Here is a 115,343-nt window from a genome sequence, read left to right as displayed (position 1 = left end):
CACCTGGATGGCAATCAGCCCCAGCCGCTGGCTCGCAAAGCGCAGCAGCTGAAGCGGCGTGCCAGCGAGCGGCTCCAACAACTCAGTCGCTGGCAACAGTGGCAGCAGCTCCGTGACGCGGTTGCAGCCCTGCCAGAAAGTGCCGGATCGCCAGACGAGCCAGACAGTGACACAAATGCTGACGCCGCCCTGACCCTGGCCGTGGCCTTTGAAGCCCTCGCCGGCGTGCCCAGCCCGGAACCGGAGCGCCAGCGCCGCCTGCAATGGCAGCTAGAGCAACTCCCCAGTGCCATGAAGCAGCAGCAGTTTGATGCCCGTGAAGAAATGCAGCGGCTTCTCAAACAGCACCAGGCACCCGTGTCCGCCGCGGTCAAAGCACGGCTGGACAGCGCCATCGCGGTTCTAGAGCCCGGCAATGCGTAATCTGCTCTCGCGCTTTACGCGCTCGCCGAAAGGCCTGCAATGGTTCCTGAACCTGTACGGCCCCTACCTGGGCGCCGGTGTTCGTGTGGACTATCTGGCAGATGACTTTCGCGAACTGAATGTCTCCATGGGGCTGCACTGGTACAACCGGAACTATGTAGGCACCCATTTCGGGGGAAGCCTCTATTCCATGGTGGACCCGTTCTACATGCTGATGGTGATGACCGTTCTCGGTCGCGACTACGTGGTGTGGGACAAGGCGGCGGATATCGAATTTGTCCGCCCCGGCAAGAGCCGGGTCTTCGCCCATTTTCAGCTCACCGATGCCATGATCGACGATATCCGCACGAATACCGATGGGGGTGAAAAATACCTGCCGTGCTGGCCAGTCAACATCGTGGATGGCGATGGCAACCGCGTTGCGGTGGTCAACAAGACGCTCTACATCCGCCGCAAGCCCACGTAGTGCCCTCTCTACCGCAAAACTGGCTTCATTACTGCCCGAACCCGGAGCTGTTTTCCAGGAAACGAAGCTCTTCCGCGGTGCTGTCCCGACCCAGTGCGCGATTGCGATGAGGGAAACGACCGAATTGCTGAATGATCTGCAGGTGTTCCCGCGCAGATTTCAGAGAGCTGTCCACATGACCGGCCAATGTTTCCGGTGCCTCGGCTTTGATCACTTCCAGTGCAGACAGACATTGCTGCTGCAAATCCTCGTCTTCGGCATGCATTAACGGCATGACAAAGAAAACCTGCCCGCATAGCGGCAGCTTGCTGTGCATCTGCCGTGACAGCCCTTCGATGGCCAACGTAGCCGCTCGGTGATCGCCACTGAAAGCCTGCGACTGTCCGCGGTAGATGTTGCGAGTGAACTGGTCCAGCAACAGTATCAACGCCAGCCGACCCTGGGGGTTTCTCTCCCAATCCACCAGCTCCTGTTGCAGCGCCGCATCCACCAGCACACCGAAGCGATGCTCAATGTCCGCGTCGTCTCCAGCCGTAGCCGCAAACCACCGCTTGGCCATATTGTCCGATGGCCAACCCTGCGCCATGCCATCCTTAAACCAGTAATCCAGTATTTCCTGCCACGACGGGCCTAAATCAAACATCGACTTTTACTCGGTTTTATTTACTGATCGCCCTTGACCTCACAGCGCTTCGGCAGTTGCGGCTCTATCACTGACAAGGCGGTATCCAGCAACAGCGGCTGGGCATCAATGGTGGGGTGGATGCCGTCATCCTGCACCCAGCCTTGCTCAATCACGCCATCCAGAAAAAACGGTACCCAGGGGGTGGATGTGGATTGCGCAACGTCACGAAATTGTTGCTCGAACAAGGCCGTGTACTGCTGACCGTAATTGGGCGGAATGCGCATGCCCAACAGCACCGCGGTGGCCCCCGCTTCCCGCGACAGCATGACTATTTGCTCCAGATTGCTGGCCATGGCCATGGGCGAGAGGCCGCGCAAACCATCGTTGCCGCCCAGTTCGATGACCACCAGCTCCGGCTGATGGCGTGCCAACAGCGCCGGCAAACGTGTTTTGCCGCCAGCGGTGGTTTCACCGCTAACCGATGCATTGATGACGGGATAATCCGGGCACCTTTCTTGCAACTGCTGGTCCATAAGTGCAACCCAGCCGGCTGACTTTTCAATGCCGTAGGCAGCACTGATACTATCGCCCAGTATCAGCACACCGCTGGCGTGAACCGATACCGTCAGGCACAACAATTGAACCAGTAGAAGATATCTTGCCATGAATACAGCGTCTCCCGTTTTGCTTGCCCACAATGTCAGTAAGCGCGTTCAAGGCCCGGAGGGTGGGCTCGATTTGCTGCAGGATATCACGCTTGAAGTGAATGCCGGTGACAGCCTGGCCATTACCGGCCCCTCCGGTTCCGGCAAATCCACCTTGTTGTCACTGCTGGCCGGTCTTGATGTGCCCACCGCCGGCGACGTGAAGCTGAATGGGGCTTCGTTCAGCCAGACCAATGAAGATGAACGGGCGCGGTTGCGCGGCGAACAGTGCGGCTTTGTGTTTCAGCACTTCCAGCTGATCAACGATCTCACCGCCCTGGAAAATGTCATGCTGCCGCTGGAAATTCTCAACCGGGAGAAGCGCCGGGAGCAGGCCATGCACTGGCTGGAACAGGTGGGCCTGGGGCGTCGACAGCATCACTTCCCGGCACAGCTTTCCGGTGGCGAGCAGCAGCGCGTTGCCCTTGCGCGGGCCTTTGTGGTGTCACCCGCCCTGCTGTTTGCTGATGAGCCCACCGGCAGTCTGGATTTCGCTAACGGTGAACACGTGGCCGACCTGCTGTTCTCGCTGAACGCGGAGCAAAAAACCGCGCTGGTGCTGGTCACCCATGACCCGCAGCTGGCCGGTCGCTGCCAGCGCTCCGTCTCTCTGACGGAGGGCCGCCTCAGTGTTTAAACCCTGGCGATCCCCCGCGTTTCGGGTTCAGGCCCTGGCCTTGCTGGTGGCTGCCTTTGCCATGACTGCCATGCTGATTCTGCGTGACAGCGTGGACCAGCGATTTAATCAACGCACCGCCGTGGCCTTGGGGGCTGACTGGATTCTGGAAGGCACCCGCTTCCCGGAAGCCGCTCAGCAACAGGCCGTTGCCGATTTATCCCATGCCGAGGCAGCCAGCTTTGCCAGCGTGCTGATCAATGAAGACCAGTTTTTGCTGGCCAGCATTCGTGCGTTGTCCGGCGGCTACCCGCTTTATGGTGAGCTATCGGTCAGCGACTCCCGTTTCAGCGACCCTTACGCCGTGGACCATGGCCCCGCATCGGGAACGGTCTGGCTGGCCGGTCAGGCGCTGGACCGGCTGGGTCTGAAAACCGGCGAATTCATCACGCTCGGGGAGCGTAGCTTGCTGATCGACAAGGTGCTGGTACAGGAGCCGGACCAACAGGCGGGCTTCTACAGCATGAATCCCCGCGCCCTTATACATCTCTCTGACCTGGAGAGCACCGGCGTCCTTGGCCCGGGGAGCCGCTATCGGCACCACCTTATGGTCGCCGCGAATGCAGAACAGCGCAGCCATCTGGATGAAGTGCTTAGCGCCACCCTGCGTCCGGACCAGTCCATCGAAACCGTCGCCACCACCGACTTGCGTAGCCGTGGCCCGGTGGAGCAAATGTTCCTGTGGTCGCAATTGGCGGTCATGCTGGTCGTGCTACTGTGCGCCGCCGCCATTTACCTCACCGCCAGCCATCGTGCACGGCAACAGCAAACATTATGTGCCGTGATGAAAACCGTGGGCGCCCGGCAGCAACAGATCGTCAGGCGACTGCTGGGTGGTGATGTGCTTGCGCTGTTGTTGCCGATTGTTGCCGGTGTCGCGCTTGCGGTGTTGGTGGGCTGGCAACTCTCCGCGTTGCTCGGTGCGGAACAGCTATTCATGGCGCCGATCATCTGGGGGCTAGCGGGGCCGATTCTGCTCTGGCTGGGCTTTGCCGCACCCACGCTGTGGGTCAGCCTGTCACTGCCCGCCACCGCACTACTCAGTGGGCGTGAAGCGCCGACCCGGCTGGGACGGCGGGTTTTGCTCATCGCCATTATTACCCCTATTCCCCTGGCCGCCATCATGACCGGCTCACTGGCCGCGCTGTGGCCGCTATTGCTGCTCACCCTGGCGGTCTCCCTAGGGCTGCCGATGATTTTGTGGCCGCTGGTGCAGCTGCTGGATCGTTTCAGTACGCGCCTGAGCCTGCCTGCCCGGCTGGCCCTGCGCCGCCTGAGTCGCCGCAAGGCAACCACCCTGCCCTTGTTGGCGGCGCTGATCATTTCCCTGACGGTGCTTTCCCTGTCGGTGCAAACCGGCCGGGAGTTGCTGGGCGACTGGCGGGCAACACTCCCGGAACAAGCGCCCAACTATTTTGTGATCAATCTTTTTGATCAGGATCTGGACGCCTTCAATGACTGGCTTGCTGCACACAATAGCGAGTCGCAACCACTCTATCCGGTGGTTCGGGCCAGGCTCACCGCCATTAACGACGAACCCGTGCGCAGCGCCGTTACCAAGGAAGAAGACCGAGCGGAGCGCGCCCTGAACCGGGACCTGTCTCTCACCGAAGCGGATGCCCTCCCGGACAGCAACATCCTCACCGAAGGTCGCTGGGCCAGCGGCCCTCAGGAAGTTACTGTGGAAAGCAAACTGGCGGACTCGCTGGGACTCAAGCTTGGGGACTCGCTTACCTTCACCGGCGCTGGCCCGGCAATCAGTGCCACCGTGGTGGGATTGCGAGAGGTGGACTGGGAAAGCTTTGCTCCCAATTTTTATTTTATCTTTTCCCCCGACACCCTGAAGAGCCAGGGGCGGACCTGGATCACCAGCTTTTTCCTTCCTGAAAATCAACAGGGCGAGCTGGGCGAACTGGTGCAGCAATTTCCGCAAATCAGCCTGCTGGACGTGAACGCCATCCTGGCCACGCTGCAGGACATTATTGCCCAGGCGAGCCGAGCAGCCTTTGTGGTCGGTGTCCTGTTATTGCTCGCGGCCCTGCTGGTGCTGATGGCCGCTCTGCTGGCCATGACCGACGCCCTGCGCCGGGACAACCGCTTGCTGATCGTTATCGGCGGGCGCCGTGCCTTGCTGCGCAAAACCGCGGCCTTGCAGGCGTTCTACCTGTTCGGCGGAGCCGCACTGCTGGCCAACCTGATCCATCTGGCAGCGCTGATCCCGCTTGGGGCGCGCCTGTTCGACAGTCAGTTGCCATTGAGCGGCTGGCTGTTACTGCCGTGGGCCGTGGCCGGACTGGTCACGGTGGCCGCCCTGCTGGCGCCACCGTTGATGCCGAAAGGCTCAGGCCTGTCGGCGAGCCAATAGGGAAAATGCCACCCAGGCCGCCACGCTGCTGGCGGCCATCAAACCGGTCATGGGCAGCGTGCTGCCGTCGTGGAGCATGCCCAACACGGTCCCGATCAGCCCGGCCAGCAGGAACTGCAACGCACCGTTCAGGCCGGTGGCGGCGCCGCTGTCCCGATCAAACAGGTTGAGAAAGCTGGCGATGCCATTGGGCATGATCAGCGCCACCATGCCCGCCGCGATCATGATCAGCGGCACTACCAGCCACAGGGTCAGCATCCCGGCGAGGGTCAGTCCCAGCATGGCCGCGCAGGCCATCACCTGCAGCGTCAGCGCCACCTGCATGATCGCGGCACTGGAATACCGGCGCAGCAGCAAGACGTTCAAGCGGTTCATGCCCAGCATGGTCACCACGTTGGCGCCGAAATACAGCGGGAACTGTTCCGGGCTGATACCGAAGTATTCCATGTAGAGAAACGCCGCATCGGTAATGAAGGTGAACATGGCGGCAAATGCCAGGGCGTTGGCCAGAATAAACCCCATGGCCTGACGGTTTCGCAGCACCCGGCCGTAGGCCAGAAACATGCGCTGGCGCAGCGGTTCGCTACTCGGCTTCACCGCCACGGTGGGCAGCAAAAAACGCACAATACCGAACAGCATGAACCCGTACATCGCCAGCATGTAGAAAATGCTTTGCCAGCCAAACAGCTTGAGCAGCAGTGCACCGACTGCCGGCGCGACCAGAGGCGCCACCAGCATCACCAGGCCAATGGTGGTCATCACCCTGGCGGCTTCCTTGCCGGTAAAGTGGTCCCGCACCGATGCCGCCGCGATAACCACCGTGGCGCCCCCGCCCAGGGCCTGCAAAAACCGCAGCATGTAGAGCATATCGATAGTCGAAGACAACGGGATGCTCAGGCAGCCGAGGATAAACAGGGTCAGGCCCACATAGGCCACCGGCTTGCGCCCGAACTGGTCTGACAGTGGCCCGCCCAGCCACTGGCCTGCCGCCACCCCCAGCACATAGACACTCACCGACACTTCAACCGCATGGATTTCAACGGAGAAATGGCCGGACATGGCCAACAAGGCGGGAAGGTAGGTATCGATGGCTAGCGGCCCCAATGCCACCAGCGTGGCGAGCAGCAATGCCAAACGGCCGGGAGACAGATTTTGCATGGAAGATCCTGGTGCTGGTCCGCGAGTGCAGGTTGTCTCGCCTCGCGCGACCGGATTGGGAATGATGCACAGGGTGGCTGGGGGCCCCAGAACAGCATCAACGATGCCGGGAATTACACCTCCAGGAGCGCAATCGCCCGGAATGGTACCGCAATGCCCAGCCCCTTTCAGTTACTTTATGAACCCAATTCATTTTCTTTGAATAAAAAGCCGAAAAAACGAGTTGCGGCGCAGCTGGTGGGCTGTGACTATTACCCGGCTCAGCAGGTAGCCCGCCCGACGCACCGTGCCGGAATACACGTTTACCGACACCGGCAATCATGCATAATGCGGCTTACCTCGTGGCAGCATGGCCGGCAGCGATATGCGCCTGCCCTGTTGGCACCGTCAATACCCCGTCTCGCCGGCCCATGGATAAGCGCTCGTCAGATGTGGATTTCGTTTCATCACCTAGGAACTTCATGGATTTAAGCGTCCCTTTCCAGTTAGCCATCATCACCGTGGTTGCGTTCGCCTGCCAGTGGCTATCCTGGAGAATCAAGCTCCCCGCCATTTTGCCGTTGCTGCTTACCGGCCTTGCCCTTGGCCCGTTTTTCGACGTACTGCAACCCAAGGAGTTGTTCGGCGACCTGCTGCTTCCCGGTGTCTCTCTGGCGGTATCCATTATCCTGTTCGAAGGCGCGATGACCCTGCGCTTCGATGAAATTCGTGGGCTGGAAAAAACGGTGCGCCGGCTGGTCACCTGGGGTGCCTTGGTGACCTGGAGTATCGTGACGGTTTCCGCCTGGTGGGTGCTGAAGCTGCCGCTCGGGCTGGCTTTGCTGTTCGGTGCCCTGGTGGTGGTGACCGGCCCGACCGTAATTGTTCCCCTGTTGCGTAGCGTGCGGCCGGTAAGCAGCGTGGCGCGACTGCTGCGCTGGGAAGGGATCGTGATCGACCCGCTGGGGGCGATTTTCGCGGTACTGGCCTACGAGCTGGTGGTGGCGAGCGGTCAGGATGGTGCGGTGCTTCATACGCTCTGGCTGTTCATTCAGACCATTGGTGTGGGCGCCGCAATTGGTGCTGTGGTGGCGTTCGGGCTTGCTGAGCTGTTACGTCGCCACCTGATCCCCGAATATCTGCGCAGTTTTCTGGTGCTGTCATCGATCATCGGTGAATTCGTTCTGGCCAACGGCCTGAGTGAGGAATCCGGGCTGGTTGCGGTTACCGTCACCGGTATCGTGCTCGCCAACCGCAAAGGCGTGCGTACCGACGACATTCTCCACTTCAAGGAGAACCTGTCCGTCATGCTGATTTCCGGCCTCTTTATCGTGCTGGCGGCCCGGTTGGAAATGAGCGAACTGAGTCAGCTTGGGCTCACCGCTCTGGCGGTACTGGCGATCATCCAGTTCGTGGCGCGCCCCCTGTCGGTTTGGGTATCCACATTGGGCTCATCGCTAAACTGGCGAGAGAAGTCCCTGCTCGCCTGGATTGCTCCGCGCGGCATTGTTGCCGCGGCAATCTCCGCCCTGTTTGCCGAACGCTTGCAGCAAAACGGTGTGCCCGGAGCAGAAAAACTGGTGCCGCTCACCTTTATGGTGATTATCGGCACGGTGGCGTTGCAGAGCCTCACCGCTCGGCCTCTAGCCCGCCTGCTGAAAGTGGCGGAACCTGCCGCACGCGGCTTCCTGATCATCGGCGCCAACCCGGTGGCCCGGGCCATTGGTGCGGCCTTGCAGAAAAACCAATACCCGGTGGTCGTCACCGATTCCAGCTGGGAATCCATTCGCTCTGCCCGGATGGAGGGGCTGGGGACGTTCTACGGCAACCCGGTATCACAGCATGCGGATCAATATCTGGATCTGGTGGGCTATGGCAAGTTGTTGGGCCTCAGCCCCCGCCGTGAACTTAATACCATGGCGACCATGCGCTATCGGCTGGAATTCGGGGAGCAGAACATTTTCAGCCTGCCCACCCAGAAGACGGAAAAGGAAGTGAAGCATGAAGTGGCGCCGGAGCACCGTGGTGCCACCCTGTTTGCGCCGGATATGACCTATGCACGGCTGGCCAGCCTGCTCAGCCAGGGGGCGGAAATCCGTAAAACACGCCTCACCGAAGAGTTCAGTTTCCAGGCCTACAAGGAAGCGCCGGGGCGCCAGGTCTGGCCACTATTTGCTATTGATGCCCGCGAGCGCATCCATGTGTTCTCCGCAGAAGAACAGCCCGACCCCAAGGCCGGCTGGCATATTCTTGGGCTGGTGAAAGAAGACGCCGCCAAGGAAGAAAAGAAAGCTGAAGCCCGTGCGGAAGCCGCCGCCGAGAAAACCGCCGCGGAAAACAAAGCGGACAGCAAAGCAGAAGGAAAAACCGGGAAAACTGACGACAAATCCAACAAGGACAAGTCCGGGTCAGCCACCACGGGTAAAGAGAAAGGAAACCCACAGAAAGCGCCAAGCGCATAACGCCCTTTGCAAGTGTGTGCCTGTCGCCAAAAAGGGAGGCGACAGGCGCGTGCTTGCGACTCTTTCTACCACTCGCGCCCCAACGGAATCAGGCGTTTCCAGACAGTCGGCAAGACTCAGCCTGTGTTGCGCTGTTGTTCGGCATCATCACCCACAAACGAATCAATCAGGCCGCATACCCGGCCATCATCCAGTCGGCAATCAGGCGCGCCCTGCCATTCATTCATCGCATCACGCATACGCGTGCTCAACGCCTGCAGTTCGGCAATGCGGGCCTCTACCTGCGTTAACCGGTTTTCAATCAAGGTGCGGACCTGGCCGCAAGGCGTTTCCCCTTCACGGGATGCCTGGGTCAGGGACTGGATGTCGCCCAACGTAAATCCCAGAGAGCGTGCTTTCAGGGCGAAGCGCAACAACCGTAAATCTTCTGCTCCGTAATAGCGGTATCCGTTATGGCTGTCACGGCTCGGTGACAGCAAACCAATATCCGTGTAATGGCGAACGGTTTCAGCGGTGGTATTCCCCTGTTTTGCCAGTTCCGATACACGCATGTGGTTACTCCTGATCAGCGGGCAGTATGGGTGATAGAGAGGTCTGCCCCCACAGCTGCCAGCTTTGTGGCACCGGCCGGCTATGGGCGGCAAAAAACGCCTTTACAGAATCCATGATGGTCGCGACAGACAGCTGCCGGGTCAGCGCGGTACCAAAAGCAGTCTGTTCCGGCGTGTGATTCAGTGTGCATTGCAGCGCCACATCAGCCAGCAACAGCTCATCCTCATGGCGCTGCCAGGCATCACGCAATGGCGCGGCCAGCCAGCCACACTGTTGAAATTCCAGCGCGTACTGCCCTTCCAGCCACCACAGGTAAGCATCATCGCCCAGTGCGCCCAGCAACGCACCATGCTGTTGCCGGTACTGATCCGTGTCGCCACTGGCGATGGCCCGGCGCAACAACCAGATCATCGGCTGTTCGGATTCAAGCTGATGGGTGGCCGCGATGCGCTCACAGGGTTTGCCCAGGCACTGGGTCAGCCACAAGGTCAGGGCTGCGGAGCGCCCTTCAGCAAAATTGGCCACCCGAGCCTCGTTTGGCGACTCGCCGAGTGCCTCCAGAAACGCCTTGCCACTCTCACTCTGCAACCAGCGCCCTTCTTTCAGTAACGCCGTTAGCCGCAGCCCGGAGCTATAGTCGTACCAGTCGGTCAAGGTGTAAGGCGTAGCCGGGGTGCCTTCCAGGCGGAGAAAGCTGATTCCCCCGCCGGGAAAATGCAGCCGTACCCGTGCCGCAAAACGACTGTCGCTTTCATTGAAGCCAGTGATCGCAAAACGGTCGATGGGCTGCGCCTGTACCCAGGGTTTGATGGTCGACGCCGGTAGCGGCACGATATCCTGGCGCTGTAGCAGCACATCCAGTTGGCCCTGCGAGAGATCGGCCCGTAATTGGCTCAGGGTGTTGCTGTTATCGTCACTGTGCGCAGGCAAAGGCAGCAGCAAAGAGGCAAGCAGAGACAGCGTTGAGCACCAGCGGAACATGAACATAAACCGTGAAGACAATGGAGGGAAGACCCTACCACAGGGGATAGCCCGGGCGTGATTAAACCCGAGCCGGATAGCCGGTAATGCGGCGAATGGAACGATATAACGGCGCCAGCCGGGGATATAACTTGCGGTAGACGTCCCGGTACAGGGCGTCATAGTGACGTGCCGGGGCCGCCTCTGGCAGGAAGGTGTCGCCCGGGCGTGTCATTGCTGCCACCGCAGAGGGATAGTCCGGGTGCAGGCCCAAAGCGACAGCCGCATTGATCGCAGCTCCCAGACCGGATGTTTCCGTGGTGTGGGGCCTCACTGCAGGCAAATTGAAGATGTTCGCGGTGATCTGCATGATCGCATCACTTTGCGAGCCACCGCCGGACACGCGCAGGGAGGTGACCGGAATGTGGTTACGCTTTTCCAGCCGCTCTTTTCCCTCGCGCAGGGCATAGGCAATGCCTTCGATAATCGCCCGGTACATGTGAGCGCGGGTGTGTACATCGCCAAACCCGATAATGGCCCCCTTGGCCTCTGGGCCAGGAATGCGCACGCCCGGATTCCAGAATGGCTGCAGCATTAACCCCATGGCGCCCGGCGAAGACTCTTCCAGCAAGGCTTCAAAGAGCGTTTCCGGTGCCACGCCAAGTGTCTCGGCCTGCTGCACTTCCTGTTGCCCGAATTCGCGTTTGAACCAGTTGACCATCCAGTAACCGCGCTGAACGATGATTTCGGAATTATAGCGATCGGGCACGGCGGCACCGTAGGCCGGGACAAAGGTGATCGGCTCCACGTAGCGCGCGTTGCAGGTGTTGAACGTGGCGGTGGTACCGTAACTCAGGTTGCCGATTTCCGGGGTGAACGCGCCCGCCCCCAATACTTCGCAAGCTTTGTCGGCGCCGCAGGCAATCAGGGGCAGCCCTTCAGGGATACCCGTGGCAAGGCTGGCCTGCTCGGTGATCACCCCCAGTGGTTTGCCGGGCACCACCAGCTCCGGCAACTGTTCACGGCGAACCCGCAAGGCCTGCCATTTAAGGTCATGGGGCGGCGCCCAGCAGCGCCCTTTGTAATCGAAAGGAATGTAGCCCACCTGCGACGCAGTACAGTCGCGCAGCTGTCCGGTAAGCTGATAGGTCAGGTAGCCCGACAGCAGCAAAAAGTGTCGGGTTTTCTGCCACAGCGCAGGCTCATCCACGGCCAGCCAGTTGCACTCGGCCTTGGCCTGGAACTGCCGCAGGGTTTCCCCCTGCCCCATCACTGTCACCGGGGCGGCCAGCCACCAGGGCAGCCGGGGGATGGAATCCGTGCGACGCTGGTCCAGCCAGATAATCGCCGGGCGTATCGGTTGCTTGTGTTCATCAAGGCACACCACCGAAGCGCGCTGCGTGGTCAGTGCCACCGCTTTAACCTGATGTTTGAGTGCGCCGTGCTGCTCCCATAGCCCCTGGCAAGCGAGTCCGAGCTGTTCCCAGAAATAGCTGGCATGTTGCTCTGCCTGGCCCGGCTCGTGGGAGAAATAAGGCTCGATATGCTGCTGGTAACGGGCGATCAGCTCGCCGTCGCGATTGAATAGCATGGCACGCACGCTTTGCGTGCCCTGATCCAGCGCCAGTACCAGCGGCTCATCCATCATCCTGCCTGCTTCTCCCGGATCTCGGCCGAAACGTTCGACTCAGCAGCGTCGACAGCAGGTGTGGGCACGCCATAGTAGCGCTGATGAATCTGCCGGTAGCGGATCAGCTCCTTGTCCCAGCGGGTGTCATCCCAGCCCAGGGCCTGTTGGATTTGCGCACGCAATGTCGCCAGCACCGCGATCCCTGCGGCGGGCTTAAGCAGCCCAAGGCGGGTACGACGCAACATCAGATCATCCAGATGCACCACCGATTCATGGGCCAGAATCCACTCAATAAAGGCTGGATTCGTCTGGTCCGCATGCAGAAACGCCTCCACGGCTTCGGGGGCATTCTCGATGGGCTCAAAACCCCGCGCTTTGCTTTTCTGGCTGCGCCGGTGCTCTTTATCGTCAATCAAACCGGTGGCCAACAGCGCATCCAGTGCAATCAACCGAAAGGTAGTGAGCTTGCCGCCGCTGACGGTGACAATGCCATTCTCACCCCAAACCGCATGGTCCCGACGCTCCTTGGACGGATCCACACCCTTGCCTGAGGCGATAACCGGGCGCACCCCCGCGATGGTCGAATAGATGTGTTCACGGGTTACGTTTCGGCCGGGGAACTGGGTATTGATCAGCTTGAGCAGGTAGACCACCTCCCGGTCACTGGCCGCGGCCTCAATATCCATGTCCTGGGGGTGATCCAGGTCCGTGGTGCCCACACAGGTCACCCCTTCCCAGGGAAAGACAAACACCGGCCGGCCATCCTCGGGATGCATCACCGTAAGGCAATCGTTGACCGGTAATACGGCGGGGTCGATAAACAGGTGGCTGCCACGCAATGGCCGCACCCTGGCCTCGGTACCGGAAAAACGATCCGCCCAGGCGCCGGTGGCACTCACCACCGCAGTCGCCTTGAGCGTGGACAGTTCACCACTGACCCGGTCTTCAACGGTAACAGAGAAGCCCTGTTCCCCCTTTTCGCTCCGCTCTGCCTGAACGACACGAGCGTAATTTTGTGCCACCCCGCCATGGCGCGCGCCCTCCAGCAGCGTGCGCATAACCAGGCGGCAATCGTCGGTGAGTGCGTCGGTATAGCACATGGCCCCGGTGAGATCCTGATCCCGCAGCCCGGGCACCCGCTCTAACAATTGCGCCCGATTGAGGTAACGGTGGTCGCGAATACCGGCCAGAAAATCATACAGCCACAACACCGCCTTCATGGGCCAGCGCCCGGGGAATACCCCCTTGCGCAACGGGAAAAGATAGGTCGCCCGCTCTACCAGGCCCGGCAACTCATTGAGCAACCGTTCACGCTCCAGCAGGGAATGGCGTGTCAGGGCAATGTCGCCCTGGGCAATGTAGCGCAAGCCGCCGTGCACCATTTTGGAGGAACGACTGGAGGTACCCCAGGCGAAATCGGTTTGTTCCAGTAGCAACACCCGCTGCCCGCGACGGGCCGCTTCAAGCATGACACCGGCACCCGTGATGCCGCCACCGATGACGATCAGGTCCCATTGCGGCTTGCCCTGTGTGGCGGGTGTGGCCAGTTCTGTCAGCGTGCGGCGTTGGCCGAGCATAAAATTTTCCCTGTTGGTCGTAAGCGAATCGTGCCCGTATCAGTCGTCGATCAAGCAGCCGGGATTCAGGCGATGCAGGGGGTCGAAGTGGTCGACCAGCCGGTTCAGCACCGCCATTCCCTGCTCACCTTTTTCATGGTGCAACCAGGGCGCGTGATCACGACCTACGCCATGCTGGTGACTGATGGTGCCACCGTTCGCCACAATGGCCTCACAGGCTGCCTGCTTCAGCACCCGCCAGCGAGCCAGCGTGGTTTCGTAACTGTCCGCGCAGCGAAACACATAAGTGGTATAGATACTGGAACCTTGCGAGTACAAATGTGACAGGTGCGTAAAGACGTGCACTTGCTCGCCGTCCCCCGCGTTATCACGCACCGCCTGTTCCATGGCAACCATGGCCGGGGTTACCCGGTTCCAGTCCACGGCGGTTTCAAAGGTATCGACCACATAACCGTGCTCCCACAAACCGTGGCGCAGGTACGGTGAGCGGAAACGGGACTCTTCCCACTTTTTCCCCAGCAGGGTACCCACCATGACGCCACCAGCCTGACGGATCCGCTTGCGAGCCTGAGCAAGCACGTGGCGGGCCTGGGCCTTGTCGCCGGTTACCCCGAACGTGATCATGCATTTGCCGTCACCGCAGCCACGCACATTCAGGTAACGATGCAAAATACCGACCAGTTTTTCGTGGCCGGCCAGCATCAGGTGTGTGCGGGTTTCTTCTGCATTGGACAGGCGCAGCATGGAAAGCGGTATCTTCGCCTGGGTCATCTGCCGCACCAGCTCTTTGCCGGTATCCCAGTCGGGGGCGAAGGCCACCTGAAACGTTTCCGTTTCCGGCAAGGGCGTGACCCGCACTTTGACTTCGGTGATCACCCCCATGCGCCCTTCCGAGCCGAGGATGATTTCCCGCAAGTCAGGCCCAGCTGATGAGGCCGGAATGGTAGGAATCGTCAATGTACCTTTGGGCGTTTCCACTCGACCACCAGCAAACATTTGCTCGATGCGGCCATAACGCATGGATTGCTGGCCGCTGGAACGACTGGCCACCCAGCCACCAATGGTGGACAGCTCCCAGGACTGGGGAAAGTGCCCCAGCATGTAGCCCCGCTCACGGAGCTGCTGCTCGACCTTGGGGCCAGGTGTTCCCGCACCAAACGTGGCGATCTGGCTTTGCGTATCCAGATCCATCAACTGGTTCATGGCCGCCAGGCTCAAGGTCAGAACCGGTGCATCGCCATCGGGGGGATTGATATGCCCTGCCACGGACGTACCGCCACCATAGGGAATCACGGTAATGCCCTGGGCCAGCGCCCAATCGAGCAGTTCGCGAACTTCCTCGCTGCTGGAGGGCGTGGCAACCCCATCCGGGAATCGTTCGAACTCGCCGGAGCGCATGGCCAGCCAGTCTGGCAGGCTTTGCCCGCGCGCATGGCGCAGACGGGTTTCCGGGTCTGTCTTCACGCCCGGATGGTCCGGCAACCGGGACGCCGGCACCTGGGCAATCACTGCTGCCATTTCCGCGTCCGGTAGCGGCTCCGCCCGGCCCAGGCGGGACTGAATAAAAGCCAGCCCTGACGGTTTTAACGGATAGTGATTGTTACTGTCACCCCAGCCATTCCAGCGTCGCATGCATACACTCCTTATTTTTCCCCATAGTAGTCCTGACACGCCGGGCTTTCACTGGCGTGGCAGGACATTGCATGGACTATTTGTGACAAAGGAGGATGTGCGAAACAACAGGCAGGGGCAGAGCTGGCGATCAGGTCAGAGCAACCAGCGGCGCCAGCCTTGCTTGCGAGCCATCGCGCGCTCCTGATTCAGAGAATCCAGCATGCCGTCAATTGAGGCCGCGACGGTTTCACGCACCGCCCAGCAGGCCTCTGCATCCCCTTCTCTGCCGGCCCAGGGAGCGGTAGAAATGGGCTCCCCAATCTGGAACCAGAGCGGCTCCGGCTTGGGAATCAAGGTGGGGCCTACGCCCCGACTCAACGGCATAAACATGTCCCCGCCGCGTAATAGCTTGTCGAGCCGCGGGCGCTTCAGCAAAGTACGGCCGAGCCAGGATTGCTGGAAATCGTTACCGTCGACCAGTACCCGGTAGGCTTCGTCACAACCGGCGGAGGCAAACGGAATAATGTCGTAGCCGTGCTCGATGGCCATGCGCGCAAATCCCGTACGTTTCTTCCACACCAACTTGTGCACTTCATCCTTGCGCATGGCCACTTCCCGGGCACCACCGGGAAAGACCAGCACCGGCTGGCCGGCCTGCATCAGCTGTGTGCAATTGTCAGGATTGCCTTCCACCGCCCCCCAGCGTTTCAGCAATGGCCCCCAGCCCGGCACCCGGAAATGCACCCGGTCTCCAAGGGCCCTGGGGAAAACGCCGGTTTGCCGGTACAGCTCCAGCACGAAAAGCGGGGAATCAATCAGGCCGTACAGACCATGATTGCCCACAAACAACGCCGGGCGCTGTGGGTCTACATTGTCGGCACCCAATAACCGGGGAGCAAAATAGTGCCGGGACACAGCCAGCAGCCGGTCCATTGTCGCCAGCGATGGCGGGGAAAAATCCTGAATAGCCAAGCGATATCCTGTAATGATTTGATCAAATTGGGTGCAGTCGTGACGCCGGCACTTTACCAGCTTTTACACTACCGCTATGGTTCATTCAGGCCTAAACCAGTAAAAAAACCAATATGTTATCGAATCCCAAGGAGCTTTCATGAAACGATTTGCCGGGTCACTTGCGCTGGCGAGTGCGATTGCCGTTACGGGCTGCAGCACGGTTAATCCCTATACGGGTGAAAAACAGACCTCCAAAGCCACATCCGGTGCGGCAATTGGTGCGGTAGCGGGTGCCCTGATCGGTATCGCCACCTCAGACAGCGCCAAAGAACGTAAAGAGCGTGCGCTGGCCGGGGCTGGCATCGGTGCGGTTACCGGTGGTGGTGTGGGCTATTACATGGACGTTCAGGAAGCCAAGCTGCGCCAGAAGCTCGAAGGCGCCGGTGTTTCCGTTACCCGTGATGGCGAGAACATCATCCTCAACATGCCGGGCAATCTGACCTTTGCCACCGACAGCACCAATGTGAAGTCTTCTTTCGATCCAGTGCTGGATGCGGTGTCCGAAGTGCTTAATGAATACAAGTCCACCATGATTCAGGTGGCCGGCCACACAGACAGCACTGGCGGCGACCGTTACAACCTGCTGCTGTCCCAGCAACGGGCCCAGGCGGTATCCAACAAGCTGTCTGGCTACGGTGTTGAACAGGTTCGCCTGGACACCGTGGGCTTTGGTGAAACCCAGCCCATTGCCAGCAACAATACGGCCAGCGGCCGGGAACAGAACCGTCGCGTGGAACTGACACTGCTGCCTTACACCAAGTAAGCACAGCAGCGATTCCCGCATGGCGGCGAGCCTAGCTCGCCGCCATTGTTTTACGCTCTCCCCGTTGTTTTAGCCCCGGTTTTTCCCACTACAACTTTTTCCAATACAACCGCAACATTTCGAATGTGCGCCCGCGCCCTTTTCTCCATGCTCCCCGTTAGCTTCATTTCCCTTCATACTTTACTTCGTAACTACGGGGGCAGGACCCATGCGAACAGGCCAACGCACAACGATGAATGCAGACCAGCAACGGCAGCAAGCTATCAATGAACACCGGTGCATCCCCGGTGATGCCTTTGTGTATGGAGTCGTTACAACCGGCATTTTCTGCCTGCCCACCTGCCCTTCACGTCGTCCACGCAGTGAGAATGTTCGTTTGTTCGATAATGCCAGGGCAGCCCTGCAGAGCGGTTATCGTCCCTGTCGCCGCTGCCACCCTCTGGGGGATTCCCCGTCGCCCATTGTGACCACAGTGATTGCCCTGTGCCGCACCATAGACACGGCGGAACACAAACCCACACTGGCAGAATTGTCCGTGCAATCCGGCTGGAGCCCCTCCCATCTTCAGCGCCAGTTCAAGGCCATTACCGAAATTTCCCCGCATCAATACGGTGTTGCCGTCCGCCGCCGCCGGGTCCGCCAACAGTTACGCGACGAGCAGCCGCTGACCCGCGCCGCACATCACGCCGGCTTTGATTCCAGTAGCCATCTCCATGGCTCCGCCGGGCAAACCTTGGGCATGAAACCGGGACAGTATCGTCAGGCAGGCCAGGGCCTGGCGCTACGCGTCGCCATTGCTGACAGCTCACTGGGCGCCGTGCTGGTGGCAGAAAGCGAAAACGGTATCTGTGCCGTTGCCATGGGCGATGATCCGGATGCCCTGCTGGGCGATTTCGAACAGGAATTCAGCGGTGCAGAACTGTTACCCGGCAACAAGGCATTCGAACAACGTGTCGCCATGGTCATTACGCTGATTGACGCCCCCCTTGGCACACAGGCTCCGCTGCCGGGTGCCCTGCCTGTGGATATACGCGGCACAGCTTTTCAAGAACAGGTGTGGGCCGCGCTCCGGGCTATTCCGGCAGGACAAACCCTTTCCTATCAAGCGTTGGCAGAAACACTGGGGCGACCCACTGCCGCTCGCGCCGTGGCCAGGGCTTGCGCCAGTAACAGGCTGGCGGTACTGGTGCCCTGCCACCGTATTGTCCGTGCCGACGGCGGTCTGTCTGGCTACCGTTGGGGGGTTGAACGCAAGGCCGCCTTGCTCGCCCGGGAACAGGGAAATAAAAAGGCGTGAGCAGCCTCACCCTTGCCTTGCCATCTCACTTTAGTGTGCCTGCTTTCCTCGATTTCCACGGCCGTGACCAGCACGCCATTTCCGAGCAGGTAGAAAGTAATGTGCTTCGCAAGGCCGTGACCCTTGATGGCCGCCCCTGCTTGCTGGCTCTGGATTTCAATCAGCCCGGGCAGGTCCGCGCCACGGCCAGGACACTCACCCGTACCGCATTATCCCGACAGACTCGCGCCATGCTTGGCCTCGACCAAGCTGTGCACACGTTCGAACAAGCGGTTACAGGCCAGGCGACACCACTCGGCCAGCTGGTGGGCAGGCAGCGTGGGCTGCGTGTCCCGCAATCGGCGACCCCGTTCGAGGCATTGAGTTGGGCCATCATCGGGCAACAGATCAGTGTCAGCGCGGCCACCGCAATCCGTCGACGGTTTATTCAGCTGGCGGGGCAAACGAGAATAAGCGACCTGCACTGCTACCCTGACGCCGCCGCGGTGAGCCAGCTGGATGCCAGCGCACTGCGCAGTGTCGGCTTTTCAGCCAGCAAGGCAGAGACGTTATTGACGGTGTCACAGTGCTGCTGTGAGCACGCCCTGCTTCCCGACGCATTACACTCAGAGACCGACGCACAGAGCACGGAGCAGGCCCTGCTTGGCATTCGCGGGCTGGGGCCCTGGAGTGTGAATTACACCCTGTTACGAGGGTATGGCTACCTGGATGGCAGCCTGCACGGCGATGTGGCGGTGCAGAAAGCACTGCAACAGTTGTTGGCCATGAAGGCGCGCCCGACTGCGAAAGCGACCCGGGATTGGCTGGCCGCATTCACGCCATGGCGGGCGCTGGTGGCGGCGCATCTGTGGCAGTCGTTACAGGTGCAAGCCTGAGGCGTTTCAAGCCTTGCGGGCAAGGCGCCAGGCCAGAATAGACATTGGCAACAGCAACGCGATCACCAACAGATAGGGCCAGCGGTGATCCAGGGTGTAGAGGCCGGTTCCCACCAGTGGCCCGACAATAAACCCCAAGGCGGGACAGGCACTGGCCAGGCCCGCCACTCGCCCCTGCTCCTCCGTGGGCACCCGCAGGCTGGCCAGGGACATGATTGCCGGCATGCCAAACCCCAGCCCCAGCCCGACCAGCAGCACCGCCCCGCTCATCAAGGCCTCCGTGTCCGCCAGCCAGAGAATAACGGCACCGGCACCGATACTGGGCACGGCCAGCGCGATCAACAGGGTCGCCGGGGCTTTTAACCACTGCACCACAATCAACTGTCCCGACAGCGATGTCAGTGCGGCCATCATCATGGTCAGCCCCAGCGCCCTCGCCGCTTCGGCAGGACTCATCAGGAACTGGTCCTGAAACAGAAAACCCAGGGTTTGCTGAATCAATGCAAAGCTCATGAACAGCATCACCCCGGTCAGCAACAGGTCGCGCAAGCGCGGGTCTGCATAGGCGGCCAACCCGTGACGCAGCACGGAACGCAGCGGCACCGTGCGTGCCGTGGGGCGGTGTGGTGACGGTGGTAGCCACAGGGCCACGCCGATCGCCATAAGGGCGGTCAGTACGGCCACGCCATAAAGCGGGAACACCAGCGCAACGGCGGCCAGAATACCGCCGGACACCGGGCCGACAACGGTACCAATATTGTTGGCAGCCCCGATGCGGCCCATGCCCTGGGTGCGTTGCTCCGGCGTGGTAATGTCAGCGGTATACGCAGCGGCCGCTGCCGGGGTTGCCGCCATGATGGCGGCCTGAAGCATACGGCTGAGCACCAGAGCCGCCACCAGCCCGGCCCCCACCAATGCCCCGCGCAGGCCCAGATCAAACACCACGGCGAACGACAGCGTACCCAACGAATACCCCGACAGCCCAATCACCATGACCCGCTTGCGACCCAGCGATTCACTCAAGGTGCCCCACACCGGGCTGGCCAGGGCGAACACCAGTGACGAACAACTGATGATCAGCCCTACCTGCATTTCCGTCATACCGGTGGCACGCCCCAATGACGGCAGCAGGGTAAAAACCAGGGTTTGCCCCAATGCTGTCACCGCCACAGCCGCCAACAGCATTGTGTGACTGAAGGTCCGCGAGGTAGGCTTGCCAGCGATTTCGGTGGAAGGGTCAAGCTGTGACATTACAGATTCCGGTTCAAGGTGTGGCAGATTACGCACCGCTGCGGGGCGCATCGCATCAGAGGCTGCTGGCGGACTGGCTGGCCGAGGCGCCTTTTACTCTCGCCATGTCATCCGGCTTTTTCGGTTTTTTTGCCCATTTCGGCACCCTGCGCGCCCTGCTTGAGCACGGTCTGGCACCTGCTCGTTTCTGTGGCTCCAGCGCCGGCGCGCTGGTGGGCGCCTGCGTGGCCTCCGGCGCCAGCATCAATGCCATCGAAGACATGCTGCTCGGTCTGGATCGATCCCAGTTCTGGGACCCCTCCCCCGGGCTGGGTTTGTTATCCGGCCAGGCTTTTCGCCGAATGCTGGCAGGCCTGCTACTACCCACCCAGCGCGTGGAAGATGCCCGCACCCCGCTGGCGGTCTCTGCCTGGCAGGCGAAAAGCCGGCGCACGCAGGTGTTACAACAAGGCAATCTGGTGGAAGCGGTATACGCCTCCTGCGCCGTCCCCTTGCTGTTTCAGCCGGCCCGGATTGGCGGGCGCTACTACTGGGACGGCGGCATTGCCGACCGGCACGGGCTGGCAGCTACCTACCCCGGAGAGCGCGTACTCTATCACCATTTGCAGTCCCGCTCTCCCTGGCGCGGCCCTCACAGCAAGGCTCTGCATCACCCTTCTCGACCGAATCTGATCACCCTTGCCATTGACGGTCTGGTTCGCTCCGGGCCCGGCAAGCTGGAACAGGGGCGCCAGGCCATGCACCAGGCCTATAACGCCACCGGCCGGGCATTGGCCCGGCCGGTGGGGGGTGCGTTGATTATCGAATCGGTTCAGGACGCCTCGCCGTAGAGCGGCTTGGACAGTTCGGCCCAGTCGATCTGCCCATCGTCCACCAGGTTTTCAAACTGCAGGATGCCCAGTTCCTCAAAGCGTGGCCGCACGGAATCGGTGAGCAAACCAATGCGTTTCAGGTTGGGCATAATCCGGGTGAACAGCAGATTACGGAACTGCGCCATGATGGTGGACGACAATACCTGCTCGCGGGCAGCATCCACATCCCAGCCAAAGTGTTCGAATACTTCGGTGCTGATCAATCGCTCCCGCATGACCACACAAGCCTCGAAGGCAAAGTGGGCACGCTCTTCTTTTTCCTCTTCAGACAGTGTCTCAACAAAGTCCTCCAAGTAGTTGACACCAAAGGTAACGTGCCGTGCTTCATCGCGAATAACAAGATGAATGATCTGCTTTAACAAAGGATCCTGGGCAGTCATTTTCAAGGTATTGAATGCGGCCAGCGCCAGCCCTTCGATGATGATCTGCATGCCGATAAACTTCAGGTCCCAGCGGGGATCAGACAGAATCTTGTCCAGCAGGGATTTCAGGTTCGGATTCACCGGGTAGAGAATGCCGATCTTTTCCTGCAGGTAACGGGTGAAGACCTCCACATGGCGCGCTTCATCAAAGGTCTGGCTGGCCGCATAGAGTTTGGCGTCATAGGTGGGCGCGCAGCTGGCCAGCTGGGAGGCCACCAGTAACGCCCCCTGCTCCCCATGTACAAACTGCGCGAGCATCCAGGCCAGGTTGTGCCAACCAAAACGCAGCTTTTCATCCTCACTTAATGCTTCGAAGGTGTCCCAGCCGTGAAACGGGTTGAAGGACTGATCCAGTGGCACTTCGGATTTGGGGAAGCTCTCGGACCAATCCACATCCATGTCCGCATTCCAGTTGAGCTCTTTGCCCAGTTTGTAGAGCTTGCGGATGCGGCCATCGGCGGAAGAATAATCCCAGTTGTAGTGGCCCGTGAGCGGGGTCTGGAATATTTCCACCACATCTTCAACGTGTTGCGCACTCAATTTGTCTTCAATGTCTTCGTGGCCTGGCCCATCCCAGTTGTCGTAAATACTGACCTGAGTAGGCGGCGTGCTGACTTTGGTTATTTTCATGGGCATCCCTTGGTAGCGCTAAGTCATAACTCAACGCTAGGCGGATGCCGGGAAGGGAGCAATGTCGTGATATGACAATTAGCACCGTCCGTGGCGCCTAAACACAATGGATCGGGATCCTTAGTCCGTGCTGCCATCATCAGAGAGGAGGAAGTGAGCGCGGGCAATGGTAATCGGCTCCTGGCGGTTTTTCTGCCAGGCACTGATGTGCACGTTGGCGATACGCCGGCCCAGACGCGTAACGCTGCATTCTGCGTAGGTATTGCGGAACAACCCTGCGCGCAGATAATCGATGGTGAAATCGATGGTTTTCGGCACTTTGGGCTCGCCCATTTGCAGCAGGATGAAGATAATCGCCGCCTGCTCCATAAAACCGGCTACCGCCCCGCCGTGCAGCGCAGGCAAGGTCGGATTGCCTACCACATTGTCGTGCTTGGGCAGCACAAAGGTCAGCTCATCCCCTTGGGCGATGACCTGAATGCCCAGAAACCGTGCATACGGCACCCGGTCGATCAGGGCCTGATAGTCTGCCTCGCCACTGCGGCACTCTTCGATCAGCGTTTTCAATGCTTTCATTGGCCCACCACCGTGCCTGCCTTGTCAATTTTTAGTCGCGTATAGGTTGCCAACCCGGTGGCAATAGGCTCGTCATCCCCCTCTTCTTCCCAGGTCGTTACACTGACAAAAGCCACATGGGTGGTGAGTCGATAGCATTTAGCCTCACACACCACAGCCCGGCCTTTTCCAGGGCTACGCAAATGATCCACCCGAAAATCGATGGTCGGGGTAATCTCAAACGTGGGGAAGGTACGGCAAGTAATCGCCATCCCCCCAGCCTGATCCATCATCGCGAAAATGGCCCCGCCATGCATGACCCCGGTCTCCGGGTTACCGACCAGATCGTCTCGCCAGGGCATTCGGACCCGGACGCATTCTTCAGTAGCGCTGACGACCTCAAGCCCCAGCACAACGGAGTGACGCACGGACTCCAGGAAGCGATTGCATATGTCCAGGCGTGTATACGGCAGTGTTTTTTCTGTCACGGCGGCCAATGTCTCCAGCTGATATCGGGGGCAAGATTAACGGCTGGTGGCTAATCTGCAAGTGTTACCGTTTTACCATAGAAACGGCCATGTTCCCTGCCAGATTTTTCGCCCATTTCAGGAGTAGTTTTAATGGCGACATCACGATTAAAGAACAGCCTGCGAGCCGTTGGCCACATTGTGGAGCGCAGGCGTCACCCGCAACGCTTTATCCAGGTGGATAAATGCCCGTGGGATGAGATTTATCGTGATGGCATTATGGCTGTGCGCCATTACAGCCTCCCGCCGATGGCCGAAATCCCGCTTAACGACGACGTTCTCCCGGTTTCCGCCGACAAGCACCGCATTCCCCTGTTGCTGGTACCAGCGCTGGGCATTCACTGCTGGACCTATGACCTGATGCCCAACCGTTCCATGGTCCGTTATCTGATGGCCCGCGGTTACGACGTGTACCTGGTGGATTGGGGCAAACCGTCCAACGCCAATCGCAGCCTGGACCTGGACACCTACGTCAATCGCTGGCTTCCTTCTGCGGTGGAGGCCGTAAAGACCCATGCGGACACCGAGACCATCAACATGATGGGCTACTGCATGGGCGGGTTGCTGTGTCTGATGTACCTGGGGGGGCACAGTGATGCGCCAGTGCGCAGCCTGATCACCATTGCCAGTCCGGTGAATTTTCACAAAAGTGGACCATTCGGCAAGGCGCTGGGCCTGGCCGCCATTCCCGCCATGCAGGTCCACGACTGGTTCCAGATTCGCCTGGAGCCACTCAGCGACAAGCTATTTCACATTCCCGCCAACCTGCTAACGCTGGGCTTCAAGATGACCAATCCCCCTGGCGTGGTACAGGCTTACATGGATCTGATCCGCAACCTTGGTGACCGTGAATACGTGACCGAGTACATGACCATGGGCCAGTGGTTCAACGATATGGTGGATTATCCCGGTGCGGTGGTCCGCGAGGTCATCGAGAAAATGATTCTGGCCAACAGCCTGGCCAGAGGGAAAATCCGGATCGGCGGCCGCAGCGTGGATTTTTCATCCATTCAGCAGGACCTGCTTTCCTTTGCCGGCATCACCGACAACATTGTCAGCCTGCGCGCAGCAAGGGATGTGATGCATCTTGTCGGCAGCAAGGAGAAGCGCTTCGAGGAAGTACCGGGCGGCCATGCGGGGGTCTTTTCGGGTTCAAAAGCCCCCTCCCACGCCTGGCGCATCAGCGCAGACTGGCTGGTGGCGCGCTCGCAGTAGCCGCGCCACCAAGCCGGGGACATCAGCCCGTTATGGCTGGGCCAGCTCACTCACCCGTTCCGCCATTTGCGTGGCATAGCGATAGAACAGATACGGAATTTTCTGCGTGTTCGGGTCATCCATGCCGGGGATCGATTTGCGCACGAACGCCCAGCGCTGATCGATGAATGCCAGCACATCACGGGCCTGCTCATCCCCCGCATATTTGTCTTTCAGGCTGACCAGCGATTCGTCGATGGCCCGGGCTTCCGCGCCAAAGTCCATGGACTGCAGACCCGTACCGGTTTTCAGGCCCGCCGAGGGAAAGGCTGCCAGGGCGGCATACTCACTGGCCAGACGCTGCATGGCCACGGACAGCTGGGCGATATCCAGGTAGGTTGCATCGCCCGCGACTTCAGCCTTGCGTACCAGCGCATCCACCGCCAGCGTGGTGGTATTGATTTCACTCATGGCGCTATAGTCCGCATAGCCCAATGAGGCCAGCGGGTTGTCCAGAGCACGTTGATCGAGGGCGTCCCAGGATGCCTCCAGTTGCGCCGCAGTGTCTTTCTCGCCGGGCGCGGCTTGCGCCTTAAGCGCATCAAGATGTTGCTCACCATCCGCCAGCAAGGCTTTCAGTGCTGCCCGGTCTTCCGGGTTGTCCCCACGAATCGAGAGCAGATGAAACCCCATCCGAACCCGCCACGCATCTGCCTGAACCAGTGCCAATTCCGTGGCGGACATTGCTGCCTGGCCCCCTGCTGACACCAATAGCAGCGCCGCAACCAGGCCATGTCGAATTTCCTTATTCACCCCGAACTCCCCCTATACATTTGAAACAAGAGCGGCTTGAGACAAGCCACCATCAAAAAACCCCCGCACACATGCGAGGGTCAGCACAAAAGAGCCATCGCTGGCTCCGCCTTATTCAACCGGCCCGAAGCTGGGCTTTTCTACATCCGTGGACGCCAGACTGATTGCCTGACTCATGGTGTCTACCATCTGGTTGGTATAACGATAAATCAGGTACGACACCGCATTTTCATAAAATTTGACCATGGATTCACGGATAAACATCCACTTGACGCCGACCTGGTTCAAGGCTCGGCTGATGGCTTCATCATTGGCATGGTTCTTTTTCGCCGCGGCCAGCATCCGCTCAAACTCAGGCACCGCGTCCTTGAACTCGATACGTCCTTCATCCGAGCCTGACGCCATGCCACCTGCCGGGTCTGCAGCGATATTCAGGTACTCGGAGGTCATGCGCTGGAGGTACGCGGAAAGCTCACGGATATCATCGTACTGGCCTTCGGTCGCGCCGTTGAAGGATTCGATCCGCAGCGACATCTCTGTCGGCAGCTCATTCACATCCTGAATGGTGTAGGCGTTGGTAAAACCTTGCTCGGCCATGGTATTACCCTGGGCCGCCGCTTTTAGAATGCCCCAATTCTTGTCCAGATCGTTAACCAGCGCGCGCTCTTCACTGCCTTCCGCATCCTGGCGTAACGCCGCCATGCCAGACTGTGCCTGGGCGATAGCGTCATCAAGATTGGAAATGTAGGTTTTGCTGCCAACCATGACGGTCAACATGTGAAAATCGGCGCGGACTTTCCACAGCGCCAATTCAAAATCTTCGAGTTCTGCATTGCTGATTGACGCAAATCCCTGCATTGGCAGCAACACCATCGCAATGAGACACCCCAGAAGACGCTTTCTCATAGCTACTCCCTAATAATCGCTATTTTTGTTGTTACTGACTTGTTATGGCTTTATTTATATCGCCAAGTCCGCTCTCCCCGGACCTGGATCACAAGACAATAGCATAAAAGGTAGCAAAAATAGGAGCCTGCGACTAATAGTTATCGAGCGTTAAGCGCCTGCTGTGCCGGCTCCGCCCACCCCTGAGGAAGATGGCCGAGATAAGGCGCAAGAAGGTCGGGCAGGAACCAACCCAACACCAACAAGACCATCATGGATAAAAGCACTAACACATTGATAAACCAGCACAAACCGCCCACCAGCATGACCAAGGTGCTGACCGGTGGATTCGGCGTTCCGAAGCGGTTCATCATGCTGCTGCCATCACCAAGATAGAGATAAAGCTGGAATGGCAAATTGACCAACGGCACAAACGCCAGGATGACCCACCAGCCACTTTTCTCCATATCGTGCAAACGGCGCACCAGAAGTCCAATTTGGTAGACCAACAGCGCCAGCGACACCACTGCGGCGACGCCCCAACCCACCCACTGCGGTAACAGTTCAACGGACAACAACAGAAAAAGCGCAATCAGCAAGCCCGACAGCAGCGCAGCGCCAAACTGGTAACACGCAAACCGCAGGCGGCCAAGCCGCTGCCGCAGGCTGAGCACGGAGAGAGGCTCATAAACAATCATGCCCTTGCCCTGATAACCGGGCTTGAGTGATCCACCCCCGTAGGCGTCATTCATTGTTTTCTCCCCCGGCATCACCCTGCTCATTGCGCCACTGCTGGTAGCGGTCCAGATCCGTGCGGGTCAGTTTAAGTGTGCGCGATATCACGGCAACATCATCCATTAGCCCCAACGCCACAATAGGGTCAGGGATAGCGTCCAGCGGCATCAAAAAATAAACCAGCGCGCCAGTGATCGTTAGCAAGGTACCCCAGGGAACCGTTCGGTATCGCCCGGTTACCCAATCCCGTAGTAACGATGCCAGCAAGATCAGGTCGGCAAAGGTATCTCCCAGCCTGGCCCTGAACTGGTCAGAACGATTGAACACCGCCTGGACCAGCCAGCGGGTGGCCGTGGCAGAACGAAGGATTCGCCCCGCCCGGCGCCGGGCCTCGACCCGGAACGGATTAACCGGCACTGATTTCCCTGAACAGCGCACGGTATTCATCGGTGAGCTTGTGTCGTGGCTGCATATTGACCAGTGGCGTGGCTTTTTCGTGGGACTCTCGCATCACCACGCTGCTGGAAAGCTTGTTGGCAAGAATCGGCAACCCTTCTTCTTCGAGAGACGCCACCAACTCCTGCGGCAAACGAGCCCGAGGCTGGTATTGATTCACCACAATACCTTCCACCTGCAAGTCATCATTGTGGTCTTCCCGGGCTTCCTGAATATTTTCCAGCAGTGTGTAGAGCGCCTTGCGGGAAAACGCATCGCAGTCAAAAGGAATCAGCACCCGGTCTGCCGCAATCAGCGATGACAAGGTATAGAAGTTATACGCAGGCGGGGTATCCACAAAAATTTCGTCGAAATCCTTCGCCAGTGCTTTTAGCAGACCACGCAATTTATAGATCTTGTGTTTGGACTCGAGCATATGTTCGATTTCCCCCAGCTCGCCGTCAGACGGCAACACAAAGAGGTTTTCAAACGGCGTGGCATGCACATAGTCACGCGGATCCTTTTCTTTCAACCGAAAAGACAGGGTCTGTGCAAAGAAAGTCCCGATATTCGGCTTCGGACCGTGGCCGTTGCTGTACGCCGGCATGCCCAACAAATACTGGCTGGCGTTACATTGTGGATCCAGATCGACAACCAGGGTGCGCTTGCCTTCCGACGCGCTGATCGCAGCCAGATTGACCGTGATACTGGACTTCCCCACGCCCCCTTTCTGATTGAACACCACTCTACGCATTCCTTGTTCTCCTTAAACAGCAAGTATTGGCGTTGCCGAATCATACACAGCCTGCAAAGCCACTCACAGTGCCAAAGCGACAGCCACGACTTGCCGTTCAGACTGTCCACAGAAACTGTGGATAACCTGGTGAATAACCGCTGAGCGAAATCGGCAAACCGGGATGAACCAGACGCAGGTTACGGTTCGATTAAAAAACACTCAAATTAAACGCTGGCACGAAATCTATTTACTTTCCCTTGCCGAGATTTATCAGGGGAGCTAAAAGTAAACACAATGTTTCACCTCGACGCATCACTTGCCTGCGTCGTTCACGGCTATTTTCAGGTGTCTTATATGTCTCAGCCATTTTGCGTGCCACCACGGACAAGCACTCTCAAGGCCATCCCCGGTGATGCGGGGCTGCCCCTTATCGGCCATACACTGGGTTTTATGCGCGATCCGATCGGATTAATGCGCAAACGCTACGACACCTATGGCCCGGTATCCTGGAGCAGCGTGTTTGGTTTACGCATGATCCAGATGCTCGGCCCCGACGCCAACCAGTTCGTTATGCTTAATCGCGGTGACCTGTTTTCCAATCATGATGGCTGGGATTATTTTATCGGCCGTTTTTTTCATCGCGGCATCATGTTGCTGGATTTCGAGGAGCACCGCTGGCACCGCAAGATCATGCAGCAAGCCTTTAACAAGGACGTGCTGAAAGGCTATCTCGACCGCATGGGGCCACACATCGCCAGCGGAATTGAGGACTGGCACAGCATCAATCAATTCAAGGTGCTTTCAGAGGTAAAGCAGTTGACCCTGGATCTGGCCACGGATGTGTTTATGGGCTATGAGCTGGGGCCGGAAGCAGACTCCCTCAACAAGGCCTTCGTGGATACGGTCCGTGCTGGCACCGCCATCGTGCGCACCAACGTGCCCGGGCTGCGCTGGTCCAAAGGGCTTAAAGGCCGACGCGTTCTGGAAGCGTTTTTCCGCAAGGAACTACCCGCCAAGCGCGCCAGCCAGGAGTCGGACCTGTTCAGCGCGCTGTGCCATGCCAGCACCGAGGACGGTGAGCGATTCAGCGACGATGATGTGGTCAACCACATGATATTTCTGATGATGGCCGCCCACGACACCACCACGATCACCCTCTCCACACTCTTCTATTATCTCGCCAAGAACCCAGAATGGCAGGAGCGGCTACGCGTAGAGAGCCGTGCCTTGAACAAGCGGGAGCTGGACTATGACGATCTACCCAGGCTGGAAGGTATCAGCCTGGCCATGAAGGAAGCCCTGCGGCTATGTTCCCCGGTGCCCTCCCTGCCCCGCAAGACTGTGAAGGATGTGGAGTATGAGGGGTTCTTTATTCCCGCAGGCAGCTTTATCAATGTGGTGCCCTACTTCACCCATTATATGGAAGAGTATTGGCCAGACCCGGAGCGGTTCGACCCGGAGCGCTTCAGCCCCGAACGGCGTGAAGACAAGGTGCATCCCTATGCCTGGATGCCTTTTGGTGGCGGCGCCCACAAGTGCATCGGCCTGCACTTTGCCGACCTGCAAGTGAAAGCGGTTCTGCACCAGGTATTACTTAATTATCGCTGGTCGGTACCCGATGACTACGAAATGCCGGTGGACACCAGCAGCCTGCCGGTGCCCGCCGATGGTTTGCCGGTAAAACTGGAAAAGCTTAGATGAGCAACGAGTCGCGAGTCGCGAAAAGCCGAAAAAATCACGCTGGAATTCTCGGTTTTGTTTTTAGAAACTCGCTTCTCGTAACGCGATACTCACTGCCATCAAGCCGTGACCAATACCGCCTGACGCAGGGTTACCAGTTCTTCCGCCGCGGTTGGATGAATCCCCACGGTGGCATCAAAATCAGACTTGGTGGCGCCCATCTTGATAGCCACCGCAAAGCCCTGTGTAATCTCGGCTGAGTCTTCACCGGCCATATGCAGACCAAGTACCTTGTCGGTGGCATCGTCCACAATCAGCTTGATCAGTGAACGCTCCTGCTTGTCACCCAGGGTATAACGCATGGGCCGGAACGCACTTTTATACACCCGCACCGCCGGCACACGAGCTAACGCCTGTTCTTCCGTCAGGCCCACCGTGCCAATATTGGGGTGGCTGAATACGGCCGTGGCAATGTTGTGATAATCCATCGCCGCCTCAGGCTTGTGCTCCCCATAGAGTTGCGCCGCCAGCCACATACCCTCTGCAAGTGCCACCGGCGTTAATTGCACACGATCGATCACGTCGCCAAGCGCATAAAGTCCCTCAACACTGGTCGCAAAGCCGTCATCCACCTTGATAGCACCGCCCTCTGTCATGGCCGGCGCAGCACCCTCAGCAAACAGGTCATCCAGCTTGGGGATGCGCCCGGTGGCGTAGAACACTTCATCAAATACCGCCTGCTCGCCGCCTTGATAGGTAACGTGTTTCTCACCGTTAATCGCCTCAATGCTGGCAACGTCCGCATTGAATTTCAGGGTTACGCCCTGCTCCTTCATCTGTTCAGCGATAAACTCACGAATGTCCTGATCGAAGCCACGCAGGAACAGATCACCACGGTAGACCTGCGTCACCTGGCAGCCCAGGCCGTGCAGGATGCCCGCAAACTCCGTGGCGATGTAGCCACCACCCACCACGGCCACACGCTTGGGAAGCGTGTCCAGATAGAACAGGTCGTCGGAGATGCGCACATGTTCACGGCCTGGCAGGTCTGGCACGAAGGGCTTGCCACCCACTGCCACCAGAATATGGCGGGCCGTCAACACGGTTTCACCGACGGAGACCTTGCCACCACCCAATACCTGCCCGTGACCTTCAAAAATCGTCACCCCGGCCTGATTCAGGATCCGCTGGTAGATACCGTTCAACCGGCTGATTTCACGGCTCTTGTTATCACGCAGTGTGGGCCAGTCAAACTCCCAGCCTTTCACGGTGTAGCCATAATCCTCAGCCAGCGCAAATTCCTGGGGAAAATGGCTGCCGTACGAAAACAGCTTCTTGGGCACGCAACCGACATTCACACAGGTGCCCCCGAAAAAGCGCTCTTCGATAATCGCAACGTTGGCACCATGGGAGGCAGCCATGCGGGCGGCGCGTACACCACCTGAACCGGCACCGATTACGACAAGATCAAATTCCGTGGTCACTGAAAACTCCTTTGTATTTCGTTCATTGTGAAGGCTGCTGCAATCAGCACAAACGCAGCCATTCGATAGTGATTATAGGTGCCGCCAATCACGGACCGGTCCCAATGCCCTGCCAGCGTACAAACGGCTGCTTTTCACTGGGTCGGCCTTCACGCAGATAGATGCCCGATTCAACCTGTGGCCACAGGCGATCAAGCGGAATGGACTCGCCATTACTGCTGAGCATGCGGGCATGATAACGGCGTAATTGCCGCGGCTCGCTGACACCACAGGAATGGGCAATGGTTTCCACTTCCTTGACCAGATTGTCATGGAAGTGCGCCACGCGCTGGGACTTTTCCGCCGGCACCAGCCCGCGCTGTAAGCGCGGATTATGGGTGGTGACACCGGTCGGGCAGGTATTGCGGTTGCACTGCAGCGCCTGGATGCAACCCAGGGCAAACATATAGCCCCGCGCAGAGACGCAGAAATCCGCCCCTACTGCTATCGCCCAGGCCACCATGCTTGGGGTGATCAGTTTGCCTGACGCAATAATGCGGATACGGTCTGTGAGGCCGTAGCCATCACGTAGATCCACCAACAAGGGCAACGATTCCGCCAGGTACAAGCCCACATCATCCATTAGTGACATGGGGGCAGCGCCAGTGCCGCCGTCGCCGCTATCGATAGTGATGAAGTCCGGCGCCGATTCCAGGCCACGCGCATGAATGGCCAGGAACAAGTCCTCCACCCACGCCCAGGCGCCGAGTACACATTTGATGCCCGTGGGCTTGCCGCTCACCTCGCGCACATGGGCAATCAGGTCCAGTAGATCCTCCGCGCTATGTACATCCGGCTGGCCGTTGGGGCTAATGGATGCCTCTCCTGCGGGGATGCCGCGAATGGCCGCAATTTCCTGGGTCACTTTGGCGGCGGGAAGAATGCCGCCCTTGCCAGGCTTGGCGCCCTGGCTGAGTTTGATTTCGATCATCTTCACTTGCGGCCGCGCCGCGATCGCAGCCAGGCGCTCATCGTTCAGGTTGCCTTCAGCATCCCTCACACCGTAACGGGCCGTGCCTACCTGGAAGACCACATCACAGCCCCCTTCCAGGTGATAGGGAGACAAGCCCCCTTCCCCCGTATTCATCCAGCAATTGGCAATGGCGGCCCCATGGGACAAAGCCTGCACGGCGGGCCGTGACAGGGCGCCAAAGCTCATACCGGAGACATTGAAGAAACTGCGCGCCGCATAGGGCTGTTCACAGTGGGGGCCGATCATCAAAGGCAAGGTTTTCGCCGCGTCCTTTTCCAGTGTTGGGTAAGGACAATTCATGAAAATGACCCGCCCCGCCCCGGTTTGCTTGGTCGAGCCAAATGCCATGGTGTTGCTCAAATCCTTGGCGGCACGGTAAACCCAGGCACGTTGTGCCCGGTTAAACGGCAGCTCCTCACGGTCCATAGCGAAGAAGTATTGGCGGAAAAACTCGCCAAGAGTCTCGAAAAAGTAGCGAAAACGGCCGATTAGCGGGTAATTACGGCGAATGGCGTGTCGCTTCTGAAAAAAACGGTCTTGTAGCCATAGGCCAACAGCCACCACCGTTAGCAGCAACACCAGCAGCAAAAAGCCCAGCTCCAGCCAGGCAATGGTGCTGTTCAACCAGGGTTCCAGATACTCAGGAAACATTCGCTCTCCTCGCTCGCTGTATTCGCAGCTGGGTGGCTCAAGGCGGAAATGTGCGCCAGCGCACTTGGGCCACCCCCGGCGCAATAGTATGATGTCAGTCCGTCGATTTTGTTACGCTTGGCGGCCAGTGTGGTCAATTCGTCTGGTGCTGGCCAGAAAGAAAAAAGAATGGCGTTATCATGGGGGTAACGCTTGGCTATAAGCCAGAACGACGGAAGAACAACAAATTAACGGTGTTCACGGTGCCCAACAAGCATCTTGCTACACCAGAAAAGGGGTACGGGGTTCAATGCGGGTTTTATTGAAGACATCCAGGCTGTCGGGGGCCTTGGCAGTTGGCTGCATGCTGATCGTCAGTGGCGGCGCCCTGGCAGACAATATCTACAAATACCGCTCCGCGGATGGCACCATCCTGTTCACCGATCAGGCTCAGGAACAGGTGGGCCAGCAGTACACGCTACTATCCGTTCGCAAAGGCTGGAGTTACACCCCGCGCGCCCTGTCCAACGCCCAGCGTGACCAGTACGACACCATCATTACCCAGGCGGCTACCCGCTTCCGCGTGGACCCTGCACTGGTCAAAGCCGTTATCCACGCCGAGTCCCTGTTCAACCACAACGCCATTTCACGGGTTGGCGCCCAGGGGCTTATGCAGCTGATGCCCGAAACCGCAGCCTACCTGAAAGTCAGCAACCCTTTTGACCCGCGTGCCAATATTCAGGGCGGCACCCAGTTCATCGCCTACCTGAAAAACAAATTTTCCGATCTCGACCATATTCTTGCCGCCTACAATGCCGGCGAAGGCAATGTGCGCCGCTATGGTGGCATTCCGCCTTTCAAGGAAACCCAGGCTTACGTGAAAAAAGTGAAACAACTTCGCCAGCGCTATGCGCACCAGTTTGTGGCCGAACTGGGAGAGGAAGAAACAGTGTTTGCGTCGCGGTAAGTCGCCCCGCCCTCAACAGTGTCGTTGGATTACGCCTTTCAGGCTAATTCAACCGACAAAACCCAGCGCTCTTAGGTTACCGGGTAGGTCTGACTAGCCTGAAAGGCGTAATCAGACAAAAAACCCAGCGCTCGTCAAATTTCCACACCCAGCCACTGCCCATCATAATCAATCCGAAACTGCTCGAGCTGATAACTTGATGTCTGGCATTTACCGCTGTGTAGCGAAAACGTCAGCCCATGCCCCGGGCAGCGCAATTGCTCATTCATCACCGTACAGCGGTCGAGCGGAAAGTCCGCATGGGGGCAGCGGCGCTGCATCAGCCAGGTGCGACCGTCTTCATGGATCAGCAGCAACTCCTTGCGCCCCACCGTAACAGGCAGCCGCAGACCGTCGTAAAGATCCATAATGCGGATAAGTCGATGAAACATGTGTCCTCACCGGTTTCCGTAACGTAAAAAGCCCGCAGAAGCGGGCTTTTTACTGTGCTGCGAAGCAGCGGGTCGGTCAAGCAGACATTAGTTGCCGTGCTTCTCCGCCAGATAGAACCAGGTATCGAGCACCGAATCCGGGTTAAGGGAAACGGAAGAGATGCCCTGCTCCATCAGCCATTTGGCCAGGTCCGGGTGATCCGACGGGCCCTGCCCGCAGATGCCGATGTACTTGCCTTGAGCATTACAGGCGTCGATGGCCATCTTCAGCAGCTTTTTCACCGCCGGGTCACGCTCATCAAACAGATGACTCACGATACCGGAATCCCGATCCAGGCCCAGCGTCAGCTGAGTCAGGTCGTTGGAGCCGATGGAGAAGCCATCGAAGTGTTGCAGGAACTCATCCGCCAGCAAGGCGTTGGTCGGCAGCTCACACATCATGATTACACGCAGGCCATTTTCGCCACGCTTGAGACCATTCTTCGCAAGCAGCTCAATCACCTGCTCCGCTTCACCCACGGTACGCACGAACGGCACCATGATCTCCACGTTGGTAAAGCCCATTTCGTCACGGACTTTCTTCATGGCACGGCATTCGAGCTCAAAACAGTCACGGAAGTTTTCGCTGATGTAACGGCTGGCACCACGGAAGCCCAGCATCGGGTTCTCTTCCTCAGGCTCATACAGCTTGCCGCCGATCAGGTTGGCGTATTCATTGGACTTGAAGTCCGACAGACGCACGATGACTTTTTCCGGGTGGAACGCCGCCGCCAGGGTAGAAATACCCTCGACCAGCTTCTCCACATAGAAATCCACCGGATCGCCATAACCCGCAGTCCGCTTGTCCACGTTCTGCTTTACATCTTTCGGCATGGCGTCGTAGTTCAGCAGTGCTTTGGGGTGCACGCCGATCATACGGTTGATGATGAACTCCAGGCGAGCCAGACCCACGCCCTGATTCGGCAGGCCAGCAAAATCAAAGGCCCGGTCCGGGTTGCCCACGTTCATCATGATCTTGAACGGCAGCTTGGGCATGGACTCAATAGAGTTGCGCTGGATATCAAACTCCAGCTGACCTTCGTAGATCTTGCCGGTATCGCCTTCTGCGCAAGAGGCCGTGACTTCCTGGCCATCCTTGAGCAGCTCAGTGGCATCGCCACAACCCACGATGGCCGGCACACCCAGTTCACGGGCAATAATGGCCGCGTGACAGGTACGGCCGCCACGGTTGGTAATAATGGCCGCAGCACGCTTCATCACCGGTTCCCAATCCGGGTCGGTCATGTCCGTCACCAGTACATCACCGGGCTGGACCTTATCCATTTCCTTGATGCTGGTCACAATGCGCACTTTACCAGCGCCAATCCGCTGGCCAATGGAGCGCCCTTCCACCAGCACTTTACCGGTTTGCTTGAGCAAGTAACGTTCCATCACGTTCACGTCGGAACGACTTTTCACGGTTTCCGGACGGGCCTGAACGATGTACAGCTTACCATCGTCGCCATCCAGCGCCCATTCGATATCCATGGGCATGCCGTAGTGCTTTTCAATTTCAATCGCCTGACGGGACAGGTTCTCGATCTGCTCATCCGTCAGACAGAAGCGAATGCGCTCATCCTTGTCCACGTCCACGATTTCAACGGACTTACCGGCACTGCCTTCGGCGCCATAGATCATTTTCTGCATCTTGCTGCCCAGGTTGCGGCGCAGCACAGCAGGCTTCTTGTTCAGCAGTGTCTTCTTGTGAACGTAGAATTCATCCGGGTTAACCGCACCCTGTACGACCATCTCGCCCAAACCGTAGGAAGCAGTAATGAAAACCACGTCCTTGAAGCCGGATTCGGTATCCATGGAGAACATCACGCCAGCAGCACCCGTCTCGGAACGCACCATGCGCTGCACACCTGCAGACAGGGCGACCAGTTTGTGGTCAAAGCCCTGATGAACGCGGTAGCTGATGGCGCGGTCATTAAACAGGGAGGCGAACACCTCTTTAACCGCGATCATGACGCTATCTACGCCACGAATGTTCAGGAAGGTTTCCTGCTGACCGGCGAAAGACGCGTCCGGCAGGTCTTCCGCCGTTGCGGAAGAGCGCACGGCCACGGGGAGGTCAGCGTTACCTTCGCCGATCTGGGCGTATGCATCACGGATAGCCTTGTCCAGCTCAGGCTGGAACGGCGCATCAACCACCCACTGACGAATTTCTTCGCCAGTCTTCGCCAGCGCCACCACATCTTCAACGTCCAGCGCTGACAGCGCTTCGTTGATCTTCTGGGTCAGGTTGTTGTGCTCAAGGAATTCACGGAAGGCTTCAGCGGTAGTAGCAAAACCGCCCGGAACGGAGACACCCGCCGCCGACAGATTGCTGATCATTTCGCCCAGGGATGCGTTCTTGCCGCCTACGTGCTCAACGTCATCTTTACCCAGGTCCTGAAACCAGACTACATATTCCGCCAAGGTCATCTCCTTTTACGTGTTACTGGTTGGTTTGTTGGCCAAAGCAGTGTCGGCACACCTTGTGCCGATAGCGCCATAAATGAGTGGCTGCACAAGGTGCCGGATCAAATCGAGCCGACATTCTACTCAAAACCGAAACAGTTTGCCTGCCCCCTCTTTCAGATTTGGCCGGTATTTAAGCATCACGTTGGCCAACCCATGCCCCCGCCCTGCCTCATACACGAGAAAGAGATCCTACCCCATTGAAATTGCAGGATTTTTGTCAGAGAAGCATTATTGGCGCAGTGTAGAATCTGCGTCTTGTCCGGACAACGGGTACCCCCTCAAGGCTGCCTGACAGGCTGGGCCATGCCGTCAGACAGCACTGGTCGCAGTGCGATACAGCGTCTAGACTGGCTCCATTCAAAACAACGACTTACCCCGCAGAAGCGGCGCTCGCCCCGCGAATGGCTTGCTTCAAACCCACTCTTAAGGGGCACGGCGAGCGCCACTCCTGCGACTGAGAAAACGGGCAGACCCAATGAAACGAAGCGCTTTTTACCTATCGGACGGCACCGGGATTACCGCGGAAACCCTTGGTCACAGCATGTTGAGCCAGTTCGGGGATATCGAATTCGTGCAGATCACCCTGCCCTTCGTGCAATCCGATGAGCAGACCCGAGAAGCCGTTGCCCGCATCAACAAGGCCGCAGCAGAAGATGGCGCCAAACCCGTCGTCTTCTCGACACTGGTCAATACCGACCACCGCTCCATTCTGCATAGTTGTGATGCCCTGATTCTCGATCTCTTCGGGGCTTTTCTGCGCCCCCTGGAAGACGAGCTCGGCGTACGTTCCAACCACAAGATCAACCAGAGCCACGCCATCCGGGACGCCGAGTCCTACCGCATTCGCATCAACGCGGTACATTTTGCTCTGGATAACGATGATGGCGCCCGCACGCGTCACTACGATCAGGCTGATGTCATTCTGATCGGCGTCTCACGCTCCGGCAAAACGCCGACCTGCCTATACCTGGCCCTGCAGTTCGGCCTGTTCACCGCCAACTACCCGCTCACCGAAGACGACTTCGACGACCTGCGCCTGCCCAAGGCCCTGGTGGAGCACAAGCACAAACTCTTCGGCCTCACCATCGACGCCGACCGTCTCAGCGCCATCCGCAGCGAACGCAAAGCCGGCAGCAAGTACGCTTCGCCGCGCCAATGCGACATGGAATTACGGGCCCTGGAAGCCATGTACAACAAGCACAATATTCCGTATCTGGATGCGACAGAATTGTCGATTGAGGAAATCAGTACGCGGGTGTTGGCGATGAAGGGGTTGAAGCGGCGGCTGCAGTAGGCAGATGTAGGAGTTTGCATGCAAGCGAACCAAATCCGGTCCAACACGCAAAGCAGGACACCCTAACCTGCTTGACAGATATAGGTGGGTGCCCTTTGGATTCTGTCCCTTTGTTGATTCGGACAACAAAATGGTAATGATTCGACATCACCGCATAAACACAGAGATCAATCGCAGAGGTGTCAACCAGCACAGCTAAACGATCCACCACCCACTGTCGGCGACACTCGCATCCTGGCCAGAATAATGGTCTTTGCCACAACAGAGGAGACTCGCCGCACGCAGTGACAAATGCAGTGATAATACCGGCGTGAAATCCAAAGATACTTGAGTATAGCGAGCTCGAGTCATGGGAAGCTTACTTGCTTCCATGACACCACAACACTGACCTTATGGGCAGAATAAATATTAGACGAGAGCCTAACCTAGTGTAAGGCTTCGTCTAATCTGTACGTATCCCGTGCTGCTATGGTCGCGTTAGATACAACGAAGGTCTGCCCTAACTCAGCGGAGAATAAGATTATCCGGTAGAGCTTGGTCCTATTGCGGTCCAATTCGTGTCTTACTGTTACTTCCTGCACGGCCTCCTTCTAACAAAACTTGGCAGACCCGTAGCAGTTCGGTGTAAAGTCTTGCCCCTGTAGCTTCAATGACTGTAAAGGAAAAGGGATTGCTGTGCTGGAAACATTAACAGTCCCTACATCTAAGGCATCACCAAATAGGCAATCAAAAGCCCCGCATTCGACCGGTGTCGCATAAAGCGCACAATTGATTCCAGGAGTTGAACCATTGCTACACCCCTCAGGCCCCATTGCGTCTGTAAGATTTTGGTCTGTAATACCAATAGTTTCAGAAGGTGTGAGACTTCCGATATCCACCGGGTCCTTAAATGCCATCCACCAGCCTTTTTGGGCGACTGCAGGTGAGTCGGGCCAAAGAACATCTCGGGCTTGAAAGGAAAGACTAAATGGGCTGTTTACGTTTATTTTATGGATATACCCTAGATTCTCGCTCAGGCTCATATTAGCCCTAAGGCCAGAAATAACCCCCGTAATTTCTTTTTGCAAATCAAGTGGAATAAAACCACCGAACTCGACCTCAGCCGTCATCGATCCATTAATATCAATTGGCTGAATATAGGCTACGCCCGTAACATTAACGGAAGTACGTCGGCGTCCGTTAACCACTGCTGTATCCGTTGAAAAAGGCGCCGTAGTTGCTGCCAAATCTATCTGGTAGTCATTCGATGCATACTCTTCTGTAACGTCAAAAAACCCAAAACCAATATCGACTCGCCCAGTTAAGTCTTTTCCAGTATGGCTTTTATTCATATTTCTTGGCGCAACATTGGCAACACCTGCGCATGACCCTGGATTGTTAGCTGCGGATGAAGCGTCACAGGAAATACCGGCCACCTCCATATAACCACTAATCGAATTAATCCCATTAGGGGTGTTCGAATTTTCAGTACCAGCTGTAAGCATGCCTTTTACTGACTCGGCACTCATTCGTATTCCAACAACTTCACGGAGGGTTTTTTGGTCATCGTTATCAATCGCAAATTCGAAGAAAGGCCTCGTTAGTATTGCTGACGACTCAGGGCGCTCCGCATCCCAGGTTTGTCCGCTTAAGCTAAAGTTATCAATATCAATATCGCAAAACTGGCCATTAACGGCTGTGGCAGTACACCCAAGCTGAAGCTTTTCAATATTCATATTGAGTTGGAGCTCAGCCTCGAGACCAGCTTTATAAAAAGTATATCCGCTCTCTTCGGCTTTCCCCATTTGTAACAGAGCCTGCCCGGTAACCTGAGATAGTTTTTCATCGCCCAACTCCACCATCGCAAACGATGCATGAGAAAAAAACAAAAAGGATGCAAAGAATAAACTCCGAGGACCGCCCGAAACAACCGAATTAATTGTTATCATTTTCATTATAAGTAGCACTCAAGGTTACATCGGCAGCAGTGGCCATTAAGGCTACTGCTGCTCCAGTGTCAGAGATGTGTAAATTTTTGCCGCGGGAATGATCATGGACCCCAGATCCTTGCCGCCGAATTCGATTCTTCCAATTTCAAGAGGGTCACCAGCATCACCGCCCGGCTTGGTTGCCAAGGCGCCAACATTCATATTGGTTTCGATGCGCAGCTTGGGCTTACCTGCTTCTGACACTGGCAACAGATCAATCTTCCCCCCGCCTCCTGAGAGGATGGACTCTGAGGGAATCTCAATGTCACCGGTGATATTTGCGAGACGCACATCCACATCAAGCTTGTTGAGATTGGGTTCTGCAAACGAAATATAGGTGCCATCTTCATGGCCCGCGATTTCGCTACCGGCAATATCATTCAAACTCGCAAAGCTCAGGAAACCGCCAAAATTAATTGCATCGCCATTCAAGGAGGGGAAAAGCTTGAAGACGAAGTCATCCATCTCGAGGTTCATATCAATGTAACTGCCGTAAACCGGAGACTCCATCCGGGGAATATCGCCACCGCCAAACATGCCACGCAGCTGTACACGTGTTTCGCTGGAAGTCAGGTTAAGTCCGGAACCAAGAGAGAGGCCAACCCCCATATCATTGGTCGCAAACAGCAAGTCTGCCCCCATGAGACCAATGGCAAGACCATCATCGGTTGGGTTGCCTATATCGTGGTAGCTGGTTTGGAAGTCCGTATCACCGATCATCAGATGGGTGCCGTTTTCCCAGCGTGATCGGTCTGGTCGCCCATTTGCATCTGCCCCGCCTTCGGTCTGGATCGCCACCAGCACATCCATGTTAAAACCGGGTGAGCTCGCTGTTGAGCCATCCCCTGCTTGCGGATAGAGATACCAGTTGGTACTGATATCACCCAAGGTGTAGATCAGCGCCCAACCTTCGTCAACATTATTGAGTGCGGAAACCCCATCTCGATACACAACCCTGGAAGAGTAGGCGTGAAGCCCCCACTCGCGGTTAATAATAGCAAGGCCTGTGTCTGAGGGAGCAATTTCCAGCAGCTCTGTTGGCAGTACGCCGCCCGTTGCGCTTGAGCAGCTTGATGGCGTGCTGCCGTAAGTATTAATGCCGCCAAAACAAATGCCGCCAACGCTTTGGTGACCGGCCGAGACGGTATCCAGGGTTAGGTAGCCGAACTCAAGGTCTTTGCGGGTCTGGCCAAGCGTGGTGGGCATGCTAATCGGCCTTGAAAACTCCAAGTATGACTGGCCTTGGTTGCCAGTATCTTCGTATCTTGCTTCGCCAATCACAAACTGAAAGTTATCGGCCAGGTCAAAGCCTAATGAGGCAGTAAGCCCTTGTGTAAATGCCCCGCTATCCGGAAGCCATGTTCCCTGGGGGCGCAACAGCAGATCGAAGTCCTCAATGCCGCCACGCCAGCCAAACAATAACATCGGTATTGATTGCGCGTTGAACTTGAAATCAGGCCCGGACGGGTTGGCCAAAATATCGAATGTCAGATTTAAATCAGTACGCGAGCCCGGCGCGCTGCTCACTACAATTCCATCAGAATTCACACCTACCGTTCCCTGGTGCATGTCAAACAGGAACCCAAGGTTATCCAGTTGCACCTCGGTGCTGCCAGCTGGCCCCATTCGATAAAATAGGCGGCCAGGCTCCGCCATGGTCCACGTGTTCGGATCCGGGTCGGTGTTATCAATATCCCCGACGTTAACGATCACTCTTGCCTGATCGGCGGTGGGCGATGAGTTAGCGAAACCGCCATCACCAAAAACGGCAAAACGGCCGCCGGCATCCAGTGCCAGTGAGCCGAAAGAGCGGGATGGATCTGTGACTGACATGCTGTCCATCTGAACGCGCATGCGGTTCCAGGTCGCATCAAGACCCAGACCTGCTCTACCCTCGTCATTGGTATACGAATCAATCGCCAGGGCAAAATTCAGTGCCTGACTTCCGGCAGTGCCATCCAGATTAATGGGCTTAATTGCGAATTGCTGGGCATCAATATCTGTTCCACCAATGATCAGATGGTTCTGTAGTGAGTCACTGTTTGAATCGACTTTGCCCTGATCCACTTCCCAACGAATTTGCTCAGCCGTTATCGCTTGGCCTTGAGGTACTTCCAAGCCGATTGTCACACCGTCACGGCCCTGCACTGCGCCCATTTCATTTTCGGTAAGTGCTTCCAGTGCATACCCACTGAAAGGCCAAAACAGGGCGGTGGCTATAATGGCGCACCGTGTGTTATTTATTTTTCTTTTTGAACACATAAACGTCACCCGAGGGAGGTTAACCCCAGCCGTTTAAAAACCATAAAGGTAAAAATCACCACCGAAGGCAATGCGTGCCTGGTGGCCATTGTTGTCGGCGATATTTAGGCCCATGAAGGAATTTCGTGCATTAATTTCCCAACCCTCCTTGGTCGGGTCAGGTATAAGGTTGCCGCTACCGTCTACTCCCGAAAACCCGTTGGGTTCGACGGCCAAACCCTCGAAAAACATACCGAATCGGACATTGCCGAAGTTGGCGCCATTCTCGCCTTCCGGGTAGCTCAGGCGCAGGCCAGCCATGTCTGCGATAGTGTTTGTAGTACAAGCCCCTTCAAGTAAACAGCTGCCGCTTTCATCACTAAATTTAGCTGCGTTGAAGTACCCGGTATACGCCGAGCTCGAGCCGTGGGAGTCGCCCAACACAGAGGCGTCCAATGCCAAGCGAGTGATGTCCAGCGAGGCATGGCCGTTTTTGAAAACCAACCATTCTGTTTCGCGGTTTTTTAGTTGGACACCGAAACGGCAGTTCATGTTATCGAGGCTGGTGCCGCCATTCGGGGTCGAGCACTCAGACACTGGGGCACCGTCCAGGTCGGGATGGCTGTTGTAGTAATACTGCAGGCTAAGCAGGATGCCTTTCTGCCCGGTGACAGTGCCCATTTCCGTGTCATCCATGGCTTCCAGGGCATGGACCGGTTTCGCGTGCAAGCACGCTCCTACAATTAAGGCGAAGAATGCCAAGATTTTTTTCGCAGTCGAACGACCGCTTACACGGCCCTGGGGCGTAACGGGTGAAATGCGGATTCTGCCCATCATTGGTTCGCCCCTAGGGTGGTGATTTTCATATGGTGGATACGCATGCCTTCGATGCGGGAAATACCGATATTAGTGACGTCAGAGGGGCTGGGGCTTACACTGGGGTTGACGAAATAAATGCCGTTATTAATCGAATTTGCACCAGGCACTTTACCATTTGGATCAACTAGGGCACTAATCTGGGCGTCAGTTTCAACAGTAGGAGTATCAGGGTTATCACCTAATGCTTGGGTTATTTCAACACCTTCGAAATCCCCCCACCTTACATAGCCACGGGTGTTTTCATTGGGGTTCGTGATCACCTCCTCTGCAGAAGTAGCAAAGCTGCATTCGCCGCCACAATAGAAGTCTTCATAGATGGCTTCGATATTGGGGATGCGTGTCAACTCAATGACGAAATCACCAGTAGCCTTACCGGACTCTCTCTCGGCATTTAGCGTAATAGCCTGATAATGCAAGGTGCCTAATGGCAGAAACGCGTCGACATTTTTGAAATACAAGCCTTCGTTGTCATCAAAATCCGGCACATTGTGGAGGGTGTCCGTGGTGTAATCCCCGGGATCGCTATTTTTTTGCCGAACGGAGAAACGGAAGTCACCCGAAAGCGCGCTTTGGTAAGTAATGCCTAAGGTTCTGTCGTCGGCATTTGCTGTCTGCATTAGGCGCAGAATTGCTGGTTTGGGCTTTTCAACCCACGTGTCAGAGTCATCATCATAGACACCGGCCGTGGTTGGTTTGCCGTGGATGATGGTTTGGCTTTGCAGGAAATCCGCGCAGTTCGCTCCGCCGGATGAGCAGTTGGGCGCGCCTACCTCGGCACTAGCGCCACCCACACGATCAACCTCCAGTTCCCCCCAAAAGCTCCAGCGCCATTTTTCTGTTTGGCTGGGGCCAATCAGTTCAAGAATCGTTGGCTTCTCATTGCCGGTAGTTCCGTCCAGATAATTGCCCTGGAAATCATAGCCCTCGTAGTCATAAACACGCAGCACGTAGGGGTCATAGATCGAGGCCATAGCGCCGATGCCATACTGGTTAGGTGTTTGCCCGGCGCTGATACTATTGCCACTCCCCTGAGGGCAAGCCAGAAAGAGATTGCCGTAGTCGCTATCGCCGCCGCAACCCCCGCCGCCGTTTAAGGTCGCGTACCAATCCGTGCCAGCTTCAACCTCACCGTTGGTCATCGATAAGCCATAATAACGGGCATCCCCGCGCTCCCAGCCTGTTCCACTCACTGTCGCCCCGGTCAGTTCAATAAAACTTTCCGGCGCAAAGCGCATGCTGAAATTATCAAGCGCAAAGGCAAAGCCTGCCCCCTGCACATCTGACAGGGAGTCATCACTGAGTTCAGTAAGGGCTTGCGCTTGAGCGGCGCCCAGGGTGAGGGTCGCAGCCAACAGCAGGTTGGTCGATTGGAGTCTTGGGCGCACTGTGACCTCGTTTTCTTGTTATTCCAGCCTGATCCTTTTATTGACCACTTTGGTCAGGTCTGATGATCTTTAGTCACAAGGCTACACAGCGTCAAACCGTATGGCAACACTTGTTAACACAAACACTACACAGTGTCGTCGTTATTAATCTATAAATATCAGCAAGTTACGAACAATAAACACTGCGTATACCAGCCCTATGCATGCTTGTACTCTTTACCCAGAAAACGGCTTGTTACCAAAGTGCACATATGAGGCCGGAATATCCCGATTGGTTATGTTTCATGCGGGCTGAGGCTTTGGTTTTATGATGAGGGACGGCTGTTACATATAAGGGGTTGGTCTCGGCCCTAAAGGCCGGCTTCGCTTGCAAGCAAGCTCCTACAGAACAACCGACCTCTCCTGGCTATGTAGGAGCGGTGGTTCCACCGCGATGCAAATAATAATGAGCGTCTATGGCGGCGCGATAGAAACCTTAAAGGTAGGCGCTCACCACTGAGGACACCGAGATCACTGAAGAAAGAGCGGTTTTCTCTGTGCTCTCTGCGCTGAACGGGTCTTGGTCCAGGACTGAATCGCGCCGCGAGCGACGCTCCTACTGGTCGGACTATAACGTCAGGGTATTCATGAACTCGTGCACCGGCATGGAGGCCAGGGACTGGGGATTATTGCAGGCGCGGAGGATCCGTTCCGCTTTGGCTGGGGGGAAAAAGGTCAGCAAATTCTGATGGAACTTGCTCTTCAGCGCAGGCATGCCCTCCTCCCTGCGGCGTCGATGGCCTATGGGGTATTCCACCTCGGCAACATCCGTTTTTGTACCGTCGCTGAAAAAAACCTGTATCGCATTGGCGATGGAGCGCTTCTCCGGGTCCAGGTAATCGCGGGTGTAGTCTGCGCTTTCCACGATCTCCATTTTATTCCGCAGCGCGTCGATCATTGAATTCTTGGCGTGGAAGCTGTCTTCGTAGTGGTCGGCACTGAGGCCTCCCATAATCAAGGGCACGGCAATCATGTACTGCAGGCAATGGTCACGGTCCGCCGGGTTGGCGAGTGGCCCCTCTTTGGAAATGATGCGGATGGCCGATTCATGGGTGGTTACGACGATTTTTTCGATATCATCCAGGCGATCTTTTACCTCAGGATAAAGCAATACCGCTGCCTCGCACGCTGTTTGCGCGTGGAACTCCGCCGGAAAGCGAATCTTGAAAAGGATGTTTTCCATCACGTAAGAGCCATAACCGCGCTGGAAGCCGAATTGGCGTTTCTCTTCCGGCTTGATGGCCTGGTCCTTGTTGGTCTTACTGAACAGCACATCGTAGAAGCCCCACTGGGGCGCACTAAGAGCTCCCGGGATACCCATTTCTCCACGAAGAGCAATATCCGCAAGGCGAACAGCCCGGCTGGTAGCGTCCCCCGCTGCCCAGGACTTTCGTGAGCCGGCATTGGGCGCATGGCGATAAGTTCGCAAGGCCTGGCCATCAACCCAGGCATGGGAAACCGCAGACAGCATTTGCTTCCGGTCGGCGCCCATGAGGTGTGAGACCACCGCGGTGGATGCAACTTTGACCAGCAACACATGATCTAGCCCGACGCGGTTGAAGGAATTTTCCAGCGCCAGCACGCCCTGAATTTCATGGGCCTTGATCATCGCTTCCAGAACAGCCTTCATGGTCAAGGGCGGTTCACCGTTCGCAACCCGTTTTTGCGAGAGATAATCGGCTACCGCCAGAATGCCACCGAGGTTATCCGATGGATGCCCCCACTCTGCAGCAAGCCAGGTGTCGTTGTAATCAAGCCAGCGCACCATGCAGCCGATATCCCAGGCTGCTTTTACTGGATCCAGGCGGTACGGGGTGCCGGGAACCCGAGCGCCATGAGGCACCATGGTGCCCTCCGCTATCGGGCCAAGATGCTTGGTACATTCCGGAAAGCGCAGGGCAAGGAGCCCGCAACCGAGGGTGTCGAGCAAGCAATAGTGCGCGGTTTGCCAGGCTTCTTCCGATTCGATGCGGTAATCGCGAACATAGCCGACAATATCTTGAATGACTTGGTCGTAATCGGGTCGCAGATTCTGATCGGTATTGCTGGCCATGGTAGACGCCTCCCTGGATAGGTTGGCTTTCAGGGTCTCCCCCGGGATGGCAGAGGGTCAAGCATTGCTGGGGGTTAATTGAGCGGCTTTTACAGTTGCAGGTCGGGTTCACCCAAGGGCACAGAGAGGCAAAGCCATAACCCGACAGTGGATTTGTCGGATTACGCCTTCAGGCTAATCTGACCTACATGAAGTGGCGTTAGCTGTGCTAAGGCACGCCTACATCAGAAGCAGTCTCCGGGAATGCGGACATTGCCTTCCATCAAAACACGGGCGCTACGGCTCATGCTGGCTTTGGTGGCCGTCCACTGCCCATCGACCTGTTTGGCCCCCGCGCCAACCCGCAGCGTGCCCGACGGATGACCGAAGGTAACGCTGTCGCGCTCGCCTCCGCCGGCCGCCAGATTGACCAGGGTGCCCGGCACTGCCGAGGCACTGGCGATGGCAACGGCAGCGGTGCCCATCATGGCGTGATGCAGCTTGCCCATGGACAGGGCTCGCACCAACAGGTCCACATCCTCTTCACCAATTTGCTTGCCGCTGGAAGCTGTGTAGCTCTTGGGCTTGGAGACGAAGGCAATTTTCGGAGTGTGCTGTCGCGCTTCCGCTTCTTCAATGTTGTCGATCAGGCCCATGTGCTTGGCGCCGTAGGCACGGATCGTTTCAAATCTTTGCAGCGCCTCCTTGTTTTCGTTGATGTCACCCTGCAACTCGGTACCGGTGTAACCAATATCTTCTGCGTTGACGAAAACGGTAGGAATACCGGCATTGATCATGGTGGCCGGGAAAGTCCCGACGCCCGGAACCTCCAGCTCATCAACCACATTGCCGGTGGGGAACATGGCGCCCTCCCCGTCTGCCGGGTCCATGAAGTCCACTTTTACTTCGGCGGCCGGAAAGGTTACGCCGTCCAGTTCAAAATCACCGGTTTCCTGCACTTCACCATTGGTGATAGGAACGTGGGCAATAATGGTCTTCTGGATATTTACCTGCCAGATGCGAACAACGGCAATGCCGTTATCGGGGATACGGTCAGCAGAAACCAGACCGTTATTGATGGCAAAGGCCCCGACTGCTGCGGTCAGGTTGCCACAGTTGCCGCTCCAGTCCACGAAAGGCTTATCGATGGAAACCTGGCCAAACAGATAATCCACATCGTGATCCGCCTTTTCACTTTTCGCCAAGATCACTGACTTGCTGGTGCTGGACGTGGCACCACCCATGCCATCGGTGTGCTTGCCATAAGGATCGGGGCTGCCGATCACCCGTAGCAGAATCTTGTCGCGGGCTTCGCCGGGAACTTGCGCGGCCTCAGGCAGATCCGTCAGGCTGAAGAAAACGCCTTTGCTGGTGCCGCCCCGCATATAGGTGGCGGGGATTTTTATTTGTGGTGCGTGGGGCATGTCTTGCTCCTTGGAGAAAAACCGGTGGCCATTGGCCAACGCCAATGCCCACCCTGCGGTTTCGTTCTAGCCTGCTTCCGCCATAAACTCGTTGGCGAATTTTTGCAGGATGCCACCGGCGGAATACACGGACACTTCTTCGGCCGTATCCAGGCGGCACAGCACCGGGATGCGCTCTACGTCACCGTTGGCACGGTGCATTATCAGTGTCAGCTCAGCCCGCGGAGCCGGGCTGCCTTCCACATCAAAGGTTTCCGTACCGTCGATGTTCAAGGTGTTGCGCGTTGTCCCTTCCTCGAACTGCAGGGGCATAACCCCCATGCCGATCAGGTTGGTGCGGTGGATACGTTCGAAGCCTTCGGCCACGATAGTTTCCACCCCGGCCAGCGCTACACCTTTGGCGGCCCAGTCACGGGACGAGCCCTGACCGTAGTCGGCACCAGCGATAATGATCAGCGGCTGCTTACGCTCCATGTAGGTTTCAATGGCTTCCCACATGCGCTTCACTTCGCCTTCCGGCTCAACCCGGGCCAGAGAGCCCTGGATCACATTGCCCGCTTCATCCTTGACCATTTCGTTGAACAGTTTCGGATTGGCCAGCGTGGCACGCTGGGCAGTCAGATGGTCGCCACGGTGAGTTGCATAGGAATTGAAGTCCTCTTCCGGCAGGCCCATCTTGTCCAGATACGCCCCTGCAGCACTATCCAGCAGAATCGCGTTAGACGGTGACAGGTGATCCGTGGTGATGTTGTCCGGCAGCACAGCTAGTGGACGCATGCCTTTGAGTGCACGGACTTCGGCCATGGTCCCTTCCCAGTAAGGCGGGCGGCGAATGTAGGTGGACTGTGGACGCCAGTCGTACAGCGGACTCGCTGCACGTACGCCATCGCCTTTCTTCTCGAACATGGGAATGTAGGTCTTGCGGAACTGCTCCGGCTTCACCGCCGACTTCACGATCGCATCGATCTCTTCATCAGACGGCCAGATATCCTTGAGCATGATCGGGTTGCCATCCTGGTCGTGGCCCAACACATCCTTTTCGATGTCGAAGCGAATAGTACCGGCGATAGCGTAGGCCACCACCAGCGGCGGAGATGCCAGGAATGCCTGTTTGGCGTAAGGGTGAATCCGGCCATCAAAGTTACGGTTGCCCGACAACACAGCGGTGGAATACAAGTCACGCTCGATCACTTCTTTCTGGATTTCAGGATCCAGCGCGCCGGACATGCCATTACAGGTCGTGCAGGCAAAGGCCACCACATCAAAGCCTTGCTGCTGCAGCTCTGGCAACAGACCGGACTCTTCCAGGTACATTTTTACCGTCTTGGAACCGGGCGCCAGGGAGCTTTTCACCCAAGGCTTGCGGACCAGACCCAGCTTGTTCGCATTACGGGCCAATAAACCCGCCCCAATGATATTGCGCGGATTCGAGGTGTTGGTACAGCTGGTGATGGCAGCAATGATGACAGCCCCATCCGGCATCAGACCCTCTTCCTGTTTCCATTCCTTGGCGATGCCACGGCTGCCCAGCTCGGAAACCGGCAGCAAAGAGTGAGGATTGGAAGGGCCGGCCAGGTTACGACCAACGGATGACAGATCGAACGACAACACGCGTTCGTATTCCACTTCTCTCAAACTGTCAGCCCACAGGCCGGTTTCCCTGGCGAATTTTTCCACCAGTGCGACCTGATCATCTTCACGGCCGGTGAGGCGCAGGTACTCAATGGTCTGATCATCAATAAAGAACATGCCAGCGGTAGCACCGTACTCCGGTGTCATGTTGGCAATGGTGGCGCGATCGCCCACGGACAAGCTGTCGGCACCTTCGCCGAAGAATTCCAGGTAGGCGCCAACAACACGTTCTTTACGGAGAAACTCGGTCAATGCCAGCACCAGGTCGGTACCGGTGATGCCCGGATGCAGCTTGCCTGTCATCTCCACACCAACGATGTCTGGCAGACGCATCATGGACGGGTTACCGAGCATGACGTTTTCGGCTTCCAGACCACCCACGCCCACGGAGATAACGCCAAGCGCATCGACCATGGGGGTGTGGCTGTCAGTGCCCACACAGGTATCCGGGAAGGCCACGCCATCGCGCACCTGTACCACCGGAGACATTTTCTCCAGATTGATCTGGTGCATGATGCCGTTACCCGGCGGGATCACATCCACGTTATCGAAGGCGGTTTTAGTCCAGTTGATAAAATGGAACCGGTCCTCATTGCGGCGCTCTTCCACCGCGCGGTTCTTCTCGAATGCGCCCTCTTCAAAACCGGGGTGCTCCACAGCCAGGGAGTGGTCAACGATAAGCTGGGTCGGCACCACCGGGTTCACCTGGGACGGATCACCGCCCTTCTCGGCGATGGCATCACGCAGGCCGGCCAAGTCTACCAGCGCGGTCTGGCCAAGAATGTCATGGCAGACAACGCGGGCCGGGTACCAGGGAAAGTCCAGGTCGCGTTTGCGCTCGATGAGCTGCTTGAGCGCATCGGTCAAATCCTGAGGCGCACAGCGGCGTACCAGCTGTTCTGCCAGAATTCGGGAAGTGTACGGAAGTTTTGCATAGGCCCCAGGCTGGATCGCATCGACCGCCGCACGGGTGTCGAAATAGTCCAGCTCGGTGCCGGGGAGGGATTTGCGGTATTCGGTGTTCATAGCCTGGGGATCTCTTGTCTGGGTGCTTGAATGTGAACGAAGGAATGAATGCATTGACGCTGAATGCCAAACGCATAATGCCTGACGGGGTGAGCATCAGGCATCGAGCGTCAGGCGCCAGGCGTTATCAACCTCGCTCAGCGATCGGCGTTACCGGGCGCAACTCTTCACCGGTGTAATCCGCACTCGGGCGAATAATGCGGTTATCCGCGCGCTGCTCCATCACGTGCCCGGCCCAACCGGTCAGGCGGCTCATTACGAAAATCGGTGTGAACAGTTTTGTCGGAATGCCCATGAAGAAATAGGCAGACGCATGGAAGAAATCGGCATTACAGAACAGTTTCTTCTCGCGCCACATGACTTCTTCACAACGCACGGACACGGGGTACAACACGGTATCGCCCACATCCTGGCCCAGCTTTTCGGCCCACTGTTTAATGATGGCGTTACGCGGATCGGATTCCGTATAGATCGCATGGCCGAAGCCCATGATCTTCTCTTTACGTTCCAGCATGCCCATCATTTCTTTCTCGGCATGATCCGCATCGGAGAACTTTTCGATCATATCCATGGCCGCTTCGTTGGCGCCACCGTGCAGCGGGCCACGCAGGGTGCCGATAGCACCAGTGATGCAGCTGTGGATGTCGGACAGTGTGGATGCACACACACGGGCGGTGAACGTAGAGGCGTTGAACTCGTGCTCTGCGTACAGAATCAGCGAAACGTTCATCACACGCTCATGCAGCTCGTTGGGCTTTTCGCCACGCAGCATGTGCAGGAAGTGGGCGCCGATGGACGCATCACTCGTGTTTTCATCAATACGCACACCATCGTGACTGAAGCGATACCAGTAACAGATGATGGACGGGAAACAAGCCAGCATGCGATCGACACAGGCTTCCTGGGTCGGGAAGGCACCCATCACGCTGGTGTCTTCCTGTCCCAGATTGCCCAGCATGGAACAACCGGTGCGGATCACGTCCATGGGATGAGCATCTTGCGGGATCTGCTCGAGAACGGTTTTCAGTTCTGTCGGCAAGCTGCGCAGACCTTGCAACTTGGTCTTGTAAGCATCCAGTTCCGACTGGGTCGGCAGCGTGCCCTTGAGGATCAGGTGCGCGACTTCTTCAAATTCGCAGTTCTCTGCCAAATCTTTAACATCGTAACCGCGGTAGGTCAGGCCGGAGCCAGAAACACCTACTGTTGAAAGTGCGGTTTTACCTGCTACCTGGCCACGCAGGCCTGCGCCGCCGAGTTTTTTTGCTTCTGCCATGATGTATCTCCTTTGAATCTTAGTTCCGCCAACGCGGATTCTGTGCTGTAAGGGCCCCACTCGGAGCGGGAACCGGCATGAGGAAATTCAAGACCCGGTTCGCACCTCAAGAGGGACTCCTACAAAATCGGTATCAGCCCTTGCTCTTGGCGAAGAGTGCATCCAGTTTCTGCTCGTAATCGTGGTAGTTCAGGAAATCATACAGCTCCATACGTGTCTGCATGATGTCTACCACGTCTTTCTGGTGGCCCTGCTCACGAATGCTCTGGTACACCTGCAGCGCAGCCTTGTTCATGGCGCGGAAGGCACTCAGTGGGTACAGGATCATATCGGCGCCGGCCTCAGCCAGCTCTTCACGGCTGAACAGCGGCGTAGCGCCAAACTCGGTAATGTTTGCCAGCAACGGCGCATCGCCCAGGCCTTTTTTGAAGGCTTTATAATCTTCCAGGGTATGTACTGCTTCTGCGAAGATGCCATCAGCCCCTGCTTCGATACAGGCACGAGCGCGTTCAACAGCCGCTTCCAGGCCGTCTTTCTGGAAGGCATCCGTACGGGCGATAATAAAAAAGTCATCATCGGTCTTGCCGTCAACGGCCGCTTTTACCCGGTCGACCATTTCTTCCTGGGAAACGATTTCCTTGTTCGGGCGGTGGCCGCAGCGCTTCTGGGCAACCTGGTCTTCCAGGTGTACCGCACCGGCGCCAGCCTTGATCATTTCCTTAACGGTGCGGGAAATGTTGAACGCCCCACCCCAGCCAGTATCGATATCCACCAGCAACGGCGTGTCCACGGCACTGGAGATACGGCGAACGTCTTCCAGCACATCGTTCATGCTGGTCATGCCCAGATCAGGCATACCGTAACTGGCATTGGCCACACCGCCACCGGAAAGATAGATGGCACGGTAGCCAACCTGTTCCGCCATCATTGCTGCATAGGCATTAATGGTTCCCATGATTTGCAGGGGCTTCTCTTCCGCGAGCGCTTTACGGAAGCGGCCGCCGGCGGTCAGGTTTGCTGACATGGCGTTCTCCTAAGTATCCGATTTCAGGTTTTCCGCCTTGTGGGCGGCATATTGGGTTTCGATGTTCTTGCGGGCACTGCTGATATGGCGGCGCATCAACAGCTCCGCCATCTCACCATCGCGGGCTTCAATGGCCTCCACGATACGGCGATGTTCGTTAAGGGCTTTTTGCGGACGGTTGGCCACCGAGCTGAACTGATAACGGTACATGCGCACCAAGTGGTAAAGCTCGCCAATCAACATCTGGCTGAGGGTGCCATTGTGGCTGCCCTGGATGATGCGGTAATGGAAATCCAGGTCGCCTTCCCGCTGAAAGTAAGCGGTATCCTGTTGCAGATCCTGCTGTTGCTCATGCTGAGCCAACACGTCATAGAGGCCGTTGACCTCCTCAACAGACATGTGCTCAGCCGCCAAGCGTGCCGCCATGCCTTCCAGCGCTTCGCGCACATGATAGATTTCGATAAGGTCATCGAAACTGAGGGAGGCCACGCGGGTGCCCACATGGACCACGCGCTCCAGCAACTTGCGGGATTCGAGGCGGCGGATCGCCTCGCGGAGCGGGCCACGGCTGACACCGTAGCGCCCTGCCAGCTCAGTTTCGCTGACTTTGGAACCGGGCGGGATCTCGCCACGCACGATATCGTCCTGCAGACGGGCAAAAACCCGGTCCGCCAAGGTACGTGCAGATTCTGGTGCAGTGACAGACATAAAAAAGCCCGATTGTTGACAATTTCAACGACCGGGCTGGACTTTACGCCCTCAGAGCATGGACTTCAAGGGCGATTGTTGACAATGACTGACTTAAACCATCAAGGCGCCAAAGGATCGCATGCGCCGCCGGGATCGCCGGAAAAGAACTGGACCGCCCCTTGGGAGATGGCGCGCAGCATTTCCTGTTGATCCTCAGGAAGGTCGCTCACTGTATTATCAGGTTCGTCAGACGCCGGCGGCGACAAAGCAGCAACCCATTCTTTCTGCTGGATATAGGGGTAATAGCCATCCACCCACAGCGCCCGAAGGCCCACATCGAAATTGTCATCACCCGTACGGTACATCGGCGTACAGGCATCATCCAGATCAACCCGCCCCTCAATGGTGACACCAAAGTTGGCGGTGACATCCGGTTGAGCAGCGTCTGGCGCAAACAATAGGGACATGTTGGCTGAGTTGGAATCAGTCAAAGTGCGGGTAACAAAGCCTACCGCCCAGCTATTGGCTGCGCTGGTCGGGCAAGTGCCATCCGCCGGGCCAGCCATTACCACACCGTAATCCGGGCTGGAGATATCGCTGATCACATCAAGACAAAAAACGTCACTGCCATAATAATCCGCACGGGGTTGCTCTTCTGTGACGCTTTTGTTATTGATTTCCGGAGGGTAGTTACCACTGCCATCATCAGCCGTTTCAATATCCGGGTCGGGGATGGCGGTGCAGTCTGCGGCATCATCTTGTGACAGACAGGCGCGCATCAACCGCACAGTAAACGGCCCAGCCAGCGCCAGATCATCAATGACCGTTTGGTCTGGCTCCGCCTGGGGCGCCGCTTCCAGCTCGCCGGACAACGGTAACTCAACCGCATCCCCCACCAGAGTCCCGGTCAGTTGCCCCTTGTCACCACTGGCCAGGGAAGACCCCAGGTTCGGATAATTCAACTCAATATCGGTCTTGCCAACCCCATTTTCCGGCAAGAAATCATTGTAAACAATCTTGTTAAGGAAACGTCCCTGTACCGCAAGATCCGTATCGCCGTCAGGCTCAATGGATATCACGCCAGCATTTTCAAACTGCAGCTTTTCATTGACAGCCGTTGACGCTGTAAACGCCACCAACTCCTGTTTGAAATCAGTCTGCGATGCCCCCCTTGCAGCTAAGCCGAGCCCCATTACCTTGCCGTTGGGCAGGATCAATGGTGGCTGACCAAGCGCAGCATCATTCGTCAAACGGCCGGGCAAATTGATGGTAACGGTGTCATTGGCAGCGGCAGAAGACGGGTTTTCATCCTGGCAGGTAATAAAAATACAGGAGCGGAAACTGTAATTGCCTGCAGACGTATACCCATTAGCTCGCTCAACCTTGGCCAGGGGCACATTAGGATCAGGGTCAATTCCGGCCAACGATCCGGATGTCAATTGCGCATTAACTGCGACAAAGAAAGCGTCCCAATCATTGCGAAAATCGGCGTACACAGCAGTATCAATCGCCTGTTCATAGGTCTCCGGATCATTGTCATAAACCTCATGAACGGCCACCGGGATTTCCACGAAGTCCGGTGTCGCCGAATCCACATCCAGACCCTGAATCAAGGCAGCCACATTGCGACTCTGAGCCTCAGAGGTCGCCTCCCGGAACGGTGAATTCTTCAGGTCAGCCACCGTGACGGCATAACGGGTATAGGCCTCCTGGCTGGGGAATTCGATACTCCCCAAAGACAGATAATTCCCTTCAAATAGAGCGTTACCAATCAGGAACTCAACACCTTGCGAGTTATTCGGGCACAGCGCATTGAACGCGGGCACCGTGACCACGTTACCGTTCGAATCAACCGATTCCTGATCCGCATCCGAAGTAAAGAACACCACATTGGTACCGGTACAGGTGTACCCCAGATTGCTGACATGGGGTCCCGCCAACTCAACCAGCACATCCCCGCGCGAAGAGGGATCACACCCTGCCCCGGCCGGACACCCGGGCACGGTCGCATCGGAAAAGTCTTCACCGCCATTACACCCGGCTAGCGCCAGAGAGAGCGTGGTCAGGACAAAAAGAAATCGCATATAGGTTTCCTGTGCATTCGTGTGAGATTCGTTACGCTCTTTAGGGGGCGGTCAGAACCAACTCACCTTCCGTCACCTGTTTCAGCCCGTCGGTGCCAGGGCGGCTTTCAAAATAAGGAAGAAAAACAACCAGATAGTGTTGACCCGGTTCCTTTTCAACGGTTCCCTGCAAATAGCCGTAGCGGTACCAGGTTTCCGGATACTTACGGCTGAACGGCTGGTCTACGAGCATGACCGGCAAGCCATCCTTGTCCAGCCAAAGCAACTCAACAGCGAGATAGCCCTGCTTACGAATAAACGCCATCAGCGATACGCGGCTTACCTCATCAGGGAATGAATAAATTCTGGCCCGATAAGCGGATTCTCCCATCAGAACGGGCGTGTCTGCCCCAAAAGCCAGTAGCGCTTCCTTGCCGGATTCCAGGCTTTGCGCCTCTGCAAGCAAATGCTGGCAACAATCTGCCCGCAACGCACGATAGGTTTCCAGGTACGCATCGGCATCCAGGGTTTCATAGGGCGCGGGTGCCGAACTGGCGGCCTCTCGTTCAGCCCCCATGTCCAGAGGGCGACTCACCAACTGGCCTGTTTCATCCACATAACTGATGAAACGGTCGTTCTCGCGGGCCTCGAGCTCTTGGTCCACTTCGGCACTGGGGCGGTAGTCTTCCACAGACTCGCGATCAGAAGAACCCTTGTTCGGCGTTTTCTGACTGATGGCAGAATCGGCGGCCTCAGTCGAATCGTTTGCTGCACCGGTCTTGCCTGACGCGGCCGGACGCTCAAGGGTGACCAGATTTCCCTGTGCATCCATGTAAACGTACAGCCCTCCCTCTCCCGCCGCGCGCTGAGGCTGACTTTGGCTGATGCTTTGCCCCTGGCTCTGACAGCCGGTTGCCAGTACCACAAGCAGCAAGATCGACAGGCGCATCAAAACTTGGTTCTGAATGCCAGGCCGACCATCATGATCCTGGCTTCGGTTTTGATATCCAGCCCAGCATAGGGGTTGTACACCACATTGTCGATACCGGTACAGTTGGCTGCACAGCTGGTATCCGCAGGAATTTCATCCTTGCTGTGAAGCATGCCAATACCCAAGTCGATATCGGTATCCGTGTCCCATTTGTACCCCACCCCCAAGCTGTAATAGCGCGCCTCATTGATCGGTACCATGGGGCTACGGCGATCTTCAGGAATCGCCGAAGCACGGGGCTCATACCCTGCGCGCAGCTGGATACGGCCGGTCAGGTCATAGGCGGCACCAAAGGCCAGGTTCCAGGTGGACTGGAAATTCAGCGGATAGCTCAATTGTGTAGACGTGGACCCGGGCGAAAACAGACGCGCCAGGCTCAGCACCGCCGAACTACGGTCGAAGACGATATTGAACGCATCCCATTCCTTATAGTCTGCCCAAACCGCATCCACATTGAACTGCAAGCGCTCGGTGGGCTTGATCTTGATGCCGGTCTGGAAGGTGGCCGGCATGGTTAGATCCATACTCACCGCCCCAACTTCTTCACTACCAATCCGTGAGGGAATCCCCAATACCGCCAACGCCAATGCCCCCGTAGCAGAGCTGCCGATACCGTTAACGGTTTCCTGGGTCGCATTGGAATAGGAGATCTTGTAATCCCCTTTCATGTGCGTCTTCGCTTCAGAGCGCCACACCGCCCCCCAGGCAAACCGATCGTTCGGCTCCCACAGCACGCCGAGGTTATAGGACGGGCTGAATCGCTGATCCATGGAGACTTCCAGCGAAGCCAGATTCTTGAAAGGCCCCAGTCCTTCATCCGGATTACAGATCCCGAATAAAATCAGATCCAGTGCAATATTGGACTCACCAGCAAAGGGCGCACAAATACTCTCGTCGATCACCCGGGCAAAACCCAATAATTCATTGGGCGCACGAAAATCCTGCTCCAGGGCAATAGCCTGGTAACTCATGCCAATGGACGCACCAATGGAAAGCTCGTCATTCACCTGGTAGGCCACTGACGGAGACAAGTAGGTAATACGCTCAAGCGCCACACGCTCGCCCATGTAGTTACCCACATCATCTTCATCACGGTAAAAACCTGCCGCCATGGGCAAGTATGTAGCCGTACCGAAGGTAAACTTAGACCCCGCAGGACGAATGGAAAATGCGGGCAAAGGCCCAGCAATCAAAGGCCCAGGCGGCAAATCCACGGTATCGTTGATGAAAGGAATATACAGAGAGATCCCCTCCACCGAGCTGGTTGCAGTCTTAAAATTGCGGCAGAAGTCCACACCATCGTCTGGCACATCATCACAGACCACGGGATCATCGGAGAAACCAAAGACATTGTAATCTGGTGGCGCAGAGAATTCAGATTCCAGAGAGAAATCGGCGCCGACAAACTGCAGATCCACACGCCGACCGTCCAGCCGAGCCAGGCCCGCAGGATTAAAATGGATAGACATGACCCCAGGCGGATCCGCGGTGACAGCATGCCCCATACTCATTGCCTTCACATCAATAGCAAGGTTGTTGGCTAACTGCGCATGGGCAGAAACGGCCAAAAGCCCTGCCACCAGGACGAGAATACGCACGCCGAGCCCTTTATTCTTGTTGTTCATGGCTAGCCCCTTCCAACTGCTTATCACGGCTTATGCCCCGGGTTTCAGGCCTGAAAAATCAATCGGCAAAGAAAGTCCAAGCAGCACATCAGGGGAGTCTTCCGTCAAACCAAACCCGAAACTCAGGTTGACGATGCGATTACTGGAAGTCCGAAGCCCCAACGAGGTATTGATGACACTGGAGGTGGAGTCTTCCGATGCCGCCGTATAATCCTCGAAGAGAAAATTGGTTTCGAAGTTATACGACTGCTGATAACTCGCACTCAGCGACACCTCATAGGACAGCGAATACGCCAGACCCATGGAAAAATTAACGCTGTCGCCAGGTTGCACTTCATTGAGAATCTCGCCACCCCGAACCTGGTTTAGCCCGGTCGCATCAAACGCATAGGTATAACCGAGCGAACCGAACAGCACGACCGGATCGATCACCTTGCTGGCACTGACCCCTGCCCCAACGGAGTAATAACCAGAGCCGCTGGACACCTCTTCATTCACGTTGATGTCATAGGGGCTGTCGCCAGTAGGCGTGCTCAGCGTCGTATACAGCGTGGTATTCATAGCCCCCGGTTTTACCGGGAAGGGCTGATAACGCAGACTGAAAGACACATCCCCCAGCGCAGCCTGGGAGACATCTTTCTGCGTGTCATATTTGTAGGATACGGGCAGGCGCGTGTTGAACGTCAGGTTATTCCAGATACCGTAATCCAGCGACAGCGCTGAAGAAAATGCATGCTGCGCATCCTGTTCAATACGAAAACGGCTGATGTTGCCGGTATTTTCGTCAATGGCAATATCGATGCGGTCATCACGGTAGTAGTTGTAATTGGCCGAAAAATTCAGCGACATTTCGCCACTGGGAAGCAGTGAGTATTGCTTTTCCGCCGCCTGGAAGACCTCTTCCAGGTTTTTTTCCTGGGTCACGTCCTCGTCAGTGGTCTGCAGGGCTTCTCGGGCTTCGTCAACCTCGGCAGCCCAGGCAACATGGTGCGCCAACAAGAGTGCGGCCATTGCTGCCACCTTCCCAGACATCATTTTCATGCAAGCCTTCCTTTATTATGTTTGTTATACGCCACTGCAGGCTGTTATTGGCGGAAGTAGGTTCGTGTCGGCACGTTGATGACCCGTTTATCCCCGTCATCCTCTGTGATCTGAACCCGGGTTAGCGTGCTGGCTTTATCAGCCCAGTTTTCAATCGGTGCGGTAAACACCGGAAATACATCAAACGCCAGACGATTAATCGTCCGCTCATCAAGCAGGCGTAGATCATAATCGGTGAGTTCAAGCCCATCCTGAGGCTCAAAACCGTTCGGGAACACGATAAACAGGACGTTCTGGTCCCAGACTTCCTGGAATTTCGCTTCAGTAAAACTGATATTCCCCAACGCCGGATCCGCCACATAAATATGACCATCCTGGTACTTTTTGAGCACGACGAAGTGCTTGAAGCCACCGTAGGCGATCGGAACAATAGCGGGGTGATCCAGAGACTGAATGTCGGACATTTCCGCCCGAAAACCACCACTGGGGTGGCCCAGTGCCGTGGCCAGACGCTTCATGTCGAGCAGAGAGAAACCGCGGCGCTCCACGATCTTGTCGGTTTCACCAAAGCGCAGCAGGCCTTCCATAATCTGGCGCTCCTGGAACTGTCGTCCCAGGTACTGATTAAGCACGGTGGTCAACGCTGCCGAGCCACAGGAATAGTCATACGCCTGTCGCGTCACGTTGTGGTAGCGGAACTCGGATACCGGTTTCACCACGAGATCACGCTCGCGTAAGGACACCGGTTGAGTCGGGTGTTCATAGTAGATTTCACCCTTCTGCGGGGGCGTAATCACTACGGACTCATTGGCAGCAAAGAAAATAAGCGCCACACCCAGCATGGAAGTCAGCATCTATGGCAATCCAGCGTTATTGTTATTGTTTGTTTCTTATAGTGGTAGACATGTTAACCACGTCACTCAGTACTGGCAACCATGTAAATTCGCCCAAGGGGCGGACGACTGGGCTTAACTGTCACCTTCACTTTGCTTATCCCTAGTAGCGACCGTATTGGTATACATATTTTCAGGCTGAATATAGTGGCGGAGACGAGCTAAGCACATTCCCGCCCATGCCAACCGGCAAATAAAGCGTTTGGCATGCCCTTTATGGGGACAAATCGTATCCGTAGCGCTCTGCCGCTTCCCTGAAATGAGGCAACACAGGCTCCATCCACTTAGCATAGTTGCGCCAGCGCCCCTTGGAGGTGCTGTAAATTTTTTGTGTGACGCCTTGGTAGCTTGGAGTAGCTAGAGTTCCACGCCGCTTGGCATGCTCATCATAGTTGAGTACGTCGCTATCCCAATGCAGCCCCATGAAATCAAGAACCTTGCGCGCCTCGCCTTCCAAATCCATTACTAAATCTTCATAACGGACGTAGTGCATTCGATCCTTCAAATCAAATACATCTTCATACTGCCACAACAGCTTCATTACATGCTTGTAGAAGCTTGCCGCATTATCTAAATCAAGAAAATTTGCCATACCATCGTTCATCTTGAAGCTCTGCATGTAACCGCTGAGGATACAATCAGCAGGGTGACGCAAGGAAACAACAAACCTGGCATCCGGAAACAAGCGAAGAATCAACCCAATATCAACAGTGTCCAGAGGCATTTTTTCCACCAACAACTTAGCGGGATCGAGCTGGACCTCTTTTTCAGCAACCTGAAAATAAGTTTTTCTTAGAGAGCCCACCTGCTCCTGCGTAAGATCTTTAATGTAATCCATCACAGTAAGCCATTGTGACTTCCAGCTTGAACACTGCCTTAATTTTCCGTCAACCATCGCCCTGCCCTGCATCAAGGCTGTAGCTTGGCGCAATACTGTGGACATAGTGGGGGGCTCTTCCATAGCCTGAACGCCGTGGTGCGAATCTACAATTTGCTCTAGGAGAGTGGTACCTGAACGAGGGAAACCCAGCATAAAGACGGGGGTATTCCTGGGGCTCTCAACGTGAGACCACTTTTCAACCCACTCGGGGACAAAAATAGTCCGAAAAATCTCAACTCTTCGCCTAATCGTATTATCCGAAACACGCCTTCCCTCAAGGGAAGCTCGCATTGAATTACCTTTCTCAAGAGCAGAAAACGCCTGGTCATATAATCCAAGGTTATCAAAGCAGCGGCCAAGAATTTTCCAAGCTCCACTTACATATTGATCAGGAGACGCTTTTTCAAGCCAATCAGGCAATTCAGATAAAACCTCATCGATTTTTTTTTGTTGAAAATAAATTGTCGCTTTAAGCAAATGGTAACGAGATTCAGAAGATGCCTCATTAAGCCTCTCAACAGCTTCAAGCTGCTCCAAGGCTTTCTCGTGCTGAAGTAGTCTCAGGTAGGTCTCGGCCTTGGCAAGATAGTGCTCACTGTTCAAGTTGTCAGTAAGCTTTGCAATGCGCTGAAGGGAATACAAAGCGTCTTGCCAAAGGGAGTCTGCATGTTGCGCCTGATAACGCAACTGCCAGCTTTTCCAGTTTTTAGGGGCGATTTTAACTGCGGCATTAGATATTTCTGCCATTTGAGGCGCGTCATTCTGATTTCTCGCAGCCTCCATACACATAGATGCTGCCTCGAAATCGACATATCCGACTTCGATAAATGAAATCACAATCTTGCTCGCGTCCTGATAATTCCCTTTTTTACAAAGAGATACTGTAACCGGGCGCAATTCCCTAGCGGTCAAATTCTGCTTCATACTAACTCAGGCTTCATGAGTAATTTGGTCATAATTATTATACAAAAACGCCCGACATATGCCGGGCGTTTTTGACAAGCAATTAAATTGCTTAGTGACCAGAGATGGTGATCGTCTGGCCAGACATGTCCAAACCGGTGATGTAAACGTTACCGATTGAAGGAGCCGTACCGTCATCAGCACCAAATGCCACACCCATTGCAGCAATATCAATGCCAGAAAGGGCCGCATTGGTGGAGATTTCCAGCCCAGAGGTAGTGATGCTACCGGTAATACCGTTAACATCAACATTGCGGATGGATACTTGGTCAACAACCATTGCACCACCACCGTTAGTGCTCTGGTCACGCAAAACCAGGTTATCTTGGTTGGTGTTACCCAAGTCACCCAGTACGCCAATATCAATTGTCAACGCAGTACTCGTGCTCAGTGCAAAGAAGTTGGATGCTTCAGAGCCCAACTGAACATTAAGGTTAACATCACTCAGGGTAATCCCAACGCTATCCAAAATTGGATCGTTAGCAGCCTGGGCAGTCAGTTCGGTACCTACTTTAGCGATACCAGCGGCCACATCAGTGCCGTCAGTACCCTGACCCACATAGATATCACCTGTATCAATAGTCAGAGTCGGGATAGAAATAGAGGCCTGAAGAACGCCGCCCCCAGTAGCAGAGCTAGCGGAATCAACGTTAATGGTAATATCACCAGTCAATCCCATATTGTCGATCAAGATCATACCTTCACCAGTGTTACCGGTGAAACCGTCGGTATCTTCTACACCAACATCCAGAGTAGCATTCAGGCTCAGACCAATGCTGATACCATCCTGACCAGTAACCGCAGACAGCGCTTCATCCTGCATCGGCTCGAGAGCCAGGGCGCTCATCGGCGCGACGGCTACAGCGGCAGCCAGAGCAAGTTTCTTGAAATTCATATTGTTCTCCTCGTGTGCACAACGTTTTTTGTAATGCTTATGTGCGCCCCCGTCTTCGCAGAGCACACAGTTACGTTAACACAACAGTTACAAAAACAAATATGCCCGTTACAAAACGTTGGCGGCGCTAAAGACAAGCCCAAGTCATTGTAATTATTATACTTTATTCTATTTTAGAACAGACGTAACAGGTTGGCTTGACTGAAATGGTCAACCCCTTTTGTTACGACTGTTACCCTCAGTAACAGGATTGGGCATCGTTGCGTTACAGGGTTAGACTAGCCGCCTCACTTAATTCTGGCAGCCCATGACATACCGTTGCGTTTTTCAATCTGAAGGCGGCTTACGCTGGCTTGGCGAGCCTGATGCGATACTGACAGCCCAGTCACTGGCAGAGCTTCAGCGTTTGCGGGTCCGCGTGGAGCAAGCGTTGGCGGGAGAATATCGCTTCGCCGCAGGCGTGTTGCCCTATGAAGTCGGTTCCGTATTACAAGGGCTGCCTGCCGCTCCTTTCACCGCTTGGGCATACCTGTATAAGGAAGCACCAGCGACACAACCTGACGGCACACTCACTGATACCGACGATTTTTCCCTCGCCGCGCCCTTTCAGCCTGAGCAAGACAGGCAGGCATACCTGAGCAACCTTGCCCGGATTCAGTCGTACCTTCAGGCCGGTGATTGTTACCAGGTGAACTTGGCGCAACGTTTTTCTACTGCTTTCAGTGGTTCGCCCCTTAACGCCTGGTTGGCATTACAACAAGCCCACCCTGCCCCACACAGCTGCTATTTCGACACGGGCAACGGACACAGCGTGTTTGGTGTTTCACCGGAGCGTTTTCTCTCTATCACGGGCAGGAAGGTGGTGACTGAACCTATCAAAGGCTCACGCCCGCGCGGACACTCGCCCGATGAAGATGACCGGTTCGCGGCCGAGCTACAGGCTAACCCCAAGGATCAGGCTGAGAACCTGATGATTGTGGACTTGCTCCGCAATGATCTGGGCATTAGCTGTGAATCCGGCAGCATCCAGGCATCCCCACTTTTCGAACTACGCCGGTTCAGTAATGTGCAGCACCTGGTGAGCACGATCACCGGCACACTGAAAGCCGATGTCCCCCCTTTGCAGGCACTGTTCAGTGCTTTTCCAGGCGGCTCGATCACCGGGGCGCCCAAGAAACGGGCCATGGAGATTATTGCCGAGCTGGAACCGGTAGCCCGCGGAGCTTATTGTGGCAGCTTTTTCTGGATGGATGATCAGGGCAATCTGGACAGCAATATCCTGATTCGCACGCTACAAACCGAAGGCGACAGGCTCTATTGTCACGGCGGAGGAGGCATTGTGTTCGACTCGATACCCGAGGCGGAGTATGAAGAGAGCCGCTTCAAGGTTGCCAGGCTGATGGGCGCCCTGGAGGACAGATTTCTGTAGCGTTACAACAAGCAGTCAACACGCCGTAACAGTCCCGCCTCACCAACGGAAAAGCCGCGCCCAAGTCTGGGCGCGGCTTTTCATTTTCAGGCCTAACACACTCGCTTCGCGTTGTTGCATGAAGCGTGTGGCGTGCAGCGCGCCCTACAGCGGAATATCGCGCTCGCTGGCTTTGATGATCTCTTTCTTGAGGTCATCGTAGCTGTGTACCGCAGGGAACTGCGGAAATTCGGCGATCACATTATCCGGGGCGTGGAACAGGATGCCCTGCTCGGCTTCACCCAGCATGGTGGTATCGTTATAGGAATCACCGGCGGAAATCACCCGGTAGTTCAGGCTGTGGAACGCAATGACCGACGCCCGCTTCGGGTCTTTCTGGCGCAGCTTATAGTCCGTAATCCGGCCTTTCTCATCCACCTCCAGACGGTGGCAAAACAGGGTCGGCCAGCCCAGCTTCTTCATCAACGGCTTGGCGAACTCATAGAAAGTGTCCGAAAGGATAATCAGCTGGAAGTTTTCGCGGGCCCATTCGACGAACTCCTTGGCTCCTTCCATCGGGTCCAGAGTATCGATCACTGCCTGGATGTCGGGCAGGCCGTAGCCATGCTCATCCAGAATCTTCAGGCGCATACGCATGAGTTCGTCGTAGTCCGGAATATCCCGGGTGGTGGCACGCAGTTCATCGATGCCGGTTTTTTCAGCGAAGTTGATCCAGATTTCAGGGATCAGCACCCCTTCCAGGTCCAGGCACAACAATTCCACGGTGTTTCCCCTTTGGGTTGATAAGGCGCGCACAATGTAGCGGCGCTCCGGAGGCTTTGCAACGGGGGAGCTGGAGGCATACGCATTGTGAACGGGAGGGGTTTATGGGGGGCGATGCCTATTAGGGAGCGTCTAAAACGCCCCACACCCCTGATTTCAGTGGGAAGAGAGGCTTGCACACGAATAAAGATGGGGGGGGGGGTGAGAGGACCCTTCGCGATGCAAGCATCGCTTCCCACAGGGGAGTTAGAGCGTCTAGCGGATAGGTAGCTCTATGCCCTCGAACAAGGCCTCTCTTTCCTCCCGGTTGGGGGCCTTGATGGCAGCTTCTACCAATTCTCGGCTCAGATGAGGGGCGAATGCCTCCAGAAAATCGTACATGAAGCCCCGCAGGAAGGTGCCCTTGCGAAAACCGATGCGTGTGGTGCTGGATTCGAACAGGTGGCTGGCATCCAGTGCCACCAGACCTTTGTCTTCCACTGCATCCACGGCCATGTGGGCGATGATTCCAACGCCCATGCCCAGGCGGACATAGGTTTTGATCACGTCGGCATCTGCCGCAGTAAACACCACCTTCGGGTCCAGGCCTTTGTCCACAAAGGCATCATCCAGTTTGCTGCGCCCGGTGAAGCCGAATACGTAGGTCACAAGCGGGTATTCAGCCAGTGCTTCCAGTGTCAGCGGGTGCACGTCTGCGAGCGGATGCCCTTCCGGTACCACCACAGTCCGGTTCCAGCGGTAACAAGGCATCATGATCAGATCAGAAAACAGATCCAGAGCTTCTGTGGCGATGGCAAAATCCACGCTGCCGTTGGCCGCCATTTCAGAAATCTGCATGGGTGTGCCCTGATGCATATGTAGCGACACATCCGGAAAAAGCCCGGTGAACTGGTGGATAACCGGCGGCAAGGCATAACGCGCCTGGGTGTGGGTAGTGGCAATGCTGAGTTCACCACGGGATTCGTCACGAAACTCCTGGGAGACCCGACGTATGGATTCCGTTTGCTGCAGGATTTCACCGGCAATCTGCAGGATCGCCTGCCCGGCAGGGGTAATATGGGTAAGGTGCTTGCCGCTACGGGCAAAGACCTCCACCCCCAGCTCGTCTTCGAGCATGCGAATTTGTTTGCTGATACCGGGCTGCGAGGTGTAAAGCGCCGCTGCGGTGGCTGACACATTCAGGTCGTGGCGGGCCACTTCCCAGATGTAGCGTAATTGCTGCAGTTTCATCCCTGCCTCCGCATTGAAGCCGTAATCGGTTATAAGAATATAATCGATTATTCATTCAACGCATAGATAACCGCGTTTGCTGCTGTGCCGTCAAGTCGATGAAAGGATGACGCCAATGGCTGAAACCAGGCGCCACACATTGAACGGACCTTTTCGACCACAAGCCATTGTTAGCCTTCAGGTGCCGATGCTGCAACTTTGCTCAAACCGGCGGTGCGTCTTTCTTCTTATTGGAAATGCCGTGAGGAACATGGCCCGCTGCCACATGCTCGGCCGCAGACTCACAGTGGCCCTGTTGGTCATCAAAAAACACATCCGCCCCAAAGGCACGCAAGAACTCTCCTTTGGATAGCCCGCCCAGAAACAGGCTTTCATCCAGGCGAATATCCCAGTCCCGCAAGGTGCGAACCACTCGCTCATGGGCAGGGGCACCCCGGGCTGTCACCAGGGCGGTACGGATTGGGCACTCTTCCACGGGGAAGCTGTTCTGTAACTGATGCAGCGCTGCCAGAAACGGCTTGAAGGGTCCGCCATCCATTGGTTTTCTGGCGGATTGGCGCTCATTCTCTGTGAAGGCTTCAAGGCCAGCGTTCTGAAAAATCTGTTCCGACTCATCGGAAAACAACACCGCATCACCATCGAAAGCGATGCGCAAAATGCCATCCGGGCGCTGGCATTGGCCGCCGGACAGGATCGTCGCCGCCGCATAGCCTGCTTCCAGCACCTGCTGCACATCACCAGGGTCCGTGGACAAAAACAGATGGGCTCCGAAGGCCGAGACATAGCGGTGCGGGCTCTCGCCACTGGCAAACGCCGCACGGGTAATGGGTAGTCCATAGTGGGCAATGGAATTGAACACCCGCAGCCCGGTATCGGAGCTGTTGCGCGACAAAAGTATGACTTCGACCCGCCCCTTGCCCTTTTCCAGATCATTAATGGCCAGAAGCTTTTGCACCAAGGGAAAGGCATCACCCGGTTCCAGCAAATCATCTTCGTGCTGCACCTGATAATCCTGAAAGGCTTCCAGGCCCTCCTCCAGATAAACCCGGTGGCTGTCAGAAAGATTGAACAAGGCCCGTGAGCTGATCGCGATGACTAACTTGCCATCGAACGTTACTGGCATAATTCCCGTCTCGATCATGATTGATGATGCTCAGTATCCTGCCCCGCCGTTGAAACCGCAACGGCATGGAGATATACCGGATGCTTCCCCGGGCCTGATAGAACATTGCGGGATCAGGAACGCATGGTAAAACCGGCTCCCCCTCTCCTCTTTCGCTCAGCGATATTTCCCCATACAGGTTTGCTTCAGGCATCCCGCGTGCAACCTGCCGCTACCCCATAATTGATCAATGGTTGTTCAACGTTCATATGTGGCATAAAGTTGCAACGGCAAGTGCGTTGATCTGGGCCAGCGCTCATCCCGAGCCCGTTGGCCATTAACGAAATAATCCGTAGGGGAAAGGGAGTCATCCATGGCTGCTAGCAAGGTGAAAGATACTGTCGAGGAACTTCAGGCTCAGATTCGCAAGCTGGCTGAGCGCTTCGACAAGGAACGCGAGAAGCAGATCGCACAGTTGGAAAAGCAACTGGATAAGGTGCGTGACAGCCTCAATCAGCAACTGAAGCGCCAGCGCGAATATTTCGCCAAGCTGGAAAAGCTCCAGGCCGAATACCGTGAAAAGGCCACTACCACCGTCAAGCGTCAGCTCGACCGCGCCCGCAAAACGGCAGACGACACCCGCAAGCAAGTGGATGATTCAGAAGCTCGCAAGCGTATTCTGGAAACCGAGGTCAAGGTTCTCAAAGCCACCGCCAAACAGGCCCACAGCCTGGCCCGCGTCATTGGCCAATACGAAAAAGACCTGGAAAAGCGCGCCAAGGAAATCGAGCGAAAGGTAGCGCCCAAGAAAGCAGCGAGCAAAAAAGCGCCTGCCAAGAAAAAGGCCGCAGCCAAGAAAGCGCCCGCTAAAAAGGCGGCTGCCAAGAAAGCCCCGGCCAAAAAAAAAGCCACCGCAAAAAAAGCAGCGGTAAAGAAGGCACCCGCTAAAAAGGCAGCAGCCAGGAAGGCACCAGCCAAAAAGGCGCCTGGAGCGTCTTGATTCTGGCAGCATAAAAAAACCGCCTACATGGCGGTTTTTTTATGGCTATTCGCTGGAAAAAGAGCATCTACTCCATTGCTACCGGGAGCCAGCCGTTCCGAGCAATGGCTCCATACCCGCCAGATAGCGGATTTGGTGCTGATCCGTATCACCGACCAGTTCACGCAGGTTCGAATAGGTGCGCAACCCGATACGGTAGGCCTGCCCCGCTCGCTGGCAACTCACCACTTCAGCGGAAACACGCCGCAGGATCATGCCTGGAGAATAAAGATCAAGCTGCAAAATCGTGCCATTGCTGAACTTGATTGGGGAAGTGAGGCCGATACCGTAGCGGTTATAGTCCAACGCCTTGGCCCGGGTCATGAAACGCCACCCTCCGAACAGCCGATGGCGATAAATGTCGATACGCATTTGCGTGTTGATTCGTGCCAGCTTGCGGCGGTTTGCGCCACGCGTTTCCCTGCTATCCATCATCGAACCGTATAAGCATGTTGTCGAAGTAATTGACCACCGCCTTCCTGGCGTCGGTATCCATAGCGGTCAGCCCCTTGTGTGTCGCCGAGGCTGCAGCTTTACATATTGTAACACGAGCGGCAGACACAAGGGCACGATTTACCCGACCCAGCCGTAAACAGGAAACAGAGTTATCCATAAAATGCACCACGGCACCGTCATTAATGCTTTGCATCACACTCAAGAGTGCCTCTATCTGCCCCTCACCATGCCGATACTCAAGAAACACCATAGACGCCTTTTCCGCCACCGCCGGTTCCAGTGGATATGCCGCGTAAACCCTGCCGTTGAGGGTTTTTCTCAGCCTCTGGAAATAACCGGCCAGCGCTTGCTGCTCCGCCACCGTGGTATTGCGAATCAGGCGCCCGACCAGGCTGTCAGCAGCCCGGTTAATGACCCTCATTGCCCCCAGAATCAGACGCGCAGCCGCCCCCTGAGTATTCGCGGCTTCGATGGGTCCCTTGAAGTAAACGGTTAACACAACATCAACAAACGCAGTGACCAACACCTCCAGCTCCACCACATGGGAGGCTTCCGGCTCCCTCTCACATTCCACCAGATATGCATCAATGGCATCGCGCAGAGGGGCCGGGGCGGGAAAGGCGACGTGCAGGGTATTTTCATCCATACTTGAGAGACCGTATTAACAAAAACATCGGGGCAGCTGAACAGGCCTTTGTACCTGGCCATCCTGAAACACAACTGTCAGCAATGACGGGCACAGTTATGTCTTCTGGCCCACCTTGGCTTGCCGGGAAGACACCGGAAAGCACATGGCAGTTTCACCGCCCCCAACAGAGCAGGAACACAGGGAAAGTGGCGAATCATACTGGAATATTCGTGCCGGCACGGCTGCTGTACGGCCTGGCTTTTATGGCGTGCCAGCCAGTGGCAGCGCAGCAGCCCTTCCCCGCCGAACTCCGGCCCGCTGAAGGCACTTACCGGGTCGTCGTCAATGGCATTCCTGTGGGCCTCAGCGCCACTATTCGTCTGGAAAAAGCCGAGCCCGGTTACCGGCTGCAATTTACCGCCCGCAACCGCCTGTTCAGTCACGAAGAAAGCGCCCATTTCGACTGGCATAACTGCGAAGCCACCCCCTACCACTATGAACATGCCAGTGCCGGCTTCGGTATGCAGCGAGGCGGTGAAATCCGCTTCGACTGGGAAACAGGCCAAGCCCAGGGCAGTAAAGCCACCTACGCACTGGCAACGGACACCCTGGATGCGCTCAGCGTCGCCATGGTGGCACGCTGCCACATGGCCAACGGCGATGCCGCTTTCAGTTACGCCGTCGCCGAGCCTGATGGGATGACCGACTACCACTACGCATCACTGGGTACGGATTCACTGGAAACGCCGGCGGGCACCTGGGAGGCAGCAGGTCTGGAGCGAGATTACGCAGAACGGGGCCGCCATTCCGAATTCTGGGCCGCCCGGGAACTGGATTATTTCATGGTACGGATGGATCACCGGGAGAACCCGTTCATCCGCGGCCGCATCGAACTGACCGATTTCCGCTACCTGGATGAGCCTGACAACAACACCGAACGCCAGGACGGCAACACCGTTACCAGCCGCTGAACGGCCTCGCCAACAACCGCAGCCTGCTCCTCTTCCAGCTGCCAACGGTAATTGTCCTGATTATAACGGGCGCGGGCGGTCAGCCCCTGGCGGACCTCTCCCCGGTCAAACTGCTGGCAGGTCTCTGCAAATTGATGGACTGCCGCCACATCCACTTTCGGGGAAATATCCGCCGGCAGGCTGTCCAGCAAGGCACTGATGCGAATTGCCGCCTCACTCAGCTCGACCTGCTTCTGATCAATCGCGCGACAGAGCACCTCAAGGCTATCGAGTATCTGCGTATATTGCGCTGCATTGCGATCCTGCTCCGCCAGCATGAGGGCTTTGCGATGACGAACCATCCAGCCTTTCCAGATCAGCAAACCAAGCACGGAGCCAATCAACAGTCCGATCACGATTGCCAGTACTACCTGCCCGGCCATGGCCATATCGGGTTCTCCTGGAAGACACTATCGGGCCGCTCGGGACCGCGCGCCTCCATCAATAATTTACGTTGCCATCAGGCCGGCGGTCGCCTTTCTGATGCACAGTATGGAAATGACAAAATATACTTCATGAACAACGCATCTGCGCAGCGTCATCATGATTGAAAATTGCCGGTCATCACGCCATTGTACGTTCCACTAAGCGTACGTTCACACTATTCTCCGGAGGCCGATTGAACGCTGACCTGCCCGGGTGGCTCGCGCCACTGGCCCAACAACTGGAACCCTGGCTGCCGGCCCTGACCATCACCGGGGTGATCATGGCCGTGGCCTCACTGGTGGCCTTGCCCTGGTTCCTCGTGCGAATACCGGAAAACTATTTTACCCAGGCCTATTCGCCGCACCAAAACCGGGGAGTGGTTGCCTGGCTGGTGTGGCTGTTGCGCAACCTGTTGGCGATTTTATTACTGGTCGCCGGCATCCTCATGCTGATCCTTCCCGGGCAGGGCCTGCTAACCATTTTGATCGCCATCATGACCAGCACTTTTCCGGGGAAATACCGTTTGGAACGCGCTATCATGCGCCGCCCCGGGGTCTTCCGGGCCGCAAACTGGATCAGGTCCAGGTACCATCGCCGCCCGCTGGAACACCCGGACGCATTCAAGGAGCCCTCCCATGGCCATTAATAGCGCCGCCATTCGCTGGCACGGCGATCGCCTGCAGTTACTGGATCAACGCCTCCTGCCAACGGAAACCCTGTGGCTGGATATTCTCGACAGCCAGCAAGCGGCGGACGCCATTCGCGATATGGTCGTGCGAGGCGCTCCGGCCATCGGCATCACCGCCGCCTACGGGCTGGCGCTGGAAGCCCAGCGGCTCGGCGAGAGCGCTACCCTCGCCTCGCTACAGAGTGCCATTGCCTGCCTGGCAGCCAGCCGCCCGACAGCGGTAAACCTGTTCTGGGCACTGGAACGATTGCAACGTGTGGCCGGCGACCTCCAGGGCAACGCCTTGTGCCAGGCGTTAACGGATGACGCAGAGAGCATTCACCGCGAAGACCTGGCCGCCAATCAGGCCATGGGCGATTTTGGAGCCGACCTGCTCCCTGATGGCGCCACGGTTTACACCCACTGCAATACCGGCGCCCTGGCCACCGGCGGGCATGGCACCGCCTTGGGCATCATTCGCAGCGCCTGGGCCCGTAAGCAACTCTCTGGTGTCTATGCCGGTGAAACCCGTCCCTGGTTGCAAGGCAGCCGCCTGACCAGCTGGGAGCTGCTCAATGACGGCATTCCGGTAACACTGGTCGCCGACAGCTGCGCAGGCCAGCTTATGCAGCAAGGAAAAGTACAGGCGGTTATCGTCGGTGCCGACCGGATCACCGCCAACGGTGATACCGCCAACAAGATCGGCACCTATAACTTGGCCGTACTGGCGCAGCACCATCAGATTCCCTTCATTGTTGCTGCCCCCGTTTCCACACTGGACTCTGACCTGCCTGATGGCAGTCACATCGTGATTGAACAGCGTGATGGCAGCGAAGTGCGTGCCATTCAAGGCAAGTCAGTGGCCCCGGATAACTGCCCGGTGTACAACCCCGCTTTCGATGTCACCCCGGCGGCGCTGATCACCGCCATCGTCACCGAACAGGGAGTCATCCATCACCCGAACACTGAAAAGCTCAAGGCCCACCTGAGCCAGGTCAAGGATCGCCGCCATGACTGATCGCCCCTACTCCACCAGCGCATTCCGTGACGCCGCCCGCGCCCTGGCCGCCACCGGGCAACGCATTTATGCCAATGGCTGGTCCCCGGCCACCAGCAGTAATTACTCCCAGCGCCTGAATGCGGACTTTGCCGCCGTGACTCAATCCGGCAAGGACAAGGGCCTGCTCCGTGAAACCGACATCATGGCCGTAGACATGGATGGCCAACCGGCTTCCGCGGGCAAACCCTCGGCCGAAACCCTGTTGCATACCCAGCTTTACCGCTTTGATGCCGACATTCAGGCGGTGCTGCATACGCACAGCCACGCCACCACGGTGCTGACCATGCACTGGCCCGCCAACAGCATTACGCTGGAAGGCTATGAGCTGCTCAAGGCCCTGGAAGGCATTACGACCCATGACAGCCGGCTGACCATTCCCGTCTTTGAGAACACCCAGGATATCGCCGCCCTTGCCGCCCAGGTGGACAAGGAAATGCGCGCCGGTCATATCAGCCATGCCTATCTGATTCGTGGTCATGGCCTGTACACCTGGGCGCAGGGCTTGCCGGCCTGCTACCGTCAACTGGAAGCGCTGGAAACCCTGCTGGCCATTGAGCTGGAGTGCCGTCGCCTGCGAGGATGCTGACGCACCCGGCAAGACGACCAGACAGAGCGCGCAAAAAGAGAACTGATAAAGAGGTGTCGCCATGCACAGCGAACTGAAAGTCTTTTCCGACCAGGCACCTGAGGTGCTGGAACAACACCACACCGACAAGGCGGCCATGGCCCGGGTGCTGGCCAGCGCCGGGGTCCGCTACGAACAATGGCAAGCCAACCAGCCGTTATCCGAAAGCCCTCAGCAGGATGAAGTGATTCAGGCCTACCAGGCAGACATTGACCGACTGATCGCCGATGAAGGCTACCAGACCGTGGATGTGGTCAGCATGGTTCCGGACCACCCGGACAAAGCGACTTTCCGGCAAAAATTTCTGGAAGAACACCGGCACAGCGAAGACGAAGTACGCTTTTTCGTGGAAGGCCAGGGACTGTTCACCTTGCATATCAATGGCAAGGTCTACGAAGTGTTGTGCACCAAAGGTGACCTGATCAGCGTCCCCGCCAACACCCCGCACTGGTTCGATATGGGCCCGGCCCCCCGTTTTGTGGCCATTCGCCTGTTCAATAACCCGGACGGCTGGGTGGCCAACTTTACCGGCAGCGATATTGCACAGCGCTTCAACCGGCTGGGCTGACGCAACCACCGCTTATACAGCCAAATCCTTAGCGTGCAGGCACGCTCCCACAGCAGGCTCGACATCCATGATCAACGCCATCATCACTGACATCGAAGGCACCACCAGTAGTATTGCGTTTGTGAAAGACGTGCTGTTCCCCTATGCCGCCCAACAGTTCCCTGCCTTTCTCCATGCCCACTGGGACGATCCATCGGTACAGGAACAAATTCAGGCCGCCGAAGCCGAGGCCGGCGAATCCTTGGGCACCCCGGCGCAAGCCAGCGCCCTGTTCCGCCGCTGGATAGAAGAAGACCGCAAAGCCACACCCTTAAAAGCCCTGCAGGGCATGATCTGGAAAGCGGGTTACGAAAACGGCGATTACACCGCCCACATGTATCCCGACACCGCCCCTGCCCTTAAGCAGTGGCACGACAGCGGGCTGGCCTTGTACGTGTATTCCTCCGGATCTATCGCCGCCCAGAAACTGTTCTTCGGATACAGCGATGCCGGGGATCTCACCGGCCTGTTATCCGGCTATTTCGATACCACCACCGGGCCCAAACAGTCCGCAGACAGTTATCGGAAGATCCAGCAGGCCATTGGCCATCCTGCCAACACCCTGCTGTTTTTATCGGATATCGAAGCAGAACTGGATGCCGCAGCTGAAGCAGGGTTGCACACCTGCCTGCTCGATCGTGAACAGGCCGGGCTGGAAAGTCGCCACCCGGTGGTCAGTGATTTCAACCACATCAACTTCCCGGACTAAAGGCCTGTTAACACTACCGAGATGACGGTTGCTGGCAACGCCACACCACAAACTTGGCGTTGCTGCCCAACACCGTCACCGACCCGAACCGGCGCGACAACACCTTGTGGTAACCCAGATGGCGATTACCGATAACCCGTAATTCGCCGCCCGGGGCCAGGGCTCGTGCCGCCTGATTGAACAATCGCCGGGCCACATGATCACCGACCACATGCCCGTCATGAAAAGGCGGATTCAACAGAATGTAGTCGAAATCACTCTCCAGCCCCACCAGACCATCGCCATGGTGAAAGCGGCACTGCCCATCGGGAAAGTAGTGCGACACATTGTCACGGGCGCTTTCCAGAGCCAGCCAGGATTCATCACAAAACGTCACCTCAACGCCAGGGCTGGCCTGCAATGCAGCCAGGCCGATCACCCCGTTGCCGCAGCCCAGATCCACCACACGGGAACCGGCCGGCAACGACTGCGGCAGGTGATCCAGAAAGAATCGCGCACCAATATCCAGCTGCTGCTGGGCAAACACGCCGGCATGCACGGTTAATTGCCAGTCCCCTGCTTTCACCTTGCTGGGGAAATCGGTGTCAGCCAGAACCTGCCCCGGTGTCTGTGCACTAAACAAACGAGCTTTCTTCCAGCCGTACTCGGCACGACCGTTACCCAGATAACGTTGCAGCAATGGCACCAACTGCCGGGGCAAGTGTTTGTCCATGCCTGCCAACCACACGGGTACACCCTGTGGAAGATGCTGGCTCAGCCAGTGCAGTTGCCACTCCAGCAGCGCAACAGACTTGGGGACACGCATAATCACCTGGTCCGGGGCCTGCCCCGGCGAGTCGAAGGGCCACAGAAACGGCATTGTCAGGGTCAGGCCGTTATCCTCGCCATTGGCCAGAGTGGCGGCCTGGGTCATAAAGGAATCACCGCTGCTTTGCACCGCTGCACACCCCGCCGGGGCTGCTTGCTGTAACGCCAGAGCCAGTGCGCCCTGCTGATCATTCAGCACCAGGGTCCTGGCGCCGGCCTTTGCGGTTTCATCTGCTTCCGATACAGGCAGGCCGCGTTCTGCCAACGTGTTGAGCAGGTACAGGTCCGCATTGTCCCAGGCTTGTAAGGTCTCATTGCGCCGGCGTGGCCAGCGCTGCAATGCAAGCTGGCCCCAGGGGTGAAGGAAAGGTGTCATTCGGGTCCTGTCATCGAGAAATACATAGGTGAAATACCTGCGGGCGCGCATTTTGCCCGCTGATTGCCGGATTGGCCAGAAACTGCGCAACCACGCGTGCCTGCCGCATTTAGGTATGGCATTTTCTGAATTGGCTGCTAGAATGCGCAGCCATCGGAGTATAGCTCAGCTTGGTAGAGTACTACGTTCGGGACGTAGGGGTCGCAGGTTCGAATCCTGCTACTCCGACCAGATAAGCCCCTGGAATAAGGGGGCAGCAAAAAGGCCGCGAAAGCGGCCTTTTTCGTTTCTGAACTATGCAAGGCGAAACCGGTAAAACCTCATCCCGCCCCGCTCATTAATCCGGCATGTCACCCTTCAGCCAAACGCGGATTCAGCGTATAGCTAACCGTCAGGCTGGCTTGAGCCAGTGAATGTGACTTAATCTGTTCAGCCAGTGCCGCGCCGCTTAGATCCTTCCCTTCTGGCAAGGTATCCACATCCAGTGCATAGACCGTAAAGACATAGCGGTGCACGGTGCTGTCATTCCACGGTGGACAAGGGCCGTCGTAACCGAAGTACTGGCCTTCCATGTCTGCGTCGCCCGCAAACCAGCCGGTGTAGTCATTAAGCCCATGGCGCTGCCCGTCCGGCGCCGCCGGGCCGCGTTTGCCTTTCGGGGTGACGCTGTCGCAATGGCTGCCTTCGCGAATTTCACTCTGGTCCACAGGAATGTTGAACAAGGTCCAGTGATAAAAATCGACCCGCGGCAGGCTGGCCGGCACTTCCCGGTCTTCCTGATTCACATCATCGGCCGCACTGGGGGCATCCGGATCCAGACACACCACCGCAAAGGAGCGGGTTCCTTCCGGGGCCCCCTTCCAGGCCAGATGCGGATTGATATTGCTCGACAGGGATACGTGGGTGTCCGGGTCGATCACCGCAAAGGCAAATTTTTCCGGAATCGGTGCCTGGTCGGTGAGGCTGTTGCTAAGTAACTGCATCGGTAAGCTCTCCTTGTTGCACTGCATGCATACTCTATCAGGCATGCGGGTGATAACGGGGAATTCAAGTTGCTGGATGCCGAACGCATAGCCCCCCAGGCCATTAACCGGCTAATCACCCGCCATCAGGGGAAACTGCGCCAGCGGCTCATAGCTCGGAAACGGCTCGCCCAGCTCACTGCGGTACAGCATCAACGTATTCACGGGTAGCACCCAGTCGCCAATGGCCTTGAAAGGCGTCTGTGTCGGTCCCGGCTTGGCCAGCGTAATATGGGGGCGAAACGGCCGCTCCTCCGGCGAGAAACCGTAGCCCTGAAGACACAACCAAAGGTCATGGTGTAGCTGCTTGAGCGCCGGGCACGCGGCACCAGTCAGCGCCATAAAAGGGCCCTGTTCCCGGGGAAACGGCTCACAACGGTTGAGTAACTGCTGAAACGGTGGGTTCTCGCCAGCGAGCTCTGTCAGCGAGCCATGCAGCTGGCTCAAGGCCGATTGGGTCTGCTCCCCCAGGAACGCCAGTGTCAGGTGCAGGTTAGCTATGGGGGTCGCCCGGCCCATGCTGTGGGACAATGTCACACACTGGTCTGCCAGTGCGTCAGTGACCGGAATCCCGATAAAACAGCGCATGTGTCCTCTTCGACCTCCCACCTGATGGCATGGCGTCCCGACAGGGACAGCGGTAGAATGCCGCCCCGGCTGACCGGAACCCTGAATGTATTCTGATTAGAGCCTGACATCCTAGGCTATCAGCTCGGTTACGATGCGAACATGACAACAGACACGCTCTGCGTGCCGAACAGTCTGGCCGCTTTCCCTGCAGCCCCTTCAGACCTTCACCCGCGGACACCGCCCAATGAAAGATCAACCACTAAAGGGTGCCTTGCTGCTGATACTCGGGGAAGGCCTGCTCGCGGTGATGGCTGCCATGATCAAGCACCTGTCTGATCACCTCGACACCGAGGTCATCGTGTTTGCCCGTAACCTTTTCGGACTGATGTTCCTGCTGCCTATCATCGCCACTCGCGGCGGCTTTGGGCAGCTGCGAACCCGCTTTGTGCATCTGCACCTGATCCGTGCTTTCACCGGCGTCAGTGCCATGTTTTGTTTCTTTTACGCCATTGGACATATTGCCCTGGCAGAGGCGGTACTGGTCAAAATGACGGTGCCGTTCTTCCTGCCGGTCATCGCCTGGCTATGGCTCAGTGAACGGATCGGGCTGCACACCTGGCTGGCCATCATTGCCGGCTTTATTGGCGTTGCCATCATTATGCGCGCCGGGCAGGGTCACATTGACCCGGTCATGTGGGTAGCCCTGGCCGGCGCGGCCATCATGAGCATTGCCAAAGTCAGCATCCGGCGCATGGCGGTTTCCGAGCCTGCCCAGCGTGTGGTGTTCTACTTTGCACTCTTTGCCACGCTGTTTTCGTCTCTCCCTTTGCTGTGGGCCACCACCCTGCCTGCGGGTACCGATTACCTCTGGCTTATCGCCATCGGCCTGGTGGCCACAGGCGGACAATACGCCATGACCACCGCCTACCAGATTGCCCGGCCCGGCCAGGTCGGTGTCTATAATTACTCCTCCGTGATCTGGGCGGCGCTGCTTGGCTGGATGTTCTGGGGAGAAACCCTGGTGCTAACGACCGTTCTCGGCACCCTGCTGATCGTGGCCGCCGGCATCTGGAATCTCAAGTCCCGTTAGGAAACCCGTTCAGATTCGAAAAATGGCCCGTTCAGAAGGCTATTTTCGCTGTATATCCCCTATGCTTGGCCCAGCTTGGGCAAGGCAATCTCGTTTTCGCTTCCCCCATGGGGAAACGATAAGTGCCTTGAAGGTGACGCCATACAACGGAGAGTTCGGCATGCAACCGAAACACCTGTTTCTTTTTATTCTGTGTACTGTCTTTTTGAATGGCTGCGAAGACGCAGCACGCTGGGCCTATGACAATGGCCTGAGCATGGAAAAAAGCCGCGCCGGGCTGGAAGACCAGACCCTGACCACGGCCGACGGCATCGAGTGGCACCTGCTTGTCAGTGAACCCCAAAATGAAGAGTCCACCGACAAAAAAGAGACCGTGTTACTGATTCATGGGTTCAGCGCCGACTCCAGCAACTGGATTCGTTTCGCCAATGAGCTCGAGGGCGATTTCGTTTTTGTTGTGCCAGACCTGCCCGGCCACGGACAAACCACCCGCACACTCAACCTGGATTACACCATGGCAGCCCAGGCTTCCCGCCTGCTAACACTGATGGACGCGCTCGACATCCAGCAATTCCATGTGGCGGGCAACTCCATGGGCGGCGCCATTTCCCTGGCTATCGCGCAACAGGCGCCAGAGCGAGTGCTTTCCATGGGCCTGGTGGACTCTGCCGGGCTGACTCGCCAGACCAAGGAATTCAAAAATGTGCTCGCCAAAAGTGAGAGCAACCCGCTGATTCCGCACAAGGCTGAACAATTCCAGACCACATTGAAGTGGGCCATGGCAGAACCGCCTTACATGCCCGGATTTTTTATCGACATCATGGGGCAAAAGAAAGCGGATAACGCAGATGTGGCTGAAAAAGTATGGGGGGATCTGATGGACGATCCGGGTATGGAGCTCGAAGACAAGAATGTGCTGCCCACTATTCAAACACCGACCCTGGTACTCTGGGGGCGCGAAGATCGCTTGCTTGGCGTGGATAATGTAGCTGCTTTTCTCGAGGAATTACCACAATCCCGCGCGGTGATTCTTGACGGCATTGGCCATGTCCCCATGGCTGAAGCACCCGGCAAAAGCGCCGATGCCTTCCGTGCCTTCTGGCGCGAAGCGCGGCCCTGAAGCACTGTTGCCCCAAAGACTGATCAACCTCCGCCGGCGCGCTGCTCCGGCGGAGTCCAGTCAAACGGCACCTGATAACTCATCAGAAAGCCACCCAGCGTAATCAGGACCCGGGAAATGCCGATATAGGAATCGGGGATACTGATACGCTCTTCCCGAAAGCGGCTCATCAATTCGCCCATGGCGCCTATCGGTCCCTGCTCATTGAGACGATCGGTCAGAACATAGAGCGCCAGCTCCTTCAGGGTTTCCGGGCTGCCCCCCTTGAACCCGGCCTGCACGAAAAGCTCACCGATATCCACCGGCCCCTCAAACCCCATCAATCCATAGAGCAGGCGGGAGTAACGGCGTACCTCATCCGCCGTGAGCACACCTATGGCGCCATAATCCAAAATCACCACCTGCTCATCATCAGTCACCAGAAAATTGCCCGGATGCGGGTCGGCCTGGTAAACGCCAAAGCGGGTGACCTGCTGGAGATAGCTGGTCAGCAACACGCCCAGCAGGTCCTGGGCTTTTTCCGGGTGGGTATCCAGGTAATTACGCAACCGCTGCCCGCCTTCCCAGCTGGTCACCAACACCGACTCACCGCATAAACCCTCGATGATATCCGGGATGCGAATGCGCTCGTGATGGGGCTGGCGGGAAAAACGCAACGTATTCGCGGCTTCGTTGCGGAAATCCAGCTCCATGGCCGTCATGATCAGCAGCTGTTCAATGGCCTGCTGCAGGTCGAATTCACGAAAGGTGGGCGCCACCAGCGCCGCCACTGCCTGAAAGACTTTGGCATCCTGCTCAAAGACTTTCTTCACACCCGGCAAGCGCACCTTGATGGCAACGTCACGGCCATCCTTGAGCTGTGCCCGGTGTACCTGAGCGATGGATGCCACTGCCACCGGCGTTTCCTCCAGCCAGGCAAACTGCTGGCGCCAGTCACTGCCCCAGGAACGCCGCAAGGTTTTCTCGATCAACGGGAAAGGAACAGGCTGGGCATCATTCTGCAGCTGCTGGAATGCTTCGATATATTCCTGCGGCAATACATCAGGTCGACAGCTGAAAAATTGCGCCGCCTTGACCCAGAAAGCCCCATTGCGACGACACAGCGCGACCAGAATATCCGCCCCGCGACGATGGCAGGCGGCCCGGTCCCCGCTGCGTAGCCCCGACGCATACACCGCACCGATTCGGGCCACCGCAGCAACAGCACGAATATACCGCGAACGCCCGGCAGCCAGACCGCCCAGGCCCACGATGCCTTTTCTGATCATTCTGTTTTTGTCACTCGTATCGCCATTCCTGCATTATGCCTGTGATTTCATACTTGAATCACAGGGGGCTTGACCGTACTGTTCCCAAACTTTGCCGCTGGTGAGCGATTATGTCAGGAACAGTTATACGTGCTGGAGAACCCCATACCATTCGCACTCGCGGCATTACCCTGCTGCGTTCCGGCCACAAGGAAGTCCGCCGGCTGAAACGGGCCAACCACACGCCATCAATTCACGGCAACAAGGTGTGGAATTCCAGTTACCTGATCATGGATCACCTGACCAAGCGGAAGCTGTCCGCTGATGAGCATTTGATGGATATCGGCTGTGGCTGGGGGCCGCTGTCCATTTTCACGGCAAAACGCTTTGGCTGCCGGGTGACCGCGGTGGATGCGGACCCGGACGTGTACCCTTATCTGGATTTGCATGCCAGCATCAACAAGGTGGACGTAACGCCGCTACAGGCCCGCTTCGAGAAGCTGACGCAGGCCCGGTTGGCGGATGTGGACATCCTCGCCGGTGCGGACATCTGCTTCTGGGATGAACTGACGCCCGTGCTCTATAACCTGATTCGCCGCAGCCTGCGCGCGGGTGTCAAACAGATCATCATTGCCGACCCCGGCCGCTCTCCCTTCTATGCACTGGCGGAAAAATGCGAAGCCGGCAAATTGAACAGCCGTGTGGTCGAACGCCGAACCCAAACCCCCAAGGCTTTGCGCGCAGATCTGTTAATCATCGACAATTGAATTTTCCGCCCTCGCCACCATGTTCTTTCCACGGACCATGGAAGTGACAGGATTATGACTGACAACGATAGCGCCCATCACCATACCGACAAACACCCTTCTGATAGTGCTGAGCCGCAGTCCGGCGGCCTCACGGTGCCAGAGCATACGCCGCCACAGCGTATTTACCTGATTCCGGTGAAGCATCGCCCCTTTATGCCTGGGCTGGTGCAGCCGGTCATGCTGGACAAAGCCCGCTGGCAACAAACCCTTGAGCGAGTCAGCCAGACGCCGCATCAGTCCCTGGGGCTTGTGTACGTGGGAGAAAAAAACCCGGACTCGGTAACCGCCGAGGACTTTCCCGAGTTCGGCTGCCTGGTGAAAGTCCATGCCCTCAATGAAGAGAACGACCAGTTTCAACTGGTTGCCCAGGGCACCTCGCGTTTCCGCATCAACAGCTGGTTGAGCCGCAAACATCCGTTCATGGCTGATGTGAGTTACCCGGAGCCCCGTGCTGAAGCGGATGAAACCATTCGCGCCTATGGCATGGCGATTATCAACACCATCAAGGAACTGCTGCCGCTCAATCCGTTGTACAACGAAGGGCTGCGCCACTACCTGCAGAACTTTTCACCCAGTGAGCCCTCGCCGCTTACCGATTTTGCTGCTGCGCTCACCAGTGCCAACGGTGTAGAGCTGCAAACCATTCTGGAAACCGTGCCGCTGAAGCCGCGCATGGAGAAAGTCCTCACGCTGGTAAAAAAGGAGCTTGAGGTTGCCCGGCTGCAAAGCGAAATTTCCGACGAGGTCAACGAAAAGGTCAGCCAGCATCAGCGCGAATTCTTCCTCCGCGAGCAGCTGAAAATCATCCAGCGGGAACTGGGCCTGAGCAAGGACGACAAGACCGCCGAAGCGGATGCCTTCCGTGAACGCATGGATGCCCTCTCTCCCCCGGAGCCGGTACAAAAGCGCTTCGACGATGAATTACAGAAACTGTCCGTGCTGGAAACCGGCTCGCCAGAATATGGCGTGACCCGTAATTATCTGGACTGGCTGACCAACGTGCCCTGGGGCCAGTACAGCGATGACAATCTGGACCTGGGCCATGCCCAGACAGTACTCGGCGAACACCACAGCGGGCTGGATGATGTGAAAGACCGCATCATCGAGTTTCTCGCCGTGGGCGCCCTGCGCGGCGAAGTGAAAGGCTCCATCATTCTGCTGGTGGGTCCGCCAGGGGTCGGCAAAACCAGCATTGGCAAGTCCATCGCCGATGCCCTGGATCGCCAGTTCTACCGCTTCAGCCTGGGCGGCATGCGCGACGAAGCGGAAATCAAGGGGCATCGCCGTACCTACATCGGCGCCATGCCCGGCAAACTGGTCCAGGCGCTGAAAGAAACCGGCACCGGCAACCCGGTGATCATGCTTGATGAAGTCGACAAGTTGGGCCAATCGTTTCAGGGCGACCCGGCTTCCGCGCTTCTGGAAGTACTCGACCCGGAGCAAAACCAGGACTTTCTCGATCACTATCTGGATGAACGCCTGGACCTTAGTCACGCCTTGTTCATCTGCACGGCCAACACCCTGGACAGCATTCCCGGCCCCCTGCTCGACCGCATGGAAGTGATCCGCCTGTCGGGTTATATCACCGAAGAAAAAGTCGCCATCGCCCGGCAACACCTGTGGCCCCGTTCCCTGGAACGGGCCGGCGTCAAACCGGGGCAGCTGCGCATCAGCGACAGCGCCCTGCGTCACGTGGTGGAAGGCTATGCCCGTGAAGCCGGGGTACGGAACCTGGAAAAACAGCTCAACAAGATCATCCGCAAAGCCGCGGTGAAACTGTTGGCTGGCGAGAAGAAAATCAGCATCTCTGGCAAGAACCTGACCGACTTCCTCGGCCAACCGTATTTCCAGACAGAGAAAACCCAACGCGGTGTGGGCGTGGTTACCGGACTTGCATGGACATCCATGGGCGGCGCCACCTTGTCCATTGAAGCCAATCAGGTACACAGCAAGCAGCGGGGATTCAAGCTGACCGGGCAACTGGGCGATGTGATGAAAGAATCCGCCGAGATCGCCTACAGTTATGTGGCGAGTAATCTGGCGCAGTTTTCCCTGGATCCGGCGCAGCTCGATGAGGCCTTCCTGCACCTGCATGTGCCCGAAGGGGCGACGCCCAAAGACGGGCCCAGCGCCGGCGTTACCATGGCCACTGCCCTGCTTTCCCTGCTGATGAAAAAACGGGTGCCGCGCAAGGTTGCAATGACCGGAGAGCTGACTCTCACCGGGCAAGTACTGGCGGTTGGCGGCATCCGCGAAAAAGTCATCGCGGCCCGCCGCGTGGGTATCAAGGAAGTGATTCTTCCAGAGGCCTGTCGCCGGGATTTTGATGAACTGCCCGATTATCTGAAACAGGGCCTCACCGTTCACTTTGCCGGGCAGTACAGCGATGTCTTCCATACCCTCTGGGGCTGACCAGGCACCCTACTACATTGTCCCTCTGTGCCATGAGCGCGTGGGGACGATGTATCGGGATGCCCACATTCTGCTGATTAACAAACCCGCGTACCTGTTAAGCGTTCCTGGCCGGGCGCCGGAGAACAAGGATTGCGCGGTCCGCCGCTTGCAAGCGCAGTATGCAGACATTCGCCTGGTACACCGTTTGGATCTGGATACCTCGGGGATCATGGTGTTTGCTCTCACTGCCCAGGCACAAAGCAGATTGAGCCGGCTATTCCAGCTTCGCACGGTGCAAAAACGTTATCAGGCCGTTGTGCATGGCCTCGTGGAACACGACAGCGGCAGTATCGACCTGCCGTTGATTGCGGACTGGCCAAACCGCCCCTTGCAGAAGGTCTGCCACGAAACCGGCAAAAATGCCTTAACTCACTACCGTGTGCTGGAGCGGGACATTCCCGGCAACCGGACCCGGTTGCTGCTCAGTCCCGTCACCGGTCGCAGCCACCAGCTACGTATTCACTGTCGCGAGCTTGGCCATCCGATCATCGGCTGCGACATGTATGCCCCCGCCGAAATCGAAGCCCTCAGCCCGCGCCTGCTGCTGCACGCCAAATGGCTCGCGTTCAACCACCCCGTCACAGGCCTGTGGCAGGAATTCACTTCCCCCTGCCCATTCTAGGGAACGCTGTTCAGGTCCACTCTTCGCCGTAATCGTGAAACAACTCGTCACCGGCCTTGATTTTCTTCAGCGCCACCACCGTCAAATCATCGTAATAGGCAACATTGGCGCGCTTGTTATGATTGATAAAACGTAAATCACACAACACCCGATAGCGCTCCTCGCCCTCATCATCCAGCCACAACACATAAGGGCCGCTGCCCTTGGCGCGCTTTACCTTGCACTGGCCCAATTCGGTATTGCGCGGGATATCCCGGCTGGCAAACAGACCTCGCCCGTGGACCTCGCTGTCCCGGACTTCAACCAGATCATCGCGTAAATAGTGTTCAGACATGTTTGCGCTTTACCTTGCAGTGATTGCCATGGCATCTTGCCAGAAAACCGATAATGCTGTTAACAGCCTGTTAAGGCACCTTAACGGCCCAAGCAAACGTTTTACCGGTCACTTGTTGCAACCTTGCGACAGCGCGTTCGAACGGGCATCACAGCCCAGCCTACAGGGACAATGTTGTGAACCTTTTGCACACAGGCAAAGATCTACTGCGGATGAATGAACTGGCGGCGATCCTGCTCAAGTACGGATTTGCCGACGTGATTCGGCGGCTGGGACTTTCCACCCCGGTCGAGCATGCGGGAAAACTGGTTCGCAGCAGCATGAAACCAGACATGTTGCGCATGGGCACCGCAGAACGCCTTCGCCATGCCATGGAGGAAATGGGCCCGACCTTCGTCAAGCTCGGCCAGGTGCTGGCAACCCGCGTGGACATGTTCCCCATGGACTGGATTGCCGAATTCGAAAAATTGCAGGATCAGGCCCAGGCAGTGCCGTTCGACACGCTCAAGGCAGACATTGAATTATCGCTGGGGAAACCTGTCGACAGCCTTTTTGCCCGCATAGATCCGGAGCCGATCGGCGTCGCTTCCATTGGCCAGGTGCATAGCGCACTGACTCGCCGTGGCCAGAAAGTCGTGCTGAAAGTTCAGAAACCGGGCATCCGTGACAAGATTGATTCGGACCTGCGCCTACTCGACCAATTGGCCAAACTGGCCGCCGACAATTCCGTTGAACTACGACGCTACCGGCCTGTAGAACTGGTGCGTGAATTCAAACGGTCGCTGACACGGGAACTCGATTTCACCATTGAAGGGCGTAACGCGGACCGTATCCGTAAAAACCTCCGGCAGTTTAAATGGCTGCAGATTCCCAAGGTGTATTGGGACCTCTCATCACCGACGGTTCAGGTACAGCAACATGTTGAAGGCATTCCGGCAAAAGCCGTGGAACGCCTGAATGAGGCCGGGCTGGACCGGGAATTAATCGCCCGCCGAGGCGCACTGGCCGCCTGGAAAATGGCCCTGGAAGACGGCTTTTTCCATGCCGACCCGCATCCCGGCAACTTCATCATCATGCCGGGAAACCGGATTGCCATGCTGGATTTCGGCATGGTTGGTAAACTCAGCCACAGCCGCCGCGAGCAGATTCTGCAGATTACCCGCGCGGTGGTGCTGCGTGAGGCCGAGCAATGCGCTGGCGTCTTGTCCGGCTGGTCCGACGGGCAACCCATCAAGTTCGACCAGCTGGTATCCGACGTGGAAGACGTAATCAGCCAGTACCACGGTGTATCAATTTCCCAGCTGGATATCAGTGCCCTGCTCAACGACATCACCGCCCTGGTGCGCAATCACAATCTGGTCTTGCCCAGTGACATTGCCCTGTTTATCAAGGCCATTATCACCCTGGAAGGCTTTGGCCGACTGCTGAACCCCCATTTTGACCTGATGAGTGAGGCCGAGCCGTTACTCAAACGCATGATTCGCACACGCTACTCACCGGTTCGCCTGGCAAAAAGCCTGAGTCTGCGAGCGCTCGACGTGGTCGACAAGGTCTATGCGCCGCCCCCCGTACCGGGCCAGGCCGCTCCCGGTGAGGCGGGCATTGATCCCCGTCACCTGGAGCGGCTGATTACGAGAATTGAACGTGGCCAGTACAGGCAGGTCCAAACCCTGCTGGTCACCGGTGGATTACTGGCCGGCGCCATCATGTTGAGCGGCCGGGTGCCCCCTGCCCCTTGGGGAATTTCGGTGTTTGGCTTTATTATCTTTCTTTCCAGTGCCGGCTGGGCTGGCTGGCTAATGTTCGTGTCCCGACGTTTCCTGCGGGAATGGGAGTAAAATAGACAATGACGTTGCGTAAATTTCTCACCCTTGGCGTGCTTGCTGGCAGCCTCGCCGCCTGTGCCACCTCTCCACTGGGTCGCCAGCAGTTTCTGTTGCTGCCCGCCGACCAGATGGATGAAATGGGTGTCACCGCCTATTCCCAGATGAAAGATGAAAAACCGCTGAGCAGCAGCCAGCAGCAGACGGCTTATGTCCGCTGTGTGACCACGGCGATCACTGTCACCCTGGATGGCTCCCAGCAATGGGAGGTCAACCTCTTCCAGGACGACAGCGCCAATGCGTTTGCCCTGCCAGGCGGTAAAATCGGAGTGAACACGGGCTTGCTGAAAGTGGCCAACAACCAGAGTCAGCTCGCCACAGTGATTGGCCATGAAATCGGCCATGTGCAGGCACAACACTCCAATGAGCGCATGTCACTTCAATACGCCACCCAAAGCGGCATGCAGGTACTTGGTGCACTTGCCGGGGAAGACAGCGCCACCAAACAAGGTGTATTGGCCGCACTGGGGCTTGGCGCCGAATATGGGCTGGCCCTGCCTTTCAGCCGCAAACATGAAGCCGAGGCCGATATCATAGGCCTGCAACTGATGGCACAGGCCGGCTTTGATCCGCGTCAAAGTGTATCCCTGTGGCAGAACATGAACGCGGCCAACGGTAACGAGCCGCCTGAATTCATGTCCACTCACCCGTCCAACAGTACCCGCATCAATGGGCTACAAGCACGCATCCCGGAAGTCATGCCGCTGTATAACCAGGCGAAAGCCGCGGGCCGAAACCCGCAGTGTGGGTAAAGAATAGCGGCGAGCTGCTAGCAACGAGTAAAAAACAAGATCCATAAAAGCAAAAAACGCAGCTCAAGGCTGCGTTTTTTGCTTTTTCTAGAAGCTAGATACTAGAAGCTCATAGCTGTTAGCTGTTAGCTGTAATAAGCGTTGTCGGTCACCGAGTGGTCGGTCTTGTCCCGCACACCGGCCAGCTCTGGAATCCGCTCCTGCAGGGTTTTCTCTACCCCGTCACGCAAGGTCACATCCACCACGGAACAGCCCTGGCAGCCGCCGCCGAATTCCAGCACGGCCACATTGTCCTCGGTCAGTTCCAGTAGCTGCACACTGCCGCCGTGGGCGGCCAGGTTCGGGTTGATCTCGGCGTACAGTACGTAGTTGATCTTTTCTTCGATGCTGGCATCTTCGCTGATATCCGGTACACGAGACTTGGGTGCACGGAAAGTCAGCTGGCCGCCCATGCTGTCTTTCTTGTAGTCGATAACCGCGTCTTCCAGATAGCGGACGCTCTTACCCTCGATCCAGGCGTGGAACCCTTCGTAGTCATAGCGAACATCGCTTTCTTCCTGTTCGCCCTCCGGGCAATAGGCCATACAGCATTCCGCGTGCGGGGTGCCTGGGCGCTCGACAAAGATACGCACACCAATCTCGGCCTGATCCTGCTTGCTCAGCAAGTCACGCAAGTAATCCTGGGCGGTTTCGGTAATGTCGATCAACTGCTCTGCCATCATGATTCCTGGTCGGGATGAATGAACCCATACGCAATAAAGGGCGTAAGAGGTAAAAGCGGCGACCTGCGCCAGCTTCATTTCCTGACTATTTTAGTCAGGTACTCAGCAGTTGCAATGGCGACACCGCACACACAATTCAAGTCTGCCTGCTTGATGCTGTCGTCAGGCAGCTGGCAGGAGTACAATATGCCCCCGGCGGCGCGTGCTTATCGTACGCCGCGAACATCCAACGTTTAGCCTTCAGCCAAAACACAGGATTACCCATGTCAGACCAACACCCCGCACAGGATCAGGCTCAGCAACCGGATAACGGCAAGCCCACTCTCTGGCAGACCATTCACAGCATTCTGGCCGGTTTGCTCGGTGTTCAAAGCAGCAAGAACCGGGAACGGGACTTTACCAAAGGCGATGCGGGCAACTTTATCGGCGTTTATGTCGTGCTTGTTGCGGCCCTGGTGATCGGTATGGTGGTGACCGTGAATCTGGTGCTGGATGCCGCGGCTAAATAGCTCTACGTAATAGAGATATGCCAAGATATTTCTTTTCACTATAAGGGCGCTTTGCTAGAGTGCCGCTCTGCTCCCTCTGGGAGCAACGCTTACCTATTGAATTTTAAGCATTTAAGGACGGTGATACAGTCCCATGTACGTCTATCAGGAATACGATCAACGGTTGCTGGAAGAGCGGGTGGCGCAGTATCGCGACCAGACCCGCCGTTTTCTCGCCAATGAGCTCAGCGAAGACGAGTTTCTTGCCCTTCGCCTGCAAAACGGCCTCTACATTCAGCGTTATGCGCCCATGCTGCGTATTTCCGTTCCTTATGGCCTGTTGGCGAGTCGTCAGCTGCGTCGTCTGGCGCATATCGTGCGGACCTATGACAAGGGTTTCTGTCATGTCAGCACCCGTCAGAACATTCAGCTGAACTGGCCTTCCGTTGAGGAAGTGCCGGACATTCTGGCGGAACTGGCCGACGTACAGATGCATGCCATTCAAACCAGTGGTAACTGCATCCGTAATATCACCACCGACGAATTTGCTGGCGTTAATCCCAAAGAGATTGAAGACCCACGCCCCTGGTGCGAAATCATCCGCCAGTGGTCCACCTTCAATCCGGAATTCGCCTACCTGCCGCGTAAATTCAAGATTGCCGTTAACGCCGTACCTGACGCCGACCCGGCCCTGATCGGTGTCCACGATATCGGTGTGCAGCTGGTACACGGTGCCAACGGCGAAACCGGCTTCCAGGTATGGGCTGGCGGCGGCCTAGGCCGCACCCCCATGACCGGTGCGGTCATCGGTGAATTTGTGCCGTGGCAGGACCTGCTCGCTTACCTGGAATCCATTCTCCGCGTCTACAACAAGTACGGTAACCGCGACAACAAGTACAAGGCGCGTATCAAGATTCTGGTGAAAGCCCTAGGCGCGGAGAAATACCGCGAACTGGTGGAGCAGGAATTCGCCGAGCTGAAAGGCGGCGAGATGACCCTGACCACCGAAGAAGTGGCACGCATCAAGGGATGCTTCACCGCCCCGGATTACCAAAGCGCCGATACGGCCGCGCTGGATGCCAAGCTGGCCGAAGACAAGGCCTTTAGCCGCTGGTTCCACACCAATACCCGTGCGCACAAACAGGCTGGCTACCGGGCCGTCACCCTGACGCTCAAGCGCACCGGTCGCGTACCGGGGGATATCAGTGACGAGCAACTGGAAGCCGTTGCCGACCTGGCGGACCAGTACAGCTTTGGCGAGCTTCGCAACAGCCACCAACAGAACATGGTGCTGTCTGACGTGGCCGCCAACGATCTGTATGACCTCTGGAAAGCACTGGATGCCCTGGGCTTTGCCACACCGAACCTGGGCCTGCTCACTGATATCGTAGCCTGCCCCGGCGGCGACCTGTGCGCGCTGGCAAACGCCAAATCTATCCCTATTGCCGAATCCATTCAGCGCCGCTTCGACGATATGGACTATGTCCACGATCTGGGCCCGTTGGACCTGAATATTTCCGGTTGCATGAATGCCTGTGGTCACCACCATATTGGCCACATCGGCATCCTCGGCGTGGACAAGAAAGGCAAGGAATTCTACCAAGTCACTCTGGGCGGCCGTGGCGACAAGCTGTCCCGTGTGGGCGAGAAAATGGGCCCGTCTTTCGAGTCTGAAGAAATCACCGATGTGGTAGAAAAAATCATCAAGTTCTATGTGGAAAAACGCCTCGAAAACGAGCCGTTTATCGACACCTACGAGCGTATTGGCATGGACCCGTTCAAGGAGCGCATCTATGGGTAAGGTAATCATTGATGGCGCCATCGTGGACAACCAGTGGCAACGCCTTGAAGGTGACACGCTGGAAGGCGAGCTGCCCACCGGCAACATCATTGTGCCGCTGGCCTACTGGCAGGCGAACCGTGATGCGCTGCTCAGTCGTGGCGATGTGGCCGTGTGGCTGGCGCCGGGCGAAGAACCGAAAGACCTGGAAGACGACCTGGGCGCCCTGCCCCTGGTCGCCATCCATTTTCCGGCGTTTAAAGACGGCCGTGGGTATTCCTATGCGCGAGAGCTTCGCACCCGTTACAACTTCAAGGGTGAAGTTCGCGCCACCGGCGACGTACTCCGCGACCAGCTCTTCTACATGACCCGCTGCGGCTTCAACGCGTTCGAAGTGCGCGAAGACCGCAGCATCGAAGAAGCACTGCAAGGTTTGAAAGATTTCAGCGTCACCTATCAGGGGGATGTCAACGAACCGCGCCCTCTGTATCGACGCGGTTAGATTTCAAACCGCTTCTGGCACCATGAAAACGCCGTTACCGCTTTAGCAGCCTGTTAGAGCCAGCGGCGTTTTCGCATCCACACCAGCACCCCGACACTGACAACCCCGATCCCCGCCATAAACCACCAGAAACCCGCAGGGTCTTCAACACCTGGAAGGCCTCCCACATTGATGCCGAACAGGCCAGTAAGAAAACCCAACGGCAGAAACAACGCGGAGATCATCGCCAGCAGATACATGCGATCGTTGATGGCTTCGTTCTGCACGGAGAAAACCTCTTCCTGCAGCAAGGTGGCATGCTCGCGGGCCGCATCCAGATCTTCCAGCAGACGCTGCAAGCGATCCCCGGCTTCGCGAAGCAGCAAGGCATCGCCACCGGTGAACATGGCTTCGTTCTGCAATTTGATCAGCGCTTCCCGTTGCGGCGCGAAGAAGCGTCGCAACGTGATAGAACGGCGACGAATCTGGCTGAGGCGCGGGGTCAGGCTAATGGTCGGGGCCTCCTCGATGGACAACGCACAGTCTTCCACCTCAGACTCCAGGTTTTCGATCACGTCTTCCATTCGCCAGATCAATTGATCAACCAGCCGGGTGACCAGCGCTGGAATAGCAACCACGCCCTCGCCGGCATCGAGCTCTTCCTGCACGGTCACCAGCGACAACAACGTGCGTTTCTGAGTGCTGATTACGCCTTGAGGCCCGACCCACAACCGCAGGGCAATCATGTCTTCAGGCCGCGCACCTGGATGCAAATTGACCCCGCGCAGATACACCAGCAAGCCACCCGCCACTTCTGTGGCACGAGGCCGCGTTTCCGAGGCAGTAAGTGCCGTAATAACCATTGGCGGAATGGACTGCTGTTCAAGCCACTGCTCGCTTTGCGGCTGCGTATAGTCCAGGTGAACCCAGTATGGCGATGTTTCGGATAACCGCGCCTGCGCATCGAAACCGGTAGCGCCACCCTGCCCATCCAGGGTCAGGGCTATTTTAAGCCAGTGAGATTCGTTCATAAGCGTCCTTTCCACTCGCCACTGCATAACATGTTGCCACGCTACACAGCATGCGTTAGCGGACAAAAGCGCACAAATAAAAAAAGCGCGGATAAACCGCGCTTTTACGTTCTGTCTGGCCTGCTCTAGCCAGTCGCTATTGCGGGAGTTTCACCACAACCCGACCACGGACGCCCCCGGCAAGAATGCGATCCACCCACTCGACCACACCACCAAGATCCGTTTCATCGGCTTCAAGAAGCGCCAGGTTCTTTGGCATCCACTCATCAGCCAACAGTTGCCACATTTGCTGTTTGATCTCACAGGGCAGCTCAACACTGTCTACACCCAGCAGATTGACACCGCGCAGAATAAACGGGAAAACCGTCATTTCCAGTTTTGGCGAACCTGCCAGCCCGCAGCAGGTAGCACTGCCACCGTACTTGAGCCCCTTGAGAGCAGCAGCGAGCATCTCACCACCGACGCAATCCACCGCACCGGCCCATTGTTCTTTGGCCATTGGCTTGGCCGCACTGTCCAGAAAAGCCTGGCGATCAATGATCCGCGCGGCACCCAGATCCGTGAGCCATGCGCTGGCATCCGCCTTACCACTGACAGCAACCACTTCAAATCCCAGCTTGGCCAGAATCGCCACGCAAACACTGCCCACGCCGCCAGTTGCTCCGGTTACCACTACCGGCCCCTGATCCGGATTAACGCCCGTATCAAGCAACGACTCAACGCTCAGTGCCGCCGTTAAGCCAGCGGTGCCCAAGAGCATGGCATCACGAGGCGCCAGGCCATCCGGTAGCGGCACCAACCATTCAGCAGGCACGCGGATATACTCTGCGTAGCCGCCATCAGTGTTCATACCCAGGTCATAACCCGTGCAAATCACCGCATCGCCCACACTAAAAGGACCATCGCTGGCCTCTTCCACCACGCCAACGGCATCAATGCCCGGGGTATGGGGAAATTGACGGGTGACACCCTTGTTGCCGGTGGCTGACAGCGCATCCTTGTAGTTCAGTGACGACCACTGCACCCGTACCAATACACCGCCTTCGCCCAATTCGCTCAGCTCGCGCTCTACCAGCGAATTGCTATAGCCGGTATCGGTCTCGCGGGTTTGTAATGCCTGAAAACTCATGGACTACTCCTCTGCGGTGTTGGGTAAAAACAAGGTTAGTGAATCTGGCGCTGACTACCTCGATGCCAGAACTTCTCCAGCACTCTATGTACAGTCGCCTCCAGGGAAAAGCCGAGCTTCTCTCCCAGCTTGCGTTTGGCTTCCCACTGTACTTGGTAGAGCGTTTGGCTGTCTTTGCGCAGTTGTAACAACTCATCACTGGTCATGATTTCATCAACCAGGCCCAGTTCCTTCGCCTGGGTGCCGAACCAGTGTTCGCCAGTAGCCACCTTGTCCAGATCAAGACCACGACGGTTGTCGCGGACAAATCCCTTGAACAACTGATGGGTATCTTCCAGCTCTTCCTGGAACTTGGCCCGGCCTTTTTCGGTATTTTCACCCAGCATGGTCATGGTGCGCTTGTATTCACCGGCGGTCATCAGCTCCACATCAATATCGTTTTTCTTGAGCAAACGATGGAAATTCGGGATCTGCGCGACCACACCAATAGAGCCGATAATCGCAAAAGGCGCCGCCACAATACGATCCGCAATGCAGGCCATCATGTAACCCCCGCTGGCGGCCACCTGATCCACAGCGATGGTCAGCTTGATCCCCTGATTACGTATTCGACGCAGCTGCGAGGATGCCAGCCCATAGCTGTGCACCAGACCACCGGGGCTTTCCAGCCGCACCAGCACTTCGTCATCCTGGCTGGCGACCTGCAAAACGGCGGTAATTTCACGGCGCAGGTGATCCACACCACTTGCCTGAACGTCGCCATCGAAATCGAGAACAAACAGACGCGGCAGGATCTTGTCCTCAGTGCCGGCTTTCTTCTTCTGTTTAGCCTCAAGCTTTTCCTGTTTGCGTTTGGCCTTGTCGGCCTTTTTACGCTGAGCCTCCGGAATGATTTCCGCTTCCAGGGACTCCTTCAGGTCATCGAACTCATCATTGAGATGGCGGACTTTCAATTCGCCATCTTGATCGCCCTTGCCGCGATTACGCGACGCTGCCGCCGCAATGCCGCCCAAAATAAACAAAATCGCCACTACAAGGGTGGCGACTTTGGCCAGAAACATGCCGTATTCCATTAAAAACGCGATCACAGTCTATCTACTCTCCAGGGGATCCGGCGCGCGGCGCCAGTAATTCACGGAAATCAAACTCCCGCTGATTCTACATAAGCCGGAGCCATTGGGGTAATCAGCGGGGGGATAAAGACGGGGCAAAGAGGGTTTGCCCCGGACAGGAAGGTGTGCCGCCAACCTGGCGGTCGGCCGCAGGAGAATCAGTCCCAACCAGAAATGGCTTGCTGGGCGCTGCCGTTCATGGGGCGCGCCACCAGCCCGGTAGGCCCCACATTGACCTCAAACAAGGCGCCATCCGCCATGGGCAGATAAGCCGCGCTACCGTAGCGGGCATCAATAATCAGGCTCCAGCCTTCTTTTGCCAACAACCACACATCCAGGCCAACCGGATCGCGATGCAGACTATAAACGGTACGCTCGAGGGAGCGCTCGTCTTCCAGGGCGTAATAACGCCCCTGGATACGGTCCAGTTGATAACCCGGTTTCAGGCCCAGCAGGCTGAACGGCATCTTCCACTTGATCACGCGAGCATCCAGTTGCCATTGATCCCCTTTCAACCGGAAGTCTTCCGCGCTGCCGTCTGTGCGGGTGACGGTAGCAATAAAGGACTGATCACCTGATTCGCGGAAGCTGACTGTGGCCACCGAGACTTCCTGGGCATATTCCTTGTAGCCGTAGAGGTTCAACGCAAAGACGCTCATATAGATGGCCAACACCACCAGCAACAGCCCGGCGGTGCCTTTCAGCCATTGCAGCACCCACTTCTGGCGCAGCAATACCCAGGCGCCCAGCAAAACGAACAGAAGACTGAAAGCGATAAGCACCAGGGGTGCCAAGGTGTAGTTCATGCTCAAATCCTTCTAGAAACGGGCTATCCATTGATCGATCAGCGAGCGGGCAATACTGCCCGGTGGCGGCACCATGGGAAGATCCTGATAATGGAACCAGGCGGCATCAACGATTTCATCGTCATCGATGCGAATCTCCCCGCCCGCGTATTCCGCCATGAAACCCAGCATCAGGGAATGCGGAAACGGCCACGACTGACTATTCAGATACTGTAAATTCTTCACTGATATGCCGCTTTCTTCCATGACCTCCCGTGCCAACGCCTGCTCCGCTGTCTCTCCCGCTTCCATAAATCCGGCCAGGCAGGAATAAAACCCCTCGGGGAAACGGGCAGACCGTCCCAGCAACGCATGCTCACCATCAGTGACCAGCGTAATGATGCAGGGAGTAATGCGTGGGTACTGGAAATAGCCGCAACCTGCACAGGTCATCGCCAGATCACGGGGGTGTGGCTCTGTGGGGGAGCCGCAGCGACTACAAAAACGGTGATTCTGCCGCCAGCTCAAAAACTGCAGGGCCCGGCTGGCCATGGAAAATTCGGCATCGCTGAACGTCGTGCCAATCAGGCGGCGCAGTGGTACGCGCTGTAACTGGCCGTCATCGAATTCATGGCGGGACAGCTCGCAGACATAACAGGGCTGGCCAGACAGAAAGCCCAGAAAATGGTAATCCGGGTGCTGACGCAGCCACTTGGCGGGCAGTTCCGGGAACTGCCAGTCCGCCTGGCTGGAAATCATTACATCCTGTTCATGGATGACATAGCAGCGCGCACTATCGGCGTCCTGGGGTTCCGGGCTGGAAAGATCAATCATGGCTGTCTCATGCGACGTTGTTCATGCGGCGAAAACTCAGGCGACTTTTGACACCGGAAAGCCTAATGCATTCATGCTTTCCTCAGCCACCTCCAGCACGCCGTCACCAATGGGTTTCTGCTCTTCCATGCTTTCCAGGTAGTAATCCACTCCGGTCAGGGCATCCGCAAGGGTTTCCATGTTTTCCCGGGTAGGCACCTGATCACCGCCAAGCAACCGGTTGCTGATGTATTTGTGGCAGGCCTCGGTAACCGCTTTGGCCCGATCCAGTTCCAGGAACATCAAGCCGCCCGCAATCGAGGCGAACGTGCCCGGCAGATTGGACAGATGCATGGCATCCCAGTTGTTATCCATGAACGAGGAAATAGACCGTTTGGCCAACGCCAGCCCGGCGCGGCACTCACCCACCACCGTCATGCGGGCGTCATCCAGTTGGTAGAGGGAAATATTGGTATTATTGGCCGTACGGTGGACATCGTCCTCCGGGCTGATGCTGCGTTCCAGGCCCGCCACCACGTTTTCCACGATCAGAAGATCATCGACCAGACCATGGAACGCCTCGCCTTCCACATTCTGATCTGGCGCCCATTGGGACACTTCCCTGGCCCGCAGTTTGATCGCCCGCGATTCGTCGTCCTTGTTGATCATGTCCAAGGTGCTACCCAGACGATTCAGGCTGGCGGCGACCGACTGATAATTGGTGTCGGCAACGCCCTGGGAAGCCAAATCCAGGCTTTCCTTCAAATCCGCAATTTCATCGCGCATGGCGCTGGCCACAGAGCGGATCACCGAGCCACTGGCGCCCGTCATCAATGCCAGCTCGCGCTGTAATACGGTATCGCTGACTTCGGACTTCAGACCAAACGCCTGCTTCACATCACCAATGGTTCCGCTGTCTTCAGCGGATAACGAGACGATAAACAGACTCTCCTTGATCAGCAGCAGCGGCGCCTCTTCCGTCACCGCCTGATCACCATCGTAGACCAGCTTCTTGAGCTGGCGATCGTATTGGGACAACAAGGCCTTGCGGGCCGGGGTGATCGCCATCTGGTCGCAATACATAGCCGTCAAAACCGCCTGGGCCACCCACAGAAAGCGGCTCAAGCCACATTGACCTGCGGCACGGTCCAGACGCACCAGCGCCCGGGCCATCAACTTGAGATTGGTGGCATTGCCCTGCCCACGAAGCACACCCAGCAGGCCAACCTGATACATATGCCGCAGACGACGGGACAGATCCGACAGTTCGCTGACGGACATCTCACGTTGAGGCGCTTCAGGCGAGCGCTGGCGGGACAGATCGGCACTGAAGAAATGGCTTTCCTGAATCAGGCCCTTACCACCGGAGCGACGCAACTCATTGATACCACCGATCAACAAGGCAGGCAGTGTTCGGTTCTTCAGCTGCACATAATCGAAATAGCGGGTCAGCAGGACAATCGCATTGCTCAGCGCCTGGATGCGGGCGTCAGACACTTTGTCCTGTAGCTCCCGCGCGGCCAGCGCCATCTCTTCACTCATTAAGGCTGCCGCAGGCAGCTCAACCACCTGGCAGATACCGCGAAGCTGCTGAAAGGCTTGCGCACAATGCTGCAGCTCATCCTGACGGCTACGGTCGTCCGAGAACGCTTCAAGCTGGTTTTCGGCTTCCGTCAGGGTGGTATCTATCGCTTCCTTGAGAAAAGTCAGGGAGGTGGTATTTGTTATGGCAACCATGGACTCTCCGCAAGCACCAAACTGTTATTATCATCGGGTTCGTTCCGTTAGGCGCGCAACCCCCCGGATACACCCACAATCGTCATAATAGGATTGTAAAACAAGGCGCATCAACTTTTGCACGTCATCAAAGACTGCGTCAACTTTCATTTGTAAGCAACTGATTTATTGATGATTTGTTAACCTGCCCACACTCCTCCCCATGGCCAGAGACCATTGCCCGTTACGTGTGCATATCAGCTACGTCAATCCCTCCATTGATCTAGGACAAATTGCCGCCCCTTTGCACTGTACTGGGGCATGGCAAGTCCTTATCATTGCCGCGCCCGTGTTAGGCGTGCTTCATCCGCCCGGGGCGACCTTTCCCATTTGCCGTTCAGCAGGAACCCGTCATGTCAGCCACGCTAGGCCGCGCCTTTGTTCAGAATTTCCTGGGGCAGGCCCCCGCCTGGTATAAGTACACCATCGTTGCCTTCCTGCTGATCAACCCCCTGGTGGCTCTGGCCCTGGGGCCGGTCACGGCAGGCTGGCTGCTGCTGGCCGAGTTCATTTTCACCCTGGCCATGGCGCTCAAGTGCTATCCCCTGCAACCCGGCGGCCTGCTGGCCATTGAAGCCGTCATGATCGGCCTCACATCCGCGGATACCGTGCTGCACAAGGTGGTCGGTAATATCGAAGTGATGTTGCTGTTGATCTTCATGGTTGCCGGGATTTTCTTCCTTAAAGACCTGCTGCTTTTCATGTTCACCCGCCTGCTGCTGGGCGTGAAGTCCAAGGTCACCCTGAGCCTGCTATTCTGTGCCGCCGCCGCCATACTCTCAGCCTTCCTTGACGCGCTGACCGTAACCGCCGTGGTTATCGCTGTGTGCACCGGCTTTTACGGCATCTACCACAAGGTGGCCTCCGGCAAGACGTTCCAGCAAAAACATGACCATGGCGACGACACGGCCGTGGAGGAATTGCACCGCGAAGACCTCCGTCGCTTCCGCTCATTTCTGCGTAGCCTGTTAATGCATGCAGCGGTAGGCACCGCACTGGGCGGCGTTTGTACCCTGGTGGGAGAACCCCAGAACCTGCTGATTGCCAACAAGGCCGGCTGGGAATTCGGTGAGTTCTTCCTGCGCATGGCTCCCATCACCCTGCCAGTGCTGGCGATGGGCCTGCTGACCTGTATTTTTCTGGAAATCAGCGGCAGCTTTGGTTACGGCGAAGACATCCCCGAAAAAGTCCGCGGCATCATGCGTCAGTACGCCCTGGAGCAAGACCGTAAACGCACCCCGCAAAACCGGGCCGCACTGGTCATTCAAGCCATTACCGCCGTGTGGCTGGTGGTCGCCCTGGCCACCCATGCAGCTTCTGTGGGGCTGGTCGGGCTCACCGTTATCATTCTGGCCACCTCCTTCACCGGGATCATTGAAGAACACCGCCTGGGGGCAGCCTTCGAAGAAGCCCTGCCTTTCACCGCCTTGCTCACGGTGTTCTTCGCCGTGGTGGCGGTCATTGCCGACCAACAGCTATTCGCGCCGGTTATTGAATATGTGCTGACCCTGGACAAACACGTTCAAGGCCCCGCCTTCTACATGGCCAATGGTGTACTGTCGGCAGTCTCTGACAACGTCTTTGTGGCCACGGTGTATGTGGATGAAGTCGGGCAGGCCCTGCTCAAGAACGAAATTGACCGGGATACGTTCGATCTGCTGGCCGTCGCCATCAACACCGGTACCAATATCCCGTCGGTGGCGACCCCTAACGGTCAGGCAGCCTTCCTGTTCCTGCTGACATCAGCACTGGCGCCATTGGTGCGGTTATCCTATGGGCGCATGGTGGTCATGGCTTTGCCGTACACTATTGTGATGTCTATTACCGGCCTGATCATGACGGCCACCGCGCTAGAACCTGCCACTAACTACATGTACGAGAATGGCTGGATTCAGCACCACCAGGTTGGCGACCTGCAGGAAACACCGGTCATCCCGGGGCACTGATTTGCCCCGGCTTGCCGGTGTAAAGAGGATGTTGCGGCGAAAGGCGACAACAGGCCGGAAGGTGCCGCGCTAGCGGCATGGCCTGTTCAGGCGATGCTGTTGTTGTAACTGCTCCTGCTACTGCAGTGGCGTGTCATCCTCTGTCAGGCCTTGCCACACCGTAGGCTCGCCATTCTTGCCCGCAATCGCGGTCAACTTGTCGTTGTGGCGCTGTATCTCACTTTCACTGGGACGAACGACGGCAAGCGTCGGGCGGTCTGCACTCAAACGTCTGATCGCTTCTGCAGTGGCATCACCTCCCTGTTCGCTGCCGTCGTTCCCGCCCAGAGACAGGCGGGTCTGCCCGCCGGTCATAGCCAGATAAACGTCCGCCAGAATTTCAGCATCCAGCAAGGCGCCGTGCAGTTCACGGTGGCCGTTTTCCACGAAATAACGGCGGCACAACGCATCCAGGTTATTTTTCTGTCCCGGATGCTTCTGGCGAGCCATCACCAGAGTATCCAGCACACCACAACGCTGTTCGATGGTCCCGTACCGGGCGCCAAGCCGGCGCAGCTCATGGTTGAGGAAGCCCACGTCAAAGGGCGCGTTATGGATGACCAGCTCCGCCCCGTCGACAAAAGCCAGAAATTCATCCACCACCTTGTCGAAGGTGGGCTTGTCCGCCAGAAACTCGGTGCTGATGCCATGGACCGCCAGCGCGCCTGCATCGATTTCCCGTTCAGGATTCAGGTACAGGTGCAGGTTATTGCCGGTCAGGCGGCGATTTTCCATCTCCACGCAACCAATTTCGATCACCCGGTGCCCGTCATTGGGCTCCAGGCCGGTAGTTTCCGTATCCAGTACAACCTGACGCATTAGCCTGCTCGCCCCTGCTGTTTCATTTCATCAATACCCCGGTTAGCCAGCGCATCGGCCCGCTCATTGCCCGGGTGGCCACTATGGCCCTTGACCCACTGCCAGTCGATTTCGTGGCGCTGCACCGCTGCATCAAGGCGCTGCCACAGATCCACATTCTTGACCGGCTGCTTCGAGGCCGTTTTCCAGCCACGCTTTTTCCAGTTCGCCATCCACTGGGTGATGCCGTCCATGACGTATTTGGAATCCGTCGTCAGTACCACCTGACAGGGAGCATTGAGGGTCTCCAGGGCCACGATGGCGGCCATCAGTTCCATGCGGTTGTTGGTGGTCTCAGGCTCGCCACCAAATAATTCCTTCTCCTTGTCACCGTAAAGGAGAATGGCGCCCCAGCCACCCGGGCCGGGATTACCGCGGCACGCGCCGTCGGTATAGATAATCACGTTCTTCAAAGACTCAGGACTCCCTGTTCTGCTGGCCCCAGCGGGCCACCGGTACCGGCACCACGGTATTGCGTGGCACCTTGCGTTGTCGTGTGGCCAACGGACGCACCACACCGGCGCGTTTTCTTGCGACCAGCAGGTATGTATTGCCGTGACGCGGCCAGAGGAAGCGGCCCAGCCAGTCCAGTAAGCGCACCCGGCTGCGGCCACGATCGGACAGCGGCATAGTATAGAAGCCACTGGCCATGCCATCGACCTCAAATCCGAGAACCTGCAACCAGTCGGTCAACCGGTTGGGCCGATAATAACGCCCCATCCAGCCCGGAGACTTCCACCAGAGTAGCCACCGGGCCAGCCCCATCACACTGACGGGATGAAACCCGATGATCGCCATCTTGCCGCCCGGCGCCATGCAGCGCGACGCTTCACGCAGTGCCTGGTGAGGGTCCGCGGCAAAATCCATGGTGTGATGCAGCAACAACACATCCACGCTGCTTTTCGCGATCGGCAACAGATCCAGCCGCGACTGCAATTTCACCCCGGTAAAACCGGGCGGGGCGATGCTGGTTTGCCAGCGCAGCGGCGATTCCGACAGGAAATCACGGCCGCCACCGGCATAAATCGCCACCGCGCGCTGGCCCGCCTGGCTGCGCAGCCACTCGGTCAGCATGGCTTTTTCTTCGCTCAGCAAGGCCTGTCCCGGCTCACTGTCGAGCCATTCATCAAACCCCCTTCCCAATTCACCGGAGGAGGCATTGAACGAGATACGGTTGAGTGGAGGTAGCTGCATAGCGGACAATCTCTTGATCCATGAATGCGTGAGCCGGATGATGAAGCACTGAAACAGGTGCCAACTGACCTGCTTACAGACAGGAGCGTACCACGACATGACAGCCAGCCCTATCGCTATCCCCGCCTTCAATGACAACTATATCTGGGCATTTCATCAACAGGATCAATGTGTTGTCGTCGACCCCGGCGACGCCGCACCGGTGGAGCGCTACCTCAGCGAAAACGGTCTGTCCCTCTCCGCCCTGCTGATCACTCACCACCACCCGGACCATGTGGGCGGTATCGCAGCATTGATCAGGGACCGGGATATTCCCGTGTATGGCCCGGCGGCGGAATCCATTCCGGCCATGAGCCACCCGCTGCGCGACGGCGATACCGTCACCCCCGCCGGTACCGCCCTGTCGTTCTCCGTTATGGCCGTTCCAGGCCACACCCTGGGCCATATTGCCTTTATCAACGCGGCGCAGGGCTGGCTATTCTGCGGCGACACCCTCTTTGCCGGCGGTTGTGGCCGTCTGTTCGAAGGTACGCCGGAGCAAATGCTCCATTCCCTTCGGCGTCTGGCCGCCCTCCCTGATACCACCCAGGTGTTCTGTGCCCACGAATACACCCAGGCCAACCTGACCTTCGCGGCCGCCGTCACCCCGGAAGACCCCGCCGTACAGGCGCGCTTGCAGGCCGTCATCGATTTACGCCAAAAAGGTAAAATCACGCTGCCTTCCACCCTCGCGGAAGAAAAAGCAACCAACCCTTTTTTACGCAGTGATGACAAAGACTTGAAGGATTCCTGTCAGCGTCACGAGCCAGGATGCGGCGATTCAGATATGCAGTGTTTTGCGGCCTTGCGTCGCTGGAAGGACAACTTTTAGCGCCTCGTCCTTGCCGTGCCGCCTATCCGTCGCCAGAATGCATGAAATTTTTAGCGTTACTCCATGATTATGAAAAAAATTATTCCTTTAGCCTTTTTTCTCGGGCTGGGGGTTCTTGGTGGTTGTGCAACCAATAAGACCCTTGAAGACCTCCCCCCCATGCCGGCAGCAGAGCCTTCCGTGGATGACGTCAACCTGGCCAACGGCATGGACGAACCCGACCCGGTAGAGGATGCCAAAAAGCAGACGACTGACAACGATGATCTGTGGATACGTCTGCGCGCTGGTTACGGGCTGGATCTGACCATTGAAAACGACCGGATCCGCGTGCAGCGCGACTGGTACGCACGCCATCCGCAGTATTTCACCCGCGTCACCACCCGCTCCGAGCGTTACCTGCATTACATCATCGAACAGGCGGAAGCCCGCGACATGCCGTTGGAGCTGGCGCTGCTGCCCATCGTCGAGAGTGCGTTTGACCCCTTCGCCTATTCCCACGGCCGCGCCGCCGGGCCCTGGCAGTTCATTCCTTCCACCGGTGATTATTTCGGCATGCAGCGCACCTGGTGGGAAGACCAGCGCCGCGACATTCTCAAGTCCACCAACGCCGCCCTGGATTACCTGCAGAAACTGTCCAACCGTTTTGATGGCGACTGGCTGTTGGCCCTGGCCTCCTATAACGCCGGTGGCGGCACCGTGTCCCGCGCCATCCGCCGTAACGAAGAAGCCGGTAAACCCACCGATTTCTGGAACCTGAACCTGCCCCGCGAAACCACCGCCTACGTGCCCAAGCTGCTCGCCATCGCACAGATTGTGGCGGACCCGCAGGCCTACGATGTGACCCTTCATCCCATCGCCAATGAACCCTACTTCGCCACCGTGAACACCGGCGGACAGATCGACCTGGCTCAAGCGGCGCGTCTGGCAGACATCTCCGTGGAAGAGCTCTACCTGCTCAACCCATCCTACAACCGCTGGGCAACGTCACCGGATGGCCCTTTCCGGCTGCTGGTACCCGTCGACCGGGCCGAACGGTTCCAGGCCAAGCTCGCCGACTTGCCCAAGGATCAGCGCATGCAATGGGCGCGTTACGAGATTAGCCCCGGTGATAACCTCGGCGCCATCGCCCGAGAGTACCGCACAACACCGCAGGTGCTGCGCAGCATCAATCACCTCAAGAACAACACCATCATCGCTGGCCGCACCCTGCTGATTCCGGGCCCATCCTCGTCCAGCGATGACTACAGCCTCAGCGCGGAATCACGGCTTGCCAAAAAGCAGTCGAAACAACCCAAAGGGCGCCACCGCGTCAACTACACGGTGCAGTCCGGCGATACACTGTGGGAAATCGCGCGCCGCCATAAGGTCGGTGTACCGGAGCTGGCAAAGTGGAATGGCATGGCCCCCAAGGACAGCCTGCGTGTGGGCCAGAGCCTGGCGGTCTGGACCAAAGGCAGCCTTGCGGCCAGCCCGGCCAATGTGCCTGCCGCCAGCAATCCCAATATGGTGCGCAAAGTCCGCTATGCGGTTCGCAACGGTGATTCCTTGTATGCCATTGCCGACCGCTTTAATGTATCGGTCAACGACATAAAAAGCTGGAACAACAGTGTAGCCAGCAATCGATACCTACAACCCGGGCAACGGCTGACACTCTACGTTGATATTCGCCAAACGCACTAGCAGGCTGTTGAAAAGCCCTTTACATGCTCAGTTTTCCAGGCTGGCTCGCAATCTAGGCGCGATTTTGAAGGTGTATGTCTATCCATCGAAAAAGCGCAACAACGAGTGCGAGCCAGCCTGGAAGACCCGGAGGGCGCGGCCTGAAGGGCCCATCTGCTGCGCTTTATCGCTAAGAAAGGGAGCCACCCTGCCCGTCGCGATAAAACACAACAGCTGCACCCTTCAGGCCACGCTGAGTACGCAAGGGGCTTTTCAGCAGCCTGCCAAACGCACTTTTGCCCTGCTGGGCCTGTTGCTCGGCGTGGTCTGCCACGCCGAGCCCACTCGCAGCCACGGTTACCATCCGTTCGGCAGCCTCAACTACCCCGCCGATTTCCAGCATCTCGATTACGTCAACCCGGATGCCCCCAAAGGCGGCACCCTGCGCTTATTCGGCCAGGGCACCTTCGACAGCCTGAATCCCTATATTCTTAAAGGTCGCAGCCCTGCTGACACGCCCGGCATTCAGATGTACGGGGTCACGGAAATCGCCGACAGCCTGCTAATGGGAAGCCAGCCACACAACCCGCTTGGCGATGAGGCTGGCACCGCCTACGGGCTGATTGCCGACTGGCTGGAATACCCCGAAGATCGCAGCTGGTGCACCTTCCATATTCGTGACGAAGCACAGTTCCACGACGGCCACCCGATTCGCGCCGACGATGTGGTCTTTTCGGTAAATACCCTGCGCGAAAAAGGCCACCCGGAGTTCACCCTGCGCCTGGCCGATATCGCCAGCGTGGAAGCCATTGACCCGCAAACGGTGAAATTCACTTTCCACCGGGGCCGCCGGGACCTGCCCCTGATGGCCGGCGCCATCCCGATTCTGCCCCGCCATTACTGGCAGAAACATGACTTTGAAAGCGCCTCTCTCACCCCTCCGCTTTCCAGTGGCCCCTATCAGGTCACCCAGGTGGACGCCGGGCGTAAAGTGACGTTTAGCCGGGTAAAGGATTACTGGGCAAAAGACCTGCCGGTAAACCGGGGCCGTTATAATTTCGACACGGTGGAATTCGAGTTCTACCGCGATGCGGATGTGGGTTTCGAAGCCTTCAAGGCCGGCGGCTACGATTTACACTACGATTACAGCTCCAAACACTGGGCCACCGCCTACGCGTTCTCCGCCCTGGAAGACGGCAAGGTAAAACGCGCCGAGGTGCCCCATCAGATTCCACGGCCGGTGCAAGCCTTCTTCTTCAATACCCGCCGCGCCCCGTTCAATGACATCAATGTCCGCCGCGCCGCCAGCTTGTTGTTCGATTTCGAGTGGTCCAACAAGAACCTGTTCAGCGGCGCCTACAAACGCACACAAAGCTGGTTCCCGAACAGCGATTACCGGGCAACCACACCGGCCCCGGAGGCTGAAAAAGCCTTGTTAACGCCATTTCTGGATCAGCTGCCGACCGGTTATTTCAGCGCCGACATCAACTCGCCGGTGAACGATGGCAGCGGACAGATACGCCACCGCATGCGCGAAGCCCTGGCACTGCTGAAAAAAAGTGGCTGGCGGCTCGAGGGTCAGACCCTGGTCAATGCACAAGGCCAACCGCTGCAGTTCACGGTTTTGAATTACCACAACCCGGGCATTTACCGCATTCTTGCGCCCTGGTTTCGCAATCTGAAGCGCCTGGGCATCGATGCCCAATACCGGGAAATTGACCCGGCAGCCTACAAGCAACGGCTGGATAGCTTCGATTACGATGTGGTGCTGTTTGTGTTACCGATTCAGGCCTACCCGGGCCCTGAACTGAAAGACTATTTTCTTTCCGACAGCACCAAGGTGATAGGCAGTCGCAACCTGGCAGGTATTCGCAATCCAGTGGTGGATTTTCTGGTCGATCACGCGCTCAGCACCGATAACGAAGCTGACTACCGGCTGAGCCTGCAAGCGCTGGACCGCATGTTGCGCTACCAGCAATACGGAGTCCTGAACTACTATATCAGCACGCACCGCATTGCCTGGTGGGACAAGTTTGCCCGCCCACCGGAACCAATCCCGTACGGACTGGGTCTGGACACTTGGTGGGTTAAAAAATAACAAGGAGTCTTTATGGCCATTAACCGCAGCCTGCTGCGCGGGCTATTGGTGGGTCTGTGCTGTTTTTCCGCTCTGGCACAGGCCGACATTCATCGCAGCCATGCCATGGCCATGCACGGCAGCCCAAAGTACCCGGCAGGCTTTGAGCATCTGGATTATGTAAACCCTGAGGCGCCGAAAGGGGGCAAATTACGCCGCCACGTCATTGGCACCTTCGACAGCCTGAACCCTTTCGTGCCGAAGGGCACCGCTGCGGCCGGGATCGGCTCCCTCGTTTATGACACCCTGACCACCCGCGCCGAAGATGAGCCCTTCACCCAATACGGCTTGCTCGCCGAAACCATCGAATGGCCCGAAGACCGAAGCTGGGTCCGCTTCCACTTGAATCCCAAAGCCACATTCAGTGATGGCAAGCCGGTACAGGCCAGCGATGTGGTATGGACATTCAACACACTCATCAACGATGGCGCGCCCTTCTACAGCTTTTATTACAGCGGCGTGGATCACGTCACCGCCGACGACGAACACACCGTCACCTTTCATTTCAAACCCGGTGACAACCGGGAATTGGCGCTGATCATCGGCCAGCTGCCGGTGCTTCCTGAACACGTCTGGAAAACCCGGAAATTTACCAGCGCAGGGCTGGAAAAACCCATTGGTTCGGGCCCCTATAGCGTCGGCAATGTGGATACCGGAAAACAGATCACCTTCCAGCGCCGCAAGGATTACTGGGCCAAAGACTTGCCCATCATGCGTGGTCGCAATAATTTCGATACGGTCTCATTCGACTATTTCCTGGATGACACCGTCGCCCTGCAGGCTTTCAAGCGGGGAGATTACGACTGGCGCTTTGAAGTGAGCTCAAAGAACTGGGCCACCAGCTATAAAGGCCCGGCCTTCGATCAAGGCAAACTGGTCAAGGAGGAAGTCCCCCACTCCAACCCCGCAGGCATGCAGGGGATCGTCTACAACCTGCGCAACCCCCTGTTCCAGAACATAGCCCTGCGCGAAGCCATGACCTACGCACTGGATTTCGAATGGTCCAACGCCAATCTGTTTTATGGCCAGTACAACCGCACACGCAGCTACTTCCAGAATTCGGACATGGCCGCCACCGGCCTGCCCACCGAGGCAGAACTGGAATTACTGGAGCCCTTGCGCGACGACATCCCGGAACGGGTTTTCACGGAAAGCTATGAACCGCCGAAAAGCGATGGCAGCGGCCGCCCCCGTGCCAACCTGGCCCGAGCGCAGACACTACTGAAAAAGGCCGGCTACCAGATCAGGGAGGGCCAGCTTCACAGCCCTGATGGTACTCCGGTCAGTTTTCAGATCATGCTGCATCAGCCCGCGTTCGAGCGCATCCTGTTGCCGTTTGCCCGCAACCTGAAAGCGCTGGGTATTGATGCCCAGGTGGTCAAGGTGGACACCAGTCAGTACGTTGAGCGTATCCGTAACTTCAACTTCGATATGGTAGTCAGCTCCTTTGCCCAGTCGTCCTCCCCCGGCAACGAGCAACTGGAATACTGGGGCAGCGACGCCGCCGAGGACCCCAGCAGCCGAAACATCATCGGCATTCAGAACCCGGCTGTAGACACCCTGGTCGATGCCATTGTCACCGCCACCACGCGGGATCAGCTGATCACCGCCTGCCGCGCTCTGGACCGGGTACTACAGTGGAATTTTTACGTGATCCCCAACTGGTATGCCGACCATCATCGCCTGTCTTACCGCAGTCGCCTGAAACACCCCTCACTGCCTGAATACGTAGGCATTGATGGCGCGATCGACACCTGGTGGGACAGCAACGCGCAATGATGCGACTTTATATTGCCAAACGGTTGCTGCTGATCATCCCGACCCTGTTCGGTATTTTGCTGCTCAATTTTGTCGTGGTTCAGGCCGCCCCGGGCGGCCCCGTGGAAAAGACACTCGCGGAGCTACAGGGTATTGGTGGTGGTGCCGGCGGCAGCTTTGCCGGCGGCAGCGTGGATACGCTCAGCAGCGGCGGAGATTATCGCGGCTCCAAAGGCCTGCCCCCTGAACTGGTGGAACGGATACAAAAGCTCTATGGCTTTGACAAACCGGCGCCAGAACGTTTCTGGCTAATGGTCAAAAGCTATCTGAGTTTTGATTTCGGAGAATCCTACTACCGGGACCGCTCAGTGACCGAGCTGATCGTGGAACGCATTCCTGTATCTCTCTCGCTGGGCTTATGGAGCACGTTGATTGCCTATATGGTGTCGATTCCCCTGGGCATCCGTAAAGCTGTGAAAGATGGCTCACGCTTCGACATCTGGAGCAGTACGGCCATTGTTGTCGGCTTTGCGATCCCCAGCTTCCTGCTCGGCATTCTTCTTATCGTACTGTTCGCCGGCGGCTCCTACTTCGAGTGGTTCCCTTTGCGCGGCCTGACGTCTGACAACGCCGATCAACTGAGCCTGCTTGGTCAGGTCGCTGACTACCTGTGGCACATCACCTTGCCGACGCTGGCCATTGTCGCCGGCAGTTTTGCCACATTGACCATGCTGACCAAGAACTCCTTTATGGATGAAATTCGCAAACAGTATGTGCAAACCGCCCGCGCCAAAGGGCTCAGCGAAAAGCAGGTGTTGTACGGCCATGTCTTCCGCAATGCCATGCTGATCATTATCGCCGGCTTCCCCGCCGCTTTCGTGGGCATGTTCTTCACCGGCGTACTGCTTATTGAGTTTATTTTTTCACTTGATGGTCTGGGCCTGTTGGGCTTCGAGTCCGTAATCAACCGGGACTACCCCGTCGTTTTTGGCACCTTGTTCATTTTCACTCTGATCGGTCTGCTGCTGAAGCTGGTCAGCGATCTGACTTACATGTGGGTCGATCCACGCATTGATTTCGAACGGAGGCAGAGCTGATGGCCTTCCGTAACCCGTTAATGCGCAATCCGGTCTGGCAACGACAATGGCAGGCGTTTCGTTCCAACAAACGCGGCTATTGGGCGCTGTGGATTTTTGTCACGCTGTTCGTACTCAGCCTTGGCGCCGAACTGATTGCCAACGAAAAGCCCTTGCTGGTCAGCTACGACAATGAACTCTACGTTCCCGTGTTCAACACCTACCCGGAAACCACCTTCGGCGGTTTTTTCGAATCGGAAACCAACTACCGTGATCCCGTGGTCAAGGATCTGATTAATAACAAGGGCTGGATGATATGGCCGCCCATTCGCTACAGCTACAACACCATCAACTACGATCTCACTGTGCCAGCCCCGGCCCCGCCCTCAGCGGAAAACTGGCTGGGCACGGATGACCAGGGCCGTGATGTGCTGGCCGGGTTGATTTACGGCTTCCGTATTTCCGTCCTGTTCGGTTTGGTGCTGACCATTCTCTCCAGCATCGTCGGTATCATCGTCGGTGCCATCCAGGGTTATTACGGCGGCTGGCTGGATCTTTCCGGCCAGCGTTTTCTGGAAATCTGGTCCAGCATGCCTACGCTTTACCTGATCATTATTATTTCCAGCTTTGTGGTACCCAGCTTCTGGACGTTGTTGGTCATTCTGCTGTTGTTCTCCTGGATGGCGCTGGTGGATCTGGTGCGTGCAGAGTTCCTGCGCTGTCGCAACATGGACTATGTGCGCGCCGCCCACGCCATGGGCGTACGCACCCCGGTCATCATGTTTCGCCACATGCTCCCCAATGCCATGGTCGCCACCCTCACCTTCCTGCCGTTTATTCTCAACAGTGCCGTGGTCACGCTCACCTCACTGGATTTCATCGGCTTTGGCATGCCGCCGGATGCCCCTTCTCTGGGCCGTCTGGTCGGCCAGGGCAAGGCAAATCTGCACGCCCCCTGGCTGGGTATCAGCGTGTTTGCCACGCTCACTCTGATGCTCACCCTGCTGGTATTTATCGGTGAAGCCATTCGCGATGCGTTCGACACAAGGAAGTTTCTGCAATGAGCCTGCTGCGCATAGAAGGGCTGAGTATCCGCTTTGCCGACCAGCTCGCCGTCGATGACATGTCGCTGGAACTCCATCCCGGGCGAATGTTGGCGTTAGTGGGCGAATCCGGTTCTGGCAAATCGCTTACCGCCTTGTCTGTGATGGATCTGTTACCGGAAAACGCGAGTTGGCAGGCAGACAGCCTGCAACTGGACGATATGGATTTGCAGGTGCTCAACAGCGAGCAGAAACGCAAACTGCGCGGCGGTCGCATCGGGATGATTTTCCAGGAGCCGCTAACGGCCCTGAACCCCTTGCACACCGTGGAAAAACAGATCAGCGAAAGCCTGTTTGTGCATCAGGGCATGAGCAAAAAACGCGCTCGTGAGCGCTGTCTGTCGCTGCTCGAACAGGTCGAACTGCCCGCTACACCGGACATGCTGGACCGCTATCCGCACCAACTTAGCGGGGGCCAGCGCCAGCGGGTGATGATCGCCATGGCCCTGGCTAATGAACCACAGATCCTGATTGCCGATGAGCCCACCACCGCTCTCGATGTGACGGTGCAGGAAACCATTCTTGACCTGATCAAACGGCTGCAGAAAGAGCTCAATCTTTCCATTTTACTGATCAGTCACGACCTGGGCGTTGTCAGCCGTTTTGCCGAAGACATCGTGGTCATGCATAACGGTAAGCGGGTGGAAGCCGGCCCCACGGATACCGTGCTGAATTCCCCCCAGGAAGACTACACCCGCCACCTGATCAACGCAGAGCCCCAGGGCCGCCTGGAACCACTACCCGATGACACCCCTGTGCTACTCAAAGCCCGTGGCATGGCCGTGACGTTCAAAGGCAAACGCCGTGCCCTCTTCTCACCGCCTCCGCTGCTTCACGCGGTGGATCAGATTGATCTGACGCTGCGCCGCGGCGAGACCCTCGGCATCGTTGGCGAGTCCGGCTCGGGCAAGTCGACCCTGGCCTTGGCCCTGTTGCGGTTGATTCAGAGTGACGGTGACATTGACATGGATGGCACGGACATTCGCGCCCTTTCCCGGTCCGGTTTGCGACAATGGCGCAGCCGTTTTCAGGTCGTCTTTCAGGACCCCTACGGCAGCCTGAATCCACGCATGACCGTCGGCCAGATTGTGGCCGAGGGGCTTGCTGTGCATGCCCCGGCACTAGGCGCCACGGAGCGTGACGAACAGGTCTGCCGCATCCTTGACGAAGTAGGCCTGCCCAGCAACGTCCGCCACCGTTATCCCCATGAGTTTTCCGGCGGCCAGCGACAGCGAATCGCCATCGCGAGGGCGCTAATCATGGAACCGGAATTACTGGTTCTGGATGAACCCACCTCGGCGCTGGACCGCAGCGTTCAGCACCAGATCCTGGAGTTGCTCAAATCCTTGCAGGCACGCCGGGGACTCAGTTACCTGTTTATCAGCCACGATCTCAAGGTAATCCGGGCTATCTGCCACCGGGTGCTGGTCATGAAAGACGGCAAGACGGTGGAGCACGGCGATACACAAGCCGTATTCGACAACCCGCAGCAGCCCTATACCCACAAACTCATGGCTGCGGCCTTTGCCCGCAGCAGGAAACAGACGGTTGCACTTTGATCGTTTACAGGCGGGCGTAATAACGCGGTAAATTGCCTATACTTGGGCGAAATCAGCTACACGTTGAATGTTAAAAGGCGCGAATCACCCCACTGAGCTCGCGTTGTTACATTTTCAACTTCGAACTTTCAACTCAAAAGCACATCGAGGACGAACATGGGATTTCTTGCAGGCAAACGCTACCTGATTGTCGGTGTCGCCAGCGACCGCTCCATTGCCACCGGTATTGCCGAAGCCATGCACCGCGAGGGTGCCGAGCTGGCTTTCACTTACCAGAACGACAAACTGAAAAGCCGCGTTCTTAAAGCTGCAGAACGCTACGGCAGCAGCGAGGCCATGTGCTTCCCTTGCGATGTGACCAGCGACGAGGCCATTGACGCCGTCTTTGCCGAATTGGGCAAGCAGTGGGATGGCCTGGACGGTATCGTTCACGCAGTGGGTTTTGCCCCAGCTGCAGAGCTGGACGGTAATTTTGTGGATGTGGCCACCCGCGAGGGTTTCCAGATTGCCCACGACATTTCCAGCTACAGCTTCGTGGCACTGGCCAAGGCAGGCAAGAGCATGCTGGCCGGCCGCAATGGCGCCCTGCTTACCCTTACCTACCACGCTGCCCGCCAGTCTGTGCCCAACTACAATGTGATGGGCATGGCCAAGGCCAGCCTGGAGGCGTCCGTGCGTTATCTGGCTGCCAGCATGGGGCCTGACGGCGTCCGTGTGAACGGCATCTCTGCCGGCCCGATTCGCACCCTGGCGGCCTCTGGCATCAAGAAATTCCGCAGCATGCTCGACTACAATGCCGCCAAGGCGCCTCTGCGCCGTAACGTCACCATTGAGGAAGTGGGCAATACTGCGGCCTTCCTGTGCTCGGACCTGGCCTCCGGCATTACCGGCGAGATCACCTATGTAGACGCTGGCGCAAGCACGGTATCCATGCCGTTTGAACTGGAGCTTTAACGCCACCATGCAAGAGCGCCGCTAGCGGCACGGTCCTTACCGATCGAGGGTCATCGCGCCGCTGGCCATGCACAAAGCGACAGTGTTTTGACATAAAAAAAGCCCACCATCCGGTGGGCTTTTTTTATGAGCTGAACGCCGCAGGGAGACTACTCTCCCTGGTTGGCGCTCAGTCGAGAGGGATGCAATTCCACATCGCCTTCATCGCGCAACAGGGCAACCACCTGACGGAAATTGCGCTGCCCTTCCACATTGGCAAGTTCAACCAATGCCGCCTGCTGCTGGGCATCACTCAACGGTTCGGCATTACCGTCGGCAACCCGAGTCACCTGGTAGGCAACCACAGAACCGTCACCCAGACGGGTCAGCGCCACAGGAGAGGCTTCCCCTTCTTCGAAGCGCGGCGCACCGAATGCACCATTGACCACTTCCATTGACGGTTCTGCACCACCACGCTGCAGGCCGTCCTGCTCTTCAACTTCTACCCCGAACAGGTCCGCCACTGCCGCCAGATCAGCACCATCATCGATGGATTTCTGTGCGTCTTCGTTAAGCTGCTGGACCTTGTCCATGGCGTGCTCACCTTTGAGGCGTTCGCGAATAGCGAAAGAGACTTCCTCAAGCGGCATCGGTTCAGGAGACTTGTTCTCTGCAATGCGTACGGCGATATAACGGGTCGGATCAACTTCAATCAGATCACTGTTGTGCCCCTGTTCGCGCACCTGATCAGAATTCAGCGCTTGCTGTACCTGAGGCAGGGACAATGGCGCATCAGCCGCCGCCAGGTCGACCCAGTCGGTGGTGACCACAGAGGTGCCCACCTGCTCTGCCGGGCTCTGCAGATCGGCATGCTCGTAGAGCAGCTCTTCCAGCTTCGCCACATCGTCATTCAACAACGCTTCCGCACGGGCTTTTTTCAGGTCGGCGCGGATTTGATCCGACAGCTCAGCCAGCGACGGCAAGGCACGAGTGGTCTCTTCCTGGGTCACCTTGATCAGGTGAACCCCGGCGTCCGTTACCACCGGCGCAGAGACGGTGCCGGAAGCCAGATCGGCAATGGCGTCTTCCATTTCTTCAGGCAAGGCCCCTTTGGAAACCACACCCAGATCACCACCGGACTGGGCGCTGCCTGAGTCGTCGGAGTACTGGGCAGCAGCATCTGCAAAGGACTCACCACCGGCAATGGCTTTCGCCGCTTCACGGGCACGGACCTTCGCCTGTTCAAGATCCCGGTCATCGTTCACTTCGATGAGAATATGTGACACCTGGCGTGGTGCGTCACCGGCACCCGCTTCTTCCATGATGGATTTACGGACATCGTATTCCGCCTTCACATCCTCGTCAGTGACGCTAACCTGATCGGCATACTTGTCCGCAGACAGTTCAACGTAAGACACCTTGAACTCTTCAGGGCGCATGAATTCACCCTGATTCTCGTCATAGAAGGCTTTGACCTCTTCGTCTGACACGCTGAACTGTTTGCGCAGTGAGTTGATATCCAGTTGCGCATAACGGATGTCGCGGGACTGTTCACCCAGACGACGCTGTTCGTTCAGCTCGGAAGGAAGCGAAAAGTCCGTCTGCATGAAGCCCGCACGGAACTGCTCCTTGATCATGTCCTGACGCAACCCCTGGATGTAACCCTGCGGGTTCATCCCACGGGCACGCAGTTCACGCTCGAACCGCTGTTCGGAAAACTTGCCGTCTTCCTGGAACAGCGGCACCTTGTAAATATCGGCAGCAACCTGTTGCTCACTGAACACCATGCTGGATTGTTCCGCTGCGGCCAGAATCAGTTGCTCGTTGACGATGCCATCCAGCACCATTTCCGGACGTACAAATGAATCCAGCAATGCAGGATTCATGTTCGGGCTTTGCTCGCGAAGCATGTTACGAACCCGCTCTACCCGCTGGTTCACAACACTACGTGTGATCTTGCTGCCTTCCACTTCAGCTACCACGTCGCCTGTGCTTCCACCGACAAAGTAGCCGTAAAAGCCGGAAATCACGAAAGGAAGAATGATTGCGGCAAGCAGGACCTTGCCCACGGGACCGCGGACAAACCGTCTGAACTC

General features: G+C 57.1%; 101 protein-coding genes and 1 tRNA gene (2 of these 102 running past the window's edge). 41 read left to right on the top strand and 61 right to left on the bottom strand.

The features are described from left to right. Together F1529_RS13305 and F1529_RS13300 are read left to right on the top strand one after the other, a co-directional pair. Positions 1 to 423, top strand: the final stretch of a protein-coding gene (locus F1529_RS13305) for a DUF349 domain-containing protein (RefSeq protein WP_155135359.1). 2,178 nt of this gene lie to the left of the window's left edge; only the last 423 of its 2,601 coding nucleotides appear in the window; its start codon lies beyond the left edge, outside the window; its stop codon occupies positions 421 to 423. Further along, positions 416 to 889, top strand: a complete 474-nt coding sequence (locus F1529_RS13300; protein ID WP_155135357.1) for a DUF4442 domain-containing protein — start codon at positions 416 to 418, stop codon at positions 887 to 889. Before F1529_RS13305 ends, F1529_RS13300 begins: the two co-directional genes overlap by 8 nt. A 28-nt stretch (positions 890 to 917) precedes the next feature. Here F1529_RS13300 and F1529_RS13295 read toward each other — a convergent pair whose 3' ends face one another. Beyond that, the gene (locus F1529_RS13295) at positions 918 to 1,532 is read right to left on the bottom strand and encodes a DUF924 family protein (protein ID WP_155135355.1); all 615 of its coding nucleotides are present in this window, start codon (positions 1,530 to 1,532) and stop codon (positions 918 to 920) included. Between the two features lie 20 nt (positions 1,533 to 1,552). After that, on the bottom strand, positions 1,553 to 2,179 hold the full coding sequence (locus tag F1529_RS13290; protein ID WP_155135353.1) for an arylesterase: 627 nt from the start codon (positions 2,177 to 2,179) through the stop codon (positions 1,553 to 1,555). Here F1529_RS13290 and F1529_RS13285 point away from each other — a divergent pair. Beyond that, the gene (locus F1529_RS13285; RefSeq protein ID WP_155135351.1) at positions 2,178 to 2,855 is read left to right on the top strand and encodes an ABC transporter ATP-binding protein; all 678 of its coding nucleotides are present in this window, start codon (positions 2,178 to 2,180) and stop codon (positions 2,853 to 2,855) included. The genes F1529_RS13290 and F1529_RS13285 overlap by 2 nt on opposite strands. Then, a complete protein-coding gene (locus tag F1529_RS13280; RefSeq protein ID WP_370457023.1) occupies positions 2,848 to 5,259 on the top strand; it encodes an ABC transporter permease in 2,412 nt (803 codons plus the stop codon). Before F1529_RS13285 ends, F1529_RS13280 begins: the two co-directional genes overlap by 8 nt. Here the strand turns inward: F1529_RS13280 and F1529_RS13275 are convergent. Continuing rightward, a complete protein-coding gene (locus F1529_RS13275) occupies positions 5,236 to 6,417 on the bottom strand; it encodes a multidrug effflux MFS transporter (protein WP_155135349.1) in 1,182 nt (393 codons plus the stop codon). The two genes, F1529_RS13280 and F1529_RS13275, sit on opposite strands and share 24 nt — an antisense overlap. 461 nt (positions 6,418 to 6,878) lie before the next feature. Between F1529_RS13275 and F1529_RS13270 the strand changes: the two genes are divergently transcribed. Further along, positions 6,879 to 8,858: a sodium:proton antiporter gene (locus tag F1529_RS13270; RefSeq protein ID WP_155135347.1), complete on the top strand. Its 1,980-nt coding sequence runs from the start codon at positions 6,879 to 6,881 to the stop codon at positions 8,856 to 8,858. A 116-nt stretch (positions 8,859 to 8,974) separates the two neighbouring features. Here F1529_RS13270 and F1529_RS13265 read toward each other — a convergent pair whose 3' ends face one another. The 6 genes from F1529_RS13265 to F1529_RS13240 all read right to left on the bottom strand — a co-directional run bounded on the left by F1529_RS13265 (position 8,975) and on the right by F1529_RS13240 (position 16,163). Then, positions 8,975 to 9,409, bottom strand: coding sequence for a MerR family transcriptional regulator (locus F1529_RS13265; RefSeq protein ID WP_155135345.1), 435 nt, complete (start codon positions 9,407 to 9,409; stop codon positions 8,975 to 8,977). Positions 9,410 to 9,413: 4 nt separating this feature from the next. Further along, positions 9,414 to 10,391, bottom strand: a complete 978-nt coding sequence (locus F1529_RS13260) for a hypothetical protein (protein ID WP_230457794.1) — start codon at positions 10,389 to 10,391, stop codon at positions 9,414 to 9,416. A 61-nt stretch (positions 10,392 to 10,452) separates the two neighbouring features. Beyond that, entirely contained in the window at positions 10,453 to 12,015 is a 1,563-nt protein-coding gene (locus F1529_RS13255; RefSeq protein WP_155137457.1) for an FGGY-family carbohydrate kinase, read from the bottom strand. Then, entirely contained in the window at positions 12,015 to 13,577 is a 1,563-nt protein-coding gene (locus F1529_RS13250; RefSeq protein WP_155135343.1) for a glycerol-3-phosphate dehydrogenase/oxidase, read from the bottom strand. The genes F1529_RS13255 and F1529_RS13250 overlap by 1 nt, the downstream gene beginning before the upstream one ends. Positions 13,578 to 13,616: 39 nt before the next feature. Then, a complete protein-coding gene (locus F1529_RS13245; protein ID WP_155135341.1) occupies positions 13,617 to 15,209 on the bottom strand; it encodes an FAD-binding oxidoreductase in 1,593 nt (530 codons plus the stop codon). A gap of 135 nt (positions 15,210 to 15,344) precedes the next feature. After that, entirely contained in the window at positions 15,345 to 16,163 is an 819-nt protein-coding gene (locus F1529_RS13240; protein WP_155135340.1) for a lysophospholipid acyltransferase family protein, read from the bottom strand. Positions 16,164 to 16,302: 139 nt separating this feature from the next. Here F1529_RS13240 and F1529_RS13235 point away from each other — a divergent pair, with 139 nt between their 5' ends. The 3 genes from F1529_RS13235 (at position 16,303) to F1529_RS13225 (ending at position 19,140) form a co-directional block, all read left to right on the top strand. Beyond that, entirely contained in the window at positions 16,303 to 16,968 is a 666-nt protein-coding gene (locus F1529_RS13235; protein ID WP_007150371.1) for an OmpA family protein, read from the top strand. A gap of 208 nt (positions 16,969 to 17,176) precedes the next feature. Next, positions 17,177 to 18,265, top strand: coding sequence for a bifunctional DNA-binding transcriptional regulator/O6-methylguanine-DNA methyltransferase Ada (gene ada, locus F1529_RS13230; protein ID WP_230457793.1), 1,089 nt, complete (start codon positions 17,177 to 17,179; stop codon positions 18,263 to 18,265). Then, complete coding sequence (locus F1529_RS13225) at positions 18,262 to 19,140, top strand: DNA-3-methyladenine glycosylase (protein ID WP_370457022.1); 879 nt, start codon at positions 18,262 to 18,264, stop codon at positions 19,138 to 19,140. The genes ada and F1529_RS13225 overlap by 4 nt, the downstream gene beginning before the upstream one ends. Before the next feature lie 6 nt (positions 19,141 to 19,146). Here F1529_RS13225 and F1529_RS13220 read toward each other — a convergent pair whose 3' ends face one another. After that, positions 19,147 to 20,391, bottom strand: a complete 1,245-nt coding sequence (locus tag F1529_RS13220; RefSeq protein ID WP_230457792.1) for an MFS transporter — start codon at positions 20,389 to 20,391, stop codon at positions 19,147 to 19,149. Between F1529_RS13220 and F1529_RS13215 the strand changes: the two genes are divergently transcribed. Beyond that, positions 20,385 to 21,221 carry a patatin-like phospholipase family protein gene (locus F1529_RS13215; protein ID WP_370457021.1) on the top strand — a complete coding sequence of 279 codons (837 nt, stop codon included), beginning with the start codon at positions 20,385 to 20,387 and terminating at the stop codon, positions 21,219 to 21,221. The two genes, F1529_RS13220 and F1529_RS13215, sit on opposite strands and share 7 nt — an antisense overlap. On the opposite strand, the gene F1529_RS13210 is transcribed toward F1529_RS13215, so the two are convergent. From F1529_RS13210 to F1529_RS13200, 3 genes are all read right to left on the bottom strand, one after another. Further along, the gene (locus F1529_RS13210; protein WP_039925956.1) at positions 21,203 to 22,315 is read right to left on the bottom strand and encodes a ferritin-like domain-containing protein; all 1,113 of its coding nucleotides are present in this window, start codon (positions 22,313 to 22,315) and stop codon (positions 21,203 to 21,205) included. The genes F1529_RS13215 and F1529_RS13210 overlap by 19 nt on opposite strands. A 120-nt stretch (positions 22,316 to 22,435) precedes the next feature. Continuing rightward, complete coding sequence (locus tag F1529_RS13205) at positions 22,436 to 22,891, bottom strand: PaaI family thioesterase (protein ID WP_007148885.1); 456 nt, start codon at positions 22,889 to 22,891, stop codon at positions 22,436 to 22,438. Then, entirely contained in the window at positions 22,888 to 23,358 is a 471-nt protein-coding gene (locus tag F1529_RS13200; RefSeq protein ID WP_366140606.1) for a PaaI family thioesterase, read from the bottom strand. The genes F1529_RS13205 and F1529_RS13200 overlap by 4 nt, the downstream gene beginning before the upstream one ends. Before the next feature lie 132 nt (positions 23,359 to 23,490). On the opposite strand from F1529_RS13200, the gene F1529_RS13195 reads away from it, so the two are divergent. Further along, a complete protein-coding gene (locus F1529_RS13195; protein WP_155135339.1) occupies positions 23,491 to 24,612 on the top strand; it encodes an alpha/beta fold hydrolase in 1,122 nt (373 codons plus the stop codon). 30 nt (positions 24,613 to 24,642) lie between these two features. On the opposite strand, the gene F1529_RS13190 is transcribed toward F1529_RS13195, so the two are convergent. The 5 genes from F1529_RS13190 to F1529_RS13170 all read right to left on the bottom strand — a co-directional run bounded on the left by F1529_RS13190 (position 24,643) and on the right by F1529_RS13170 (position 28,213). Continuing rightward, entirely contained in the window at positions 24,643 to 25,404 is a 762-nt protein-coding gene (locus F1529_RS13190) for a hypothetical protein (protein WP_370457020.1), read from the bottom strand. A 111-nt stretch (positions 25,405 to 25,515) separates the two neighbouring features. After that, a complete protein-coding gene (locus tag F1529_RS13185) occupies positions 25,516 to 26,310 on the bottom strand; it encodes a hypothetical protein (protein ID WP_039925958.1) in 795 nt (264 codons plus the stop codon). 140 nt (positions 26,311 to 26,450) lie between these two features. Next, positions 26,451 to 27,041: a DUF805 domain-containing protein gene (locus tag F1529_RS13180; RefSeq protein ID WP_155135338.1), complete on the bottom strand. Its 591-nt coding sequence runs from the start codon at positions 27,039 to 27,041 to the stop codon at positions 26,451 to 26,453. Next, positions 27,034 to 27,441 (bottom strand): YkvA family protein, encoded by a 408-nt coding sequence (locus F1529_RS13175; RefSeq protein ID WP_370457019.1) that lies wholly within the window; start codon positions 27,439 to 27,441, stop codon positions 27,034 to 27,036. Before F1529_RS13175 ends, F1529_RS13180 begins: the two co-directional genes overlap by 8 nt. After that, positions 27,431 to 28,213 (bottom strand): ParA family protein, encoded by a 783-nt coding sequence (locus F1529_RS13170; RefSeq protein WP_039925960.1) that lies wholly within the window; start codon positions 28,211 to 28,213, stop codon positions 27,431 to 27,433. The genes F1529_RS13175 and F1529_RS13170 overlap by 11 nt, the downstream gene beginning before the upstream one ends. A gap of 336 nt (positions 28,214 to 28,549) precedes the next feature. Between F1529_RS13170 and F1529_RS13165 the strand changes: the two genes are divergently transcribed. After that, a complete protein-coding gene (locus tag F1529_RS13165) occupies positions 28,550 to 29,896 on the top strand; it encodes a cytochrome P450 (RefSeq protein WP_155135336.1) in 1,347 nt (448 codons plus the stop codon). 98 nt (positions 29,897 to 29,994) lie between these two features. On the opposite strand, the gene gorA is transcribed toward F1529_RS13165, so the two are convergent. After that, positions 29,995 to 31,359, bottom strand: a complete 1,365-nt coding sequence (gorA, locus tag F1529_RS13160) for a glutathione-disulfide reductase (RefSeq protein WP_370457018.1) — start codon at positions 31,357 to 31,359, stop codon at positions 29,995 to 29,997. A gap of 88 nt (positions 31,360 to 31,447) precedes the next feature. Then, a complete protein-coding gene (locus F1529_RS13155) occupies positions 31,448 to 33,022 on the bottom strand; it encodes an FMN-binding glutamate synthase family protein (protein WP_007149748.1) in 1,575 nt (524 codons plus the stop codon). 343 nt (positions 33,023 to 33,365) lie between these two features. Here F1529_RS13155 and F1529_RS13150 point away from each other — a divergent pair, with 343 nt between their 5' ends. After that, complete coding sequence (locus tag F1529_RS13150; protein WP_007148873.1) at positions 33,366 to 33,968, top strand: lytic transglycosylase domain-containing protein; 603 nt, start codon at positions 33,366 to 33,368, stop codon at positions 33,966 to 33,968. Positions 33,969 to 34,102: 134 nt separating this feature from the next. Here F1529_RS13150 and F1529_RS13145 read toward each other — a convergent pair whose 3' ends face one another. Together F1529_RS13145 and ppsA are read right to left on the bottom strand one after the other, a co-directional pair. After that, positions 34,103 to 34,399: a Rieske 2Fe-2S domain-containing protein gene (locus F1529_RS13145; RefSeq protein ID WP_155135334.1), complete on the bottom strand. Its 297-nt coding sequence runs from the start codon at positions 34,397 to 34,399 to the stop codon at positions 34,103 to 34,105. A gap of 87 nt (positions 34,400 to 34,486) precedes the next feature. Then, positions 34,487 to 36,865 (bottom strand): phosphoenolpyruvate synthase, encoded by a 2,379-nt coding sequence (gene ppsA, locus F1529_RS13140; RefSeq protein WP_007149232.1) that lies wholly within the window; start codon positions 36,863 to 36,865, stop codon positions 34,487 to 34,489. 514 nt (positions 36,866 to 37,379) lie between these two features. Here ppsA and F1529_RS13135 point away from each other — a divergent pair. Continuing rightward, positions 37,380 to 38,198: a pyruvate, water dikinase regulatory protein gene (locus tag F1529_RS13135; RefSeq protein WP_039925963.1), complete on the top strand. Its 819-nt coding sequence runs from the start codon at positions 37,380 to 37,382 to the stop codon at positions 38,196 to 38,198. Between the two features lie 590 nt (positions 38,199 to 38,788). On the opposite strand, the gene F1529_RS13130 is transcribed toward F1529_RS13135, so the two are convergent. The 17 genes from F1529_RS13130 to F1529_RS13050 all read right to left on the bottom strand — a co-directional run bounded on the left by F1529_RS13130 (position 38,789) and on the right by F1529_RS13050 (position 63,161). After that, entirely contained in the window at positions 38,789 to 40,132 is a 1,344-nt protein-coding gene (locus tag F1529_RS13130) for a hypothetical protein (protein WP_155135333.1), read from the bottom strand. Positions 40,133 to 40,177: 45 nt separating this feature from the next. Further along, positions 40,178 to 42,427, bottom strand: a complete 2,250-nt coding sequence (locus tag F1529_RS13125) for a DUF6160 family protein (protein WP_155135332.1) — start codon at positions 42,425 to 42,427, stop codon at positions 40,178 to 40,180. Between the two features lie 33 nt (positions 42,428 to 42,460). Further along, a complete protein-coding gene (locus F1529_RS13120; RefSeq protein WP_155135331.1) occupies positions 42,461 to 43,243 on the bottom strand; it encodes a hypothetical protein in 783 nt (260 codons plus the stop codon). Beyond that, entirely contained in the window at positions 43,240 to 44,670 is a 1,431-nt protein-coding gene (locus tag F1529_RS13115) for a hypothetical protein (RefSeq protein ID WP_155135329.1), read from the bottom strand. Before F1529_RS13115 ends, F1529_RS13120 begins: the two co-directional genes overlap by 4 nt. A gap of 607 nt (positions 44,671 to 45,277) precedes the next feature. Next, a complete protein-coding gene (locus tag F1529_RS13110; protein ID WP_155135327.1) occupies positions 45,278 to 46,762 on the bottom strand; it encodes a bifunctional 2-methylcitrate dehydratase/aconitate hydratase in 1,485 nt (494 codons plus the stop codon). 224 nt (positions 46,763 to 46,986) lie between these two features. Continuing rightward, positions 46,987 to 48,165 carry a 2-methylaconitate cis-trans isomerase PrpF gene (prpF, locus tag F1529_RS13105; RefSeq protein WP_155135325.1) on the bottom strand — a complete coding sequence of 393 codons (1,179 nt, stop codon included), beginning with the start codon at positions 48,163 to 48,165 and terminating at the stop codon, positions 46,987 to 46,989. Positions 48,166 to 48,231: 66 nt separating this feature from the next. After that, positions 48,232 to 50,823: a Fe/S-dependent 2-methylisocitrate dehydratase AcnD gene (gene acnD / locus F1529_RS13100; RefSeq protein WP_155135324.1), complete on the bottom strand. Its 2,592-nt coding sequence runs from the start codon at positions 50,821 to 50,823 to the stop codon at positions 48,232 to 48,234. A gap of 127 nt (positions 50,824 to 50,950) precedes the next feature. Further along, positions 50,951 to 52,096, bottom strand: coding sequence for a 2-methylcitrate synthase (prpC, locus tag F1529_RS13095; RefSeq protein ID WP_155135322.1), 1,146 nt, complete (start codon positions 52,094 to 52,096; stop codon positions 50,951 to 50,953). A gap of 133 nt (positions 52,097 to 52,229) precedes the next feature. Beyond that, entirely contained in the window at positions 52,230 to 53,120 is an 891-nt protein-coding gene (prpB, locus tag F1529_RS13090; protein ID WP_155135320.1) for a methylisocitrate lyase, read from the bottom strand. A 9-nt stretch (positions 53,121 to 53,129) separates the two neighbouring features. After that, entirely contained in the window at positions 53,130 to 53,828 is a 699-nt protein-coding gene (locus F1529_RS13085) for a GntR family transcriptional regulator (protein WP_007149424.1), read from the bottom strand. Positions 53,829 to 53,929: 101 nt separating this feature from the next. Further along, positions 53,930 to 55,894, bottom strand: a complete 1,965-nt coding sequence (locus tag F1529_RS13080) for a hypothetical protein (protein WP_155135318.1) — start codon at positions 55,892 to 55,894, stop codon at positions 53,930 to 53,932. Between the two features lie 40 nt (positions 55,895 to 55,934). Continuing rightward, entirely contained in the window at positions 55,935 to 56,705 is a 771-nt protein-coding gene (locus F1529_RS13075) for a hypothetical protein (protein ID WP_155135316.1), read from the bottom strand. Between the two features lie 116 nt (positions 56,706 to 56,821). Beyond that, positions 56,822 to 58,489 (bottom strand): OmpP1/FadL family transporter, encoded by a 1,668-nt coding sequence (locus F1529_RS13070; protein WP_155135314.1) that lies wholly within the window; start codon positions 58,487 to 58,489, stop codon positions 56,822 to 56,824. A gap of 30 nt (positions 58,490 to 58,519) precedes the next feature. Then, on the bottom strand, positions 58,520 to 59,530 hold the full coding sequence (locus F1529_RS13065) for a transporter (protein ID WP_155135312.1): 1,011 nt from the start codon (positions 59,528 to 59,530) through the stop codon (positions 58,520 to 58,522). Positions 59,531 to 59,574: 44 nt separating this feature from the next. Then, positions 59,575 to 60,384: a C39 family peptidase gene (locus F1529_RS13060; RefSeq protein ID WP_155135310.1), complete on the bottom strand. Its 810-nt coding sequence runs from the start codon at positions 60,382 to 60,384 to the stop codon at positions 59,575 to 59,577. A gap of 253 nt (positions 60,385 to 60,637) precedes the next feature. Further along, entirely contained in the window at positions 60,638 to 62,227 is a 1,590-nt protein-coding gene (locus tag F1529_RS13055; protein WP_155135308.1) for a sulfotransferase, read from the bottom strand. A 91-nt stretch (positions 62,228 to 62,318) separates the two neighbouring features. Further along, a complete protein-coding gene (locus tag F1529_RS13050) occupies positions 62,319 to 63,161 on the bottom strand; it encodes a DUF6160 family protein (RefSeq protein WP_155135306.1) in 843 nt (280 codons plus the stop codon). A 307-nt stretch (positions 63,162 to 63,468) separates the two neighbouring features. On the opposite strand from F1529_RS13050, the gene F1529_RS13045 reads away from it, so the two are divergent. Then, entirely contained in the window at positions 63,469 to 64,590 is a 1,122-nt protein-coding gene (locus F1529_RS13045; RefSeq protein ID WP_155135305.1) for an anthranilate synthase component I family protein, read from the top strand. A 144-nt stretch (positions 64,591 to 64,734) separates the two neighbouring features. On the opposite strand, the gene thrH is transcribed toward F1529_RS13045, so the two are convergent. The 3 genes from thrH to F1529_RS13030 form a co-directional block, all read right to left on the bottom strand. Continuing rightward, positions 64,735 to 65,352, bottom strand: a complete 618-nt coding sequence (thrH, locus tag F1529_RS13040; RefSeq protein ID WP_290492425.1) for a bifunctional phosphoserine phosphatase/homoserine phosphotransferase ThrH — start codon at positions 65,350 to 65,352, stop codon at positions 64,735 to 64,737. A 255-nt stretch (positions 65,353 to 65,607) separates the two neighbouring features. Further along, positions 65,608 to 66,582, bottom strand: coding sequence for an HTH-type transcriptional regulator CysB (gene cysB, locus F1529_RS13035; RefSeq protein WP_007149757.1), 975 nt, complete (start codon positions 66,580 to 66,582; stop codon positions 65,608 to 65,610). A gap of 202 nt (positions 66,583 to 66,784) precedes the next feature. Then, a complete protein-coding gene (locus F1529_RS13030; protein ID WP_007149521.1) occupies positions 66,785 to 67,705 on the bottom strand; it encodes a 5'-nucleotidase in 921 nt (306 codons plus the stop codon). Positions 67,706 to 68,057: 352 nt separating this feature from the next. On the opposite strand from F1529_RS13030, the gene F1529_RS13025 reads away from it, so the two are divergent. Continuing rightward, a complete protein-coding gene (locus tag F1529_RS13025; protein ID WP_007148729.1) occupies positions 68,058 to 68,684 on the top strand; it encodes a hypothetical protein in 627 nt (208 codons plus the stop codon). Between the two features lie 78 nt (positions 68,685 to 68,762). Here F1529_RS13025 and F1529_RS13020 read toward each other — a convergent pair whose 3' ends face one another. Both F1529_RS13020 and F1529_RS13015 read right to left on the bottom strand, forming a co-directional pair. Next, entirely contained in the window at positions 68,763 to 69,095 is a 333-nt protein-coding gene (locus tag F1529_RS13020; protein WP_007150198.1) for a hypothetical protein, read from the bottom strand. Between the two features lie 52 nt (positions 69,096 to 69,147). After that, a complete protein-coding gene (locus tag F1529_RS13015; protein WP_155135302.1) occupies positions 69,148 to 69,825 on the bottom strand; it encodes a hypothetical protein in 678 nt (225 codons plus the stop codon). A 212-nt stretch (positions 69,826 to 70,037) separates the two neighbouring features. On the opposite strand from F1529_RS13015, the gene F1529_RS13010 reads away from it, so the two are divergent. After that, positions 70,038 to 70,778 carry a DUF3108 domain-containing protein gene (locus F1529_RS13010; protein WP_370457017.1) on the top strand — a complete coding sequence of 247 codons (741 nt, stop codon included), beginning with the start codon at positions 70,038 to 70,040 and terminating at the stop codon, positions 70,776 to 70,778. On the opposite strand, the gene F1529_RS13005 is transcribed toward F1529_RS13010, so the two are convergent. Continuing rightward, complete coding sequence (locus F1529_RS13005; RefSeq protein ID WP_039925981.1) at positions 70,715 to 71,206, bottom strand: DUF2489 domain-containing protein; 492 nt, start codon at positions 71,204 to 71,206, stop codon at positions 70,715 to 70,717. The two genes, F1529_RS13010 and F1529_RS13005, sit on opposite strands and share 64 nt — an antisense overlap. A 230-nt stretch (positions 71,207 to 71,436) precedes the next feature. Between F1529_RS13005 and F1529_RS13000 the strand changes: the two genes are divergently transcribed. From F1529_RS13000 to mtnC, 5 genes are all read left to right on the top strand, one after another. Beyond that, positions 71,437 to 71,889 (top strand): PGPGW domain-containing protein, encoded by a 453-nt coding sequence (locus tag F1529_RS13000; RefSeq protein WP_155135300.1) that lies wholly within the window; start codon positions 71,437 to 71,439, stop codon positions 71,887 to 71,889. After that, entirely contained in the window at positions 71,879 to 72,928 is a 1,050-nt protein-coding gene (gene mtnA / locus F1529_RS12995; RefSeq protein ID WP_155135298.1) for an S-methyl-5-thioribose-1-phosphate isomerase, read from the top strand. The genes F1529_RS13000 and mtnA overlap by 11 nt, the downstream gene beginning before the upstream one ends. Next, positions 72,921 to 73,556 (top strand): methylthioribulose 1-phosphate dehydratase, encoded by a 636-nt coding sequence (locus tag F1529_RS12990; protein WP_155135296.1) that lies wholly within the window; start codon positions 72,921 to 72,923, stop codon positions 73,554 to 73,556. The genes mtnA and F1529_RS12990 overlap by 8 nt, the downstream gene beginning before the upstream one ends. Before the next feature lie 61 nt (positions 73,557 to 73,617). After that, on the top strand, positions 73,618 to 74,163 hold the full coding sequence (locus tag F1529_RS12985) for an acireductone dioxygenase (protein WP_155135294.1): 546 nt from the start codon (positions 73,618 to 73,620) through the stop codon (positions 74,161 to 74,163). 67 nt (positions 74,164 to 74,230) lie between these two features. Further along, positions 74,231 to 74,911 (top strand): acireductone synthase, encoded by a 681-nt coding sequence (gene mtnC, locus F1529_RS12980; protein ID WP_155135292.1) that lies wholly within the window; start codon positions 74,231 to 74,233, stop codon positions 74,909 to 74,911. Between the two features lie 13 nt (positions 74,912 to 74,924). Here mtnC and F1529_RS12975 read toward each other — a convergent pair whose 3' ends face one another. Next, positions 74,925 to 76,094 (bottom strand): class I SAM-dependent methyltransferase, encoded by a 1,170-nt coding sequence (locus tag F1529_RS12975; RefSeq protein ID WP_155135290.1) that lies wholly within the window; start codon positions 76,092 to 76,094, stop codon positions 74,925 to 74,927. Positions 76,095 to 76,248: 154 nt separating this feature from the next. On the opposite strand from F1529_RS12975, the gene F1529_RS12970 reads away from it, so the two are divergent. Continuing rightward, positions 76,249 to 76,325 (top strand) — tRNA-Pro (locus tag F1529_RS12970). Positions 76,326 to 76,444: 119 nt separating this feature from the next. On the opposite strand, the gene F1529_RS12965 is transcribed toward F1529_RS12970, so the two are convergent. Continuing rightward, on the bottom strand, positions 76,445 to 77,077 hold the full coding sequence (locus F1529_RS12965) for a YbhB/YbcL family Raf kinase inhibitor-like protein (protein WP_155135288.1): 633 nt from the start codon (positions 77,075 to 77,077) through the stop codon (positions 76,445 to 76,447). A gap of 111 nt (positions 77,078 to 77,188) precedes the next feature. Next, a complete protein-coding gene (gene thpR / locus F1529_RS12960) occupies positions 77,189 to 77,704 on the bottom strand; it encodes an RNA 2',3'-cyclic phosphodiesterase (RefSeq protein ID WP_155135286.1) in 516 nt (171 codons plus the stop codon). A 226-nt stretch (positions 77,705 to 77,930) separates the two neighbouring features. On the opposite strand from thpR, the gene F1529_RS12955 reads away from it, so the two are divergent. Both F1529_RS12955 and F1529_RS12950 read left to right on the top strand, forming a co-directional pair. After that, positions 77,931 to 78,776 carry a DMT family transporter gene (locus F1529_RS12955; RefSeq protein ID WP_007148890.1) on the top strand — a complete coding sequence of 282 codons (846 nt, stop codon included), beginning with the start codon at positions 77,931 to 77,933 and terminating at the stop codon, positions 78,774 to 78,776. 160 nt (positions 78,777 to 78,936) lie between these two features. Further along, positions 78,937 to 79,896, top strand: a complete 960-nt coding sequence (locus F1529_RS12950; RefSeq protein ID WP_155135284.1) for an alpha/beta fold hydrolase — start codon at positions 78,937 to 78,939, stop codon at positions 79,894 to 79,896. 23 nt (positions 79,897 to 79,919) lie between these two features. On the opposite strand, the gene F1529_RS12945 is transcribed toward F1529_RS12950, so the two are convergent. Next, positions 79,920 to 81,164 carry an AarF/ABC1/UbiB kinase family protein gene (locus tag F1529_RS12945; protein WP_155135281.1) on the bottom strand — a complete coding sequence of 415 codons (1,245 nt, stop codon included), beginning with the start codon at positions 81,162 to 81,164 and terminating at the stop codon, positions 79,920 to 79,922. A 110-nt stretch (positions 81,165 to 81,274) separates the two neighbouring features. Here F1529_RS12945 and F1529_RS12940 point away from each other — a divergent pair, with 110 nt between their 5' ends. From F1529_RS12940 to F1529_RS12930, 3 genes are read left to right on the top strand one after another with little or no spacing between them, the layout of a single operon-like run. After that, a complete protein-coding gene (locus F1529_RS12940) occupies positions 81,275 to 81,910 on the top strand; it encodes a methyltransferase (protein ID WP_155135279.1) in 636 nt (211 codons plus the stop codon). A gap of 54 nt (positions 81,911 to 81,964) precedes the next feature. Continuing rightward, entirely contained in the window at positions 81,965 to 84,364 is a 2,400-nt protein-coding gene (gene lon / locus F1529_RS12935) for an endopeptidase La (RefSeq protein WP_155135277.1), read from the top strand. Beyond that, positions 84,339 to 85,028, top strand: coding sequence for an RluA family pseudouridine synthase (locus F1529_RS12930; RefSeq protein ID WP_196220405.1), 690 nt, complete (start codon positions 84,339 to 84,341; stop codon positions 85,026 to 85,028). The genes lon and F1529_RS12930 overlap by 26 nt, the downstream gene beginning before the upstream one ends. 10 nt (positions 85,029 to 85,038) lie before the next feature. On the opposite strand, the gene F1529_RS12925 is transcribed toward F1529_RS12930, so the two are convergent. Further along, on the bottom strand, positions 85,039 to 85,362 hold the full coding sequence (locus F1529_RS12925) for an SET domain-containing protein (protein WP_155135275.1): 324 nt from the start codon (positions 85,360 to 85,362) through the stop codon (positions 85,039 to 85,041). A 212-nt stretch (positions 85,363 to 85,574) separates the two neighbouring features. Between F1529_RS12925 and F1529_RS12920 the strand changes: the two genes are divergently transcribed. Both F1529_RS12920 and F1529_RS12915 read left to right on the top strand, forming a co-directional pair. After that, the gene (locus F1529_RS12920; protein WP_155135273.1) at positions 85,575 to 87,200 is read left to right on the top strand and encodes an AarF/UbiB family protein; all 1,626 of its coding nucleotides are present in this window, start codon (positions 85,575 to 85,577) and stop codon (positions 87,198 to 87,200) included. Between the two features lie 8 nt (positions 87,201 to 87,208). Next, a complete protein-coding gene (locus tag F1529_RS12915; protein ID WP_155135271.1) occupies positions 87,209 to 87,997 on the top strand; it encodes a M48 family metallopeptidase in 789 nt (262 codons plus the stop codon). A gap of 125 nt (positions 87,998 to 88,122) precedes the next feature. On the opposite strand, the gene nfuA is transcribed toward F1529_RS12915, so the two are convergent. Continuing rightward, positions 88,123 to 88,719, bottom strand: a complete 597-nt coding sequence (gene nfuA / locus F1529_RS12910; RefSeq protein ID WP_007151259.1) for a Fe-S biogenesis protein NfuA — start codon at positions 88,717 to 88,719, stop codon at positions 88,123 to 88,125. 263 nt (positions 88,720 to 88,982) lie between these two features. Here nfuA and F1529_RS12905 point away from each other — a divergent pair, with 263 nt between their 5' ends. The 3 genes from F1529_RS12905 to F1529_RS12895 all read left to right on the top strand — a co-directional run bounded on the left by F1529_RS12905 (position 88,983) and on the right by F1529_RS12895 (position 91,489). After that, positions 88,983 to 89,228, top strand: a complete 246-nt coding sequence (locus tag F1529_RS12905; RefSeq protein ID WP_007150013.1) for a DUF2970 domain-containing protein — start codon at positions 88,983 to 88,985, stop codon at positions 89,226 to 89,228. Positions 89,229 to 89,361: 133 nt separating this feature from the next. Beyond that, complete coding sequence (locus F1529_RS12900; protein ID WP_155135269.1) at positions 89,362 to 91,008, top strand: nitrite/sulfite reductase; 1,647 nt, start codon at positions 89,362 to 89,364, stop codon at positions 91,006 to 91,008. Next, positions 91,001 to 91,489: a DUF934 domain-containing protein gene (locus F1529_RS12895; protein ID WP_155135267.1), complete on the top strand. Its 489-nt coding sequence runs from the start codon at positions 91,001 to 91,003 to the stop codon at positions 91,487 to 91,489. The genes F1529_RS12900 and F1529_RS12895 overlap by 8 nt, the downstream gene beginning before the upstream one ends. Before the next feature lie 53 nt (positions 91,490 to 91,542). Here F1529_RS12895 and F1529_RS12890 read toward each other — a convergent pair whose 3' ends face one another. The 6 genes from F1529_RS12890 to F1529_RS12865 form a co-directional block, all read right to left on the bottom strand. Further along, positions 91,543 to 92,499, bottom strand: a complete 957-nt coding sequence (locus tag F1529_RS12890) for a zinc transporter ZntB (protein WP_007150402.1) — start codon at positions 92,497 to 92,499, stop codon at positions 91,543 to 91,545. Positions 92,500 to 92,635: 136 nt separating this feature from the next. After that, positions 92,636 to 93,628: a YhdH/YhfP family quinone oxidoreductase gene (locus F1529_RS12885; RefSeq protein WP_007148742.1), complete on the bottom strand. Its 993-nt coding sequence runs from the start codon at positions 93,626 to 93,628 to the stop codon at positions 92,636 to 92,638. Between the two features lie 35 nt (positions 93,629 to 93,663). Beyond that, on the bottom strand, positions 93,664 to 94,716 hold the full coding sequence (gene sohB, locus F1529_RS12880; protein ID WP_156790316.1) for a protease SohB: 1,053 nt from the start codon (positions 94,714 to 94,716) through the stop codon (positions 93,664 to 93,666). Positions 94,717 to 94,898: 182 nt separating this feature from the next. Continuing rightward, positions 94,899 to 95,546 (bottom strand): hypothetical protein, encoded by a 648-nt coding sequence (locus F1529_RS12875; RefSeq protein WP_155135265.1) that lies wholly within the window; start codon positions 95,544 to 95,546, stop codon positions 94,899 to 94,901. Positions 95,547 to 95,558: 12 nt separating this feature from the next. Continuing rightward, positions 95,559 to 96,359, bottom strand: a complete 801-nt coding sequence (gene nudC / locus F1529_RS12870) for an NAD(+) diphosphatase (RefSeq protein ID WP_007151048.1) — start codon at positions 96,357 to 96,359, stop codon at positions 95,559 to 95,561. A 36-nt stretch (positions 96,360 to 96,395) separates the two neighbouring features. Beyond that, the gene (locus tag F1529_RS12865) at positions 96,396 to 98,075 is read right to left on the bottom strand and encodes a hypothetical protein (protein WP_155135263.1); all 1,680 of its coding nucleotides are present in this window, start codon (positions 98,073 to 98,075) and stop codon (positions 96,396 to 96,398) included. Between the two features lie 392 nt (positions 98,076 to 98,467). Between F1529_RS12865 and nhaB the strand changes: the two genes are divergently transcribed. Further along, positions 98,468 to 100,060, top strand: coding sequence for a sodium/proton antiporter NhaB (gene nhaB / locus F1529_RS12860; RefSeq protein ID WP_155135261.1), 1,593 nt, complete (start codon positions 98,468 to 98,470; stop codon positions 100,058 to 100,060). Between the two features lie 117 nt (positions 100,061 to 100,177). Here nhaB and dnaQ read toward each other — a convergent pair whose 3' ends face one another. Genes dnaQ through F1529_RS12845 form a run of 3 tightly spaced genes read right to left on the bottom strand, consistent with a single transcriptional unit; the run spans position 100,178 to position 102,151 of the window. Further along, entirely contained in the window at positions 100,178 to 100,918 is a 741-nt protein-coding gene (dnaQ, locus tag F1529_RS12855; protein WP_155135259.1) for a DNA polymerase III subunit epsilon, read from the bottom strand. Beyond that, entirely contained in the window at positions 100,918 to 101,370 is a 453-nt protein-coding gene (gene rnhA, locus F1529_RS12850) for a ribonuclease HI (protein ID WP_007148484.1), read from the bottom strand. The genes dnaQ and rnhA overlap by 1 nt, the downstream gene beginning before the upstream one ends. A 4-nt stretch (positions 101,371 to 101,374) precedes the next feature. Beyond that, complete coding sequence (locus tag F1529_RS12845; RefSeq protein WP_007150104.1) at positions 101,375 to 102,151, bottom strand: class I SAM-dependent methyltransferase; 777 nt, start codon at positions 102,149 to 102,151, stop codon at positions 101,375 to 101,377. Positions 102,152 to 102,248: 97 nt separating this feature from the next. On the opposite strand from F1529_RS12845, the gene gloB reads away from it, so the two are divergent. The 8 genes from gloB (at position 102,249) to F1529_RS12805 (ending at position 113,268) form a co-directional block, all read left to right on the top strand. Beyond that, positions 102,249 to 103,022 (top strand): hydroxyacylglutathione hydrolase, encoded by a 774-nt coding sequence (gene gloB / locus F1529_RS12840; protein WP_155135257.1) that lies wholly within the window; start codon positions 102,249 to 102,251, stop codon positions 103,020 to 103,022. A gap of 159 nt (positions 103,023 to 103,181) precedes the next feature. After that, complete coding sequence (locus tag F1529_RS12835) at positions 103,182 to 104,702, top strand: LysM peptidoglycan-binding domain-containing protein (protein WP_230457790.1); 1,521 nt, start codon at positions 103,182 to 103,184, stop codon at positions 104,700 to 104,702. Between the two features lie 70 nt (positions 104,703 to 104,772). Beyond that, a complete protein-coding gene (locus F1529_RS12830) occupies positions 104,773 to 106,779 on the top strand; it encodes an extracellular solute-binding protein (protein WP_370457072.1) in 2,007 nt (668 codons plus the stop codon). A 12-nt stretch (positions 106,780 to 106,791) separates the two neighbouring features. Continuing rightward, on the top strand, positions 106,792 to 108,597 hold the full coding sequence (locus F1529_RS12825) for an extracellular solute-binding protein (RefSeq protein ID WP_155135255.1): 1,806 nt from the start codon (positions 106,792 to 106,794) through the stop codon (positions 108,595 to 108,597). Beyond that, a complete protein-coding gene (locus tag F1529_RS12820; protein WP_039927134.1) occupies positions 108,597 to 109,673 on the top strand; it encodes a microcin C ABC transporter permease YejB in 1,077 nt (358 codons plus the stop codon). Before F1529_RS12825 ends, F1529_RS12820 begins: the two co-directional genes overlap by 1 nt. After that, a complete protein-coding gene (locus tag F1529_RS12815) occupies positions 109,673 to 110,716 on the top strand; it encodes an ABC transporter permease (RefSeq protein WP_007150765.1) in 1,044 nt (347 codons plus the stop codon). The genes F1529_RS12820 and F1529_RS12815 overlap by 1 nt, the downstream gene beginning before the upstream one ends. Continuing rightward, entirely contained in the window at positions 110,713 to 112,314 is a 1,602-nt protein-coding gene (locus F1529_RS12810) for an ABC transporter ATP-binding protein (protein WP_007150541.1), read from the top strand. The genes F1529_RS12815 and F1529_RS12810 overlap by 4 nt, the downstream gene beginning before the upstream one ends. A 156-nt stretch (positions 112,315 to 112,470) precedes the next feature. After that, on the top strand, positions 112,471 to 113,268 hold the full coding sequence (locus tag F1529_RS12805) for an enoyl-ACP reductase (RefSeq protein WP_007150414.1): 798 nt from the start codon (positions 112,471 to 112,473) through the stop codon (positions 113,266 to 113,268). A 149-nt stretch (positions 113,269 to 113,417) separates the two neighbouring features. Here the strand turns inward: F1529_RS12805 and F1529_RS12800 are convergent, their stop codons facing one another. Beyond that, positions 113,418 to 115,343 carry the 3' portion of a SurA N-terminal domain-containing protein gene (locus F1529_RS12800; protein WP_155135253.1) on the bottom strand. It continues 6 nt past the right edge of the window, so 1,926 of the gene's 1,932 nt are visible here — the last part of the coding sequence; its start codon lies beyond the right edge, outside the window — the gene reads right to left on this strand; the stop codon is at positions 113,418 to 113,420.

It is taken from the genome of Alcanivorax sp. VBW004 (assembly GCF_009718865.1).
GTDB lineage: Bacteria > Pseudomonadota > Gammaproteobacteria > Pseudomonadales > Alcanivoracaceae > Alcanivorax.
The sequence above is the reverse complement of the archived record's forward strand: the minus strand, read 5'-3'. Positions and strand labels throughout refer to the sequence as shown.

What these genes read in the sequence shown, in the direction of transcription:
- F1529_RS13300 (WP_155135357.1), top strand. Translation starts at nt 416, where the DNA reads ATGCGTAATCTGCTCTCGCGCTTTACGCGCTCGCCGAAAGGCCTGCAA.
- F1529_RS13295 (WP_155135355.1), bottom strand. Translation starts at nt 1,532, where the DNA reads ATGTTTGATTTAGGCCCGTCGTGGCAGGAAATACTGGATTACTGGTTT.
- F1529_RS13285 (WP_155135351.1), top strand. Translation starts at nt 2,178, where the DNA reads ATGAATACAGCGTCTCCCGTTTTGCTTGCCCACAATGTCAGTAAGCGC.
- F1529_RS13290 (WP_155135353.1), bottom strand. Translation starts at nt 2,179, where the DNA reads ATGGCAAGATATCTTCTACTGGTTCAATTGTTGTGCCTGACGGTATCG.
- F1529_RS13275 (WP_155135349.1), bottom strand. Translation starts at nt 6,417, where the DNA reads ATGCAAAATCTGTCTCCCGGCCGTTTGGCATTGCTGCTCGCCACGCTG.
- F1529_RS13270 (WP_155135347.1), top strand. Translation starts at nt 6,879, where the DNA reads ATGGATTTAAGCGTCCCTTTCCAGTTAGCCATCATCACCGTGGTTGCG.
- F1529_RS13265 (WP_155135345.1), bottom strand. Translation starts at nt 9,409, where the DNA reads ATGCGTGTATCGGAACTGGCAAAACAGGGGAATACCACCGCTGAAACC.
- F1529_RS13260 (WP_230457794.1), bottom strand. Translation starts at nt 10,391, where the DNA reads ATGTTCCGCTGGTGCTCAACGCTGTCTCTGCTTGCCTCTTTGCTGCTG.
- F1529_RS13255 (WP_155137457.1), bottom strand. Translation starts at nt 12,015, where the DNA reads ATGGATGAGCCGCTGGTACTGGCGCTGGATCAGGGCACGCAAAGCGTG.
- F1529_RS13250 (WP_155135343.1), bottom strand. Translation starts at nt 13,577, where the DNA reads ATGCTCGGCCAACGCCGCACGCTGACAGAACTGGCCACACCCGCCACA.
- F1529_RS13245 (WP_155135341.1), bottom strand. Translation starts at nt 15,209, where the DNA reads ATGCGACGCTGGAATGGCTGGGGTGACAGTAACAATCACTATCCGTTA.
- F1529_RS13235 (WP_007150371.1), top strand. Translation starts at nt 16,303, where the DNA reads ATGAAACGATTTGCCGGGTCACTTGCGCTGGCGAGTGCGATTGCCGTT.
- ada (WP_230457793.1), top strand. Translation starts at nt 17,177, where the DNA reads ATGCGAACAGGCCAACGCACAACGATGAATGCAGACCAGCAACGGCAG.
- F1529_RS13220 (WP_230457792.1), bottom strand. Translation starts at nt 20,391, where the DNA reads ATGTCACAGCTTGACCCTTCCACCGAAATCGCTGGCAAGCCTACCTCG.
- F1529_RS13210 (WP_039925956.1), bottom strand. Translation starts at nt 22,315, where the DNA reads ATGAAAATAACCAAAGTCAGCACGCCGCCTACTCAGGTCAGTATTTAC.
- F1529_RS13205 (WP_007148885.1), bottom strand. Translation starts at nt 22,891, where the DNA reads ATGAAAGCATTGAAAACGCTGATCGAAGAGTGCCGCAGTGGCGAGGCA.
- F1529_RS13195 (WP_155135339.1), top strand. Translation starts at nt 23,491, where the DNA reads ATGGCGACATCACGATTAAAGAACAGCCTGCGAGCCGTTGGCCACATT.
- F1529_RS13185 (WP_039925958.1), bottom strand. Translation starts at nt 26,310, where the DNA reads ATGAGAAAGCGTCTTCTGGGGTGTCTCATTGCGATGGTGTTGCTGCCA.
- F1529_RS13180 (WP_155135338.1), bottom strand. Translation starts at nt 27,041, where the DNA reads ATGAATGACGCCTACGGGGGTGGATCACTCAAGCCCGGTTATCAGGGC.
- F1529_RS13170 (WP_039925960.1), bottom strand. Translation starts at nt 28,213, where the DNA reads ATGCGTAGAGTGGTGTTCAATCAGAAAGGGGGCGTGGGGAAGTCCAGT.
- F1529_RS13165 (WP_155135336.1), top strand. Translation starts at nt 28,550, where the DNA reads ATGTCTCAGCCATTTTGCGTGCCACCACGGACAAGCACTCTCAAGGCC.
- F1529_RS13155 (WP_007149748.1), bottom strand. Translation starts at nt 33,022, where the DNA reads ATGTTTCCTGAGTATCTGGAACCCTGGTTGAACAGCACCATTGCCTGG.
- F1529_RS13150 (WP_007148873.1), top strand. Translation starts at nt 33,366, where the DNA reads ATGCTGATCGTCAGTGGCGGCGCCCTGGCAGACAATATCTACAAATAC.
- F1529_RS13145 (WP_155135334.1), bottom strand. Translation starts at nt 34,399, where the DNA reads ATGTTTCATCGACTTATCCGCATTATGGATCTTTACGACGGTCTGCGG.
- ppsA (WP_007149232.1), bottom strand. Translation starts at nt 36,865, where the DNA reads ATGACCTTGGCGGAATATGTAGTCTGGTTTCAGGACCTGGGTAAAGAT.
- F1529_RS13135 (WP_039925963.1), top strand. Translation starts at nt 37,380, where the DNA reads ATGAAACGAAGCGCTTTTTACCTATCGGACGGCACCGGGATTACCGCG.
- F1529_RS13130 (WP_155135333.1), bottom strand. Translation starts at nt 40,132, where the DNA reads ATGAAAATGATAACAATTAATTCGGTTGTTTCGGGCGGTCCTCGGAGT.
- F1529_RS13125 (WP_155135332.1), bottom strand. Translation starts at nt 42,427, where the DNA reads ATGTGTTCAAAAAGAAAAATAAATAACACACGGTGCGCCATTATAGCC.
- F1529_RS13120 (WP_155135331.1), bottom strand. Translation starts at nt 43,243, where the DNA reads ATGATGGGCAGAATCCGCATTTCACCCGTTACGCCCCAGGGCCGTGTA.
- F1529_RS13110 (WP_155135327.1), bottom strand. Translation starts at nt 46,762, where the DNA reads ATGGCCAGCAATACCGATCAGAATCTGCGACCCGATTACGACCAAGTC.
- prpF (WP_155135325.1), bottom strand. Translation starts at nt 48,165, where the DNA reads ATGCCCCACGCACCACAAATAAAAATCCCCGCCACCTATATGCGGGGC.
- acnD (WP_155135324.1), bottom strand. Translation starts at nt 50,823, where the DNA reads ATGAACACCGAATACCGCAAATCCCTCCCCGGCACCGAGCTGGACTAT.
- prpC (WP_155135322.1), bottom strand. Translation starts at nt 52,096, where the DNA reads ATGGCAGAAGCAAAAAAACTCGGCGGCGCAGGCCTGCGTGGCCAGGTA.
- prpB (WP_155135320.1), bottom strand. Translation starts at nt 53,120, where the DNA reads ATGTCAGCAAACCTGACCGCCGGCGGCCGCTTCCGTAAAGCGCTCGCG.
- F1529_RS13085 (WP_007149424.1), bottom strand. Translation starts at nt 53,828, where the DNA reads ATGTCTGTCACTGCACCAGAATCTGCACGTACCTTGGCGGACCGGGTT.
- F1529_RS13080 (WP_155135318.1), bottom strand. Translation starts at nt 55,894, where the DNA reads ATGCGATTTCTTTTTGTCCTGACCACGCTCTCTCTGGCGCTAGCCGGG.
- F1529_RS13075 (WP_155135316.1), bottom strand. Translation starts at nt 56,705, where the DNA reads ATGGATGCACAGGGAAATCTGGTCACCCTTGAGCGTCCGGCCGCGTCA.
- F1529_RS13070 (WP_155135314.1), bottom strand. Translation starts at nt 58,489, where the DNA reads ATGAACAACAAGAATAAAGGGCTCGGCGTGCGTATTCTCGTCCTGGTG.
- F1529_RS13065 (WP_155135312.1), bottom strand. Translation starts at nt 59,530, where the DNA reads ATGAAAATGATGTCTGGGAAGGTGGCAGCAATGGCCGCACTCTTGTTG.
- F1529_RS13060 (WP_155135310.1), bottom strand. Translation starts at nt 60,384, where the DNA reads ATGCTGACTTCCATGCTGGGTGTGGCGCTTATTTTCTTTGCTGCCAAT.
- F1529_RS13055 (WP_155135308.1), bottom strand. Translation starts at nt 62,227, where the DNA reads ATGAAGCAGAATTTGACCGCTAGGGAATTGCGCCCGGTTACAGTATCT.
- F1529_RS13050 (WP_155135306.1), bottom strand. Translation starts at nt 63,161, where the DNA reads ATGAATTTCAAGAAACTTGCTCTGGCTGCCGCTGTAGCCGTCGCGCCG.
- F1529_RS13045 (WP_155135305.1), top strand. Translation starts at nt 63,469, where the DNA reads ATGACATACCGTTGCGTTTTTCAATCTGAAGGCGGCTTACGCTGGCTT.
- cysB (WP_007149757.1), bottom strand. Translation starts at nt 66,582, where the DNA reads ATGAAACTGCAGCAATTACGCTACATCTGGGAAGTGGCCCGCCACGAC.
- F1529_RS13030 (WP_007149521.1), bottom strand. Translation starts at nt 67,705, where the DNA reads ATGCCAGTAACGTTCGATGGCAAGTTAGTCATCGCGATCAGCTCACGG.
- F1529_RS13025 (WP_007148729.1), top strand. Translation starts at nt 68,058, where the DNA reads ATGGCTGCTAGCAAGGTGAAAGATACTGTCGAGGAACTTCAGGCTCAG.
- F1529_RS13020 (WP_007150198.1), bottom strand. Translation starts at nt 69,095, where the DNA reads ATGCGTATCGACATTTATCGCCATCGGCTGTTCGGAGGGTGGCGTTTC.
- F1529_RS13015 (WP_155135302.1), bottom strand. Translation starts at nt 69,825, where the DNA reads ATGGATGAAAATACCCTGCACGTCGCCTTTCCCGCCCCGGCCCCTCTG.
- F1529_RS13005 (WP_039925981.1), bottom strand. Translation starts at nt 71,206, where the DNA reads ATGGCCATGGCCGGGCAGGTAGTACTGGCAATCGTGATCGGACTGTTG.
- mtnA (WP_155135298.1), top strand. Translation starts at nt 71,879, where the DNA reads ATGGCCATTAATAGCGCCGCCATTCGCTGGCACGGCGATCGCCTGCAG.
- F1529_RS12990 (WP_155135296.1), top strand. Translation starts at nt 72,921, where the DNA reads ATGACTGATCGCCCCTACTCCACCAGCGCATTCCGTGACGCCGCCCGC.
- F1529_RS12985 (WP_155135294.1), top strand. Translation starts at nt 73,618, where the DNA reads ATGCACAGCGAACTGAAAGTCTTTTCCGACCAGGCACCTGAGGTGCTG.
- mtnC (WP_155135292.1), top strand. Translation starts at nt 74,231, where the DNA reads ATGATCAACGCCATCATCACTGACATCGAAGGCACCACCAGTAGTATT.
- F1529_RS12975 (WP_155135290.1), bottom strand. Translation starts at nt 76,094, where the DNA reads ATGACACCTTTCCTTCACCCCTGGGGCCAGCTTGCATTGCAGCGCTGG.
- F1529_RS12965 (WP_155135288.1), bottom strand. Translation starts at nt 77,077, where the DNA reads ATGCAGTTACTTAGCAACAGCCTCACCGACCAGGCACCGATTCCGGAA.
- thpR (WP_155135286.1), bottom strand. Translation starts at nt 77,704, where the DNA reads ATGCGCTGTTTTATCGGGATTCCGGTCACTGACGCACTGGCAGACCAG.
- F1529_RS12955 (WP_007148890.1), top strand. Translation starts at nt 77,931, where the DNA reads ATGAAAGATCAACCACTAAAGGGTGCCTTGCTGCTGATACTCGGGGAA.
- F1529_RS12950 (WP_155135284.1), top strand. Translation starts at nt 78,937, where the DNA reads ATGCAACCGAAACACCTGTTTCTTTTTATTCTGTGTACTGTCTTTTTG.
- F1529_RS12945 (WP_155135281.1), bottom strand. Translation starts at nt 81,164, where the DNA reads ATGATCAGAAAAGGCATCGTGGGCCTGGGCGGTCTGGCTGCCGGGCGT.
- F1529_RS12940 (WP_155135279.1), top strand. Translation starts at nt 81,275, where the DNA reads ATGTCAGGAACAGTTATACGTGCTGGAGAACCCCATACCATTCGCACT.
- lon (WP_155135277.1), top strand. Translation starts at nt 81,965, where the DNA reads ATGACTGACAACGATAGCGCCCATCACCATACCGACAAACACCCTTCT.
- F1529_RS12930 (WP_196220405.1), top strand. Translation starts at nt 84,339, where the DNA reads ATGTCTTCCATACCCTCTGGGGCTGACCAGGCACCCTACTACATTGTC.
- F1529_RS12925 (WP_155135275.1), bottom strand. Translation starts at nt 85,362, where the DNA reads ATGTCTGAACACTATTTACGCGATGATCTGGTTGAAGTCCGGGACAGC.
- F1529_RS12920 (WP_155135273.1), top strand. Translation starts at nt 85,575, where the DNA reads ATGAATGAACTGGCGGCGATCCTGCTCAAGTACGGATTTGCCGACGTG.
- F1529_RS12915 (WP_155135271.1), top strand. Translation starts at nt 87,209, where the DNA reads ATGACGTTGCGTAAATTTCTCACCCTTGGCGTGCTTGCTGGCAGCCTC.
- nfuA (WP_007151259.1), bottom strand. Translation starts at nt 88,719, where the DNA reads ATGATGGCAGAGCAGTTGATCGACATTACCGAAACCGCCCAGGATTAC.
- F1529_RS12905 (WP_007150013.1), top strand. Translation starts at nt 88,983, where the DNA reads ATGTCAGACCAACACCCCGCACAGGATCAGGCTCAGCAACCGGATAAC.
- F1529_RS12900 (WP_155135269.1), top strand. Translation starts at nt 89,362, where the DNA reads ATGTACGTCTATCAGGAATACGATCAACGGTTGCTGGAAGAGCGGGTG.
- F1529_RS12895 (WP_155135267.1), top strand. Translation starts at nt 91,001, where the DNA reads ATGGGTAAGGTAATCATTGATGGCGCCATCGTGGACAACCAGTGGCAA.
- F1529_RS12890 (WP_007150402.1), bottom strand. Translation starts at nt 92,499, where the DNA reads ATGAACGAATCTCACTGGCTTAAAATAGCCCTGACCCTGGATGGGCAG.
- F1529_RS12885 (WP_007148742.1), bottom strand. Translation starts at nt 93,628, where the DNA reads ATGAGTTTTCAGGCATTACAAACCCGCGAGACCGATACCGGCTATAGC.
- F1529_RS12875 (WP_155135265.1), bottom strand. Translation starts at nt 95,546, where the DNA reads ATGAACTACACCTTGGCACCCCTGGTGCTTATCGCTTTCAGTCTTCTG.
- nudC (WP_007151048.1), bottom strand. Translation starts at nt 96,359, where the DNA reads ATGATTGATCTTTCCAGCCCGGAACCCCAGGACGCCGATAGTGCGCGC.
- F1529_RS12865 (WP_155135263.1), bottom strand. Translation starts at nt 98,075, where the DNA reads ATGGTTGCCATAACAAATACCACCTCCCTGACTTTTCTCAAGGAAGCG.
- nhaB (WP_155135261.1), top strand. Translation starts at nt 98,468, where the DNA reads ATGTCAGCCACGCTAGGCCGCGCCTTTGTTCAGAATTTCCTGGGGCAG.
- dnaQ (WP_155135259.1), bottom strand. Translation starts at nt 100,918, where the DNA reads ATGCGTCAGGTTGTACTGGATACGGAAACTACCGGCCTGGAGCCCAAT.
- F1529_RS12845 (WP_007150104.1), bottom strand. Translation starts at nt 102,151, where the DNA reads ATGCAGCTACCTCCACTCAACCGTATCTCGTTCAATGCCTCCTCCGGT.
- gloB (WP_155135257.1), top strand. Translation starts at nt 102,249, where the DNA reads ATGACAGCCAGCCCTATCGCTATCCCCGCCTTCAATGACAACTATATC.
- F1529_RS12835 (WP_230457790.1), top strand. Translation starts at nt 103,182, where the DNA reads ATGCCGGCAGCAGAGCCTTCCGTGGATGACGTCAACCTGGCCAACGGC.
- F1529_RS12825 (WP_155135255.1), top strand. Translation starts at nt 106,792, where the DNA reads ATGGCCATTAACCGCAGCCTGCTGCGCGGGCTATTGGTGGGTCTGTGC.
- F1529_RS12820 (WP_039927134.1), top strand. Translation starts at nt 108,597, where the DNA reads ATGCGACTTTATATTGCCAAACGGTTGCTGCTGATCATCCCGACCCTG.
- F1529_RS12815 (WP_007150765.1), top strand. Translation starts at nt 109,673, where the DNA reads ATGGCCTTCCGTAACCCGTTAATGCGCAATCCGGTCTGGCAACGACAA.
- F1529_RS12810 (WP_007150541.1), top strand. Translation starts at nt 110,713, where the DNA reads ATGAGCCTGCTGCGCATAGAAGGGCTGAGTATCCGCTTTGCCGACCAG.
- F1529_RS12805 (WP_007150414.1), top strand. Translation starts at nt 112,471, where the DNA reads ATGGGATTTCTTGCAGGCAAACGCTACCTGATTGTCGGTGTCGCCAGC.